General features: G+C 70.0%; 93 protein-coding genes, 4 tRNA genes, 1 other RNA gene and 1 pseudogene (1 of these 99 only partly in view). 48 read left to right on the top strand and 51 right to left on the bottom strand.

The window, feature by feature from the left end:
* The first annotated feature begins 626 nt into the window (after window positions 1-626).
* Both BLR49_RS03520 and BLR49_RS03525 read left to right on the top strand, forming a co-directional pair.
* Window positions 627-1238, top strand: coding sequence for a phosphoribosyltransferase (locus tag BLR49_RS03520; RefSeq protein WP_092533556.1), 612 nt, complete (start codon window positions 627-629; stop codon window positions 1236-1238).
* On the top strand, window positions 1219-1656 hold the full coding sequence (locus BLR49_RS03525; RefSeq protein WP_245690397.1) for a VanZ family protein: 438 nt from the start codon (window positions 1219-1221) through the stop codon (window positions 1654-1656). Before BLR49_RS03520 ends, BLR49_RS03525 begins: the two co-directional genes overlap by 20 nt.
* 533 nt (window positions 1657-2189) lie before the next feature.
* Here BLR49_RS03525 and BLR49_RS03530 read toward each other — a convergent pair.
* Window positions 2190-2276 (bottom strand) — tRNA-Leu (locus tag BLR49_RS03530).
* Window positions 2277-2607: 331 nt separating this feature from the next.
* Here BLR49_RS03530 and BLR49_RS03535 point away from each other — a divergent pair.
* From BLR49_RS03535 to pknB, 7 genes are read left to right on the top strand one after another with little or no spacing between them, the layout of a single operon-like run.
* The gene (locus tag BLR49_RS03535; protein ID WP_092533559.1) at window positions 2608-3315 is read left to right on the top strand and encodes an FHA domain-containing protein; all 708 of its coding nucleotides are present in this window, start codon (window positions 2608-2610) and stop codon (window positions 3313-3315) included.
* Window positions 3312-3770 (top strand): FHA domain-containing protein FhaB/FipA, encoded by a 459-nt coding sequence (locus BLR49_RS03540; protein ID WP_092533561.1) that lies wholly within the window; start codon window positions 3312-3314, stop codon window positions 3768-3770. The genes BLR49_RS03535 and BLR49_RS03540 overlap by 4 nt, the downstream gene beginning before the upstream one ends.
* Window positions 3767-5212 carry a PP2C family protein-serine/threonine phosphatase gene (locus BLR49_RS03545; RefSeq protein ID WP_092533564.1) on the top strand — a complete coding sequence of 482 codons (1446 nt, stop codon included), beginning with the start codon at window positions 3767-3769 and terminating at the stop codon, window positions 5210-5212. Before BLR49_RS03540 ends, BLR49_RS03545 begins: the two co-directional genes overlap by 4 nt.
* The gene (locus BLR49_RS03550) at window positions 5209-6717 is read left to right on the top strand and encodes an FtsW/RodA/SpoVE family cell cycle protein (RefSeq protein ID WP_092533567.1); all 1509 of its coding nucleotides are present in this window, start codon (window positions 5209-5211) and stop codon (window positions 6715-6717) included. Before BLR49_RS03545 ends, BLR49_RS03550 begins: the two co-directional genes overlap by 4 nt.
* Window positions 6714-8207: a peptidoglycan D,D-transpeptidase FtsI family protein gene (locus tag BLR49_RS03555; RefSeq protein WP_092533571.1), complete on the top strand. Its 1494-nt coding sequence runs from the start codon at window positions 6714-6716 to the stop codon at window positions 8205-8207. Before BLR49_RS03550 ends, BLR49_RS03555 begins: the two co-directional genes overlap by 4 nt.
* Window positions 8204-9445, top strand: coding sequence for a serine/threonine-protein kinase (locus tag BLR49_RS03560; RefSeq protein WP_092533574.1), 1242 nt, complete (start codon window positions 8204-8206; stop codon window positions 9443-9445). Before BLR49_RS03555 ends, BLR49_RS03560 begins: the two co-directional genes overlap by 4 nt.
* 20 nt (window positions 9446-9465) lie before the next feature.
* A complete protein-coding gene (gene pknB / locus BLR49_RS03565; RefSeq protein ID WP_218121301.1) occupies window positions 9466-11274 on the top strand; it encodes a Stk1 family PASTA domain-containing Ser/Thr kinase in 1809 nt (602 codons plus the stop codon).
* Window positions 11275-11425: 151 nt separating this feature from the next.
* Here the strand turns inward: pknB and BLR49_RS13225 are convergent, their stop codons facing one another.
* From BLR49_RS13225 to BLR49_RS03585, 5 genes are all read right to left on the bottom strand, one after another.
* Window positions 11426-11581 carry a hypothetical protein gene (locus BLR49_RS13225; RefSeq protein ID WP_176765765.1) on the bottom strand — a complete coding sequence of 52 codons (156 nt, stop codon included), beginning with the start codon at window positions 11579-11581 and terminating at the stop codon, window positions 11426-11428.
* Complete coding sequence (locus BLR49_RS03570; RefSeq protein ID WP_092533580.1) at window positions 11581-12351, bottom strand: class E sortase; 771 nt, start codon at window positions 12349-12351, stop codon at window positions 11581-11583. The genes BLR49_RS13225 and BLR49_RS03570 overlap by 1 nt, the downstream gene beginning before the upstream one ends.
* 14 nt (window positions 12352-12365) lie before the next feature.
* Window positions 12366-12719: a cell division protein CrgA gene (locus BLR49_RS03575; protein WP_092533932.1), complete on the bottom strand. Its 354-nt coding sequence runs from the start codon at window positions 12717-12719 to the stop codon at window positions 12366-12368.
* A 145-nt stretch (window positions 12720-12864) separates the two neighbouring features.
* Entirely contained in the window at window positions 12865-13728 is an 864-nt protein-coding gene (locus BLR49_RS03580) for an aldo/keto reductase (protein ID WP_092533582.1), read from the bottom strand.
* Between the two features lie 158 nt (window positions 13729-13886).
* The gene (locus BLR49_RS03585; protein WP_176760915.1) at window positions 13887-14507 is read right to left on the bottom strand and encodes a hypothetical protein; all 621 of its coding nucleotides are present in this window, start codon (window positions 14505-14507) and stop codon (window positions 13887-13889) included.
* Between the two features lie 148 nt (window positions 14508-14655).
* On the opposite strand from BLR49_RS03585, the gene BLR49_RS03590 reads away from it, so the two are divergent.
* Both BLR49_RS03590 and BLR49_RS03595 read left to right on the top strand, forming a co-directional pair.
* Complete coding sequence (locus BLR49_RS03590) at window positions 14656-15189, top strand: peptidylprolyl isomerase (protein ID WP_245690399.1); 534 nt, start codon at window positions 14656-14658, stop codon at window positions 15187-15189.
* A 37-nt stretch (window positions 15190-15226) separates the two neighbouring features.
* Window positions 15227-16063: a rhomboid family intramembrane serine protease gene (locus tag BLR49_RS03595; protein ID WP_092533585.1), complete on the top strand. Its 837-nt coding sequence runs from the start codon at window positions 15227-15229 to the stop codon at window positions 16061-16063.
* A gap of 1338 nt (window positions 16064-17401) precedes the next feature.
* Here the strand turns inward: BLR49_RS03595 and BLR49_RS03600 are convergent.
* The 12 genes from BLR49_RS03600 to dnaA all read right to left on the bottom strand — a co-directional run bounded on the left by BLR49_RS03600 (window position 17402) and on the right by dnaA (window position 29991).
* Window positions 17402-17785 (bottom strand): DUF4342 domain-containing protein, encoded by a 384-nt coding sequence (locus tag BLR49_RS03600; protein WP_092533588.1) that lies wholly within the window; start codon window positions 17783-17785, stop codon window positions 17402-17404.
* A gap of 153 nt (window positions 17786-17938) precedes the next feature.
* Window positions 17939-18011 (bottom strand) — tRNA-Ala (locus BLR49_RS03605).
* Window positions 18012-18014: 3 nt separating this feature from the next.
* On the bottom strand, window positions 18015-18149 hold the full coding sequence (locus BLR49_RS13405; protein ID WP_218121298.1) for a DLW-39 family protein: 135 nt from the start codon (window positions 18147-18149) through the stop codon (window positions 18015-18017).
* A gap of 29 nt (window positions 18150-18178) precedes the next feature.
* A tRNA-Ile gene (locus tag BLR49_RS03610) sits at window positions 18179-18252 on the bottom strand.
* Between the two features lie 50 nt (window positions 18253-18302).
* A complete protein-coding gene (locus BLR49_RS03615) occupies window positions 18303-18809 on the bottom strand; it encodes a DUF3566 domain-containing protein (protein ID WP_092533591.1) in 507 nt (168 codons plus the stop codon).
* Window positions 18806-21466, bottom strand: coding sequence for a DNA gyrase subunit A (gyrA, locus tag BLR49_RS03620; protein ID WP_092533594.1), 2661 nt, complete (start codon window positions 21464-21466; stop codon window positions 18806-18808). The genes BLR49_RS03615 and gyrA overlap by 4 nt, the downstream gene beginning before the upstream one ends.
* 121 nt (window positions 21467-21587) lie before the next feature.
* Window positions 21588-23693 (bottom strand): DNA topoisomerase (ATP-hydrolyzing) subunit B, encoded by a 2106-nt coding sequence (gyrB, locus tag BLR49_RS03625; protein ID WP_092533940.1) that lies wholly within the window; start codon window positions 23691-23693, stop codon window positions 21588-21590.
* Window positions 23694-24199: 506 nt separating this feature from the next.
* Complete coding sequence (locus tag BLR49_RS03630) at window positions 24200-24664, bottom strand: hypothetical protein (RefSeq protein ID WP_092533597.1); 465 nt, start codon at window positions 24662-24664, stop codon at window positions 24200-24202.
* Between the two features lie 138 nt (window positions 24665-24802).
* Entirely contained in the window at window positions 24803-25468 is a 666-nt protein-coding gene (locus BLR49_RS13580) for a DciA family protein (protein ID WP_245690401.1), read from the bottom strand.
* Window positions 25461-26681: a DNA replication/repair protein RecF gene (recF, locus tag BLR49_RS03640; protein ID WP_092533600.1), complete on the bottom strand. Its 1221-nt coding sequence runs from the start codon at window positions 26679-26681 to the stop codon at window positions 25461-25463. The genes BLR49_RS13580 and recF overlap by 8 nt, the downstream gene beginning before the upstream one ends.
* Before the next feature lie 120 nt (window positions 26682-26801).
* Window positions 26802-27935, bottom strand: coding sequence for a DNA polymerase III subunit beta (gene dnaN, locus BLR49_RS03645; RefSeq protein WP_092533604.1), 1134 nt, complete (start codon window positions 27933-27935; stop codon window positions 26802-26804).
* 550 nt (window positions 27936-28485) lie between these two features.
* Complete coding sequence (gene dnaA / locus BLR49_RS03650; protein WP_092533607.1) at window positions 28486-29991, bottom strand: chromosomal replication initiator protein DnaA; 1506 nt, start codon at window positions 29989-29991, stop codon at window positions 28486-28488.
* Window positions 29992-30676: 685 nt separating this feature from the next.
* On the opposite strand from dnaA, the gene rpmH reads away from it, so the two are divergent.
* From rpmH to BLR49_RS03690, 8 genes and pseudogenes are all read left to right on the top strand, one after another.
* Window positions 30677-30814, top strand: a complete 138-nt coding sequence (gene rpmH, locus BLR49_RS03655; RefSeq protein WP_073333441.1) for a 50S ribosomal protein L34 — start codon at window positions 30677-30679, stop codon at window positions 30812-30814.
* 22 nt (window positions 30815-30836) lie between these two features.
* On the top strand, window positions 30837-31235 hold the full coding sequence (gene rnpA / locus BLR49_RS03660) for a ribonuclease P protein component (RefSeq protein ID WP_245690403.1): 399 nt from the start codon (window positions 30837-30839) through the stop codon (window positions 31233-31235).
* Window positions 31232-31531, top strand: a pseudogene (yidD, locus tag BLR49_RS03665) (membrane protein insertion efficiency factor YidD); the annotation flags it as partial. The gene rnpA and the pseudogene yidD, both read left to right, overlap by 4 nt.
* A gap of 219 nt (window positions 31532-31750) precedes the next feature.
* Window positions 31751-32935 carry a membrane protein insertase YidC gene (gene yidC / locus BLR49_RS03670; RefSeq protein WP_092533616.1) on the top strand — a complete coding sequence of 395 codons (1185 nt, stop codon included), beginning with the start codon at window positions 31751-31753 and terminating at the stop codon, window positions 32933-32935.
* 44 nt (window positions 32936-32979) lie between these two features.
* Window positions 32980-33630, top strand: a complete 651-nt coding sequence (locus BLR49_RS03675) for a Jag family protein (RefSeq protein ID WP_092533619.1) — start codon at window positions 32980-32982, stop codon at window positions 33628-33630.
* A 5-nt stretch (window positions 33631-33635) separates the two neighbouring features.
* Window positions 33636-34310 carry a 16S rRNA (guanine(527)-N(7))-methyltransferase RsmG gene (rsmG, locus tag BLR49_RS03680; protein WP_092533622.1) on the top strand — a complete coding sequence of 225 codons (675 nt, stop codon included), beginning with the start codon at window positions 33636-33638 and terminating at the stop codon, window positions 34308-34310.
* A gap of 80 nt (window positions 34311-34390) precedes the next feature.
* Window positions 34391-35311: a ParA family protein gene (locus BLR49_RS03685; RefSeq protein WP_092533625.1), complete on the top strand. Its 921-nt coding sequence runs from the start codon at window positions 34391-34393 to the stop codon at window positions 35309-35311.
* Between the two features lie 2 nt (window positions 35312-35313).
* Window positions 35314-36570 carry a ParB/RepB/Spo0J family partition protein gene (locus BLR49_RS03690; RefSeq protein WP_092533628.1) on the top strand — a complete coding sequence of 419 codons (1257 nt, stop codon included), beginning with the start codon at window positions 35314-35316 and terminating at the stop codon, window positions 36568-36570.
* Between the two features lie 121 nt (window positions 36571-36691).
* On the opposite strand, the gene BLR49_RS03695 is transcribed toward BLR49_RS03690, so the two are convergent.
* The 3 genes from BLR49_RS03695 to thrC form a co-directional block, all read right to left on the bottom strand.
* Window positions 36692-37660, bottom strand: a complete 969-nt coding sequence (locus BLR49_RS03695) for a D-alanine--D-alanine ligase family protein (RefSeq protein ID WP_092533631.1) — start codon at window positions 37658-37660, stop codon at window positions 36692-36694.
* A 38-nt stretch (window positions 37661-37698) separates the two neighbouring features.
* Window positions 37699-39006 (bottom strand): aminotransferase-like domain-containing protein, encoded by a 1308-nt coding sequence (locus BLR49_RS03700; RefSeq protein ID WP_092533635.1) that lies wholly within the window; start codon window positions 39004-39006, stop codon window positions 37699-37701.
* A 308-nt stretch (window positions 39007-39314) separates the two neighbouring features.
* A complete protein-coding gene (gene thrC, locus BLR49_RS03705; RefSeq protein WP_092533638.1) occupies window positions 39315-40805 on the bottom strand; it encodes a threonine synthase in 1491 nt (496 codons plus the stop codon).
* 996 nt (window positions 40806-41801) lie between these two features.
* Between thrC and BLR49_RS03710 the strand changes: the two genes are divergently transcribed.
* Entirely contained in the window at window positions 41802-42215 is a 414-nt protein-coding gene (locus BLR49_RS03710) for a hypothetical protein (RefSeq protein WP_092533641.1), read from the top strand.
* A gap of 271 nt (window positions 42216-42486) precedes the next feature.
* Here BLR49_RS03710 and trxA read toward each other — a convergent pair whose 3' ends face one another.
* The 5 genes from trxA to BLR49_RS03735 form a co-directional block, all read right to left on the bottom strand.
* Window positions 42487-42813, bottom strand: coding sequence for a thioredoxin (gene trxA / locus BLR49_RS03715; protein ID WP_092533644.1), 327 nt, complete (start codon window positions 42811-42813; stop codon window positions 42487-42489).
* 92 nt (window positions 42814-42905) lie between these two features.
* Window positions 42906-43832, bottom strand: coding sequence for a thioredoxin-disulfide reductase (gene trxB / locus BLR49_RS03720; protein WP_092533647.1), 927 nt, complete (start codon window positions 43830-43832; stop codon window positions 42906-42908).
* A 103-nt stretch (window positions 43833-43935) separates the two neighbouring features.
* On the bottom strand, window positions 43936-47679 hold the full coding sequence (locus BLR49_RS03725; RefSeq protein ID WP_092533650.1) for a murein biosynthesis integral membrane protein MurJ: 3744 nt from the start codon (window positions 47677-47679) through the stop codon (window positions 43936-43938).
* On the bottom strand, window positions 47676-50078 hold the full coding sequence (locus BLR49_RS03730; RefSeq protein ID WP_143013691.1) for a DUF6049 family protein: 2403 nt from the start codon (window positions 50076-50078) through the stop codon (window positions 47676-47678). Before BLR49_RS03730 ends, BLR49_RS03725 begins: the two co-directional genes overlap by 4 nt.
* Complete coding sequence (locus tag BLR49_RS03735) at window positions 50075-50584, bottom strand: NUDIX hydrolase (protein WP_092533656.1); 510 nt, start codon at window positions 50582-50584, stop codon at window positions 50075-50077. The genes BLR49_RS03730 and BLR49_RS03735 overlap by 4 nt, the downstream gene beginning before the upstream one ends.
* A gap of 96 nt (window positions 50585-50680) precedes the next feature.
* Here BLR49_RS03735 and BLR49_RS03740 point away from each other — a divergent pair, with 96 nt between their 5' ends.
* Window positions 50681-52177, top strand: coding sequence for a CCA tRNA nucleotidyltransferase (locus BLR49_RS03740; RefSeq protein ID WP_176765773.1), 1497 nt, complete (start codon window positions 50681-50683; stop codon window positions 52175-52177).
* A gap of 186 nt (window positions 52178-52363) precedes the next feature.
* Here BLR49_RS03740 and BLR49_RS03745 read toward each other — a convergent pair whose 3' ends face one another.
* Window positions 52364-53953 (bottom strand): SLC13 family permease, encoded by a 1590-nt coding sequence (locus BLR49_RS03745; RefSeq protein ID WP_092533662.1) that lies wholly within the window; start codon window positions 53951-53953, stop codon window positions 52364-52366.
* A gap of 617 nt (window positions 53954-54570) precedes the next feature.
* Between BLR49_RS03745 and BLR49_RS03750 the strand changes: the two genes are divergently transcribed.
* The 4 genes from BLR49_RS03750 (at window position 54571) to BLR49_RS03765 (ending at window position 58847) form a co-directional block, all read left to right on the top strand.
* Window positions 54571-55566 carry a hypothetical protein gene (locus tag BLR49_RS03750; RefSeq protein WP_143013692.1) on the top strand — a complete coding sequence of 332 codons (996 nt, stop codon included), beginning with the start codon at window positions 54571-54573 and terminating at the stop codon, window positions 55564-55566.
* 287 nt (window positions 55567-55853) lie between these two features.
* Window positions 55854-56387 carry a hypothetical protein gene (locus BLR49_RS03755; protein WP_143013693.1) on the top strand — a complete coding sequence of 178 codons (534 nt, stop codon included), beginning with the start codon at window positions 55854-55856 and terminating at the stop codon, window positions 56385-56387.
* A gap of 143 nt (window positions 56388-56530) precedes the next feature.
* Window positions 56531-57613: a 3-phosphoserine/phosphohydroxythreonine transaminase gene (serC, locus tag BLR49_RS03760; RefSeq protein ID WP_092533671.1), complete on the top strand. Its 1083-nt coding sequence runs from the start codon at window positions 56531-56533 to the stop codon at window positions 57611-57613.
* A 46-nt stretch (window positions 57614-57659) separates the two neighbouring features.
* Entirely contained in the window at window positions 57660-58847 is a 1188-nt protein-coding gene (locus BLR49_RS03765) for a phosphoglycerate dehydrogenase (RefSeq protein ID WP_092533674.1), read from the top strand.
* 85 nt (window positions 58848-58932) lie between these two features.
* Here BLR49_RS03765 and BLR49_RS03770 read toward each other — a convergent pair whose 3' ends face one another.
* Complete coding sequence (locus BLR49_RS03770) at window positions 58933-59145, bottom strand: ribbon-helix-helix domain-containing protein (RefSeq protein ID WP_143008854.1); 213 nt, start codon at window positions 59143-59145, stop codon at window positions 58933-58935.
* 263 nt (window positions 59146-59408) lie between these two features.
* Here BLR49_RS03770 and BLR49_RS03775 point away from each other — a divergent pair, with 263 nt between their 5' ends.
* From BLR49_RS03775 to BLR49_RS03785, 3 genes are all read left to right on the top strand, one after another.
* A complete protein-coding gene (locus BLR49_RS03775) occupies window positions 59409-59888 on the top strand; it encodes a hypothetical protein (RefSeq protein ID WP_092533680.1) in 480 nt (159 codons plus the stop codon).
* A gap of 274 nt (window positions 59889-60162) precedes the next feature.
* Window positions 60163-62295, top strand: coding sequence for a beta-galactosidase (locus BLR49_RS03780; protein ID WP_092533683.1), 2133 nt, complete (start codon window positions 60163-60165; stop codon window positions 62293-62295).
* Window positions 62296-62375: 80 nt separating this feature from the next.
* Complete coding sequence (locus BLR49_RS03785) at window positions 62376-63812, top strand: glycoside hydrolase family 30 protein (RefSeq protein ID WP_092533686.1); 1437 nt, start codon at window positions 62376-62378, stop codon at window positions 63810-63812.
* A 214-nt stretch (window positions 63813-64026) separates the two neighbouring features.
* Here BLR49_RS03785 and BLR49_RS03790 read toward each other — a convergent pair whose 3' ends face one another.
* On the bottom strand, window positions 64027-64665 hold the full coding sequence (locus BLR49_RS03790; protein ID WP_092533689.1) for a TetR/AcrR family transcriptional regulator: 639 nt from the start codon (window positions 64663-64665) through the stop codon (window positions 64027-64029).
* 90 nt (window positions 64666-64755) lie between these two features.
* Window positions 64756-66063, bottom strand: coding sequence for an MFS transporter (locus BLR49_RS03795; protein ID WP_092533692.1), 1308 nt, complete (start codon window positions 66061-66063; stop codon window positions 64756-64758).
* A gap of 282 nt (window positions 66064-66345) precedes the next feature.
* On the opposite strand from BLR49_RS03795, the gene BLR49_RS03800 reads away from it, so the two are divergent.
* Both BLR49_RS03800 and BLR49_RS03805 read left to right on the top strand, forming a co-directional pair.
* Entirely contained in the window at window positions 66346-67659 is a 1314-nt protein-coding gene (locus tag BLR49_RS03800; RefSeq protein WP_092533695.1) for an MFS transporter, read from the top strand.
* 70 nt (window positions 67660-67729) lie between these two features.
* Window positions 67730-68701 (top strand): NAD-dependent epimerase/dehydratase family protein, encoded by a 972-nt coding sequence (locus BLR49_RS03805; RefSeq protein WP_176765767.1) that lies wholly within the window; start codon window positions 67730-67732, stop codon window positions 68699-68701.
* Window positions 68702-68991: 290 nt separating this feature from the next.
* Here the strand turns inward: BLR49_RS03805 and BLR49_RS03810 are convergent, their stop codons facing one another.
* Complete coding sequence (locus tag BLR49_RS03810) at window positions 68992-71865, bottom strand: cation-translocating P-type ATPase (RefSeq protein WP_245690404.1); 2874 nt, start codon at window positions 71863-71865, stop codon at window positions 68992-68994.
* Window positions 71866-72138: 273 nt separating this feature from the next.
* On the opposite strand from BLR49_RS03810, the gene BLR49_RS03815 reads away from it, so the two are divergent.
* From BLR49_RS03815 to rplI, 5 genes are all read left to right on the top strand, one after another.
* Window positions 72139-74547, top strand: coding sequence for a transglycosylase domain-containing protein (locus BLR49_RS03815; protein ID WP_092533704.1), 2409 nt, complete (start codon window positions 72139-72141; stop codon window positions 74545-74547).
* A gap of 211 nt (window positions 74548-74758) precedes the next feature.
* Window positions 74759-75046, top strand: a complete 288-nt coding sequence (gene rpsF, locus BLR49_RS03820) for a 30S ribosomal protein S6 (protein ID WP_092533707.1) — start codon at window positions 74759-74761, stop codon at window positions 75044-75046.
* Window positions 75047-75072: 26 nt separating this feature from the next.
* Window positions 75073-75681, top strand: a complete 609-nt coding sequence (locus BLR49_RS03825) for a single-stranded DNA-binding protein (RefSeq protein WP_092533710.1) — start codon at window positions 75073-75075, stop codon at window positions 75679-75681.
* A 138-nt stretch (window positions 75682-75819) separates the two neighbouring features.
* Window positions 75820-76056 carry a 30S ribosomal protein S18 gene (gene rpsR, locus BLR49_RS03830; protein WP_073333345.1) on the top strand — a complete coding sequence of 79 codons (237 nt, stop codon included), beginning with the start codon at window positions 75820-75822 and terminating at the stop codon, window positions 76054-76056.
* Window positions 76057-76071: 15 nt separating this feature from the next.
* The gene (gene rplI, locus BLR49_RS03835; protein ID WP_092533719.1) at window positions 76072-76527 is read left to right on the top strand and encodes a 50S ribosomal protein L9; all 456 of its coding nucleotides are present in this window, start codon (window positions 76072-76074) and stop codon (window positions 76525-76527) included.
* Between the two features lie 192 nt (window positions 76528-76719).
* Here rplI and BLR49_RS03840 read toward each other — a convergent pair whose 3' ends face one another.
* Window positions 76720-78156, bottom strand: a complete 1437-nt coding sequence (locus BLR49_RS03840; RefSeq protein ID WP_245690416.1) for an MATE family efflux transporter — start codon at window positions 78154-78156, stop codon at window positions 76720-76722.
* Window positions 78157-78691: 535 nt separating this feature from the next.
* On the opposite strand from BLR49_RS03840, the gene dnaB reads away from it, so the two are divergent.
* Complete coding sequence (dnaB, locus tag BLR49_RS03845) at window positions 78692-80134, top strand: replicative DNA helicase (protein ID WP_256328957.1); 1443 nt, start codon at window positions 78692-78694, stop codon at window positions 80132-80134.
* Window positions 80135-80402: 268 nt separating this feature from the next.
* Window positions 80403-81659, top strand: coding sequence for an ATP-binding protein (locus BLR49_RS03850; protein ID WP_092533725.1), 1257 nt, complete (start codon window positions 80403-80405; stop codon window positions 81657-81659).
* Between the two features lie 301 nt (window positions 81660-81960).
* Here the strand turns inward: BLR49_RS03850 and BLR49_RS03855 are convergent, their stop codons facing one another.
* From BLR49_RS03855 to BLR49_RS03875, 5 genes are all read right to left on the bottom strand, one after another.
* Window positions 81961-82716, bottom strand: a complete 756-nt coding sequence (locus BLR49_RS03855) for an ABC transporter permease (RefSeq protein ID WP_245690406.1) — start codon at window positions 82714-82716, stop codon at window positions 81961-81963.
* On the bottom strand, window positions 82713-83621 hold the full coding sequence (locus BLR49_RS03860) for an ATP-binding cassette domain-containing protein (RefSeq protein WP_092533728.1): 909 nt from the start codon (window positions 83619-83621) through the stop codon (window positions 82713-82715). The genes BLR49_RS03855 and BLR49_RS03860 overlap by 4 nt, the downstream gene beginning before the upstream one ends.
* A complete protein-coding gene (locus BLR49_RS03865; RefSeq protein WP_092533731.1) occupies window positions 83618-83998 on the bottom strand; it encodes a PadR family transcriptional regulator in 381 nt (126 codons plus the stop codon). The genes BLR49_RS03860 and BLR49_RS03865 overlap by 4 nt, the downstream gene beginning before the upstream one ends.
* Window positions 83999-84284: 286 nt before the next feature.
* Entirely contained in the window at window positions 84285-85112 is an 828-nt protein-coding gene (locus tag BLR49_RS03870) for a hydroxymethylpyrimidine/phosphomethylpyrimidine kinase (RefSeq protein WP_092533734.1), read from the bottom strand.
* Window positions 85113-85268: 156 nt separating this feature from the next.
* Window positions 85269-85883: an NAD(P)-dependent oxidoreductase gene (locus BLR49_RS03875; RefSeq protein ID WP_092533737.1), complete on the bottom strand. Its 615-nt coding sequence runs from the start codon at window positions 85881-85883 to the stop codon at window positions 85269-85271.
* Between the two features lie 271 nt (window positions 85884-86154).
* On the opposite strand from BLR49_RS03875, the gene BLR49_RS03880 reads away from it, so the two are divergent.
* Both BLR49_RS03880 and BLR49_RS03885 read left to right on the top strand, forming a co-directional pair.
* A complete protein-coding gene (locus BLR49_RS03880) occupies window positions 86155-86511 on the top strand; it encodes a winged helix-turn-helix transcriptional regulator (protein WP_245690419.1) in 357 nt (118 codons plus the stop codon).
* A 252-nt stretch (window positions 86512-86763) separates the two neighbouring features.
* Window positions 86764-88833: an alpha-amylase family protein gene (locus BLR49_RS03885; RefSeq protein ID WP_092533740.1), complete on the top strand. Its 2070-nt coding sequence runs from the start codon at window positions 86764-86766 to the stop codon at window positions 88831-88833.
* 24 nt (window positions 88834-88857) lie between these two features.
* Here BLR49_RS03885 and BLR49_RS03890 read toward each other — a convergent pair whose 3' ends face one another.
* The 4 genes from BLR49_RS03890 to BLR49_RS03905 all read right to left on the bottom strand — a co-directional run bounded on the left by BLR49_RS03890 (window position 88858) and on the right by BLR49_RS03905 (window position 91814).
* Window positions 88858-89277, bottom strand: coding sequence for a type II toxin-antitoxin system VapC family toxin (locus tag BLR49_RS03890; protein ID WP_218121299.1), 420 nt, complete (start codon window positions 89275-89277; stop codon window positions 88858-88860).
* Window positions 89277-89531: a type II toxin-antitoxin system Phd/YefM family antitoxin gene (locus BLR49_RS03895; protein ID WP_092533745.1), complete on the bottom strand. Its 255-nt coding sequence runs from the start codon at window positions 89529-89531 to the stop codon at window positions 89277-89279. Before BLR49_RS03895 ends, BLR49_RS03890 begins: the two co-directional genes overlap by 1 nt.
* 97 nt (window positions 89532-89628) lie before the next feature.
* Complete coding sequence (locus BLR49_RS03900) at window positions 89629-90846, bottom strand: type II toxin-antitoxin system HipA family toxin (RefSeq protein ID WP_092533748.1); 1218 nt, start codon at window positions 90844-90846, stop codon at window positions 89629-89631.
* Between the two features lie 62 nt (window positions 90847-90908).
* On the bottom strand, window positions 90909-91814 hold the full coding sequence (locus tag BLR49_RS03905) for an alpha/beta fold hydrolase (RefSeq protein ID WP_092533751.1): 906 nt from the start codon (window positions 91812-91814) through the stop codon (window positions 90909-90911).
* Window positions 91815-92358: 544 nt separating this feature from the next.
* Between BLR49_RS03905 and BLR49_RS03910 the strand changes: the two genes are divergently transcribed.
* Entirely contained in the window at window positions 92359-92754 is a 396-nt protein-coding gene (locus BLR49_RS03910) for a hypothetical protein (RefSeq protein WP_176765768.1), read from the top strand.
* Between the two features lie 89 nt (window positions 92755-92843).
* On the opposite strand, the gene BLR49_RS03915 is transcribed toward BLR49_RS03910, so the two are convergent.
* From BLR49_RS03915 to BLR49_RS03925, 3 genes are all read right to left on the bottom strand, one after another.
* Entirely contained in the window at window positions 92844-94664 is a 1821-nt protein-coding gene (locus BLR49_RS03915; protein WP_092533754.1) for a carbohydrate-binding domain-containing protein, read from the bottom strand.
* Between the two features lie 106 nt (window positions 94665-94770).
* Window positions 94771-95625 carry a polyphosphate polymerase domain-containing protein gene (locus BLR49_RS03920; RefSeq protein WP_092533757.1) on the bottom strand — a complete coding sequence of 285 codons (855 nt, stop codon included), beginning with the start codon at window positions 95623-95625 and terminating at the stop codon, window positions 94771-94773.
* A gap of 66 nt (window positions 95626-95691) precedes the next feature.
* Window positions 95692-96477, bottom strand: coding sequence for a DUF4956 domain-containing protein (locus BLR49_RS03925; protein WP_092533760.1), 786 nt, complete (start codon window positions 96475-96477; stop codon window positions 95692-95694).
* Between the two features lie 381 nt (window positions 96478-96858).
* Between BLR49_RS03925 and BLR49_RS03930 the strand changes: the two genes are divergently transcribed.
* The gene (locus BLR49_RS03930) at window positions 96859-98250 is read left to right on the top strand and encodes a uracil-xanthine permease family protein (RefSeq protein ID WP_092533763.1); all 1392 of its coding nucleotides are present in this window, start codon (window positions 96859-96861) and stop codon (window positions 98248-98250) included.
* A 153-nt stretch (window positions 98251-98403) separates the two neighbouring features.
* On the opposite strand, the gene BLR49_RS03935 is transcribed toward BLR49_RS03930, so the two are convergent.
* Window positions 98404-98742: a type II toxin-antitoxin system VapB family antitoxin gene (locus BLR49_RS03935; RefSeq protein ID WP_092533766.1), complete on the bottom strand. Its 339-nt coding sequence runs from the start codon at window positions 98740-98742 to the stop codon at window positions 98404-98406.
* Window positions 98743-98902: 160 nt separating this feature from the next.
* The gene (locus tag BLR49_RS03940) at window positions 98903-99649 is read right to left on the bottom strand and encodes a TetR/AcrR family transcriptional regulator (RefSeq protein ID WP_092533768.1); all 747 of its coding nucleotides are present in this window, start codon (window positions 99647-99649) and stop codon (window positions 98903-98905) included.
* 286 nt (window positions 99650-99935) lie between these two features.
* Between BLR49_RS03940 and BLR49_RS03945 the strand changes: the two genes are divergently transcribed.
* A complete protein-coding gene (locus tag BLR49_RS03945) occupies window positions 99936-105224 on the top strand; it encodes an acyl-CoA dehydratase activase-related protein (protein WP_245690408.1) in 5289 nt (1762 codons plus the stop codon).
* A 3-nt stretch (window positions 105225-105227) separates the two neighbouring features.
* Here the strand turns inward: BLR49_RS03945 and BLR49_RS03950 are convergent, their stop codons facing one another.
* Together BLR49_RS03950 and BLR49_RS03955 are read right to left on the bottom strand one after the other, a co-directional pair.
* Window positions 105228-105899, bottom strand: coding sequence for a septum formation family protein (locus BLR49_RS03950; protein WP_092533771.1), 672 nt, complete (start codon window positions 105897-105899; stop codon window positions 105228-105230).
* Window positions 105900-106685: 786 nt separating this feature from the next.
* A tRNA-Ser gene (locus BLR49_RS03955) sits at window positions 106686-106773 on the bottom strand.
* A 186-nt stretch (window positions 106774-106959) separates the two neighbouring features.
* Here BLR49_RS03955 and ffs point away from each other — a divergent pair.
* From ffs to recR, 3 genes are all read left to right on the top strand, one after another.
* An RNA gene (ffs, locus tag BLR49_RS03960) (signal recognition particle sRNA small type) lies at window positions 106960-107054 on the top strand.
* A 78-nt stretch (window positions 107055-107132) separates the two neighbouring features.
* On the top strand, window positions 107133-110201 hold the full coding sequence (locus BLR49_RS03965) for a DNA polymerase III subunit gamma and tau (protein ID WP_092533774.1): 3069 nt from the start codon (window positions 107133-107135) through the stop codon (window positions 110199-110201).
* A gap of 2 nt (window positions 110202-110203) precedes the next feature.
* Window positions 110204-110818, top strand: coding sequence for a recombination mediator RecR (gene recR, locus BLR49_RS03970; protein ID WP_092533777.1), 615 nt, complete (start codon window positions 110204-110206; stop codon window positions 110816-110818).
* Window positions 110819-110990: 172 nt separating this feature from the next.
* Here the strand turns inward: recR and BLR49_RS03975 are convergent, their stop codons facing one another.
* From BLR49_RS03975 to BLR49_RS03985, 3 genes are all read right to left on the bottom strand, one after another.
* Window positions 110991-111266 (bottom strand): hypothetical protein, encoded by a 276-nt coding sequence (locus BLR49_RS03975; protein ID WP_092533780.1) that lies wholly within the window; start codon window positions 111264-111266, stop codon window positions 110991-110993.
* Between the two features lie 124 nt (window positions 111267-111390).
* Complete coding sequence (locus tag BLR49_RS03980) at window positions 111391-112455, bottom strand: ABC transporter permease (protein WP_092533783.1); 1065 nt, start codon at window positions 112453-112455, stop codon at window positions 111391-111393.
* Entirely contained in the window at window positions 112452-113462 is a 1011-nt protein-coding gene (locus BLR49_RS03985) for an ABC transporter ATP-binding protein (protein ID WP_092533786.1), read from the bottom strand. The genes BLR49_RS03980 and BLR49_RS03985 overlap by 4 nt, the downstream gene beginning before the upstream one ends.
* Window positions 113463-113515: 53 nt before the next feature.
* On the opposite strand from BLR49_RS03985, the gene BLR49_RS03990 reads away from it, so the two are divergent.
* The 3 genes from BLR49_RS03990 to BLR49_RS04000 all read left to right on the top strand — a co-directional run.
* Complete coding sequence (locus BLR49_RS03990; RefSeq protein WP_092533788.1) at window positions 113516-114442, top strand: AAA family ATPase; 927 nt, start codon at window positions 113516-113518, stop codon at window positions 114440-114442.
* Window positions 114443-114488: 46 nt separating this feature from the next.
* On the top strand, window positions 114489-114848 hold the full coding sequence (locus tag BLR49_RS03995) for a hypothetical protein (protein WP_092533791.1): 360 nt from the start codon (window positions 114489-114491) through the stop codon (window positions 114846-114848).
* A gap of 377 nt (window positions 114849-115225) precedes the next feature.
* Window positions 115226-115343: the 5' portion of an aspartate kinase gene (locus BLR49_RS04000; RefSeq protein ID WP_092533794.1), read on the top strand. Its footprint extends 1487 nt past the window's final position; only the first 118 of its 1605 coding nucleotides appear in the window; the start codon lies at window positions 115226-115228; the stop codon falls past the right edge of the window.

Here is a 115343-nt window from a genome sequence, read left to right on the forward strand (position 1 = left end):
CCTTCAGGTGCATTAAGACAGGGACGGCAGGCGTCAGCGACTTCGGCGGTGGCGGTGAGTCAGGAAGCACCTCGCACCTTCAGGTGCATTAAGACTCGTAGAAATCCACACTATTCCCCTTCCAGGTTGCGTCAGGAAGCACCTCGCACCTTCCGACAAGCCGGCGCGGGCGCCTGGTGAAGGTCCCCGCGCTGGTGGGACACGTCCCGGAGGGACGGGAGATGTACGCACTCGGGCGGTGGATCAGGCCAGACGGTTCCCGGGGTAGACGCACGTCGCGGTTCATGACGAACCGTCACCGGAAGACGCCCCCTGGGCGGCCTGCACGACGGCGGCCTCCCAGGGGTGCGGTGTCAAAATCGATGACAAACGCGCGTCGTCACCTCCTGGCGCGATTCGGCGCCCGCATGATTCCAACGTTTCGTGCGCCGCCGTCGACGTCGCCGGACCCGTTTGTCATAGATTCTGACACCTACGGTCGCCGCCCAGCGCAATACACGGCGACGAACCACCCGCCGCACCCCAAACCGAAAGACTCCCGCGATTCGGCCCCAGCGGAACGACGTCGCCCGATCACCCCGCGACACTCGCGGGTCGGGCCGATACGGGTCGCTACGATTTCAAGGGTGACCGACGCGCGCAGCACCGCCCCGACCACCCCCTTCGACGACGGCGCCACCTCCGACGCCGCCCCCGACCGCGAAGAGCTGACCTGGGAGCTGTTCGGCCGCGCCGAGCGCGAGCTGTCCGCGCAGATCGTCGCCTCGGGCTGGGTGCCGGACCTGATCATCGCCATCGCCCGGGGCGGCCTGATCCCCGCCGGCGCCATCGGCTACGCGATCGGCATCAAGGCGATGGGTGCGGTCAACGTCGAGTTCTACACGGGGGTAGGCGAGACCCTGCCCGAACCGGTGGTACTGCCCCCGCTCATGGACGCCTCCGACCTGCCTGGCAAGAAGGTGCTCGTGGTCGACGACGTGGCCGACTCCGGCAAGACTCTCAAGATGGTGATGGAGCTGCTGCAACACCAAGGTCTTGACCTGGGCGGCGAGACCATATCCGTCGATGCCCGCAGCGCCGTCATCTACCGCAAGCCTCACAGCGTCTTCGAGCCCGACTACTGCTGGCGGGTGACCGACAAGTGGATCAACTTCCCCTGGTCAGCGCTGCCCGTTATTACCCCCGCCTCACTGGATCGGGAGAACGCCGATCTGCTCTATGCCCGCGTCGGCGACTGACAGGCCTGCGCCGGGCCGGGTACTGCGCGTACTCGCCGCGGCGTACTGCGGCGTTGTGCTAGTAGCGGTCCTGTGGCCGTCGGGGGCGGACGTGTCCGCCTTCAAGGACGGAGTCGGACCGTGGTTCCTCACTCCCGCAGGCAAGGACGTCGCCTTGAACCTGGTGATGCTAGCGCCGCTGACGCTCACGGCCGCCCTGGGGTGGCCGCGGGTGCCGTGGTGGGCGTGGGCACTGGCGGGCTGCGCCGTCGGCCTGGGCGCGGAGCTGACCCAGTGGGCACTGCCGGTGCTCGGCCGTCGACCCGCACTCGCCAACGTCATCGAGAACGGCGTGGGCGCCTGGGCGGGCGCCGCGCTGGCCCTGGCGCTACGGGCATACACGACGCGTGGGAGTCGACGGCGCGAACAGGGCAGCTGAGGGCGCTTCACTTTGGCACGGGGAGCGTCTCCCGGTGTTGGCCGCTGAGTGTGGCTGACGGTTTTCGACCTTGGGGTACAAAGCACGACCCTGGGGAGGTCGTGCTTTGTACCCCAAGGTCGTGATTCGACATCAGGGCCGCGTCCTGAACCCCAGCCGGGGTACATCAGCGGCGCCCGGGTGCCGGTCACCGCGACGGAGGCGCTCCCGGGGGCGCCGGGTCGCTCGCCCGGGAGAGGAATGATGCTCCCAATGATTGTCAAAATCGATGACAAACACCGGCTCCGCTCCCAGCTGCACGACTCACAACGTTGAGACTCCAACGATCCACAAAGCAGCCTGAGGGTCGGCAGGCGCGTTTGTCATAGATCTGGACACCGTGGGCGTCATCCCCCGGGAGCCTGGCCACTACGCCGCCCCGGCCCATGACACTCCGGTCTAACGCACCACGTTCACGCCGATAACCCGACAAGCCAACGCGCCCGACCTGCAGACGACGAGGGCCCGGGCTGACTGTCAGCCCGGGCCCTCCCTGGTGCGCGGGGGGGGACTCGAACCCCCATGATCGCAAGATCACACGGACCTGAACCGTGCGCGTCTACCAATTCCGCCACTCGCGCGATGAAGTGCCTTGATGCTATCGGCTCGGGGGCGTCCGCGTCCAATCCTGACCGCCACGGATTGCCGTGAGACGGCTCACCCATCCCCTACCCGCCGCACCGCCGACGTCACCATCCGATCGCAACACGGTTGTCGCATCGACCTTCCCGTCGCAAGGGCCTCACCCGTTACCATTGGCCCAGGTCACCTCTGGATTCCTGCCCAGATGCGCACGTCCCTCGGGCAGTCCCAGTATCGTGGCCGGATCAGGCCGCGTGCCGGGCGCCCGCCCGTCTCGCGGACGGCAGCGGCGCCGCCGCGGCCGCTCCAATGCACACGGGGAGGTAGTCCATGGGTCTCCTGGACAAGTTCGAGAAAGGCGTCGGAAACGTCGCCAATCGGGCCATGTCCCGGTTCTCAAATGACGTCGAGCCCATAGAAATCGCCTCGAAGCTGCGGGAGACGATGGACAAGCGCGCCGCCTCCTTCGCGCGCGACCGCTCCGTGGTACCCAACGTGTTCCGCATCCACCTGGCCCCCAGCGACGTCGAGCGCCTGAACACCTGGGGCATGGACGAGATGGTCCGGCAGATGGAGGAGGTCGCCACCACCCACGCCGGCGAGCAGGGCTACTCCTTCGTCGGCCCGGTAGACGTCTCCTTCATCCCCGATGAGTCCCTGACACCCCCCACCATCGAGATCGACTCCTCCACGCGCCGCGGCGCCGCCGCCCCCGCAGCCGCAGCGACCGCCTCCCCCACCCACCCCATCCTGGACATCGACGGGCAGCGCTATCTGCTCACCGGCCCGGTCACCGTGATCGGCCGCGGCAGCGAGGCCGACATCATCGTTGACGACTCCGGCGTCTCCCGGCGCCACCTGGAGATCCGCCTCACCCAGGGGCACGCGATCGCCACGGACCTGGGCTCCACTAACGGCACCTTCGTGGAGGGCCACCGGGTCGACGCCGCCACCCTCCTGGACGGCAACACGCTCACCATCGGACGCACCCGGATCATGTTCTGGGACGGCACACAGGGCACAGGGACCAACGGGTGAGCCAACTCGCATTCACCATCGCCCGACTGGGATTCCTGGTCCTGCTGTGGGTATTCGTCTTCTTCGTCGTACGCGCACTGCGCCGCGACGTCACCGACGTATCCGCCGCTCCGGCCCGCCGTCGCAGCGCGCGCGACGCCGCCACCCCCACCGGTCGCAACCGCGGTCCCACCCGCCTGGTAATCACCGAGGGCCCGCTGGCGGGCTCCATGGTGCCGCTGACACCCACCTCCATCACCATCGGCCGGGACCAGAACTGCACGCTCGTGCTCAACGACTCCTACGCCTCCTCCCGCCATGCCCGCGTCTTCCCGAAGGACGGCGCCTGGTGGCTGGAGGACCTGTCCTCAACCAACGGCACGACGCTGGCCGGACGCCCCGTGTACGGTGCCGTTGAACTACCCGTCGGAGTGCCGGTACGAATCGGCCAGACCACCTTGGAGCTGCGCCCATGACCATCTCCCTGCGCTACGCCGCCAGGAGTGACGTCGGGCTGGTGCGCGCCTCGAACCAGGACTCCGGCTACGCCGGCCCGCACCTGATGCTGCTGTGCGACGGCATGGGCGGACCCGCCGGCGGGGACATCGCCTCCGCCGTCGCCGTCGAGCACCTGGTGCCGCTGGACGCCGACTCCCACCAGGCCGGCGACCTGCTCGACCTGCTGCGCGGTGCCGTCCAGGAGGCCCACGCCGACCTGGTCTCCCTGTCCAGCGACAACCCCGACCTGGCCGGCCTGGGCACCACCTGCATCGCGGTGATGCGCTCCGGCAACAAGCTCGCCATGGTTCACGTCGGCGACTCGCGCGCCTACCTGCTGCGCGACGGCGAGCTCACCCAGGTCACCACCGACCACACCTTCGTCGAGTACCTGGTGGAGACCGGCAGGCTGACGCGCGACCAGGCGCGCCGGCATCCGCAGCGCTCCGTGCTGCTGCGCGTGCTCGGTGACGCCGAGGGCGAGGTCCAGCTGGACGAGTCCATCCGCGAGGCGGTGCCCGGCGACCGCTGGCTGCTGTGCTCCGACGGACTCAGCGGCCCGGTCACCGCCGAGACGATCGGAGAAGTGCTCGCCAACGTGGATGACCCCGGCCAGGTCGGCGATCAGCTGATCGACCTCGCCCTGCGCGCCGGCGGCCCCGACAACATCACCGTGGTGGTGTTCGACGTCGTCGACGACGACCCCCAGCCGCAGACCGACACCCAGATTGTCGGCTCCGCCGCCAACCGACGCGCCCGCCTGCAGCAGGCCGCCGCCGGCAGGCACTCGCAATCCCCTCCCGAACCGGTCGAGTCCGTGGAGGCGACCACCCCGGCCGCGAAGGCCGCCGCCCTGGTGGCCGGCCTGGACCCCGCTCCGGCCCCCACCGACACCACCGAGGAGGAGGCGGTTGCCGCCCAGGCCCGCACCGAGCTGGTCAGGCGCCGCAAGCGCCGCCTGCGCTCCGCCCTCGCCTCCCTGGTCCTGATCCTGACCCTCCTCGGCGCCGGGGTTCTGGGCTATCAGTGGACCCAGTCCCAGTACTACGTGACCACTCTGGACGGCCAGATCGCCATCTACCAGGGCATTCCCCAGACCGTCGGCCCGATCTCGCTCAGTCACGTGGTGCAGACCTACACCGAGCCCGACGTCGAGGACCTCAACGAGCAGATCCTGGCCAAGCTGGAGCGGACCGTGCAGCAGCCCTCGCTGGCCGCGGCCCGCCGGTACGTGCGCACCACCGTGATGGACAACCTGGTGGACGGCTCCGAGGCCACCCCCGCCCCGGAGCCGACCCCGACGCCGACCGCCCCGACCCCGCAGCCGACACCCTCCCGGAGCTCGACGCCGACGTCGTCCTCATCCCCCGCCCGGGCCCTGGGACCCACGGCGGCGGGCCAGCAGGGGTCAACTGCATGAGTGCCCCCGCCGTCCGTCCCGCAACGGTCCCGAGTTCGGCATCGTCCCGCCACACGGGCCGCTGGGCCGAGGCCGGTCTGCTGAGCATCGCCCTGGTCATCGGCCTGGCGGCCTTCGTGCTGACGGCCATCAACCGCACCGGCTCCTCCCCCGCCCAGTCCCTCCGGCTGGCCGCCGCCCTCGCGGCGGTGTGCCTGGTCGTGCACCTGTGGGTACGGCGCACCGCGCCCTGGGCCGATCCGGTGCTGCTGCCGACGGCGGTCGCCCTCAACGGGATCGGACTGGCCATGATCCACCGGCTGGACCTGTCCTACGAGCGAATGGGACAGACCCACGACTACGGCCCCAAGCAGGCGGTGTGGACGGCGCTGGGAGTGGTCCTGTTCTGCCTGGTGCTGCTGATGCGGGACTACCGGCTGCTGCGCCGCTGGGACCGCTGGGCCATGTGGGGCGGCCTGGGCTTCCTGGTGCTGCCCTTCGTGCCCGGTCTGGGCACGGAGGTCAACGGCGCCCGCATCTGGATCCACCTGGGCCCGATGTCCTTCCAGCCGGCAGAGCTGACCAAGGTGCTGCTGGCGGTCTTCTTCGCCTCCTACCTGGTTTCCAACCGGGACAACCTGGCCCTGGCGGGCCGGCGGGTGCTGGGGATGAACCTGCCGCGCGCCCGACACCTGATGCCCCTGCTGGTGGTGTGGGGAGTGAGCATCGTGGTGCTCGTGCTTCAGCGCGACCTGGGCTCCTCGGTGCTCCTGTTCGGCCTGTTCGTCGTCACCCTGTACGTGGCCACGGACCGGCCCAGCTGGCTGCTGATCGGCGGCGCCCTGTTCCTGCCGGCCGCCTGGTTCGCCGCCACCAACCTGGCCCACGTGCAGCAGCGCATCACCGCCTGGCTGCACGCGATGGACCCGTCCGTCTACGAGATGCCGGGGGGGTCCTGGCAACTGGTGACCGGCCTGTTCGGCATGGCGTACGGCGGACTGATGGGCACCGGCTGGGGCGAGGGCTATCCGAACCTGACCACCTTCGCCAACTCCGACTTCATCGTCGCCTCCCTCGGGGAGGAGCTTGGGCTCACCGGCACGCTCGCCATCCTCATGCTCTACCTGATCCTGGTGCAGCGGGGGCTGCGCACCGCCCTGGCGCTGCGGGACGGCTTCGGCAAGCTGCTGGCGACGGCGCTGTCATTCACCATCGCCCTGCAGGTGTTCGTCGTGGTCGGCGGGGTCACCCGGCTGATTCCACTGACGGGCCTGACCACCCCGTTCCTCGCCTACGGGGGCTCCTCCCTGATCGCGAACTGGATCATTCTGGCGCTGCTGCTGCGCCTGTCCGACGCCGCCCGCCGCCCCACCGCGGCCGCTCCGCGCATCATCGACACCGCCGAACTGCCCAGCTCGCTGCGCAAGCGGGTGCGCGACGCCGACGACGCCGCAGGCGCCGGCGCGAAGGCCGACCCGCCCACCTTCACGCCCGCTCCGCCCGCACCCGAGGAGGACGGCGCATGAACCGGCAGATCCGGCAGGTCACCGTCCTGGTGCTGGTGATGATGCTCGCGCTGGCGGCGTCACTGACCAGCGTGCAGGGTCTGAGCCGCCCGGCCCTGTGGGAGTCCTCCTCCGCGCAGGGCACGCTGACCACCGACACGCGCAACTCCCGCATGGTCTACGCCCAGTTCGGCACCGACCGCGGCCAGATCCTGGCGGGGGACATCGTCGTCGCCGACTCCGAGGCGTCCGACGACGCCTACGCCTACCAGCGCACCTACCCGGCCGGAGAGCTGTACGCCCCCGTCACCGGGTACTTCTCCACCCACTTCTCCTCCATGACCGGCCTGGAGCTGGCCGCGAACTCCGTGCTCAACGGCGAGGACCCCTCCCTGTTCTCCAGCCGCATCAAGTCCCTGATCACCGGTGAGACCCAGCAGGGCGGCGCCGTCAAGCTGACCATCGACCCGCAGGTGCAGCAGGCCGCCTGGGACGCGCTGGGCGGCCGGCGGGGCAGCGTCGTCGCCCTGGACCCGTCCACCGGCGCGATCCTGGCCCTGGTCTCCTCCCCCTCCTACGACCCCAACCTGCTCGCCTCCCACGACGCCGGCACCGCCCAGTCCGCCTGGGACACCCTGGCCGGCGACGCCGCCAAGCCACTCAGCAACCGGGCCATCGCCGGGGACCTGTACCCGCCGGGCTCCACCTTCAAGATCCTGACCATGTCGGCGGCCCTGCGCACCGGCACCGCCGACGCCTCCACCGAGGTGTCGGCCCCGGACACGCTCACCCTGCCGGGCACCAACCACGCCCTGTCCAACTACGCCGGCGAGTCCTGCGGCAACGGCACGGTGACACTCGCCTACGCCTTCGCCGAGTCCTGCAACACGCCCTTCGCCCAGCTGGCCATGGACGTGGGCGACGACGAGCTCGCCACCGAGGCCGCCAACTGGGGCTTCGGGGAGAGCCTGGAGATCCCGCTGCCGGTGACGCAGTCCACCTACCCGGCCAATGACTCCAAGGCGCAGACCGCCATGGCCGGAATCGGACAGGCGTCGGTGCGGGTCACGCCGCTGATGATGGCCTCCGTCGCCGCCACCATCGCCAACGACGGCGAGCAGATGACCCCCTACCTGATCGCCCAGACGCTCGACTCCGACCTGTCCGTCGTGTCCACCACCTCCCCCTCCGTCGCGCGCACGCCGATCGACTCCGGGGTGGCCCAGAGCCTGTCGGAGATGATGCAGCAGGTCGTCAAAGACGGCACCGGCACCACCGCGCAGGTAGCCGGGGTGACCGTGGCCGGCAAGACCGGCACCGCCGAGACCGGCTCGGCCGAAGGCGGGCCCGTCACCTGGTTCGTCGGCTTCGCCGGCACGGACATCTCCCAGCCCACGATCGCGCTCGCGGTTGTGCTCGACGGCGGTGAGCAGACCGCCACCACCGGCACCGGCGGCTCGGTGGCCGGCCCCATCGCCGCCTCCGTCATTGACGCGGCGGTGGATCAATGAAGCCCGAGCCCGGTCTGGAGCTGCAGGGCCGCTATCAGCTCGTCGAGCGCATCGCCCTGGGCGGCATGGGTGAGGTGTGGCGTGCCACCGACCTGCGCTCCGGCCGGGCGGTGGCCGCGAAGATCCTGCGCCCCGAGCTGGCCGGGGACGAGATCTTCCTGTCCCGGCTGCGCGCCGAGGCCGCCAACTCGCGGGGACTGCGGCACCCGAACCTCGCCGTCGTGCTGGACTCGGGCGAGCGGCGCGGCTCCGGCTGGATCGTGATGGAGCTGGTGCAGGGGCGCGCCCTGTCCGACATCCTCGACGAGCGCGGCACCATGGCGCCCGAGGAGATCCTGCCGATCCTGGCGCAGGTCGCCCGCGCCCTGCAGGTGGTGCACGACTCCGGCGTCGTGCACCGCGACATCAAGCCCTCCAACATCCTGATCAACCGGGAGGGGCTGGCCAAGCTCACCGACTTCGGCATTTCCATGGGCGTCAATCAGCGCCCCATGACAGCCACCGGCATGGTGATGGGCACGGCCCAGTACCTGGCCCCCGAGCAGGCCATGGGCAACATGGCCACCCCGTCCGGGGACCTGTACGCCCTGGGGGTGATCGCCTACGAGGCGCTGGCCGGGCACCGCCCCTTCACCGGATCCACCCAGGTCGACATCGCCTTCGCCCACGTCAACCAGCCGGTTCCGCCACTGCCCGACCACCTGCCGCCCGAGGTGCGCGAGGTGGTCATGGAGCTGCTGTCCAAGAAGCCTGCCGATCGGCCCCGCTCGGCGCGTGAGCTCGCCCGCCGCCTGGACCGGATCGTGGTCAACCTGCCCGCCGAGTCGTGGGATCCCCGCGAGACTCCCACCTGGGCGTCCACCGGCCGCACCACCCCCGTAGCGGCTCCCGGCGGAGGGACGCAGGAGACCACCACCGACGCCGAGCGGACGCCCGCGAGCGCGGCCGCCGTCGGCCCCCGGGAGCAGCCCACTGCAACCCCGTCCACCCGGACCGTCCCGGCCGTGGACCGCACCAGGGCCGCCGTCGCCGCGGCCCCCGCCACCGCGCGGGCGTCCACCCGGCACGCCTCCGGCAAGGAGCGCTTCGGGCTGCCCGCCGGCACCATCCGCATCCTGGTCATCATCCTGATCCTGCTGGTTTTGCTGGTGACGACGGGTACCCTTGCTTCAGCGCACCCGGGCGCATCGCGTAGTCATGCGCTTGTGTCCACCACCTCTTCGAAGGAGGCACTGTGACGATTGAGTCCCCTCAGCAGATGCTTGCCGGACGTTACGAGCTGCGAGAGCTCATCGGTCGCGGCGGCATGGCCGAGGTGCACCTCGGTTACGACACGCGTCTGAGCCGGATCGTCGCCATTAAGCTGCTGCGCTCGGACATCGCCGGTGACCCCACCTTCCAGGCGCGCTTCCGCCGTGAGGCGCAGTCCGCGGCCGCCCTCAACCATCCGGCGATCGTGGCGGTCTACGACTCCGGCGAGGAGGAGCTGACGCAGCTGGACGGAACCACGCGCACGGTTCCGTTCATCGTCATGGAGTACGTCGAGGGGCACACCGTGCGCGAGCTGCTCGGTGAGGGCGAGGCCGTGCCGATTCCGGAGGCGGTTGAGATCACCACGGGCGTGCTCGACGCCCTGGAGTACTCCCACCGCGCCGGTATCGTGCACCGCGACATCAAGCCCGGCAATATCATGCTCACGCAGGCCGGCGCCGTGAAGGTCATGGACTTCGGCATCGCCCGCGCCGTGGAGGACTCCGCCGCCACCGTCACCCAGACGCACGCCGTCGTCGGCACCGCCCAGTACCTGTCCCCGGAGCAGGCGCGCGGCGAGGTGGTCGACGCCCGCAGCGACCTGTACTCCACCGGCTGCCTGCTGTATGAGCTGCTGACCGGCCAGCCCCCCTTCACCGGCGACTCGGCGGTGGCGATCGCCTACCAGCACGTCCGGGAGATCCCGAAGACGCCGTCGTCCATCGCGGCGGACATCCCCGACGCCCTGGACCGGGTGGTCCTCAAGGCGCTGGCGAAGAAGCGGGACGACCGCTACCAGGACGCCGCCCACATGCGCGCCGACCTGCTGGCGGCGGCCCGCGGGATGGATGTGGCCGCGCCGGCCACCGACACCTGGGCGGCCACCACGGTCCTGGCCCCCGAGGCCTCCGCCGTCGCGGCCCCCTCCCCGGAGGAGGAGCCGTCGACGCCCTCGGAGGAGGACGAGCAGCCGCGTCGCCGCTGGTGGGTGTGGGTGCTGGTGCTCGGGGCCCTCATCGCCCTGGGCACGCTGCTGGGCCTGTGGGCCTCCGGGAACCTGAGCAACGGTCCCGAGCCGACACCGTCGCCGACCGTGACGGCCGTGGCCGTGCCGACCGTGTCCGGCATGAGTGAGTCCGACGCGCAGGCAGCCATTGAGGGCCTGGGCCTGGTCTACCAGAAGGGCGACGACGTCAACTCCGACACGGTCGACGCCGGCCTGGCCGTCTCCACCGACCCCGGCGAGGGCACCTCGGTGGTGCTGGGATCGACCGTGACCGTGCACTTCTCCTCCGGATCGGCCATGGTGGACGTGCCCGACGTGTCCGGCAAGTCTCAGGCGGACGCCCGCACCGCCATCACCGACGCCGGATTGACGGTCGGGGACGTGACCACCGAGGACTCCGCAGATGTCGCCTCCGGCCAGGTGATCCGCACCGACCCGGTGGCCGGCACCCCGGTGGAGCGCGGCTCGACGGTGTCCCTGGTGGTCTCCTCCGGGAAGACCACGGTGCCGAACGTGGAGGGCTTGTCGCAGGACGAGGCGCAGTCCGCCATCGAGGCGGCGGGCCTGACCTACAACAGCTCCACGGTGGAGGAGACCACCGACGACGAGAGCCTGAACGACCAGCGCATCGTCACCGCGGTGAGCCCGAGTGCGGGCTCCTCGGTGGACGCCGGCCAGTCGGTGACGCTAACCATCACTCACTACACCTACCGGGCGCCCGCCACGGCCACGCCGGAGCCGCAGGCGACCTCCACACACGGCTCGGAGCAGAACAGCGGCGCTGACAATCAGGACGGCCAGGGGCACTGATTCGGCGTCCGTCATCCTTCATCTCCCCACCACCGTGCCGAGATCGGTAGAAGTCACGTACCCAGATCGGTAGATGTGGCTGCGCGCCGGTGACTGGCCGCCCCTGCTGCCCGCGTGTACGGCAGAGCCATCCCGGTCGACCCGACCGCCTCTATACGGTCGCCTCGCCGGACAGGTTCCAGACCTCGTTGGCCCAGGGGAAGACGACCTCGAACAGGAGCAGCACCACGGCCGCCGCGAGGATCAGCGCCTCGATAAGGCGCAGCCACACCGGCCCGGGCAGGTGCCGCCAGATCCATCCGTACATCAGTTGACCCCCTCGTCGTTCAGCACGGAGGCGGGGCGTCCCTCTGCGCGCTCCATCCAGTAGGTGAACTTCGCGTGGACGATCCACCGGTGGTCATTGCCCCACTCGCCCACGGTCAGGGAGTGGCAGGTGGTCATGGTCAGCATGCGCTCGGTGGGGGCGACGCCGGGCTGGCCGGGCACCGGGGCGATGACGTCGACGTCGGTCGGCTCCACGATCTCGTGGCTCGTAACCGTGTACACGTACCAGGTGTCCTTGGTGGCGACGATGATCTCGTCACCCTCCTCCAGCAGGTCGATGCGCCGGAAGGAGTTGCCGTTGGTGCGACGGTGGCCGGCGATGGCGAAGTTGCCGACGGCGCCGAGCTGCTGCGTGTCGGGATAGTGTCCGGCGGCGGCCTGGTCGAGGACGTCGGAGCCGATGCCCTCCAGAATCGGCATGTTGTTGTTGGTGACGCCGTACCACTTGGGAACCACCAGCATCCCGATGACCTCCCCGTAGCCGACGGCGGCTACCTCCGGCGGGTCGTCGTAGTGCCTGGTGCCCTCGACATTGGGCGAGTCCACCTGCGTGGAGGCGAAGTCGGTGGCTATGGCGTCGGCCTTCGCGGTCGCGTCCAGGCCCGTCCACCACAGCTGCCAGACCAGGAAGAGGGCCACCACCAGCCCGGCGGTGATCAGCAGTTCGCCGAGTCCGAACAGGATGGCGTCGAGCACCCGCCTGCGGCCCCGGGGCCGCGCCGTGTGGCGCCGTGCCGTCTTCGCCGTCATGCGCTCCCCTTCTGCTACTTCCAGCGCAGCAGGCCCAGGAAGCCGACCAGCATGATGGCGAAGCCGACGTAGAGGTTGCCGTTGACCAGCCAGTCGCTGGCGTGGTTCTCAACGAAGTACGGCAGCGGGTAGGTGCCCTTGAACAGATAGGTGACCACCACCCACAGCAGGCCGACCACCAGCAGTGTCACCATCACCGGGGCGTACCAGCGCGGCGAGCCCTTCTCCTTGACCTTGCGGGGAACGCGGGAGACACGGTTGGCGGCGGCCCGGGACTCCTCCATGCGGGCCCGCTCGGCGGCGGCGCGCTTGGCCGGGTTTCCGGAGCGCTCCGGCCTTGTCTTCTTCTCGCCCTTGGTCTGCGCCACGCGCGTCTCCTCACTGACCATGCGGGCGACATCGACGGCCCGCAACCCGAAACCTGCTGCCCTCTAGCCTAAGGGATGACCGGGACGCGCCCGGCAATCCCCCGGGTTCCGGTTGAGTGACCCGCCCCTCGAACCGAGGCCGCCGTCAGACCTGCACCTGGTCGGGGTGGGAGCCGGTGCGCAGGCCCCGGTCGAGGGCGTCCACGGCTGCCATTTGCTCCGCCGTCAGCTCGAAGCCGAAGACGTCCGCATTGGCACGCATGCGCTCGACATGCGTGGTCTTGGGGATGACCACCAGACCGTGCTGCAGGTGCCAACGGATGATGACCTGTGCGGGCCTCACCCCCAGCTCCTCGGCGAGCCGGGCCAGTTCGGGGTCCTCCAGCAGGCGGCCGCGGCCGAGCGGGGACCAGGACTCGGTGACGACGCCGAGCCCTTCGTGTACGGTCCGCAGCTCCCGCTGGGTCAGGTAGGGGTGCAACTCGACCTGGTTGACGGCGGGCGTCACCCCGGTGGCGTCGATGATGGTGCGCAGGTGCTCGTCCTGGTAGTTGGATACTCCGATGGCGCGCACGCGCCCGGACTGGAGGATCTCGATCATGGTGCGCCAGGTGTCCACCAGATCGATGCCCGGGGAGTTCGCCAGCGGCCAATGCACCAGGAACAGGTCGAGGACGTCCAACTGCAGATCCGCCATGGTGGCGTCGAAGCTGCGCAGGGCGTCCTCCCGGCGATGGTTGGGGTTGTTGAGCTTGGAGGTGATCCACAACTGGTCGCGCGGAATGCCGCAGGCCGCGAGCGCCCGCCCGACTCCGGCCTCGTTGCCGTACATCTGCGCGGTGTCGATGTGCCGGTAGCCGACCTGCAGGGCCTGGTCGACAATCCGTTCGGCGTCGGCATCACCGACCTTGTAGGTGCCGAATCCGAGCTGCGGGATCGCCACGGGCTCGGTGCCCGCGGTGCCCTGGCGCAGGGGTAGGACGGGTACGGGAATGGCGGTGCTGCTCATGGCACCAGCCTAACGACGAGACTGTGTGCCGCACCATACCCGGGGGACGGTGGTCGCTCGGCCGCACCCCGCCGAATGCGCGTCGGCGCCCGCCCGCCGATACCTGGCGGGGGGCGCCGACGGATGCGGTCCGACCGGGCGCGGCCGACCGGCTCGGTTCACTCGGCCGCGGGGGCCTCCGGCTGCGCCGGGGCGTCAACCGGAGCCTCGGGCGCCTCGGAGACGGCGGGCTCATCGGTGGAGTCCGCCCAGTACTCCTCGGCCCAGGGGTCTTCGATCGGCTGGCTGCGGCGCCAAATCACGTAGGCGGCGCCCGCGGCGCAGCCGGCGACGGCGAGCCAGCCGAAGGTCTTGAGGACGGGGTGCTTCTTCTTCACTGGTACCTCCGGGGTCAGCGCCGCCTGCTTCGCGGCGACGGCGATGCGCTGGGCGCGCTCGGTCAGCGTGCCCTCGGTGTTGGCGGCCTCCTGGGCGGCGACGGCGGCGCGCTGGGCCGCGGGGACATACTCCTCCACGACCCGGATGCGCGCCCCCTCGGCGGCGCGCTGGGCCGCAGGAACGTACTCCTCGACCACTCGGGTGCGCGCCTCCTCAACAACGGGCTGGGCGCGCAGCTGTGCCTCCTTGGCGGCCTTGACGAACTCCTCACGGGCCCGGCTGACGCGGGGCGCCGCCCAGCCGGCGGCGCGACCCGCCTGGGCCGCGATGGCGTCCGCGAGCGTAGCCGCCTCCTGGCGTGCCTGATCGAGATCGATCTTCTTGTCGAGGATGTAAGCCATGTCGGTCTCCCTGCTCGGAACGATGAGGTTGTTCAGTTCAATGGTGGCACTGTAACGCAGCTCGCACCCACCAACCTGGGTGCCGTTCTGCCTGGGGTGAACACCGGGTCCCAGGATCACCCCGGAAACACGTGCGACGATGACGAGCATGGAAGCGACCATCGAAGCGACACTCCACACCACCCTCGGCGACATTCGGCTCGAGCTCTTCCCCGCCCAGGCACCGGAGACCGTCTCCAACTTCGTCGGCCTGGCGACCGGCGAGAAGACCTGGACCGACCCGCGCACGGGGCAGCAGTCCAATGCCCCCCTGTATGCGGGCGTGGTCTTTCACCGGGTGATCCCGGGATTCATGATCCAGGGCGGCGACCCGCTGGGCACCGGCACCGGCGGCCCCGGCTACGTCTTCGACGACGAGATCGACCCCTCCCTGACCTTCACCGCCCCCTACGTCCTGGCCATGGCCAACGCCGGCCGCCGCCTGGGCAAGGGCACCAACGGCTCGCAGTTCTTCATCACCACCGCCCCCACCGAGTGGCTGCAGGGCAAGCACACGATCTTCGGCGCCGTCGCCGACGACGCCTCCCGGCAGGTCGTCGACGCCATCTCCGCCGTGGCCACCGACCCGCGCGACCGCCCCCTCGAGGACGTGGTCATCACCTCGGTGACCATTCAGCGGTGAGCCGGGCCGAGCGGCGTCGTCGGGACGGGAGCGACTCATGACCCAGCCGGACCCGCGGGTCGGCACGGCGCCAGTGTGCCCGCGTCACCCGGACCGTGTGGCATACGTGCGCTGCCAGCGCTGCGGCCGCCCCACCTGCCCGGAGTGCCAGGTGCCCAGCGCCGTCGGAATTCACTGCGTGGACTGCGCCCGTAGCGCGAGTTCGCGCCGCCGGGGCGTGCGCACCGCCCTGGGCGGCAACGTCGTGGCCGATGCGCTGGTCACCAAGCTCCTGGTGGGTACCTGCGTGGTGGTATACGCGGTGCAAATGGTCTACCCGGCGCTCGCGGGCTGGTTCGATTTCGTTCCCGCGCTCGCCGCCGGTCAGCCGTGGCGGTTCCTGTCAACGGCACTGCTGCACGCCTCGCTCCTGCACCTGGCCCTCAACATGTGGGCGCTGTGGGTGCTGGGCAATTCTCTCGAGCCGCTGCTGGGACGCTGGCGGTTCACCGCCCTGACCGCCCTGAGTGCGCTTGGCGGGTCGACGGCGATCTACTGGCTCGCCGCGCCGACGTCACCCTCGTGGATCACGGGGACGGTGGGCGCCTCCGGAGCCATCTTCGGCCTGTTCGCGGCGGTGTTCGTGATTCAGCGCCGCTTCGGGCGTGATACCTCGACCATCGTGGGCCTGCTGGTGATCAACCTGGTGATCTCGGTGGTGGGCGCGAACATCTCCTGGCAGGGACACCTGGGAGGTTTCATCACCGGGCTGCTGGTGTCCGCCATCTACGCCTGGGCACCGCGCGAGAGGCGAACGGCGGTGGGCGTGTGGGGCACCGTGGGCGTGGCGGTGGCCCTGGTCGGCCTGGCCGTGGCCCGAGCCCTCCTGGTCTAACGCCGCCGAGGTCGGTCGGCGTTGTGCGCCGACGGGTGGCTGTCGCGCCCAGGCACCGGCACTTTCGGCCCGCCAACCGAACCCTGGCGCCTCGGGCTGCTCCAGGCGGCCTCGCCGCGCTTTCGGCCCGCCTTTCTGACCCGAAATACCAGCTCCTCTGGACCATCAGTACGGCGGCCTGAGCCGCCTGAGCTCAGTCATCCGGTTCTTCGGGTTTGGGGGTGTGGGTTGGCCCGCGACGAGGTGGTCCGGTCCTTCAGGGCGCTGTCTGGGAGGGCGTTGTCGACGGCCGGCCGGCGTCCTGGGGGTCTAGCCCGCGTCCTTGAATGATCCCGGCCCGGAAGCGACAGCGACCCGGCCGGCCCGAAGACGTCCTCGCAAGCCCGAGCACGACCCCGGCCGGGCGGGCACGTCCCCTTCAGCCCGAGTACGACCCCTCCCGCGGCAGCCCCGTGCCGAGCCACCACGGGCTGCTGGCACGAGCGGGGGTACTCCGCCCTGGCGTGTCGCGGAGCAGGCATGCTGTCAACCCCTCGGTGCTCGGGCCGGGGCCCCGCACTTGGACCGCGTCCCTCCACTTGGACCGCGTCCCTCCAGATGGACCGTCTGAGAGTGCGCTTGAGGCAGTCCAACCGCACGCAGACGGTCCAACCGCAGCCAGGCGGTCCAACTGGACGCAGGCGCTCCAAGCCCGGGACGAAGCGGGGGCGCCGACGAGCACCTGGAAGCACACCTCGCCAACAACACGCAGGCCGGGGCGGGGGTGGGGAACACGCCAGCGCCAGGGGGCCCGTCGGCGAAGCACCCCTACTGCTGCTGGGGAACCAGACTGGTCGGCGCGTGACTGCTTGCTAATAAGGGGCCCTCGCTCTCGAGGCCCGCACACCCTCCCGCGAACACCACACACCACACCAACACCCACCACACCCACAAACCGAAAGAGCCAGTAATCCAACAGCACCAGACCCTTGCAGGCCGTCATTGCGTATCCACACATGCATCAGCCCTGTGGAATCTGGGGAAGCACACACCTGTTATTCCTCCACACCTGTGGACACCCCTGGGGAAACACATCGATGTAGTTCTCCACAGGGTTGCGCACAGCTGGGGATGATCGGCGAAATGCGCGTGCTGGTGCGGAAAGACCGATAGCCCACAACCTGGGGGGATTCACGCCGCCGACCTGTGTACGCGAACCGACCGCACCTGTGGAGCGGCGTGAACGCCGATGATCTCGTCCAGGCTCGGAGACTGCCGCCATGCACGGCTGCAAGCGCGTCGGGCGAATGCTCCGGGAACGGCCCTCGCTCAGCCGTGCTGACGCGAACGGTCTGCTGCTTATGCCTCGGGGCCGGGGCTCGCCGGCGTCGTGGTGCCGGTGTCGGAACCGCTTTCGCCGTCGACGTCGGTGCGCTCCACCTCGAGGGTGACTTCGGCGACCATGGCGGCTACGACACCGATGGCGGCAAGCACCGGCGCGGCCAGCACCGTGATGCCGCCAACCACCGCGCTAGCCGTGAGCGGCACGCTGAGAAACTCCCGGCCGGAGGAGTCGCGCAGGATCACGCGGCGTACGTTCCCGTCCGCCACCAGCTGCTTGACGGTGGCGATCAGCTGGTCGCCGGCGACGGTGATCCAGTCGACGACGGTGCGGGGGTTGGTGCCCGAGGCGGTGTTGGAGCTCTGGTCGGGTCCGGCGGTGCCGAAGGTGTCTGCGCTCATGGCTCCAGTCTGGCGCGGTCGCTGGGCGGGGCACCATGGGGAAGCGCCCTGACTCTTCCCCGAGGCGTACCCGCAACGAGCTTCCTCGAGCCGCAACGGCGCCGGTCGGCACTCCCCTCCCGCAGGGCGGGCGGGGATCGGAGGGGATCTGAGTGGAGCCAACGGGACTCGAACCCGTAACCCCCTGCTTGCAAAGCAGGTGCGCTACCAATTGCGCCATGGCCCCCGGTCATGCGACGGGGTCGGTGACCTCCGCCCATGCGGCTCGTTCTGCCCGGTCGGCCTCCAGCTTAAGCCAGGTGGCGTAGCCGACGGCGCCGAGGAACGAAAAAACCGCGGTGAGCAGGAGCGTTCGGCTCTTCATGAAGCCTCCTCATGTTCCACCGCGGACGGTGGGCCTAGCTGGACTCGAACCAGCGACCTCATCCTTATCAGGGATGCGCTCTAACCAACTGAGCTATAGGCCCGGGCGACGCGGAAGAGACTAGCCCACCGAGTCGTCAGCCACCAAATGCGATCACTCATCTGCGAGTGTGAGATGAACCCCACCGACGAGCGCGGCCGTGATGTTGTACAGGAAGGCTCCGATGGTGGCCAGCGCGGTCGTCAGAATGATGTTGACGACGGCGATGACCGTGGCCATGGAGATGGCGCGGGAGAACTTCATGTACTCGAGCAGCGCCGAGTAGGCGTTGTTGCTGGAGTCCATGACGGTGCCCACCAGGTCCTGGATGGTGGAGAACACGTGCATCGCATCCAGCATGAACCACACGAAGGCGGCGGCCACGACCAGCATGATGCCGACGGCCACGCTCAGCAGGAAGGAGGCCTTCATCACCGACCAGGGGTCGATGCGGGTCAGGGCGAGCCTGACGCGGCGCGGCCCAACGATGGTCTTGGCGGACTTCTGTGGTGCTCCGGCCGCCTCGGCTGCGGGCGGGGCCGCGGAGGCGGCCGGGTCGGCCGCGGCGGGGGACTGGGTCTGTCCGCCCTGGGCGGGCGGGAAGGACTCCGGCTGACTCATGCCTGAACCTCACTCTCGTCGTCCTCAGACGATACCGTGTCGGCAGGCCCGGCCGCAGCGTCCACCCCGGTGTTCTCGGCCGCGGATTCGTCGGCCACCCCGTCGGCCGAGTCGGCCGACGGCGCGGAGTCCGCCGAGGCGTCGCCGGACTCCTCGTCGAGCTCCTGCTCGGGGTTGCGGGCGACGGCGATGATGCGATCGCCCTCATCGGGCTTGGCGAAGGTGACGCCGCGGGTGTTGCGACCGGTGCGGGAGACCTCGGCGACGGCGCTGCGCACCACCTTGCCCGAGGCCATGATGCACATGACCTCGTCGGTGGGGGCGGTGGTCAGGGCGCCCACGAGGTCGCCGCGCTCCTCCACCAGGTCGGCGACCTTCACGCCCAGGCCGCCGCGGCCCTTGACCGGGTAGTCGGTTGCGAGCGTCCGCTTGGCGTAGCCGCCCTCGGTGACGACGAACAGGTCGGCGTCCTCCCAGGCGGGGTCCACCACATCCATGGCCAGCAGGGCGTCGCCGTCGCGGAACCGCATGCCCGTGACGCCGCTGGTGGCGCGGCCGGTGGGGCGCAGGGTGGCGTCGTCGGCGGTGAAGCGCAGCGCCTGGCCGTGGCGGGAGACCAGCAGCAGGTCCTGCCCGGCGGACAGCAGGGACGCGGAGACCAGCTCGTCGGGGTTGCCGTCGGCGTCCTCGCGCAGGTTGATGGCGATCAGTCCGGCCGACCGGTTGGAGTCGTACTCGGCCAGGCGGGTCTTCTTGACCAGGCCGCGGCGGGTGGCCAGCACCAGGTAGTCGGCCTGCTCGTAGTCGCGCAGCTCCATCACCTCGGCGATCTCCTCGCCCGGCTGGAAGGCGAGCAGGTTGGCCACGTGCTGCCCCTTGGCGTCACGGCCGCCCTCCGGCAGCTCATAGGCCTTGGCCCGGTAGACCCGGCCGAGGTTGGTGAAGAACAGCAGCCAGTTGTGGGTGGAGGTGACGAAGAAGTGGTCGACGACGTCGTCCTCGCGCAGGGCGGCGCCGCGCACGCCCTTGCCGCCGCGGTGCTGGGAGCGGTAGGCGTCGGTGCGGGTGCGCTTGGCGTAGCCGGAGCGGGTGATGGTGACCACCACCTCCTCCTCGGGAATCAGGTCCTCGGCACTGACCTCCCCGTCGAAGGGCAGGATCCTGGTGCGGCGCTCGTCGCCGTACTTGTCGACGATCTCGGCCAGCTCCTCGGAGACGATGCGGCGCTGACGGGCCGGGTCGGCGATGATGTCCTTCAGGTCGGCCACGCGGGCGGTCAGCTCGTCGGACTCCTGCTGGATCTTCAATCGCTCCAGGGCGGCCAGGCGCCGCAGCTGCAGGGAGAGGATGGCCTCGGCCTGGGCCTCGTCGACGCCGAGCAGCTCCATCAGGCCGGTGCGCGCCTCGTCCGTGGTGGGCGAGTGGCGGATCAGGTCGATGACGGCGTCGAGGGCGTCAATGGCCTTGAGCAGGCCTTCGAGGATGTGCAGCCGCTCCTCGGCCTTGCGCAGCCGGAACTTGGAGCGGCGCACGATGACGTCGATCTGGTGGGCGACCCAGTGGCGCACGAAGCCGTCCAGGGACAGGGTGCGCGGCACGCCGTCCACCAGCGCCAGCATGTTGGCGGGGAAGTTGTCCTGCAGCTGGGTGCGCTTGTACAGGTTGTTCAGGACGACCTTGGCCACGGCGTCGCGCTTGAGCACGATGACCAGGCGCTGCCCGGTGCGGCCGGAGGTCTCGTCGCGGATGTCGGCGATGCCGCTGATCTGCCCGTCGCGCACCAGCTGGGCGATCTTGTCGGCGAGGTTGTCGGGGTTGACCTGGTAGGGCAGCTCGGTGACCACCAGGCACTGGCGGCCCTGGATCTCCTCGACGTTGACGACGGCGCGCTGGGTGATCGAGCCGCGGCCGGTGCGGTAGGCGTCCTCGATGCCGCGCCGCCCCAGAATGGTGGCGCCGGTGGGGAAGTCGGGGCCGGGGATGCGCTCGATCAGCGCCTCCAGCAGCTCCTCGCGGGAGGCGTCGGGGTGGTCCAGGAACCACTGCACGCCGTTGGCCACCTCGCGCAGGTTGTGCGGGGGGATGCGGGTGGCCATGCCCACCGCGATGCCCTCCGAGCCGTTGACGAGCAGGTTCGGGAACCGGGCCGGCAGGATCACCGGCTCCTGGTTGCGGCCGTCGTAGTTGTCCTGGAAGTCGACGCTGTCCTCGTCGATGTCCCGCACCATCTCCATGGCCAGCGGGGCCATCTTGCACTCGGTGTAGCGGGGGGCGGCGGGGCCGAGGTTGCCGGGGGTGCCGAAGTTGCCCTGCCCGGCCACCAGCGGGTAGCGCAGCGACCACCACTGCACCAGGCGGGCCAGCGCGTCGTAGATGGCGGCGTCGCCGTGGGGGTGGTAGTTGCCCATGACCTCGCCCACCACGCGGGAGGACTTGGAGAAGGAGGCGTTGGGGCGGTAGCCGCCGTCGTACATGGCGTACAGGACCCGGCGGTGAACCGGCTTGAGCCCGTCGCGCACGTCGGGCAGGGCGCGTCCGACGATGACGCTCATGGCGTAGTCGAGGTAGGAGCGCTGCATCTCCATCTGGAGGTCGACCGGGTGGATGCGGTCTCCGGTCGGCTCCAGGGCGGGGAGCTCGGTGGTCTCGTCGCTCACGGGTTTCCTTTGCTGGTGGGGTGCTGAAGTTCAGTGGTGGCGCGGTGCGCGGGCCGACGGCGAGCCGACGGGCGGCGGGGCCGGCCCGGCCGCTGTCGGGGGTCGGGAGCCCGCCGACCGCCTAGATGTCCAGGAAGCGGACGTCGGCGGCGTTGCGCTGGATGAAGGAGCGGCGCTGCTCGACGTCGTCCCCCATGAGGATGGAGAAGGTCTCGTCGGCGTCGGCGGCCTCATCCAGGGTGACCCGCTTGAGGATCCGGTTGGCCGGGTCCATGGTGGTCTCCCACAGCTCGTGGTCGTTCATCTCGCCCAGACCCTTGTAGCGCTGGATGCCGCCCTCCTTGGGCAGGCGGCGCCCGGCCTCGGCGCCGGCGGCGAGCAGCTGGTCGCGCTCGGCGTCGGAGTAGGCGAACTCGTGCTCGGCGCCCACCCACTTGAGCCGGTACAGCGGCGGCATGGCGATGTAGGTGTGGCCCTGCTCGATCAGCGGCCGCATGTAGCGGAACAGCAGGGTCAGCAGCAGGGTGGCGATGTGCTGGCCGTCCACGTCGGCGTCGGCCATGATGACGATCTTGCCGTAGCGGAGCTTGGAGATGTCGAAGTCCTCACCGATGCCGGTGCCGAAGGCGGTGATCAGCGAGCGGATGGTGTCGGAGGACAGGGCGCGGTCCAGCCGGGCCTTCTCCACGTTCAGGATCTTGCCGCGGATCGGCATGATCGCCTGGTGCTCGGGGTCGCGGCCGCCGACTGCGGAGCCGCCGGCCGAGTCGCCCTCGACGATGAAGATCTCGCACTCCTCGGCGTTGCGGGAGGAGCAGTCGCGCAGCTTGCCGGGCATGGAGGCGGTCTCCAGCACCCCCTTGCGGCGGGTGGCCTCCCGGGCCTTGCGGGCGGCCAGGCGGGCGGCCGCGGCCTGGGTGGCCTTGGTCAGCACGGCCTTGGCGTCGGCGGGGTGGGAGTCCAGCCAGTCGCCGAGCCGGGCGTATACGGTCTGCTGCACGAAGGTGCGGGCCTCGGTGTTGCCGAGCTTGGTCTTGGTCTGCCCCTCGAACTGCGGCTCGGTGAGCTTGACGGAGATGACGGCGGTCAGGCCCTCGCGGATGTCGTCACCGGTGAGGTTGTCGTCCTTGTCCTTGATCAGGCCCTTCTCGCGCCCGTACTTGTTGACCAGGGTGGTCAGCGCGGTGCGGAAGCCCTCCTCGTGGGTGCCGCCCTCGGTGGTGTTGATGGTATTGGCGTAGGTGTGCACGGACTCGGAGTAGGCGCCGGTCCACTGCATGGCGATCTCCAGGCTGATGGCGCGCCCGTCGCCGAGGTCCTGCTCGGCCTCGAAGTCGATGATCTCCGGGTGGATCAGCTCGACCTTCTTGGAGCGGTTGAGGAAGGCGACGTAATCGCGCAGCCCGTGCTCGTAGCAGTAGGTGACCGAGCGGTGGCCCTTGACCGGGTCGTCCGCGGTGCCGAGCTCGTCGCCGGTGATCTCGTCGCCGGAGTCGGTCACGCCCTCGCGCTCGTCGGTCAGGGTGATGCGCAGGCCCTTGTTGAGGAAGGCCATCTGCTGGAAGCGACGGCGCAGGGTCTCGTAGTCGAATACGGTCGTCTCGAAGATGGCCGGGTCCGGGTAGAAGGTCTGGGTGGTGCCGGTGGCGTCGGTCTCCTCGCCCCGGACCAGGGGGGTCAGCGGGTGCCCGCCGTCGCCGAAGCTCATGCGCCACACGTGGCCCTGACGGCGCACCTCGGTGTCCACGCGGGTGGACAGGGCGTTGACCACGGAGATGCCCACCCCGTGCAGGCCGCCGGACACGGCGTAGCCGCCGCCCCCGAACTTGCCGCCGGCGTGCAGGATGGTCATGACCACCTCGACGGTGGGCTTGTGCTCGGTGGGATGCTCGTCGACGGGGATGCCGCGGCCGTTGTCGACCACGCGCAGGCCGCCGTCGGCCAGGATGGTCACCTCGATGTGGTCGCAGAAGCCCGCGAGCGCCTCGTCCACGGCGTTGTCGACCACCTCGTAGACCAGGTGGTGCAGGCCCCGCTCACCGGTGGAGCCGATGTACATGCCGGGGCGCTTGCGCACCGCCTCCAGGCCCTCCAGGACGGTGATGTCCCCGGCGTCATAGCTCGCCGGGGCGCGCTCCTCAGAGGCCGTAGCGTCGGCATCCTCAACAGGACCGCCGGCAGGGGAATCGGGATGGTCAAGGCTGCCGGTGTTGCCGCTTGCGGCCACAGGCTGATCCAGGTCAGACACGTATCAGTTGCTCCTCGTCATATGCGCCGGGACGATATCCATGCGGTCACGCAGGCGCCGGAATCCGGGCGCGGAACCCGGCGCGTGTAGGTGGGTACCTTGCGCATGGCCCTGGGCGCACCATGGGCATTTCCGTGGCGATTCTACCGTGTCCGCGTCTGCTTGCGGACGCTGCGGTACTGATCGAGACGTGGGCAACATCACCTGCAGTCGCAACTCCTGGCCGTAGATGTTGCCGTCGGCGCCCGGCCGTCCGGGAGGATGCCGTGTCGCACGGGCCGACGCCGCTGCAGCATCCCGGTCGCTGCCCGCAGGCAGATGCGATTCCACTGCCTGGGGTCGGGGCGGGTTCTGGCGGCACCGTGCAGCGCGTCCGTGGGGCTTGATGCTCCCGCATGGGCGTTCAGCCGTAAGGCGGAACCAATGGCGTGTTGTTGCCCGTGGCGCCGGAAAGCCGACGCATCCTCCTCGGACAAGAACACCACTCAACCCTCTATCAGGCGCGAAATACCCTCGTCGTATACGATATTGACCGGCAGTTCACGCAGCTCTTTCCGGGTATAGTCAACCCCGTGTCGCGATAACGCGTACTGAAAGGCATCCAGATCGTACAGTTCATCGCATTCCTCATCATCCGGGCCTATAGCAAGCATCACTGACCTATCAAACTCGTCCTTCGTGATGCAATACGGAGGTGCCGCCTGCGTGTGAGTGGAAAGCGGTGCCTCCACGGTTGTCTCCACTACACGGCCGAAGAAGCCACGGTCGTCTGCGACAAGTATGCGTCTTCCGTCCGGCGTGACAACATACTCCGTGATAGCAACAGAATAACTCGTCGGATCAAACTGAATGTCACTGCTGGTAGCCTCGGCAGCGTTGTCCAAGCCGTCAGCACTGCCTGCTAGGCGGCAAACAACCTCGATCTGAGCACTGGTGATGATCGATCTCATCAAGTCAGTATCCTTGCTTCCCGGCGAGCCCACTTGAAGAAACTCTTCGTGTTCGAGGGTGTGGTGCGCCGGCGGTGCTTGCCGGCTGGGTTTGGAGCAGCTCTGTCTCTCGGCGGCGTCGACCGCTTACACGATGGCCTACCCGTAGGTGTCGCGGGGACCGCGGCCACCGCGGGCGGCGCCGAAGCGTCCGTGCCGCCAGGTGGGACCGGCGGGACCCAGGATCCGTATCTCGACGGCGCCGCCGCCCTCACCCAGAGCCTGTGCGACTTGGCGTTCAATACCTGGCAGCAGCAGCCGCAACTGCTGCGCCCAGGCGCTGGAGGAGGCCCGCAGGGTCAGACGGCCGGGCTCGAAGCGCTCGATAACGGCATGATCGGCGATCTGCTCGCCGACGATCTCCCGCCAGCGCACCGAAACACTGGCCATGGCCAGCTTCGACGCCCAGCCGTGCCGCTGCGCGTAGCGGCGCAGATCCTGCTTGCCGGTGCGCGGATCGAAACGGGTGGGTCCGGGCCGGTCACGGCCGGGCGGCAGGCCGGGCCCACGGTCCATATCAGCGGCATCGACGCCGTCGCCTTCGGCATCCGGGCCGAAGCGACGACGCCGGTCCCAGGCGGCCACGCCATCGGCGTCCGCCACCTGCCGGCTCAGGGCGCGGCGGGCCTGGCCGGCATCCCAGGCGCGCCCGCGCTCTCGGGCCAGGGCCCGGGCCGCCAGCACATCGGCCGAATCAGCGCCGGCGGGGCCGGGGGTGGACGCCTCCGCGGCGCCCGCGGTCGGGTCGAGGCGCGGCTCAGTCATGAAGCACCTGGGATCCGGTCTCGCCGTTGGCCACGTGGAAGCGGGCGCCGTCCAGGGAGGCGGGCACGTCGTCGTCCACGGCGGCGGTGAGCAGCACCTGCTGGGCGTCGGCGGCGATGCCGGCCAGGGCACGACGTCGGGCCTCGTCCAGGGAGGCGAATACGTCGTCGAGGATGAGCACGGGCTCGCCGTCACCCCCGTAGGCGTCCACGTCGTGGCGCAGCATCTCATAGGAGGCCAGCCGCAGCGCCAGGGCCAGGGACCACTGCTCCCCGTGGGAGGCGAAGCCCTTGGCCGGCAGGGCGTCCAGGAACAGGGACAGGTCATCGCGGTGAGCGCCCACCAGGTTGGCGCCCCGGTCGATCTCGCGGGCGTGCAGGTCACCCATGGCCTGCTCCAGGCGGACGGCCACGGCTGCGGAGTCCGCCAGCGACTCCTCAGCCTCCAGAAAGGCCGCCTCGGCAGTCGGCTCGGGTTCGGCGGCGCCCTCGTGGGCGAGCAGGCTGGAGCGGTAGGCGATGCGCGCGGCCGAGCGGCCCTGGCTGACCCGGCCGTAGCAGTCGGCCACCCACGGGCGCAGTCGCTGCACGACGTCGACGCGGGCGGAGATCAGGCGGGCGGCCGCCGCGGCCAGCTGGGCGTCCCACACCTGAAGGGTGGACAGCATGGAGGCGGTCGAAGCCCGCGTCGCCCGGGCGGACTTCAGCAGGCTGGCGCGCTGGGCGAGGATCTTGTCGTGCTCGGCTCGCACGCCCGCCAGCGCGGGCCGCAGGGTCACCGCCAGGTCGTCCAGGAAGCGCCGGCGCACACCCGGCTCCTCACGCACCAGCGCCAGGTCCTCCGGGGCGAAGACGACGGTCCGCAGCACCCCGAGCAGGTCGCGCGGGCGGGCGGCGCTCCGGTTGAGGCGGGCCCGGTTGGCGCGTCCGGCGATGACTTCCAGCTCCAGGACGCTGGGGCGCTCGCCGTGAACCACCTTGGCGCGGATGACGGCTCCGGCCGGCTGCGGAGTGCCGGCCGGAGCGCGCCGCACCAGTGCCGTGTCGGTGCCCACCCGATGACTGGACAGGGTGGACAGGTAGGCGACCGCCTCCACCAGGTTGGTCTTGCCCTGCCCGTTGGGGCCGATGAACGCCGTCGGCCCGGGCTGAAGAGACAGGACCAGCTCCTGGAAGGAGCGGAAGTCGTCCAGTGCGAGGTCAGAGACGTACATGACGGCCGCGCCCCCCCGGACCGATTCCCGACGGCGGGCGCCCGCCCGTTACTCGCTTAGTCACCCGCCCGCGGCGCGCCCCGCGGCTGGCAGCCGAACACATCTGGGCCGACGCCGTCCTCAGGCTCCGAAGCGGATCGGCATGATCAGGTAGCGGAAGGAGGTGTCCTCCTCGCCGTCGATGGCGCTCATGCCGGTCAGGACTGCGGGCTTGGACGGGTGGGTGAAGTCGAAGCGCACGTAGGGCTGGTTGATGGCGCCCAGGCCGTCGAGCAGGTAGGCGGGGTTGAAGGCGGTGGCGATGTCCTCGCCGTCCAGGTGCGCGACCAGCTGCTCGGAGGCCTGCGCGTCGTCGCCCTGGCCCGCGTCCAGCGCCAGGTTGCCGGCCGTGAAGGACATGTGAATGGGGGCGGCCCGGTCGGCGACCAGGCTGACGCGGCGCACGGCGCCCATGAGTTCCTCGCGTCCGACGGTGGCGTGGATCGTGGTGGACTCGGGGAACAGTCGCAGCACCGGCGGGTAGTCGCCGTCGGTGAGCAGGCTGGTGGTGCGGCGACCGCCGGCCTCGAAGCCGATGAGGCTGGAGGCGGCCGAGTCGGCCTCCGTGAGTGCCACGGTCACGTCGCCGGTGGAGGTCAGCGACTTGGCGACGTCGGACAGGGTGCGGGCCTTGAGCAGCGCGTGGGTGGCCAGCTCGGGATCCTGCGGCTGCCAGGTCATCTCCCGCACCGCGAGCCGGTAGCGGTCGGTGGCCATGAGCGTCAGGGCGGCGCCGTCGACCTCCATCTGCACGCTGGTCAGCAGCGGCAGGGTCTCGTCACGGGAGGCGGCGATGGAGACCTGGGAGACGGCCTCGGCGAGGTCGTGGGCGTCAACGGTTCCGGCCACCCCCGGCATCTGCGGCAGCGCCGGGTAGTCGTCGGCGGCCATGGCCGCCAGGGAGAAGTGGGAGGCGCCGCAGGTGACGGTCACCTTGGTGCCCTCGACCTCCAGGTCCACCGGCTTGGACGGCAGCGCCTTGGCGATGTCTGCGAGCAGCCGGCCGGAGACGAGCACGACACCCTCCTCCTCGACGTCGGCCGGGATCTCGCAGTGGGCGGAGACCTCGTAGTCGAAGGAGGCCAGGATCAGGGAGGCGGCGGTGGCCTCCAGGCGGACGCCGGCGAGCACGGGCACCGGGGGGCGCGCCGGCACGGAGCGTGCGGTCCATGTGACGGCGTCGGCCAGGACGTCGCGGTCGACCCTGAGCTTCATGTGGTGCCTCCTCGGCGGCCGGGCGCTCCCGGCGCGTGCGTGGTGTATGCGGTTTGCGGCCGAGTGTAGACGCTTACGAGCTTCCGCCGCACCGCGGGCCCTGCGGCCACAGCCGGCTCCGGTTGCGGGCGGCGGGACGGGTGGCTCGGCGTCCCAGTGCGGGCGAGTGTTGATGCGCGGTGAATGACAAGTCTGGTAGGGGTGGTAGGTGGTGTGGATGTTGGGGATAAACGGTGCTTGTGGCGGCGCTGGGCGCCGGGGGGCTGTGGAATTACAAATTCGTGGTTCCGTGGAGACCTCGGCCGGGTGGTGGATTGTGGTAGTTCCTCTGCCTGCCTCTCCCCAAACGTCGGCCGCGTGGTCCACAGACTCCTCCGGGACGTCCACCGCCGCTCCCAAGCGGCGTCCACAGGTGTCTGGTACGAGCTTTTGTACCCTGATGTGCGGTGAAACGGTGCGTACCAGAGTGCAAAAGCTCGTACCGGGGCACAAATGCGCGTGTCAGGCGGCCTCGCGGGTGCCAGGCCGGACGGAGGCGGGAGTCGGCGCGTCAGGAGGCGGTTGAGGACTGGGCCGCCTGCTTGATGCGGGCGGTGAGCTCGGCGACGTGGTTGTAGGTCTCGCGCCGCTCGGGCATCTGGGTGCGGATCTTCTTGTCCGCACTCATCACGGTGGTGTGGTCGCGGCCGCCGAACTCGCGCCCGATCTGGGGCAGGGACATGTCGGTGAGCTCACGGCACAGGTACATGCCGATGTGGCGGGCGTGAACGATGGTGCGCGCGCGGTTGGCCGAGCACAGGTCGTCGATGGTGATGCCGAAGTAGTCGGCGGTCTGCGCCATGATCAGCGCCGAGGTGATCTCCTCGCTGGCCGGGTCGGTGATGATGTCCTTGAGCACCAGCTCCGCCAGCGTGCGGTCCACCGGCTGCTTGGTCAGCGAGGCGAAGGCGGTCACCCGGATGAGGGCGCCCTCGAGCTCACGAATGTTGGTGGTGACTCGGCTGGCGATGTACTCCAGCACGTCGGCGGGCAGGTCCAGGCCCTCCGCGCTGGCCTTGCGGGACAGGATCGCGGTGCGGGTCTCGAAGTCCGGCGGCTGGACGTCGGCCAGCAGGCCCCACTCGAAGCGCGAGCGCAGCCGCTCCTCGAAGCCGCCCAGCGCCTTGGGCGGCTGGTCGGAGGTCAGCACTACCTGCTTGTTGGCGGTGTGCAGGGAGTTGAAGGTGTGGAAGAACTCCTCCAGCGTCTGCTCCTTGCCCTGCAGGAACTGAATGTCGTCAACCAGGAGGATGTCGACCTCGCGGTAGCGGCGCTTGAAGGTGTCCATGCGCCCGTCGGCCACGGAGGCGATGAAGTCGGAGACGAACTCCTCGCTGGAGACGTACTTGACCCGGATCGAGGGGTACAGCCGCCGGGCGTAGTGCCCGATGGCGTGCAGCAGGTGCGTCTTGCCCAGGCCCGAGCCGCCGTAGATGAAAAGCGGGTTGTAGGCCTTGGCCGGCGCCTCGGCCACAGCGATCGCAGAGGCGTGCGGAAGCCGGTTGGAGGAACCGGTGACGTAGGTGTCGAAGGTGTACTTCGGGTTGAGATCGGAGTCGGTGTCCGGGACGGGCACCGCCGGCGAGGGCTGGCCGGCCAGGTACCCCCCCGCGGCAGCGGGGGTGTCGGTCACGGGCGCGGATGGCGGGGTGGGCGCCGTGACTGCCGGGGCGGGGTGCTCGGGGATCTGCTCTACCACGGGGCGGGTGGTCAGGCGGACGGCGGGAGTATCGGCACGGTTGACGAGCACGGGTGCGGAGGACTCCAGCGAGGTGTCGACGATCACCTCGAAGGGGATGTCGTAGCCGGCGGCTTGGCGCAGGGCCCGGGCAATCGGTTCACGGGCGTTGTCGACGACGTTCTTGGCGAAGCCCGAGCCGACGATGAGCACGAGCGTGCCGTCGACGTCGACCGCACGGGTGGTGCGGATGATCGACAGCTTGCCCTGGCCGAGCTCGGCCGAGGCTGCAAGGATCTCGAGGGCCGAGCGCCACTGTGTCGTCGCTTCGTCGGCCACGGCTGACTCCTGACTGACTGTTCGAGAACTGGTCGATGGTTGGGGATGGTTGACTTGATGATCGTCCGGTCGGCTGGACGCCGACTGGATGGATCCGCTGGGGGAACCGTAACCGATCCCGACGTCGTCTCACGCGGTCTTCGGATGGGCACCGGTCCGCGCAGCCGGCATCGAGTTCGGATGGGATGCGGGTGCCGGAGACCGGGTGCCGGCCCACGGCGTAGGCAGGCGGTTGCCCACAGGGTTGTCCACAACTGGGGACGAGTATGTCACCCTCGATGGCACGGGCGCATAACCGAGTGGATGCGGCATGATGCCGACCCGACGCGGGGGGTGCTGCCGGAGGCTCACGGCTGGGTGCGGCCGCCCGCAGTTCACAGGGTGCGGCCTGCGGTGTTCACAGCCTCGGGACAAGTGCCCTCCAAGGTGCCGTGGGGACGGGCGCGAGGTATCCGGTCCGGGCGGGTGGGGCGGGGTTGGTGGGGGCGAGCACAGGCGGCCTGTCGAGCGTGTCCGGGTTCTCATCACAATGCGCCCGTATCCGTTTGACCCCGGGGAAAGCGTGACCCTATTGTGGTGCAGACGTTCGCGTGGAGTCACGTCCCGAACCATGGGGCAGCCGGCGCGAGCGACCGTGCCGCGACTGGCGATGCACGGTTCCGATCATCGCACCAGGAGTACACCCGTGAGCAAGCGGACCTTCCAGCCCAACAACCGTCACCGCGCCAAGGTGCACGGCTTCCGTAAGCGCATGCGCACCCGTGCCGGCCGCGCCGTCCTGGCATCGCGTCGGCGCAAGGGCCGCGCCCGGCTCGCGGCCTGAGGTGCTGCCGGCGTCGCACCGGATGCTGCGGTCGGAGGACTTCTCGGCCGCAGTGCGGTCCGGTGCGCGCAGCGGCAGTCGTCGATTAGTGGTGCACTACTGCGCCGGCCCGAATCACGGCCTCGACTCCCGCCCGACCCGGGGCGGGGCCGAGGCCGTCGGCTGTGCATCGGTGCCGCCGGCCCGCGTCGGCGTCGTCGTGTCCAAGAAGCAGGTCGCCCGCGCCACTCACCGCAACCGCATCAAACGGCGGGTGCGCGCGCTGCTGCGGGCCCGCCTGGACGAGTTTGAGCCCGGCGCACGCGTAGTGGTGCGCGGCCTGGCGGGCGCCGACGGCGCCACCAGCGCGGAACTGGCCGCCGACCTGGATCGGCTGCTCGAGCGCAGCCGCGCACTGGCACACAGCGGGCGGCGCCGATGACCGCTAAGCACGACGATCACGGCCCGTCCGTCGCCGCCAGGGCGGTGCTGGCCCTGGTGGGCCTGTATCAGAAGTGGATCTCGCCGGGGCTGCCGCGGCGCTGCCGCTACTATCCGAGCTGCTCGGCATACGCCGTCGAGGCGGTTGCGGCGCACGGTGCGGCCAAGGGCGTGCTGCTGGCCGCCTGGCGACTGCTGCGCTGCAACCCGCTGACCCGCGGCGGCGTCGATCATGTTCCCGACCGGGGCCGGTGGCGCTACCACCTGCCGCCCGACGTTCCCCGCTTCGCCGCAGACACCCGTGACTCAGCGCCGAGTCCGCCCCGCTCCGGCGCCCCGCCCGACGACGCCGACGCCCCGCTTGCGCCGGGTGTTGCCTGCACCGGCAGCGCCTAGGAGCAAGACTCGCCGCATCGGCTATAACCGCCAGTAGAACCTGCCCCCATCGCCGCCAGCGGCAACGGTCCGCCGCCAGCCGCTACACAGCTTTCAAGCACGTTTCAAGCAAGGAGTGCAATGGACACGATCCTGTGGCCCCTAATGGTCGCCGTCGCCTGGGTCATGGTCAGCATCCATCGATTCCTCGTCTTCATCGGTTTTCCCGATGGGCCGGGCATCGCCTGGGTCCTCTCCATCATCGGCCTGACCATGTTCGTGCGGCTGCTCATCATGCCGCTGTTCGTCAAGCAGATTCGCGCCTCCCGCGGTATGCAGCTGATGCAGCCCGAGCTGCAGGCGCTGCAGAACAAGTACAAGGGCAAGAACGACCCCGCCTCCAAGCAGCGCCAGCAGGAGGAGATGATGGCGCTGTACCGCAAGCACAACACCAACCCCTTCGCCTCCTGCTTCCCCATCCTGATCCAGATGCCGGTGTTCTTCGCCCTGTTCCGGGTGCTGGCCAATCTGGAGGCGGTCGCCACCGACGCATACGCCGACCACGACTCCATCGGCCCGCTCACCGCCGCGCTGGCCGAGCAGGTGCAGGCCTCCACCGTCTTCGGTGCGCCGCTGTCCGCCTCCTTCATGAACTCCAGCGAGATCACGGTGAAGATCGTGACCGTGGTGATGATCATCCTGATGAGCGTCACCCAGTGGTACACGATGGCGCAGCTGAGCATGAAGAACATGCCGGACTCGGTCAAGAACAGTGACAACCCGGCCATGCGCTCCCAGCGCATGATGATGACGATCATGCCGATCTTCTTCGCCTTCACCGGCGTACAGTTCCAGATCGGCGTGCTGGTGTACTGGGTGACCACCAACCTGTGGACCATGGGCCAGCAGTTCTTCACCATCCGCAAAATGCCCGCGCCCGGCTCCGAGGCCGAGAAGAAGATGCGCGCCCGCGAGAACCAGCGCCGTGCCCGCAAGGGCCTGCCCTCGCTGGAGGAGGAGGAGCGCGCCAAGGCTGAGGCCGAGGGCACCGTCACCTCCGGGCAGCGCGTCCAGCCGGTGCGCAAGGATCGGCAGAAGAAGCGGCCCCAGAACGCTCCCGTGGCCAATGTGAACAAGTCCGCCCCGGAGGATTCGGAGACGGACACCAATACCGCTGAGGAGTCCACCAACGCCGTCGGGCTCACCCAGGAGGAGATTGCCCGACGCCGCTATGAGAGACGTGCCCGAGCCCGCAAGCAGGCGGCCGCCAAGCGCAAGGGCGAGGGCGGCAAGAGCAAGAAGAGCAGCAGGCGCAAGCCCCACTGAGGCCAATTCCAGACCCCAAGCCAGCAAAGACAGCGAGAAGCATTATGAGCGAACACGCAACCCAGTCCCAGCGTCCCAAGCACCAGGCCATCTCCGTCAAGGACCTGGAGGAGGAGGGCGAGATCGGCGCCGACTACCTGGAGGAATTCCTGGACATCGTGGACCTCGGAGGTGACATCGACATCGACGTCGACCACGGCCGGGCCTCGGTGGCGGTAATCGCCTCGGAGGAGGGCGATGAGCGCGAGCTCGCCGACCTCGTGGGCCGGGACGGCGAGGTCCTGGAGGCGATCCAGGAGCTCACCCGCCTGGCGGTGCAGGCACGGACCGGCAACCGCTCGCGGCTCATGCTCGACATCAATGGCTACCGCGCCGGCCGCCGCGCCGAGCTGACCAAGATTGCCGAGGAGGCGGTCACCAAGGTGAAGGCCACCGGTGAGGCGGTGGCGCTGGAGCCGATGAACCCCTTCGAGCGGAAGGTCTGCCACGACGTGGTCGCCGCCGCCGGTCTGTTCTCCGAGTCCGAGGGCACCGAGCCGCACCGGCACGTGGTGGTCATGCTTCCCGACGACGTTGACGACGTAGACGACATTGACAGCGACGTCGACACTGCTGCCGACAGTGCCGAGGAGATCGACTCGGCCGAGGCCGGAGCCGAGGCGGCCGCGCAGACGACCCAAGCCGAGCAGGCCTAGTCCAGATGAGCACGCCCATCACCCCTGACGCCGCCGGGGCGGAAGTCGACCCGGCACAGCTGGAGGAGCCCACCGCGCAGGTGCGTGCGATGTTCGGACCGGCCTTCAGCGCCACCGAGCACTTTGCGCAGATGCTCGCGGAGCAGGGTGAGCTCAGGGGCCTGGTGGGGCCCCGGGAGCTGCCGCGCCTGTGGTCCAGGCACATCGTGAACTCGGCAGCGGTGGTGCCCTTCCTGCCCGCCAGTGGCCGGGTGGCGGACATCGGCTCCGGGGCCGGCTTCCCCGGCATCGTGGTGGCCCTGCTGCGCCCTGACCTGGACGTGGTGCTGGTGGAGTCCATGGAGCGGCGCACGCAGTGGCTCGAGGACGTCGTCGCCGAGCTCGATTTGGACAATGTAGCCATTGAGCGGGCCCGGGCGGAGGAGCTACGCGCCAAGTACGACGCCGTCACCGCCCGAGCTGTGGCGAATCTCACAAAACTCATTAGGATGACCTCACCTCTACTGAAGCCGGGCGCCAGCCTGCTGGCGCTCAAGGGCGCCCGCGCCGACGCCGAGGTGGCCGAGGCGAAGTACGTCATTAAGCGCGCGCGGCTCGAGCCCGCCGTGATCCACGAGGTGATAACGCCCGATGAGGGGGTCACCAAGGTCGTTGAGGTGAGGCGGCCGGCCTCGCGCTGACAGGGTGACACCTGCTTCTCACGTAGACTGAAGCGGCCGAATCGGCGTGCGCGCCGGGATGTCGCCGTAGGAGAAGCAGATTGTCAGGATCGTCCATCTTCGATCAGCTCCGCGCTGACCGCTCAACCCTGGATGAAGTGGCCGAGGGCGGATTCCCCCGGCCGGAGCACACCCGCGTGATCGCGGTCGCCAATCAGAAGGGCGGGGTCGGGAAGACCTCCACTGTGGTGAACGTGGCCGCCGCCCTCGCCGAGTCGGGGTTGCAGGTCCTGGTAATCGACGCCGACTCGCAGGGCAATGCCTCGACGGCGCTCGGAGTCGCACATGACGAGGAGCAGGCCTCCATCTACGACGTACTGGTGGAGGGAGCTCGTATCGAGGACGTGGCCGTGGGCACTCGCTTCGCCGAGACCCTGTGGTGCGTTCCCTCCACCATCGACGTGGCCGCGGTCGAGATCGAGCTCATCAACTCCTCCCAACGTGAGTCTCGCATGCGCCTGGCCCTGGAGGAGTTCCTGCGGGACCGCGAGGCACAGGGGCTGCCCCGCATCGACTACGTACTAATTGACTGTCCGCCCAGCCTCGGCATTATGACGATCAATGCCTTCGTCGCCGCCGGTGAGGTGCTCATCCCCATGCAGGCCGAGTACTACGCCCTGGAGGGACTGGCGCTGCTGACGCGTTCGGTGGAGCGCATCGCCCAGATCCACAATCCGGACCTGACCGTGTCCATGATCGCCCTGACCATGTTCGACAAGCGCACGACGCTGGCCAAGGAGGTCGAGACCGAGGTGCGCACCTACTTCCCGGCGGCGACTCTCCACACACGTATCCCGCGCTCGGTGCGGGTGGCGGAGGCGCCGTCCTTCGGCTCCCCGGTCGTATTCTGGGATCCTCGCTCAACCGGCGCCGTTGCCTACAAGAAGCTGGCGCTGGAAATTGCCGCCCGGGGTGCAACGTCGCCCGGTGAGCGGCTTGAGGACGACTCTACGGAGGCATGACCATGGCTCAGAAGAAGCGCGGTCTGGGACGCGGGCTGCAGGCGCTCATCCCGGATGCACAAGTCGAGAATCCTGCGCGCCGCCCCTCGGACGTCTTCTTCCCCGAGGGGCACAGCCGGGGTGCGGACGGCGCGGCGAGCCCCTCGGCGTCCCGCCCTGCGGAGGACATCGCCGCAGCTCTGCTGGCGCCATCCAAGCGCACTCGTCGCGTCGGCCGGAGCAACGGCACGCCCACGTCGACCCGTGCCGGAGCGGAGACTCGGACGCAGCGGGGAGCGGGCGACGCGGCGTCGAGCGGCGATGTTTCACGTGAAACATCGGTCGGCGCGAAGGTGGGTGATTCGGAGGAGCTCAACCTGGTGCCCGTTCCGGGAGCCACCTTCGCCGAGCTGCCGATCGAGGTGATCGTGCCGAATCGCCGGCAGCCGCGCCAGGTCTTCGATGAGGACGATATTGCGGAGCTGGCCACCTCCATCAAGGAGGTTGGACTGCTGCAGCCCATTGTGGTCCGCCGGGTCGACGACGGGGGCGCGACGCAGCCCCAGCAGGCGGCTCCCGCGGACGGCGCCTCCGGGTCCGATGCCGAGGCGGCTCCCGAGCACGCCACCTACGAGCTGGTCATGGGTGAGCGCAGGCTGCGCGCCGCCAGGGAGGCCGGGATGGAAACGATCCCGGCGGTCGTGCGCTACACCGCGGATGAGGACCTGCTTCGCGACGCTCTGCTGGAGAACCTGCACCGGGTGCAGCTCAATCCCTTGGAGGAGGCGGCCGCGTACCAGCAGCTGCTGGAGGACTTCGACTGTACGCAGGCGGAGCTGTCGGCGAAGATTGCGCGCTCGCGCTCTCAGATCTCAAACACGCTGCGCCTGATGAAGCTGCCTCCCCTGGTACAGCGCCGAGTGGCGGCGGAGGTACTGTCCGCAGGGCACGCGCGGGCGCTGCTCGGCCTGCCCGACGCCGCCGCGATGGAGCGCGTGGCCCAGCGAGTGGTGGCAGAGGGACTGTCGGTGCGTGCCACCGAGGAGATCGTGGCGGTCTATGGCGAGGCGGTGGAGATTCCCCGGAGCGTCGGCTCCACGCGCACTCGCAACACCCCCCTGCCGGCGCTGTCCACGCGCCTGTCCGACGCCTTTGACACTCGCGTAAAGGTGACGCGGGGCGCCAAGAAGGGGCGCATCACCATCGAGTTCGCCGGCGACGAGGACCTGGCGCGCATCGTCGAGGCGTTGGCCCCGGGCACATCGCTGGATGAGGGCTGACGCCCACGTCACCGGGTCGGCGGACGGAGGCAGTCGTAAACACGGGCGCGGGGCCGCGATGTTTCACGTGAAACATCGCGGCCCCGCGCCGACTGCTGGGACACCGCGCTCCTGGCCGGAGCTAGGGTCGCACGGCTGGGTTGCGGACCAGCCGGTCGTACAGACCCGGAAGATCGCCCGCGGCCTGCGCCGCCATCGGGAACAGCGAGATCTCGGTCATGCCGGGTACCACGTTGACGTCGATGAACCACGGCCGCCCCTCGGCGTCGAGAATCAGGTCGGTGCGGGAGAGGTTGCCCAGGCCCAGGGTGCGGTGCACGGTCACGGCCATCTCCTGCACGCGCGCCAGCACGGCGTCGTCCAGGCGGGCCGGCACGAAGTACTCCGAGCGTCCGGGGTTGTAGCGGGCGTCGAAGTCGTAGCGTCCCTGGGAGACCACCTCGACCGGCGGCAGGGCGTAGGGGCCGTCGCCGGTGTCGACCACGGAGACGGCGAGCTCGGTGCCCTCCACGTAGTTCTCGATGAGGGCGCGCTCGTCGTAGGCGAAGCAGGAGACCATGGCGGTGCGCAGTTCATCGGCGTCGGAGGCGTAGGAGACCCCCAGACCCGATCCGCCCTGGTTCGGCTTGACGACGACCGGGAGACCCAAGTGCCCCGCGACCACGCCGAGCACGTCCTGTGCGCCGAGCTGGCTGAAGTAGGCCTTCGGCAGGGTGACGGAGTCGGGCGTGAGCACGCCGGCGGCGCGCACCGAGGCCTTGGCGGTCGGCTTGAAGGAGGCGCGCTGGCAGCCGTCGGAGTGCGTGCCCACATAGGGCAGGTCGAGCGCGATCAGCACGTTCTGCAGCCCGCCGTCCTCGCCGTGGCCACCATGCACCAGCGGCCAGACGACGTCGGGGCTGAAGGCCTTGAGTGACGGGATGGTGCGGGCGTCGACGTCGAGGACGACGACGGCGTGGCCGAGGTGCTTCAGGACATTCATGACCCGGTGCCCGGAGCGCAACGAGACCTCGCGCTCATGGCTGAGGCCGCCTGCAAGTACGGCTACGCGAAGCGGCGCGTCGGACGTGGGTTCGGGGGTGTCTGACATGACGGCTCCTTGCTGGTTGAACTCGTGCGGGACGTGGATCAGACCTGATCCGGTGAGGGGGCGGAGACCCCGCCCGAAGGACGCTTGCGGGCCGGGCCGAACAGGTCGATGAGGTCGAGATCGTGGGCCACGACCTCGGACAGGCGCCGCACTCCTTCACGGATATCAACGGGCTCCGGGTAGCAGAAGGACAGTCGCATGTGGTCGCGGCCCGCGCTTCCGCCGGCGTAGAAGGCCGTGCCGGAGACATAGGCGACCAGGTTGGTGACGGCCCGCGGCAGCATCTCCTTGGCGTCCAGGCCGTCGGGCAGTCCGACCCATACGTAGAACCCGCCCTCCGGCACGTTCCACGTGCACATGGGCATGAACTCCGCCAGTGCCTCGACCATGGCGTCTCGGCGTCTGCGGTACATGGTGCGGAAGGCCTCGATCTGACCGCGCCAGTCGAAGTTGTCCAGGTAGGTGGAGATGGAGAACTGGCCGACCGAGCTCGGGCACAGGATCGCCGCCTCGGAGGCCAGCTTCATCTTCTCGCGTACCGCCGGAGGGGCCACGGCCCAGCCCACCCGGTATCCGGGGGCGAAGATCTTGGAGAATGAGCCCAGGTAGACGACGTCGTCGGGAGCCAGCGTCTTCAGCGCGGTATGCGTGCGCCCCTGGAAGTCGAGCAGCCCGTAGGGATTGTCCTCGATGATGAGGATGTGGTGGCGCCGGCAGATGTCGATGACCTGTGGGCGCCGCTCCTCCGAGAGGGTCACTCCGGCCGGGTTGTGGAAGTTGGGCAGGCAGTAGAAGAACTTGATGCGACGTCCCTGCCGCTCCAGCCCGGCGATGGTCTCCTCGAGGGCCTCCGGGATGACGCCGTCGGCGTCGATCGGTGCCTGCTGGATGTCGGCCTGGTAGGTGGAGAAGATCGAGAGCGAGCCCACGTAGGTGGGCGCCTCGGTGAGGATGACGTCGCCGGGGTCGATGAAGAGCTCGGTGACGATGTCGACGGCCTGCTGCGAGCCGGTGGTGATGACGACGTCCTCGGGATCGGCGTCGATGCCCTCCAGGGCCATGACCTCGGGAATCTGCTCGCGCAGCCGCGGCATGCCCTGGCCGTTTCCGTACTGGAGTGCGCGGCCGCCGTCCTTGCGGATCATGCGGGCGGTCGCCTCCGCCAGGGCATCGAGCGGCAGGTCCTTGAGATTGGGCATGCCGCCGGCGAGCGAGACCACCTCGGGCCTGGAGGCGACGGCGAACAGGGAGCGGGTCTCGGACTCACGCAGGCCGTACGCCCGGGTGGCGTAGGAGTCGAGCCAGGGATCCAGCCGGTTGCCTCGTTGTGGGTTCGTCTCGGTCACGTGGTCATCCCTCCCGGCGGGTTTGCTTCGTCGGGGACCAGTCTGCCACGCCGGGAGTTCTCGGTGATGTTTCACGTGAAACACCCGCCGGGAATGCTCGGGCGACTCGGTGGTCGGTGAGGCCGTCGACGGTGCGGCCGCCGTGCGTGGCTGGGCTACGGAGGCAGCAGTCGCCGGTGCACGCCGCACCTGCACCGCGTGCGCCGATGTTTCACGTGTCGCCGCGAGTGTTTCACGTGAAACGCCGCGGGCCGCCCTCCGAGTGTTTCACGTGAAACATGTCGGCCCCGCTGAGTTGATGGACACGCTCAGGGTCGCAGTGCGTCGGCGGCGATGAGTGCCCGCAGCCGCGACTCGTCGCAAGGGACATCGACCACGTGCTGCTCGGCGTCGAGCAGGCGGCGGATCGCCTCGGGCACGGGCCGTGGGGCGCCGAGCGCCTCGGCCACGGTCTCGGGGAACTTCTCCGGACGGGCGGTCTCCAGCACCAGGGTCGGGAAACCTCGTTCCATGACCCGCAGTGCCACCGTGACGCCGTCGGCGGTGTGCGGGTCGATCGGGGTGCCGGTGGCCTCGTGCACCCGCCGGATGGCGGCGAGCCGGTCGGCGTGCGTGGAGGTGCCGGAGACGAAGCCGTAGTCCTCGTCCAGGCGCGCCTGCTGGTCCGAGAGGTCCAGTACGCCGGTGCGCTCCAGCTCGGGCCAGCGGGACTGGAACTCCTCCGGGCCCAGCAGCGTCCAGACGAAGCGCTCCAGGTTGGAGGCCTTGGAGATGTCCATGGAGGGGCTGGAGGTGGCCAGGGTCTGCACGCTCGATCGTGGCCGGTAGATACCGGTGGAGAAGAACTCGTCCAGCACGTTGTTCTCATTGGTGGCCAGGATCAGGCGGCGGATGGGAACGCCCATGGTGCGGGCCAGGTGGCCGGCGTAGATGTTGCCGAAGTTGCCGCTGGGCACGGCCACGTCCACGCGGAAGGAACTGGGCTCGATGGCCGAGTCGCCGCCCCCGGATCCCGCCGCGGCGTCGCCCCCCGCAACGCCGTCGGAGGCGCGCAACCAGGCCCACACGTAGTAGACGACCTGGGCGGCGATGCGCCCGAAGTTGATGGAGTTGACCGCGCCGATGGCGTACCGGGACTTGAATGCCGGGTCGCTGTTAATGGCCTTGACCAGGTTCTGACAGTCGTCGAAGACGCCTTCGACGGCGATGTTGTGGATGTTGGGATCGGCAAGGGAGTACATCTGGGCGCGCTGCACGTCGCTCATGCGTCCCTGTGGTGAGAGCATGAAGACGCTGACTCCGTCGCGGCCGCGGAAGGCGTGCTCGGCGGCCGAGCCGGTGTCACCGCTGGTGGCGCCGAGGATGTTGAGCACCCGACCTTCTCGGGACAGCGTGTAGGGGATCGCCTGGCCGAGGAACTGCATGGCCAGGTCCTTAAACGCCATGGTCGGCCCCTCGGACAGGCCCACCAGCGTTAGTCCCTCGGCGACGTCGTCGAGCGGGCGCAGCGGAACCACCGGGGCCGGGAAGCGCTCCGGGCCGTAGGCGGCAGCGGTGAGCGCGCGCAGGTCCGCGGCCGGGATGTCGGTGGCGTACAGGCCGATGACCTCGGCCGCGAGCTCCGGATAGCTCAGCGGCCGCCAGTCCTCCAGGGTGGTGGCGGTGATGCGTGGGACCGCGGCGGGGACGGCCAGGCCGCCGTCGGGGGCCAGCCCCGATAGGAGCACGTCCAGGAAGCCGGTGGGCGCCATGCCGCCCCGGGTGGAGATGTAGCTCGTGTCCTGCGTGCGGTGCTGCATGTGCCGCCCTCCCGTGCGCCGTGGTGAAACGCGCCCATCCTATGCGACCGGCTGAACCTTGCGGCTACCCGCGGTCGCATCCGCTGACGGGGCTGGGACAAGGTGGTATCGCAAAGTACCTGGGTGACGGCAACCCCGGCGGATGGTAGGTCCGTCTCGGTGATTTCCAGATGCACCAAGACGGTGGCCTGGCGAGTCGTACTCACGAAGTTCTTGGCCTTACAGGATTCGCGTGTTGGTGAAGGCGCCCCGTCCTGAAGAATCAGGCGAGCCCCTCCACAGGGAGGAGTGCCAGCAAACATAAAGAGCTATAGACTTCACGTAGCCAGCGGCGGTGAATGCCACGGTAAAGGAGGGACTTGCTGTGAAACGACGTTCAGCGATGACGATGCCGGCTGGTATGGCCGGCGGGGGCAATTATAGGCACGGGTTTCTGCTCGGGCCCGCCAATCTCGCAAGCATACGCCGCAACTGGCGGTACCGAAGACGACGCCGTCGATCTGATTGCGGAGATTCGTGAGCAACTCGCCGCTAGCGGAGATACCGTTGAAGAGGAATTAAGAAGCTTCGGGTACGAAGATGCTGCGGCTGAGTTCGCGGAGGGAACGTCTGGATCTTCGGGGGCTACAGGTCCCCGTCGGGCTGCAGCGTCCAACCAGACCAAGAAGGCGCTTCGTGCCTCGGTCACCGCTATAGGCGCATCTTTCCTTGCTATGGGATACAAGCTCTCAGCCGAGTTGGCGTTGCATGGCCTTGACTTGACCCGTACCGGTACCACATACGTGCCCAAGAATGGTTCTATTGCCGGGAAGTCGGCTACAGTGGCCGCGCTACGAAAGAAGACAGCAAAGAGTGGCGGTGCGACGTTCAACAAGACAGGAGGCACGATAGGGTGCGATCTATCCCTTCAATATCAAAATCACGGTCTAAGATGGCGGCATGCGTCGTAAACCCATCTATTGTTGTCGGTGTGCTTATCCGTTGCTGGCTGCTGCCTTGGTCACCGCGACACTCAGCGGCTGTGCCGACGGGCACGAGGAGGGTGACCTGAGTTGGCAGCTCGGCGTATTGGCGCAGAACTGGGAGGTCGAGATTCCCAGTAGTGTCAGCCTGAAGGGCTATCAGAGCTCGGAGGTCGGCCCGCACGGCGAAGTCGACGCTGTTTACGTGGTGCAAGCAGGCGACGTGGAGGGAACCTGGCTCGACGGCGACTTCGACTCCCCCTCGAAGACTCGCAGTGAGGAGCTGGCGGAGACCGTCGCTGCGGCGTCGGCCGCGGACATCGTGGGCGACGTTGCTGACTTGCGGTGCATCGACCCGCTGAAGAAGGGAACCTCCGACACCCTCACGGTCTGCCGCAGGTCTGAGGCCGACGAGCTGATTCTGCTGGAGCACGTCCCCATCACCTGAGGCCATGCCTCGTGACGTACTTAGGAGGGTCACGTCATGCGACTCCTTGACGCACCCGGCGAGCGCAGGTGGCAGCACTCGGTGCCGAGGAATGTCCGAGATCGGCACAAACGCGTCGGCGGGCCCGAAGGGCCCGCCGACGATCGTTGGAATCATGCGGTTGCGTCGTGTGTCCTGGTCATTGCTTCCGGCGTTTGTGCCGATCTGCGACACTCTCGCGAGTGCGGCGCCCCAGAACCAGCCACAATCGGGCACGGCGCGGTCGACCCGGTCAGGCGATGACCTTCTCCAGCTGCGCCTTGAAGGAGGCCTTCGGGCGGGAGCCGGCGAACTGGTGGACCACCTCGCCCCCGGAGACGACGGCGAAGGTCGGGATGGAGCGCACGCCGAAGGAGCGCGCGGTGGCCGGGTTGGCGTCCACATCCACCTTCACGAACTTGGCCCGCCCGCCCAGCTCGGCGGCGACCTCGTCCACGACGGGGGCCATCTGGCGGCAGGGGCCGCACCACTCGGCCCAGAAGTCGATGACGACGGGGATGTCGGACCGCATGACCTCGGCCTCGAAGGTGGCGTCGGTGACGGCGAGCGTGTCGGACATGTTGTCTCCTCAGCAGAACAGGGTGTGAACGATTATGGGTAATGACGAATAAACTTGCGCTTGTGCCCCGCGGCCGCGCCCCGGGCGACCGCTCAGGCGTCTAGCTCGGCCAGGTAGGCCTCGGCGTCAAGCGCCGCCCGGCAGCCCGAGCCGGCGGCGGTGACCGCCTGCTGGTAGTGCGGGTCGGCGACGTCGCCGCAGGCGAACACGCCGGGCACATTGGTGCGCTGGGAGGGCGAGTCCACCTTGATGTAGCCGGCCTCGTCCAGTTCCAGCACGCCCGCCACCAGCTCCGAGCGCGGAACCTGCCCGATGGCCACGAACAGGCCCGCGGCCGGGATGTCGCGCCGCTCGCCGGTGACGGTGTCCTCCAGGGTCACCGACTCCAGGGCCTCGGCCCCGTTCAGCGCCACCACCCGGGAGTTCCAGGCGAAGTCGATCTTCTCCTCCTCCTGGGCGCGCTTGGCCATGACCGCGCTGGCGCGCAGCTGGTCGCGCCGGTGCACCACCGTCACCGAGGAGCCGAAGCGGGACAGGAACAGGGCCTCCTCCATGGCGGAGTCCCCGCCGCCGACGACGACGATCGGCTGATCCTTGAAGAAGAAGCCGTCGCAGGTGGCGCAGTAGGACACGCCGTGGCCGGACAGCCGGTCCTCGCCGTCGAGCCCGAGCTTGCGGTACTCCGAGCCCGTGGACAGGATCACGGCGCGGGCCTCGTAGACGGCGTCGTCGGTGGTGATGCGCTTGACGTCGCCCGTCAGTTCCAGCGCGGTGACGTCCTCGAAGCGAACATCAGCGCCGAAGCGCTCGGCCTGCTCCTGCATCTGGGTCATCAGGTCGGGGCCCATGATGCCATCGCTGAAGCCGGGGTAGTTCTCCACCTCGGTGGTGTTCATCAGGGCGCCGCCGGCGGTCACGGAGCCGGCGAGCACCACCGGATGCAGCTGGGCGCGGGCGGCGTAGATAGCCGCGGTGTACCCCCCGGGGCCGGAGCCGACAATGACGACGTCGTGGACCATGACTCTCCTGACTCGTGTGCTCTTCGCGGGCCGCCGCCCGTGGATGCCAAGTGCGTACGCCCAGTGAACCGGGGCGCCGGGTGCTTTGTTCCAGTGGGACGACCTATTTAAACGTGATCTCTGAGATGGTGAGCTTATATTGGCCGTCGGCCGCGGTCGGCAGGTCAGTCACCCACAGCACGATCGACTGCGTGGAGGCGGCCTCGAACTCGAAGGAGGTCGTGCCCTCGGTGAAGGCGCCCTCGGCCAGCAGCGTTCCCCCGGTGGGGTCCTGCGCGCTGGTGGCGCGCACCTGCACGTTGCCGCCCGTGCCCGTCCCGTGAATGTCGACGCCGGAGACCTGCGCCTCCTGCTCCAGCGTGATCTCCATGCCGATGCCCTGCTTCCAGGCCAGGGACGCGTCGTAGTAGTAACGCGAGGACCAGGCCTGGTCGGTGGCGCCGTCGATCACCAGGGCGGCGTTCTCCGGGTGCTCGTTGTTGTCGCCGAAGGGGTCGAGGGCCTGGGCCGAGGCGGGTGTGATCGTCGCCGCGGGCTCCTGCTCCTCCTGGGGCTTCTGCTGCTCCGGCGCGGGGGCGGCCGCGGACGCGGTGGGCACGGTCTTGGCGGCGGGGATGTCATCATCCTGGAACTTCACACCGGCCAGGCCGAGCAGGTTGTTGACCGCGAGGAACACCCCGACCAGTACGGCCACCAGCACGGCGATGAGCACGGCGGTGGTGGTCCGGTTGACCGCCCGCTCCTGCTCGTCCTCCTCGGCGGCGAGGTCCGGCGCGAACCGGTTGTCCGCCTGCGCGGAGGGCTCCGGCGCGGCCTGCTCGACCGGCGCGCTCGGGCGGTCCGCAGCGGTGACGGGGGCGGGCGCGCCGATCGCAGCCGGGGTGGGTGGGGCCTCGTCGGCTGCGCCGACCGATGCCGTGGCCGCGGCCGATGCATCCGCGCCGACGGCGGCCGTATCCGCCACACGGGCGGTCGAGCGCCGCCGCAGCCGGGCCAGGACCCCGCCCGCCATGCTGGTGAGTGCAGCCGTGGTGGCACCCGCGGTCGCGGGCTCCGACTCCGAGGGAGGCTCCGGAGCCGGACCGGGCGAGGTTGCCGACGCCGCCAGACCGGACAGCGCCGTAACGTCCCACGGGGCCAGCGCAGAGGCGATCTCCGCGGCGGAGGTGGGCGCGGCCGCCGGATCGCCCCAGGTGCGGGCGACCAGTCGGTCCAGGGCGGCGTCGACGTCCTCGGGCGTGCGGGCGAGCTGCGACGGGGGCACCGGTGCCCCGCCCGCCATCGGCGCCGTGGGCAGGCCGGCGCGCTTGCCCGGCCAGCGCCCCGTCAGCCCGAAGTACAGCAACTCGACCAAGGCGTGCGCGTCCGCGCGGTCGGCGGCCAGGGGGTCGGCGGCTGCACGTGCATCCAGGCCCAGCGCGGCCGCCTCCACGCCGATACCGGAGACCTGCACGGTGCCGTCCGGCCGCACCCGCACCGACTCCGGCGCCAGGTTCAGATGGTGCAGCCCACGGCGCGAGCACGCGTCCAGGGCCTGGGCGGCCTCACCGACGATCGCGCGCACCTGCTCGGCCCGCAGTCCGGTGCCGACCAGTGAGGCGAAGGTTCGGCCCGCCATCGGCTCGGTGACGATGAACGACGGCGTGGCCGCCTCGACGTCGTAGACGCGCTGGATGCGGGCGTCGTCGACCAGGACGGCCCGCGTGGCCGCCTCCAGCACCTCGCGGCGGTGCGGGGTGGCGTCGGTCAGCATGAGCACGGTGACCGGGCGGTCCAGGATCGTGTCCCGGCCCAGGTGCCGCACGATGCGTGGCAGGGTGGCGGGCATGGTGGACAACAGCTCGTATCGGCCGGAGCCGATCGGCGTCGCGTCCGCCATGAGGTCGCCTCCCACGACTGGTAGTGCCTGTGTGTTGAAGGCGAGTCTAGCCGGATCGGCGGGCCAGACGGCGGCCGGGGCGAAACCGATACTCGGGGTCGACGGCGCGGACGCCGGGCGGACGGCCGGGGGGAAGGACGGCGGCAGCACCAGGGCCTCCTCCGGCTCGGTGCCGGCGGGAGCGGTCGGCGTCGGCGCCAGCGCGCGGCCAGCACGCACCAGCGCCCGGCCCACCGGCCCGGGCAGCAGCCGCCCGACCTTGGTGACTATGCGCGAGAGCGGGCTGAAGAACACGTCCAGCTCCTGCACGCGCAGCAGCCTGGCCCCGGCCAGGTAGACCACCGTCATGACCACCGCCGCCACCAGCACCGTCACCAGCGCATCCACCGGGCGAGAGCCGCTCAGGGAGCCGTCGGTAGGGCCGAGCAGGCGGCGCACACCCAGCCCCACCAGCACGGCGGGCAGTGCCGCAACGATCAGCCGCGCGTAGGTGCCGACCACGCGCGGCCCGTCCAGATCCGGCAGGTGTCGGCGGATCAGCGGCACCAGGATGAGGAAGCCGGCGACCTGGCAGGTGGCCGAGGCCACCGCCGCCCACACCATCCAGTGGTTGGCCGGGGCCAGCAGGTAGGCGCCCAGGCAGACCAGTATCGGGATGAGCCCCACGACGGTGTCGGCGATGAGCAGCCGCTTGGTGTCCGCGTAGGCGAGCATGACCCGCTGCATGGTGAACCAGATGCCCTGCCCCACGATGCCGATCGCCAGCACCGTCAGGATCGGGGCGGATGCGCCCGCCTGCTCCAGCGACAATGAGGGGACGAATACCTGCAGCGCCGGAGCCGCCAGCGTGCCGATGCCGGCCGCGAACAGCACCGTGAACACGGCGATCGAGCGCAGCCCCAGGGACAGGTCGTCGCGCACTCCCTCCCGGTCCCCGGCGGCGGCCTTCTCACTCATGCGGGTGAACAGCGCGGTGATGATCGAGGTGGTGATCAGCGACTGCGGCAGCATGTACACCAGCTGGGCGTTGGCGTACATCGTCGTCGACGGGACGATCACGTCCGCGTAGGCGGCCGACTCGGCGGCGGTGACCGCCCGGGAGCCCAGGTTCGTGGCGGCCAGGTCGCCCAGGGAGACGATTCCCGTGCCCAGCAGCGCCCACAGCGCCACCTTGGACATGCTCCCCAGACCCATGCCGCGCACCCCGAGGATGAGCTTGGGGCGGAAGCCGGAGCGGACCAGGGGGATGTACAGGATCAGCGCCTGCGCGGCGATGCCGAGCGTCGTCGTCGCCCCGATCAGGGCGATGCGGCCCGCATCCCAGATCCCCGGGTCCTGACCGGAGGTGTATCCGCCGTAAATGCGCAGGTAGGCCAGGATCGAGGCGATCGAGATGACGTTGTTCAGCACCGGCGACCACATGTACGGCCCGAAGCTGGAGCGGGCGTTGAGCACCTGCCCCCACAGGGCGTACAGGCCGTAGAAGAAGATCTGCGGCATGCACCAGAAGGCGAAGGCGAAGGCCAGCGGCTGCCAGCGGCCCAGGCCGGAGGCGTAGGCCATGATCACCAGCGGCGCGGCCACCGTCAGCAGCGCGGCCACGGCGGCGATCACCAGGGAGGCGGCCGTAAGCAGCCGGTTGACCAGCTCCTCCCCGTTGCGCTGCCGCAGCGCCCGCACGATCTGCGGTACCAGGATCGCGTTGAGAATCCCGCCGATCAGCAGGTTGTACAGCTGGGTCGGCACCGTGTTGGCGGTGTTGAAGGCGTCTGCTGCGCCGGAGGCGGTGGCGCCCAGGGCGGAGATCAGCAGCGCGTTGCGCACCAGCCCCAGGATGCGGGAGGTGAGCGTGCCCGCGGCCATGACCGCACTGGAACGGGCGATCGAGGGCGCGGGCCGCTCCGAACGCGACCGCTGCTCCCGCTCGACCGGGCCGTGGGTCCGGGACTGCGCCCCGTCCTGCTTCATCTGCGCTCCCTGGGTGTAGCGGTGCGACGTCCCCGGCGCACGGTTCGGACGATGCCGGCGACGAGCAGGACCACCAGGACTCCGCCGAGGATGCGGGTGCCCACATTCTCCCAGTCGGCCCGCACCCGCAGATGGACCGTGGAGGGCGTGCCGACGTTCTCGCCGTCGTCGGAACGCAGCTGGATGGTCAGGTCGACGTCGCCGGAGCCGACGGCGGTCACCGGCACGCTCGCCGTCGTCTGCCCGTGGGCCGGCACGGTGACGGTGACGTCGTCGGAGATCTGCAGGCGCGTGGAACTGGACTCCAGATGCACCGTGACCGTCACGTCCTGATCGAGGGAGGACACGATGCGCACCGGCAGGTCCGCGGCCGAGGCAATGAGGTTGATGGTGCTCGACGGCGCCGCCGCCAGGGCCTGGGTCACGGCCTCGCCGTGGGCGCGAGCCTGGTTGATCATGGTGGTGCAGGCGGCCTCGTCCGTGCGCCAGGCGGACGAGGTGCTCAGGGCGACCACGTCGGGGGACACTCCCAGGGCGCCGGCGGGATCACTCAGGATCGAGGCGACCGAGTCCAGGCGGGTGGCGGCCGCTCGCGCCGCCGACAGGGTCATCGCCGTCACCTCGCCCTCCCCGGTGGCGGAGTCCGGCAGCGCCACGCGCGCCGCCTCGGCCCCGGTGGTCGCGGAGTCGGCGGCCGAATCCAGCAGGGAGCCGAGATCCTGCGCCTGCGTCCAGGTGGAGTTGGTCAGGGCGGACAGGCGCTTGCGGAGCACCTCCGGGTCGGTGCGTGCGGCGTCCTCACGGGAGACGGCCACCACCATGTCGCGGCTGACAGCCGGCGCCTGGCGGGTCAGGATGGCGGTCTCGCCGCGCAGCAGCTGGACGGCGTCGAGGTCGGACAGGTCCGCGTCCCCCTGGTCCGTGAGCAGGCTGCCGCCCGCCGCCGCGGAGAGCCGCTCCTCCGGGATGAGCACGGTGCGGCCGTCGAGCGTCATGGTGCCCGAGGGCGTGTAGGTCAGGTCCACGGCCACGGGCACATCACCGGGGGCGGCGACCACGGTGGTCACCGAGTCGGGCAGGAGGGCGAGCATGGCGCCGTCAAGGGCCCCCGCGGACCAGACGACGGAAGTGCCGGCTCCGGCCTGCGCCGTAGCGGAGTCTGCCGCCCGTTCAAGGGCGGAGTCGATCAGGCCGTGCTCGCCCAGGTGCGCGAGGGCGCTCAGGTCGGCGTCGGCCCAGGGCAGTGCGACCACGTCGCCGGCCTCCAGGGCGGCGGCCAGGGCGTGCCGGAGCCGGTCGGCGTCGGTGCCATCCGGCTGCTCGGCCTCGGCGGCGGGGCTGGGCGAGGCGGTGGCCTGCGCGGTGGCGTCAAGGCCGAGTGCGGTGAGCAGGGCCGGGTCGACCGCCAGGACCACGCCGTCGTCGGCCAGCTCCAGCAGCCCGAGCACCCGCTCGCGCAGCGCGGCGAGTGTCTGGGCGGCGTCCGCATCCGAGCTGCGCGCCTGCGCGCGCCCGGAATCCGCGTTCGCGGTGTCTGAGCCGTCGGCGGTGTCGCCGGCGCCTTCGGCATTGCCTGTTGCGGAGCCCGCCGCGCCGGCAGCGGCCTCTGCGCCGTCCGGGTCGGTGGTGCCTCCCGCGGCAGCGCCGGCGGAGGCGCCCGCAGTCGGCGTTGCGGAGGCTGACGGGGCGGCGGCCCGCTCCTCCGGCGTGGCGGGAGTGGCGGCGGTCAAGGCCACCAGTTCCTCCGGTGACGCCGTCACGGGCACGAAGGCGGTTACCCGCGTGGGGCTGACCCGCACGCCCGGGTTCCACAGCAGGATGGTGCGGTCCTCGGTGAGCGTCGTATACCCCTGGGTGAGCGCCACCTGCACGCCGCGCGGTCCCCACTGCTCGGTGTCGGTAAGCGGCAGGTCGTCGGAGCTTACGGTCACCCTGAAGTCTCGCTCCGCCCCCGGCGCGATCTCCTCCTCCAGGGTCTGCAGGGCGACCGTCGCCAGCGGCGTGTCGTGCTCGTCGGCCAGCCAGGACGCCAGGCCCGTCGTCGTCATTTCGGTGCGCGACTGCATCTGCACCACCAGGGTGGCGTCCGTGAGCGCCTGGTCGGTGCCGTTGGTGATCGTGCCGGCGATGGTGACGTCCTCCCCGGTGCTCACGACCTCCGGCGCCAGGCTGTCCACGGTCAGGGTGACCTGCGCGGTGACCTCGTCGTCGGTGGAGACATCCGCACCCCGAACGGCTGGGCCGGACCAGGCGTCACCCGCGGCCCCCGCGGCCGGAGCCGCGCCGGCCGGGGAGAGCATCAGCATGGCGACCAGGACGAGTGCCGACAGCAGCGCCGTCAGCAGCCGCCGGGCGGCGTGCGGAACCAGCGGGCGGCTCAGCGCCGGGGCGGGGCTCACCCGTCACCCACCAGAATCTCCCTGGCGGCGGCGACGATCCGGCGCTCATTGGGATAGGCCAGACGGCGGGCGACGTCGTCCAGGGTCACCCATTCGACTTCTTCCGCCTCATGGTCGGGATCGTTTTCGGTGGTGAGGACGCCCTCGAGCGCCTCCAGCAGGAAGTGGTGGACGACCTTGTGCACGCGGTGGTCCTCCCCGGCGAACCAGTAGTCCACGGTGGCCAGGTGCCGCAGCACCCGGCCGGTGATTCCGGTCTCCTCCGCGATCTCCCGCACGGCCGCCTCTTCGGCGGTCTCCTCGCCCTCCAGGTGCCCCTTGGGCAGGCACCACTCCAGGCGTCCCCCCCGATTCCGACGCGCGATCACGGCGGTTACGGCCCGTCCGTCCTGCACGTCGATGATCAGCCCGCCGGCGCTCGTCTCGTCGACCACGGGCAGCGAGCGCGTGGTCGTGCGCCGCGGCCGGCTGCCGGCGCGGGGCATACGTGAGCGGTGGGAGGACATGGGGACACTCTAGGCGGTCCACCCGGGGGTCGGCTCGCTTGCGTTGCGCGTGGCAGGCTTAGGCCGATGACTGACCGCCCCACCGCCCCCGCCACCATGTCCGCCGCCCGCCCGGAGCGCCGTGCCCTCACCGCCGTCGTCCCGGATGAGCGTCCCGATGCCGACGGCCTGACCCCCACCGCCCGCCGGGCGCTGCGCGACCTGCCGGCCTCGCTGCATGAGCTGGGCCGCCGGTTCGCCGACGCCGGATACGAGCTCGCGCTGGTAGGTGGACCCGTGCGCGACGCCTTCCTCGGCGTCGTGCCGCACGACCTGGACTGCGCCACCTCCGCCCGCCCCGAGCAGACCGAGGCGATCATGCGGGAGTGGGGCGACGCCTGCTGGGACGTCGGCAAGGCCTTCGGCACCATCGGTGCGCGCAAGGGCGACGACATCGTCGAGGTCACCACCTACCGCACCGAGGAGTACGAGTCGGGCTCCCGCAAGCCCGCCGTCGCCTACGGAGACAGCCTTGTGGGCGACCTCACGCGCCGCGACTTCACCGTCAACGCCATGGCACTGCGGCTGCCGGAGCTGCAGCTGGTCGACCCGCACGGCGGCTTCGACGACCTGCTCGCAGGCGTGCTGCGCACCCCGGTGACCGCCGAGCAGTCCTTCGACGACGATCCCCTGCGCATCATGCGGGCCGCCCGCTTCGCCGCCCAGCTGGGATTCGACGTCGAGCCCGACGTGCTGGACGCCATGAGCGACATGGCCTCGCGCCTGGAGATCGTCTCCGCCGAACGGGTGCGGGCCGAGTTCGAGCGCCTGCTGCTGGCGCCCTGGCCGCGCCGGGGGCTGGAGCTCATGGTGCACACCGGGGTGGCCGATGTGGTCCTGCCCGAGCTGGCCGCCCTGCAGGAGACGGTCGACGAGCACAAGCGCCACAAGGACGTCTATGAGCACACCCTGACGGTGCTGGAGCAGGCCATCGACCTGGAGACCGGCCCCGACGGGCCCGTGCCCGGACCCGACCTGACGCTGCGGCTGGCCGCGATCTTCCACGACATCGGCAAGCCCGCCACCCGCCGCTTCCTGCGCGACGGCACCGTCACCTTCCACGGGCACGACCACGTCGGGGCCCGCATGACCGCCAAGCGCATGCGCAAGCTGCGCTTCGACAAGCAGACCATCAAGGACGTCTCCCGGCTGGTGGAGCTGCACCTGCGCTTCCACGGCTACGCCGACGCCGCCTGGTCCGACTCGGCCGTGCGCCGCTACGTGGCCGACGCCGGGCCCCTCCTGGAGCGCCTGCACCGGCTGACCCGCGCCGACGTGACCACCCGCAACAAGCGCAAGGCCCACATGCTCGACGCCGCCTACGACGACCTGGAGCGGAGGATCGCGCAGCTGCGTGAGGAGGAGGAGCTGGCCGCCATCCGCCCCGACCTGGACGGCAAGCAGATCATGGCCGAGCTCGGCGTCGGGCCGGGGCCGGTGGTCGGTGAGGCCTACCGCTTCCTCATGGACCTGCGCATGGAGAAGGGGCCCATCGGCGAGGACCTGGCCCGCCAGGCGCTGCACTCCTGGTGGGCGGCGCGCGGCGGGCGGTAGGCGGCGTCGGCGCGGAGCACGGCGGCGGTGACCCCCGCCGTCGGCGGCCCCGTCTACTACGCCACTTCGGCGTTGGGTACGCCGGTTAGCGGTCGGTTGTATGGCTGTAGGTGGCGGAGTAGACGGCTAAGTGGCGTACCCAACGATTCTCGATGCTCACCCGCGGGCGTCGCGAGTCCGGGATGGCTACAGATTCAGGCCGAACACCGGGACGATCAGGCCCATGACGGCCGCTGTCACCAGCACCATGCCGGTGATGTTGAGCCAGATGCCGGCCTTGACCATGTCCCCCATCTGCACGTGCCCCGATCCGTAGGCGACGGCGTTGGGCGGCGTGGCCACGGGCAGCATGAAGGCGAAGGTGGCGGACAGCGCGACCGGGGCGGTCAGGAGCAGGATGTTCACGGGTGTCTGCTGGGTCAGACCAATCCCAACGGCGACTCCGCCCATGATGGGCAGAAAGGCCGCTGCGGTGGCGGTGTTGGAGGTCAGCTCGGTCAGCACGATCACCAGCAGGGCGACGGCGGCGACCAGTAGGGTCGTGGGCAGCACCTGCATGCCCTTGGCCTGCTCTCCTATCCAGAGGGACAACCCGAGCCGGGAGAACATGGAGGACAGAGACAGGCCGCCCCCAAAGAGCAGCAGCACGTCCCAGGGCAGCATCTTGGCGGTGTTCCAGTCCAGCAGGCGGGTTCCCAGGGAGTGGTTCCCCGGAAGCAGGAACAGCACTGCGGCGGTGATCATCGCGATCAGGGCGTCGGAGACATTGAGCGCTGAGCCGGTCATCTCCAGGAGGGTTGGAACCAGTACCCAGGCGGCAGCAGCGGATACGAAGACGACGCCGACGCGTACCTCGCAGCCGCTCATGGGGCCTAGGCTGCGCCACTCCTCCTCGATGACCTCCCGGCCGCCGGGGATGTCATCGATTTCGGGGCGGAACAGGACGAAGGCCAATAGCCACCAGGCCACCGCCATCAAGATGACGGCCAAGGGCACGCCTACGAGCATCCACTGCCCGAAGCCGATCTGGATGTCGTGCGTCTCCGACAGGTAGGCCACCAGTAGTGCGTTGGGCGGTGTTCCGATGATCGTTCCCACCGATCCGATAGAGGCGGAGTAGGCGATGCCGAGCATCAGGGCGGTGGAGAAACGTCGCACCTCCGCTGGGGCGCCGACCAGCGAGGACACCAGGCCCAGCACGGACATTCCGATCGGCAGCATGAGTACGGCGGTGGCGGTGTTGGACACCCACATGGACAGAAAGCCGGTGGCGATCATGAAGCCCAGGATGAGGGCGCGGGGACGGGTGCCCACCCGCAGCACCACCCACAGGGCGATGCGACGGTGCAGGTTCCATTTCTGCATGGCCAGGGCGAGCATGAATCCGCCCATGAACAGGAAGATGGTGTCGGAAGCGTAGGGGGCGGCGACCTCCTTGAAGTCGGCCACTTGGAGGGCCGGGAAGATCACCAGTGGCAGCAGGGCGGTGGCGGCCAGTGGAATGGCCTCGGTCATCCACCACAGGCCCAGCAGTACTGCGGCGGCGGCGACGGTACGCAGACCGGTGTCGGTGAAGACGGCGTCATCTCCCGCCGCTGCCGCAGCGGCGTTGACCTGGTCGACGGCACCGCCGGGGAACAGGATGTAGACGAGAGCGGCAAGGGCCGGGCCGAGAACGAGGCCGATGCCGCGGCGGCGCCTGACTGCGGTCGAGATGGGATGTTCCGAGAAGGCGCGTACGGCTGAGGCTGACGTGTGGTTTGGAGGCGAACTCATGAGATGCACCTCTTCGTGCGAAGAACACCAGCCGTGACAGTCTAGTTCTTTTTCACGGATTCCACCAGTGTTTAGTTGGGATTGGGAAATGACGTGATTGCAGCGGTTCGTTAGGTGTCATGCTTCCGATTGCCGACCTAGAGCTGCGGCATTCTCAGCCGGCGAGGCCGGAGCCATCACGGCCAGGCGACTTGGGGTGAGGTCTATCCGGTGCACAGCCGGGGTCGGGGAGGGGCCGGGAATTGGGTGCACGCGGCGACTACTACGCCACTTCGGCGTTGGGTACGCCGGTTGGCGGTTGATTACGCCGGGTACAGCCGCACAAGCAACCGCTAAGTGGCGTAGTAGACCCCGAACCGGCGTAGTAGACGAGCTGACAGGTGTGGTCCGGCTCGATGCTTGCGGGTTGGGAGGCGGGACGCCACCGAGCGTGCTGCCAAGGATGTGGCGGTGGCGATAACCAGGCTGCTAAGTGATCGGCCGTCGCCACCGGCGTCCACAGGCAGCGTTCGCGACACCCCAATCCACAGGGCTCGCGAGGCCAGGTGGCGGAGACGTCGGTCCGAGACGATTCTGCTGGTATGCAGTCCTACCCGACCCCGCCCGAGCGTCCACGCATGCTGTTCACGTCCGACCGCTCTGACTGCGGCCTGGCGGGACGCCATGATCTTGTGCGGGTCGCCCGCGGCAGCTACATGGTCGCGCCCGCAGCGGACACGCCGCAATGGCGCATCAAACAGCTGGTCACACTGGCGCGCTGCGAGGCCGCGCTGCGAGCCTCGCCGTCGGCAATCTCCCTGACCCACGAGGCTGCGGCGGTGGTGCTGGGTCTGCCCATTCTGGAGCCCGATCCCGGCATTCGCCTGGCGGTGTCCAGCAAGAGGTCTCGCGGTGTCGTCACTCTTCCGGCTGTCGTGTACGGAACGCCGGAGGGAAGCCGCGGTGGGCGTTCGGTGGCCTTGCGGCGCTCCACGATCGGACCGGCTCCGGAGGAGGTGGTCAATGTGGGTGGCCTGCGGGTGACGACCCCGCTGCGTACCGCCATGGACTGCGCCTTCGATCTGCCGGTACGTGAGTCGTTGCCGGTGGTGGATGCCGCCCTGCGGGTGGTGTGCCGGCCCGATCGCTTCAACCGGCGCTGCTATGGGGAGATGGAGATTGACGCGGCGCGCGAGCGGCTGGCGCAGATGGTGGAGAGCCAGGGGCGGCGCAACGGCAAGCGGCGCGCCAGGATTGCGGTGGAGCTCGCGGACCCCTTCGCGGAGTCGCCGGGTGAGAGCGTGCTGCGCTGGGCGGTCGACGTCGCCGGGTTGCCCGAGCCGGTGACGCAACGGCGCTGGATCGGTGACGACGAGCGCGAGTACTTTCTCGACCTGGCCGTGGAGAGTGCCATGATCGACCTGGAGTTCGACGGCTACGGCAAGTTGGCGACGGCGGCGGATGTGCGCGCGGAGAAGCGGCGGGAGATGGTGCTGCGTCGCGGCGGGTGGACGGTGCACCGCTTCGAGTGGCGGGAGCTGCTGGACCCTGAACGCCTGGTACGGCGGGTCGAGAGTCTGTTTCCGCCTGCGACCCTGCGCGAGACCCGACGTCGTCGCGACCTGTGGCTGTAGGGGTGCGGCTCGGGACGGTGTCCTGCTCCGGCGAGGGACGCGCGCCGGGCGCCCGTGGCGACTACTACGCCACTTCGGCGTTGGGTACGCCGGTTAGCGGTTGATGACGCTGGGTACAGCCGCACAAGCAACCGCTAAGTGGCGTAGTAGACCCCGAACCGGCGTAGTCGACGCCTTCCGGGGGGTGCGTGCAGACCGCCGTCGTGCCGAACCGGACAGGGAAGATGGATAGAGCTACCCGCCTGCGCGCGCGGACAGCGGCGAGGCGATCTCGCTACAGTGTTTTCGTGAACAGCATGTCCACTCTCCCCGGTCCCCCCGGACCCGGGTTCGTGTCCACTCGGCCCCGTGCGAACGCCGGCCGTATCACGGCGCTCATCGTCGGGTGGGTGTCGGTCGTGCTGGTGCCGGTGGCGGGCGTGGTGTCCATGGTCGCGGATAACAAGGCCGGTTGGGGAGCATTCGTCTATGTCATCGCCGTCGGCCCTTGCCAGGCGATAGTGCACATTGTGCTCGCTGTGTTGTTTCAGGTGGCTCAATCGAATGCTCGTGAGCGCCCCGTTTCGCCGTGGATTCCGCTGGCCTACGCGGTGTACCTGCTTGCGTTCCTCGGAGCCTCCTTCCTGTTCCTCGACGCGGGCGACACTCCGGTGTACTACTCCCCGTGGCGCAAGTCCGCCGACCTTGTTGTAATGCCGCTAATCCGCGTGTCCGTAGCTGCGCTCGTCTTGCTGTTTGCTTTCATCGTTGTTGATCTCGCGGCTTCGTTCAAGGCGCGGGACACCACCCAGTACCGACCCTTACCCGCACCCTTGCGCTAGGCCGGTGGGGCGACGCCGTCGATGCCGGTCATGTTCCGCGGACGGTGGCGACAGCCCGGGCGCAATACCGCGGGCTCCCCGTGCGCTGCCCCGTCCCATGAGACGCTTTCGGCTACGCACCGCCCCCCGGCTATCGTGTAGCCATGCGCGTGTACAACTTCTCCGCAGGCCCCGCACAACTGCCGCTGCCCGTGCTCAAGCAGGCCGCCGCCGAGCTCACCGACTGGCAGGGCTCCGGCATGAGCGTGCTGGAGGTCTCCCACCGCGGGAAGGACTTCGTCGCCTGCGCCGCCGACGCCGAGGCCGCCTTCCGCCGCGTCGCCGGCGTCCCGGACAACTACCGCGTCCTCTTCCTGGCCGGCGGCGCCACCGGCCAGTTCTCCGCCATCCCCATGAACCTCGCCGCCCCCGGCGCCACCGCCGCCTTCATCAACACCGGCCAGTGGTCCAAGAAGGCCATCAAGGAGGCCGCCCGCCAGGGCGTGAACGTGGTCACCGTCGCCGACGAGTCCGCCTCCTCCTACACCACCACCCCCGAGCCCGGCTCCTTCACCGTCCCCGCCGACGCCGCCTACCTGCACTACACGCCCAACGAGACCATCGGCGGCGTCGAGTTCCCCTACGTCCCCGACGCCGACGACGTCCCCCTGGTGGCGGACTTCTCCTCCACCTACCTCTCCCGCGCCATCGACGTCGAGCGCTTCGGCGTCATCTACGGCGGCGCCCAGAAGAACCTGGGCCCCGCGGGCCTGGCAATCGTCGTCGTGCGCGAGGACCTGCTGGATCGCGCCCGCCCCGACGTGCCCGCCATCTGGGACTGGAAGGTCATGGCCGGCGCCGACTCCATGCTCAACACCCCGCCCACCTTCTCCATCTACCTGCTCGGCCTGATCCTGCACTGGATCGAGTCCACCGGCGGACTGGAGGCCATGGGCGAGCGCAACCGCGCCAAGGCCGAGCGCCTGTACGCCGCCATCGACGCCTCGGACTTCTACACCAACCCCGTCGAGCCGCGTTCCCGCTCCTGGATGAACATCCCCTTCACCCTGGCCGACCCCGCCCTCGACGCCGACTTCCTCGCTGGCGCCGACGCCGCCGGCCTGACCAACCTCAAGGGCCACCGCAGCGTCGGCGGCATGCGCGCCTCCATCTACAACGCCATGCCCGACGACGGCGTCACCGCCCTGATCGACTACATGACCGAGTTCGAGCGCACCCGCGCCTGACGGCCCCGCTCGGAAGCTCCGCAGAACCTCAGGAGAAGCCACCGCCATGACCAAGCAGTTCCGCATCCAGACCCTCAACGCCATCTCCGGCGCCGGCCTGTCCCGCTTCCCCGACGAGCGCTACGACGTCGGCGGCAACGTCACCGAGCCGCACGCCCTGCTGGTGCGCTCGGCCAAGCTGCACGACGTGCCGATCCCCGACTCGGTAATGGCGATCGCCCGCGCCGGCGCCGGCACCAACAACATCCCGGTCGACGCCATGACCCGGCGCGGCATTCCGGTGTTCAACACCCCCGGCGCCAACGCCAATGCCGTCAAGGAGCTGGTGCTGGCCGGGCTGTTCATCGCCTCCCGCAACCTCATCCCCGCCGCCCGCTTCGCCCACGAGCTCACCGGCGACGACGCCGAGATCGCCCGCGCCGTCGAGGCCGGCAAGAAGCAGTTCGTCGGCTTCGAGCTGCCCGGTCGCACCCTCGGCGTGATCGGCCTGGGCGCCATTGGCGTGCAGGTGGCCAACGCCGCGCTCGGCCTCGGCCTGAACGTGGTCGGCTTCGACCCCGGCATCAGCGTCGAGCACGCCTGGCACCTGAGCGCCGAGGTGGAGCGCGCCGAGACCATGGAGGAGGTCTTCCGCCGCGCCGACATCCTCACGGTGCACGTGCCGCTGATCGAGGCCACCCGCGGCCTGGTCTCCACCCAGCGCATCGCCTTGATGAAGGAGACGGCGGTGCTGCTGAACTTCGCCCGCGCCGAGATCGTGGACGAGGCCGCCGTCGTCGCCGCCCTCGACGAGGGCACCCTGGGCGGCTACGTGTGCGACTTCCCGTCCACCGCCGTACACAAGCACCCCAAGTGCATCTCGCTGCCGCACCTGGGCGCCTCCACCAAGGAGGCCGAGCGCAACTGCGCCGTCATGGCCGTGGATGAGCTGCGCGGCTTCCTCGAGGACGGCCAGGTACACAACTCGGTCAACTTTCCCGAGGCGGTGCTGCCGCGCGAGCCCGGCACCCGCCGCCTGGTGATCGTCAACCAGAACGTGCCCAACATGGTCGGACAGGTCTCCACCCTGGTGGCCGAGCACGGGCAGAACATCGCCAACCTGCTCAACCGCTCCCGCGGCGACCTGGCCGTCACGCTGGTCGACGTCGAGGGCGAGCTCGGCGAGGACGTGCTCGAGCAGCTGCGCGCCATCGACGGCGTCCTGTCCGCCCGGGCTCTGGAGCCCGCCGCCTGAGGGCATCAGCCGTCTCCCGCGTCGCCCGGAGCCGCACACTTGTTCGATCAACGGTGCGGCTCCGGGCGATTGGCTGTGTGCCTGATCAGATCAACTTGATGCGAGAAATCTCGTTGGTGCGGATGTTCTTAATCTGAAGCACCTGCTCGGGGTCCTTCAGCTCGTCGTCGATGAACTTCAGCAGCCCGGTTGCCTGGCGAACGATGTCGGTGACCGTGGTCCCCTTCTCTTTCGCCAGCGTCCTGAGTGCTTGTGCGGTCTCGTCGGTGATGTTCACGCTCAGTCGCGTTGTAGCCACGATGATGCTCTCTCCTTGGCATGCCGCAGTGCGTGCAGCATGGCACTTTACTTCGTTCACTAGGTTACATCTCCGTGGGGTCGTTGTCCACATGGGATGTGGAATCTGTGTGGATAATCGGATCCCCCCGGCAACATGGCGAGCATACAGGGTATGGACAGGTGAATCACATCGGTGTAGTCTGTGTCATGATGGGCTGGTTAGGCCCATATGGTTTCGTAGGAGTGCTGCTCCGGGAAGGAGATGAGCGGATGTGTGCATCTATGGCTTCCGAGCACGATCAGGGCGAGCTGATCGATGAGACGGAGACTGTCCCTGCTTCGGGTTCTCTCTATGACGGCATACAGATCGAGGGTCCCCTGCCGACGCCACGGGACAGGCCTCCCACAGTTGGGGGAGCCCCGGGGGATGAGGCGGCTGCCGATGCCCTGGCGGACAGCCTCGGTGCTGAGGTGAGTCCGATCGATGAGGTCGACACGGTCCCTGCCGGGGGACGCCTGGAGGGCAACATTGACAAAGAGATCTACATGGAGTTCCGGCGCGAAGGTACGCGCAGCCGGCTGGCATATGTTCTGGGTGTGACGCTGATCCTCATCGTGGTTGTCGGTGCGGTGGGTTGGCTGTTCTTCGGGCGGCCACTGAACTGGGAAAGCTTCACTGCTCCGATCTTGACTCTGATCGCGACGGCGGCGGGCTTCTACTTCCGAGACCGTCAGATTGAACCACGACGACAAGATCGGTGACGTGGGTTACTTCGATGGTTGATGATGAGGAGGAGGGGAAGATGCGTGGTCCGTGATGCCGAGCCTCTGAATACTGCTATAGATCAATGAAATGAAAGGCTTCCGGGCCGGTGGTGTGGTTGCGCTCAGGCGTGACTGCCACCGGCCCGGAGTGTTGTCCTCGGGAGCCGTCGGAGAGCTCTTGCTCGCGACAGGGGCTTCCCCTCCGCGCCCATCTGATCTACTATCTAGTAACTACTAGATAGGCGGCGACGGCGCCGCACAGGAGGGCACCATGACGCAGCACCCCGACCGGCTCATCTTCGGGGCCGCCTACTACGACGAGTACACCCCCGCCGCCGCGGGCCCCGACCGGCTGGAACGCGACATGCAGATGATGGTGGACGCCGGCTTCACCACGATCCGCATCGCCGAGTTCACCTGGGGCACCTGGAACCCTGCTCCCGGCGTCTTCGACTTCACCCACATCGATCGTGCCCTCGACGCCGCCGCCGCGCACGGCCTGGACGTCATCGTCGGCACCCCCACCGCCGCCATCCCCACCTGGCTCGCCTCCCGCCACCCCGAGGTCCTCGGCGTCACCGCCGCCGGCCCCAACAAGTACGGGCCGCGCCAGAACATGAACATCCTCGCCCCCGCCTACCGCCGCTACGCCGAGGCCGCCATCCGTGCCCTGGCCCGCCACACGGCGCCGCGTGAGCACGTGGTCGGTTTCCAGCTGGACAACGAGACCAAGTACTACGACGCCGCCAACCCCGACATCCAGCGCGCCTTCGTCGACAGCCTCAAGCGGCGCTTCGGCGCTGGGCAGGAGGGCCTCAACGCTCTGAACTCGGCGTTCGGCCTGAACTACTGGGCCAACCGGGTGGGCGCCTGGGAGGACTTCCCCGACGTCACCGGCACCATCAACGGCTCCCTGGCCGCCGCCTTCGACGCCTTCCGCCGCGGCCTGGTCACCGACTTCCTCGCCTGGCAGCGCGCCCTCGTGGACGAGTACCGCCGCGCGGACCAGTTCGTCACCCAGAACTTCGACTACGAGTGGCGCGGCCACTCCTTCGGCATCCAGCCCGCCGTCGACCACTTCCAGGCGGCCGACGCCGTCACCCTGGCCGGCGTCGACATCTACCACCCCGGCGACGACCAGCTCACCGGCAAGGAGATCGGCTTCGGCGGCGACATCTCCCGCTCCCTGAAGGACGGCGACCCCTACCTGGTCATCGAGACGCAGGCGCAGGGGCAGATGGGCTGGCTGCCCTACCCCGGCCAGCTGCGCCTGCAGGCGTACTCCCACCTCGCCTCCGGCGCCTGCGGCGTCATGTACTGGCACTGGGGCTCCATCCACAACTCCTTCGAGACCTACTGGAAGGGCCTGCTCAGCCAGGACTACACGCCCAACCCCACCTACCGGGAGGCCTGCGTCGTGGGCCGGGAGCTGAAGGAGCACGCCGCCTCCCTGACCGGCCTGCGTAAGCACAACCGCGTGGCCATCATGGTCTCCAACGAGGCCTACACCGCCCTGGAGTGGTTCAGCCTCGAGGCCGGCTTCCCGCGCCAGTACGCCGGCGGCGGCGCCAACTACAACGACGTCTTCCGCTGGCTCTACGACGCGCTGTTCGACCTGAACCTGGAGGTCGATGTCGTCCCCGCCGACGCCCCCGTCGAGCGCCTTAACCGCTACGCCGTACTGGTCGCCCCGGCACTGTACGTCACTCCCCAGGCCACCACCGACGCCCTACGCGCCTATGTGGCCGGCGGCGGCCACCTGCTCACCACCTTCCGCACCGGCGTCGCCGATGAGAACGTGCAGGTCTTCACCGATCGCCAGCCCCACGGCCTGTCCGGCCTGCTCGGCCTGGGCACCGACCAGTTCACCCGCCCCGACGGCGTGGCCCTGCGCCCGGTGGGTGCGCTCGCGGCGGCCCTGGACGACGACGGCGCTACCGAACCGGCCACCCTGGCCACCGCCACCTTCATGGAGCTGCTCACCCCCGTCGACGCCGCAGCTCTCCAGGGGGACGTCGAGGTGGAGGTGCTGGCCACCTACGACCACCACGCCTGGAGCGGACCCGCCATCGCCACCCGCGCCGTCGGCGACGGCTCGATCACCCACCTGGCCACCATGACCTCCCCGGCGCTTACCCGCGCCGTGCTGCGGCTGGTGGCCGAGCGGGCCGGCGTGACCGACTGGGCGCAGGACCTGGCCGGCGTCGTCACCGTGCGCCGCGGCACCAATGGCCGCGGCCGCCGGCTGACCTACTTCCTGAACTGCTCGCGCGAACCCGCCGCCTTCGTCCTGCCCGTGCGCGGGCACGACGTCCTGGGCACGCTCGGCCGGGCGGGCGCCGTCGTCGACGCCTCAACCACCGTGACCGTTCCCGCCTGGGGCGTCCTCGTCGTCGAGGCCTGAGGCGGGCGCCGGCTTCGGCGAGACGCGAACACCGACCATCCGCAATGAAGCACCCGCAACCACAACTCCGAGGATCACTCATGACAGACACCGCCGACACCAGCCTCAACACCTTCCAGTTCTACGCCACCACCGAGGCCGACCCCTGGTTCACCCCGGACACCCCCGTCACCATCGAAGCCATGCGGACCTTCCCGGGCGCCTTCCTGCGCCTGGACGCCCCCGCCCAGGAGGTCGACGGCTTCGGCGTCTGCTTCAACGAGCTCGGCTGGGTGGCCCTGTCCCGGCTGTCCGAGGCCGAGCGCACCGAGGTGCTGCGGCAGATCTTCGCCCCCGGCGTCGGCGCCAACCTGTCCGTCTGCCGCATGCCGGTGGGCGCCAACGACTTCGCCACCGACTGGTACTCCTACGACGAGGTCGACGGCGACTACGCCCTGGAGCACTTCAGCGTCGAGCACGACGACGCCACCCTGGTGCCCTACATCCGCGCCGCCAAGGCGCACCGGCCCGACCTGACCCTGTGGGCCTCCCCCTGGGGCCCGCCGTCGTGGTTCAAGCGCAACCACCACTACGCCTGCGCCGCCCCCAACCCCATGAGCGAGCAGACCAACTTCGACAACGGCCTGTCCCCGGACAACCAGATAGAGGAGGGCACCGACGGGCTGATCCTGAGTGAGCAGGTGCTGGACGCCTACGCCCGCTACTTCGGCAAGTTCATCGACGCCTACGCCGAGCGCGGCATCGACATCTCCATGGTCATGCCGCAGAACGAGTTCAACTCCGCGCAGATCTACCCGGCCTGCACCTGGACCCCGGAGGGCCTGATCGCGTTCCTGAAGCACCTCATCCCGGAGATGGAGCGCCGCGGCGTGCAGGTCTTCTTCGGCACCATGGAGCGCCCGGACGACACCATGGTGGAGAAGGTACTGGCCGACCCGGAGGTGGGTCCGCACATCGGCGGCGTCGGCTTCCAGTGGGACGGCAAGCGGGCCGTGCCCTTCATCCACCACAACCACCCGGAACTGAAGATCTACCAGTCCGAGCAGGAGTGCGGCGACGGCAAGAACGACTGGCGCTACGCCCGCTACGCCTGGACGATGATGCGCCACTACTTCAACCACGGCGCCAGCGTCTACGACTACTGGAACCTGGCGCTGGACGAGGGCGGCGTCTCCCGCTGGGGGTGGAGCCAGAACTCCCTGGTGACCGTGGACCCGGACACCGGCAAGAGCCGCTTCACCTACGAGTACTACGTGCTGCGGCACCTGTCCGGCTTCGTGCAGCCAGGCGCCCGGTTCGTGCCGGCGCTGTCCTACACCGGGTACGAGAACCTGCTGGCCTTCCACAACCCGGACGGCTCGGTGGTGGTGGCCGCACAGAACGACATGACCACCCCGCAGGAGTTCGTGGTGGGCGTGGGCAGCAAGAACGTGTCCTTCACCGCCCCGGCCGACTCGCTGGTGACCGTGGTGGTGCCCGCAGAGCACGTGGAGGTGGCGCCCAAGCCGCTGGCCTGACACAGGAGAGGCGGGAGCAGCAGACCTTGGCCTGCCATCCGCAGCCCTCGCGCCTCGGGCTGGTCCCGCCGGCCCCGGTCACGACTGCGGCCCGCTGCTCCCGCCCCGCCGTCGTCGGTCTGCCCCTGTCCCGCGCATTCCACGACCTTGGGGTACAAATCACGACCACCCCGGGGTCGTGGAACGTACCCCAAGGTCGTGATTTGCGTGAGCGTCAGCGGTAGCCGTCCCAGACCGGTGAGGGGAACAGCAACGGCTCCCAGCGCGCCCACTCCTCGGTCAGGGAGATGGGCGGGCGGCGGAAGAAGCGGATCTGCGCGCCGTCCATCGCCTCGATCGCCATCTCCACCAGCGGCCGCATCGACTCCCAGCCGCCCGCCGCCATGACTTCGGGCGGCAGGCGCCAGGTGAAGGTCGAGTAGTAGTCCCACACTTGGTCGGGGCGGTCGATGAAGCGCTCGTGGGCGGGGTGGCGCGGGTCGGTGGCCTCCATGCCCAGCGTCATGTACAGCTCCATCAGCTCCGGGCGCGCCTCATTGAAGGCCACCAGGTAGCGGAAGTAGGCCGGCAGGCTGATGCCATCGGGGTGGGTTGCGGCTGGGTCGCCGGAGTCGATGAAGTCCTGCGGGGTGCCCTGGCGGTCGTAGCGATCGTCCAGCAGCAGCTCCAGCAGGCCGTCCTTGGTGCCGATGTAGTGCAGCAGCCCCGCCTGGGTGATGCCGACGGCGTCGGCCACCTCCTGCAGCGAAAGCCCGTTGAACCCGTGCTTGGCCACCAGCTCGGTGGCCACCTCCACGATCTGCTCGCGCCGCTCGGCGGCGGTCATGCGGTGGCGCTTGGAAGACGACGGCATGGCGCGATCCTAAGGGCCGGTTCGGACCATGAAGTACGCGCGGTCGGTCGGCACATGGGGTGTGTCGGCCGATCGCGCGCGCGGATGCGCTCAGCGCACCTTACGGATGGCCAGGATGGAGAAGCAGCCGATGACGGCGCAGGTGATTGAGATCGGGAAGACCAACGAGTAGCTACCGGTGCGGGTTACCACGAAGGAGGTGATGATCGGGCCGCACATCTGACCGAAGGTGGTGGACATGTTGAGGATGCCCAGGTCCTTGCCGGCCGTGTCCGGGTTGGGCAGCACATCCACGTTGAGGGCCTGGTCCACGGAGCCGTATACGGCGTAGCCGAAGCCCGCGATGGCGGCGAACAGGTACATACCCGTGGTAGTCGGCATGATCCAGGGCATGGCGACTCCCAGGGCGAAACACAGGGAGGCCATGACCACCGGCACCTTGCGGCGGTGCAGCAGGTCGGAGAGCGGTCCGCCGATGAAGCCTCCCGCCAGGCTCACCACCAGGATGATCGTGTTGGTGAGTGCGACGGTGGATGCGACCTGGCCGGCGGACAGGTCCAGGTAGTCCTGGATGATGTAGAGCTGGTAGGCGTTGATCATCTGGTAGGAGATGAGCATCGTGAAGCGACCGAAGAACGCCTTGTAGAAGTCGCTCGCGCCGTGGGTGGGCGGAATGAAGGAGCGGGCCAGGTCGGCCAGGGACTGGCCCGCCGGCGGCAGGTCGGCGGCGGAGCGTTCCCGGGGCCACAGCGCGACGGCGACGATGCCGGAGATGCCCATGAGGATGCCGCCGACTACGAAGCCCGAGGTCGCCGCATAGCCTCCGGTGATGAAGGAGGCGCCGATGATGGCGCCGAGCGGATAGCCCATCGCTGCGCCCACGCCCCAGAAGGTGGACATGGTGCCGCGGATCGTCTCCGGCACGCGGTCGGACAGCACGGCGACCGCCGGGGCGAGCATCATGTTCAGGCCGACCATGCACAGGCAGTAGTCGAGCGTGAGCAGCTTGGTGTTGCCGATGATTCCGACGGCGAAGAGTGTGACCCCGCCGACGACTCCTCCCCAGACGACCCAGGGGGTGCGGCGGCCGAGGCGCGACCGGGTGCGGTCGGAGAAGTTTCCGAAGATCAGGTTGGAAACCAGTGAGACGACGGCCGTGATTGCGTTGATGGTGCCGAGAAGTGCGTCGGGGTTGTCGACTCCCAGGTCCTTCAGGCGCTGAGGCAGGAGCACCGAGGCGATGATGCTCAGGCCGACTGCCCAAAGAACGGAGATGAGGAGGAAGCCGGCGCCGAAGCGCACCATGGTGCTTCGCTCAAGCGGCAAGCCGGTGTCGGGGGCGAGGTTGGAGGGCGCCGAGGTGTCTTCCTCGGCGGGGGACGCGGGCTGCTGTGCCATGTGCGTGGACCCTTTCATTGAACGGCGGTGTTCACCAACACGGTTACTTACTACTTAGTAAGTATGCCGGGAAGATTAATCCCCGTTCGCGGCGGTTGTCAAGAGTTGCCCAGCGCTTGCGAGCGTGCCCGGCGCTCTGCGCGCCGCACCGACGTCGGCCCGTGCGGCCTCCGCGCGCCGACGCTCCCCGAGTCGATTTCCGCCGTCGGCCCGCGGCTGCCCGGCCCGATATCACAGCGGACGCTGACCGCCGTTGGTGCTCGCATGCGGAAGTCTTGACCCATGCGCCTGACCGACGACCTCAAGGACCTCGCCTCCGTCCCGGACTTTCGGACGCTGCTCGGCGTCCGACTGGTGTCCCAGACCGGCGACGGCATGGTGCAGGCGGGACTGGCCACCCTCTTCTTCTTCCAGCCGCAGAACATGACCACCGCCGCCGGCGTGGCCGCGGCCCTGGTGGTCATGCTGCTGCCCTTCAGTGTGGTCGGCCCCTTCACCGGGCCGTTCATCGACCGCTGGCGCCGCCGCCAGACCCTTCTGTACGGCAACCTGGCGCGCGCCGGCGTGATCGCGCTGACCACGCTGGCGCTGCGCGCCTGGGGCATCGGGCCGGCCGTCTACGTGCTCGTGCTGGTGGCGCTGGGCATTAACCGCTTCCTGCTGTCGGTCCTGTCGGCGGGGCTGCCTCAGATCATCGACCACCAGCGCCTGCTCACCGCCAACTCGATCGTGCCCACCCTGGGCGGCGCCGCCACCGCCATAGGCGCCGTCATCGGCTTCGTGCTGCGCCTGGCGCTGCCGGCCGGGACCGCCCAGGACACCGCCAGCCTGCTGACTGCCATGGTGCTGTATGTGCTGGCCGCAGGCGTGGTCACTCGGCTCGGCGCCGACCAGCTCGGCCCGGAGCATCCCGCCGCAGCCGGGCTCGGCACCGCGCTCGCGGCCACCGCCGGGGACCTGGCCAACGCCGTGCGCTACCTGGTGCGTCGCGGCACGCCCGGCCTGGCGCTGACCACCATGGCGCTGCACCGCTTCGTGTACGGCATGCAGGTGATCACCATGATCCTCACCGCCCGCAACCTGCTCGCCGCCCCCGCCGACGCCGACACCGGCCTGGCCATCTTCGCCACCCTGATGGGTGCCATGATCGCCGGGCACGGCCTGGCAGTGGTGCTCACGCCGATCGCCCACGAGCGCGTGACGCCGTCGACCTGGATCGTCATATGCCTGCTGGGAGGCAGCGTTGGGCAGTTGGTCCTAGTGGCCACCCACCAGCAGGCGGCCATGACGGTGGGGATCTTCGTCTTCGGCATCGGCGTGCAGGGCGCCAAGATCGCCGTCGACACCATTGTCCAGGGCGACACCGCCGACGCCTACCGCGGCCGCGCCTTCTCCATCTACGACGTGCTGTTCAACACCGCCGAGTGCGTTGCGGCGGGGGTGGCCGTGCTGGTCATGCCCGACGTCGGCTGGTCGCGGCCGGTGCAGGTGGTGCTGGTGGTCTTCGTGTGGTGCGTGGCCCTGACCTACCGGGCCGGTGTGCGGGCGCTGAGGGGCCGCCCCCGCGAGGTCGTCGGCCTGCCCGGGCTCGCCTGACGGTGCGCTCCAGAGGCGAGAGGCGTAAGTGAGGGTGGTCCAGGCGTGATCTTTGCGAGACACTTGCAGGGTGAAGCGCGTCCTTGTCACCGGCGGTGGTGGCTATCTCGGAGCGAACCTGCTGCCGCGTCTGGTTGCGGCGGGCTGGATGGTGCGTGCCATGGAGCCGTACCCGCCGGGCCCTGACGCCAACCCGCAGGCAGGTGTTGAGTGGGTCACCGGTTCCGTCCTGGACGAGGCGGCTCTTAGCGAGGCGATGGCGGGCTGCGACGCCGTCGTCCACCTCGCCGCCCGCATCTCCCTGCGCCGACGAGACCCCGTGGCCTGGCGGCTGAACACCCGCGGCCCGGCGCTGGTGGCGGCCGAGGCGCGCCGACGGGGCATCCGCATGGTGCACTGCTCCTCCGTCCACGCCCTGGACTGCTCTACGGGGGGCACCCTCACCGAGGATGCTCCGCTGGCCGGGGCGGACCGCCCGCTGTACGACCGCTCCAAGGCGGTGGGGCAGCGGGCGGTGCTGGCGGAGGTGGCGCGGGGACTGGATGCGGTTGTCTGCCTGCCCACCGGGATCATCGGACCCGTTGACCGCGCGGGTTCGCGGGTGAATAGGCTGATCCTCGCCGCCGCACGGGGTGCCCGGCCACCGGTGGTGTCCGGAGGCTTCGACTGGGTGGACGTGCGGGACGTCGCCGTCGGCATCGCGGTCGCCCTTGACTGGGGCAGAGCGGGCCGGTCCTACCTGCTGAGCGGCACGCGTGCGCAGATCGCGACCCTGATGTCGCTCGGCGCGATCCTGGCTGGACGGCGGCCGCTGCGCGTGGTGGTTCCGCTGGAATGGGTGCGGCCGCTGGCGCCCTTAGGGGAGCTGATGGGGAGTCGGCCCGGGACCGACATCTTCACCCCGGCCGCCCTCGGCGCCCTGGCCGAGTACCCGACCGTGTCCAGCGCTCGGGCACGTGCGGAACTAGGCTTCCTGCCGCGGCCGCTGGCGATGACCGTGCGGGACCTGCTCGACTCAGCAAGCATCAAGACCCTCGCCTGAGCGCCGTGCGGTTGGGGGACGACGACGGTTCGTCTCCTAGCACAGACGCTTCGCCACTTCGCGGGGTAGGTGCATGAATCGGTCGTCGTTGGTGACGAACCGTCGGGCTTCGCACGCCGCCCCCAGGAACCCCAGTCTCCCCTCAAGCAGGGTGGCGAAAAGGCTGCGCCACAACTACCGCTCTCGGTGCGTCACTGGTGCCGACCTCACCACTGCTACCGATCTCGGCACGTAAGTTCTACCGATCTCGGCGGTTATATCGACCGACCTCGGTGGTGAGGGGAGGGTGGTTAGCTCTCCCGGGAGCGCAGCCGGGCGCGGCCCAGCAGCTTGCGCAGCTCATCAACCCACAGCACCAGCGAGGCCATACCGACGGCCACGCCCCAGTGCACCAGGTCCAGGCTCGCCGTGGAGAAGGCCCGCTGCAGCAGCGGCACCTCCACCACCGCCACCTGCAGCACCACCCCCAGGGCGATCGCCCCCCACAGCCACTTGTTGACCAGCAGGTGGCGGAAGGCGGAGACCGTCTCCGAGCGCGAGTTCACGGTGTTGAACAGCTGCGCCAGCACCAGCGTGGTGAAGGCGGCGGTGCGGGCGGTGGTCAAGTCGTCCACGCTCAGGGAGGTCTCGATCAGCCCGCCGGGCAGGAAGATGTCGAGCGTGCCCAGCGTCACCGCCGCCATGACGGCCCCCACCAGCAGCACCCCGCGCCACATGGCGGCGTCAATGACCCGCTCGTCCGGGCGGCGCGGCGGCCGCCCCATGACGTCCTCCACGCTCGGGTCCACGCCCATGGCCAGCGCCGGGCCGGAGTCGGTAATCAGGTTGATCCACAGGATCTGGGTGGCCACCAGCGGCAGCACCACCCCGGACTCGCTGTGCCCGGCGAGCCCGATCACGCCGGCCAGCACGACGCCGCCGAACACCGTGAGCACCTCACCCATGTTGGACGACAGCAGGTAGCGCAGGAACTTGCGGATGTTGTCGAAGATCCGCCGCCCCTCGCGGATGGCGGACACGATGGTGGCGAAGTTGTCGTCGGCCAGCACCATGGCGGCGGCCTCCTTGGTCACCTGCGTGCCGGTCACCCCCATGGCCACGCCGATGTCGGCGGCGCGCAGGGCGGGGGCGTCGTTGACGCCGTCGCCGGTCATGGCCACCGTGTGCCCCTGCGCCTTCAGGGCCCCGACGATCCGCAGCTTGTGCTCCGGGGCCACCCGCGCATACACGTTCACCTTCCCGACGGCGGCGGCCAGGGCGGCGTCGTCCATGCCGGACAGCTCCCGGCCGGTCAGCACGCGTGCCCCCGGTGCGGCGATCCCCAGGTCCGCAGCGATGCGCCCGGCGGTGGCCGGGTGGTCGCCGGTGATCATCAGCACCCGCACGCCCGCGCGGTGCGCCTCGGCGACGGCGGCGGCCGCCTCCGGGCGGGGCGGGTCGATGATCCCGACGACGCCGGCCAGCGTGAGTCCCTGCTCCAGGTGATCGAAGACGCCGTCGGTGCCGGCCTCGGCGACGGCGGCCGCCTCGTCCGCACCCAGCGTCCGGTACGCGACCCCCAGGGTGCGCAGCGCCCGGCCGGACATGTCCGCGATATGCGCACCGAATTCCGCGCGCGCCTGCGCATCCAGGGGCCGATCCACATCCCCCACGCGCACCCGGGTGCAGCGCTCCATGAGCACGTCGGGGGCTCCCTTGGCCATCAGGATGGTGGTGCCGTGCTTGGCGTCCGTGTACAGCACGCTCATGAGCTTGCGCTCGGAGGTGAAGGGCACCATGCCGACGCGGGTGAAGCGGCCCTCCCGGCTGCCCTGCGTGCCGAGCTTCAGCTCGGCGACGAGGAAGGAGCCCTCGGTGGGGTCACCGACGACGGTCCACACCCCGCCGTCCTCGGCCAGCTGAGTGTCGGAGGCCATGGCCCCGCCGGACAGGACGACGGTGACCTCCTCGCGCAGCGCCCCGGTCAGCGGCTCGCCGTCGGGGTGGCCGTCGCGGTCGGCGTCGGGGGCGACGTGCCCGTTGGGCTCGTAGCCGATGCCGGTGACCACGGTGGCTCCGGAGGCGGTGACCACCTCCTGGATGGTCATCTCCGAGCGGGTGAGCGTGCCGGTCTTGTCCGAGCAGATCACGGAGGCCGAGCCCAGGGTCTCCACGCTGGTCAGCTTCTTGACCACGGCCTGGTGCAGCGCCATCCGCTGCACGCCCAGCGCCAGCACCACCGACAGGATCGCGGGCAGCCCCTCGGGCACGGCCGCTACCGCCAGCGACACCCCCAGCAGCAGGGCGTCGATGATGGACTGGGCGGTCCGCTCCGGGGTGAGTGCCAGCAGGGTCGCCACCACCACGACGGCGATCGCCACCACGATCCCGCCCAGCAGCTTCGAGACGCGGGTGATCTCCCGCTCCAGGGGGGTGGCCTCGTCCTCGACGGCGTGGAGCATCTGGGCGATGGCGCCCATCTCGGTGGCGCCGCCGGTCGCCGTGACCACGGCCTGCCCGGAGCCCTGCGCCACCGAGGTGCCCCGGTAGACCATGGCGGTGCGGTCCGCCAGTTCGGCGTCCGCGGCGACGGCCTCGGCGCTCTTGGACACGGCATCGGCCTCACCCGTCAGGGAGGACTCGATCACCCGCAGGGAGGCGGCGGAAAGCAGCCGCGCATCGGCGCCCACCTGGTCCCCCTCGCCCAGGATCAGCACGTCCCCGACCACCAGCTGGGCCGAGGGGATGACGAGGCGCGCCCCGTCCCGCAGCACCGTGCTGGATGCCCGCGTCATGGCGGACAGGGCGGCGACGGCGTCGGCGGCCTTGTTCTCCTGCACGAAGCCGAGGACGGCGTTGAGGGTGATTACGGCCAGGATCACCAGGGAGTCCACGGGCACGCCGTGCGCGCCCTCCAACACCCAGGCGACCGCCGAGACGACGATGGCGATGATCAGCAGGTAGACCAGCGGGTCGGCGAACTGGGCGAGGAAGCGCCGCCAGGCCGGCACCGGCGGTTTGTGCGGCAACTCGTTGGGGCCGTCTGCGGCCAGGCGGCGGGCCGCCTCTGCGGCTGTCAGCCCGGAGGCGGGATCGGTGCCGAGCGCCGCCGCGACCTGGAGGCCCGGAATCGACCAGGGCTGCGTTGGTGGCGGTGGGGCGGGGGCGGTCATGTCTGCGGTCACGCACATATCCCACCAGCGCCGCCGGACGGCGTCGAGCGCCGTTCGCCGCCAGCGCCGGTTCAGGGCGATCCCAACCAAGTCCCAGCACCCGCCGAGACGACGGCGAGAACGTTGCGTAGTGTGCGTCAAGGTGCGCGCATGCGCCCGCCGCCGGTGGCGGGCGAGCACCCGTGGGGACGGAATAGACGCATCTGACAGGCGGAACAGTGGCCCCGGGACGCCTGAACGTGATGTGATGAAGCCGGACGAAGCTGCGTAGAGGAAGAGGAGCGCATGGCAGACTCCGCGAATCAGGGCGGTGCCCGCCCCACCGGTCGGAAACTCGCCCAGGCGGCCAACGCCGGGCGGGTCAGCAAGCCGCGCAAGGCCAAGAGCCCCAAGCCGCGGAACACCAAGCGGCCCGCGGGCCGGCCCGAGCAGGCCGACGGGGCGGCGTCGGGGCGGCGTCGGCGCCTCAACTACCCGCGGGCCGGCAAGGGACCGATCCGCCGCTGGCTGCCCAGCTGGCGGTTCCTCCTGGGGAGCTTCCTGCTCCTGATCGTGATGGCGGTGGCGGGCTTCGCCGTCGCCTACGCCATGATCAAGGTGCCTGAGCCCAGCGAGTTCGCCCAGGCGCAGACCACCACCGTCTACTACGCCGATGGCAGCACCGTCATGGGTGAGTTCGCCGAGGTGGACCGGGAGATCATCGATGCGACCCAGCTGCCCGACTACGTGGGCAACGCCGTGGTCGCCTCGGAGGACCGGTCCTTCTACTCCAACAACGGCATCGACCCCAAGGGCATCATCCGCGCCTTCGTCAACAACATGCGTGGCGGCGCCCTCCAGGGGGCCTCGACCCTGACGCAGCAGTACATCAAGAACTACTACGTGGACACCACCAGCTCCTACGCCGGCAAGTTCAAACAGGCCATCATGGCCATCAAGATCGACCGCGAGATGAGCAAGCAGGACATCCTCGGCTCCTACCTCAACACGGTCTACTTCGGCCGCGGCGCCTACGGCATCGAGGCGGCCTCACAGGCATTCTTCGGGCATCCGGCCTCCGAGCTGACGGTATCCGAGTCGGCGCTGCTGGCCGGCATCCTGCCCTCGCCCAGCGCCTGGGACCCGGCCCTGGACCCGGATCAGGCCGCCGCCCGCTGGCAGCGCGTCCTGGACTACATGCTCGAGGACGGTTACATCACCCAGGAGGAGTACGACTCCGCCGAAATGCCCGAGACGGTCGCCACGCAGACGAAGGAGACCTACGGCGGCCCCACCGGCTACCTGCTGCAGCTGGTGCGCGCCGAGCTGGAGTCCGACGCCGGCCTGGAGGCGGAGGACATCGACACCGGCGGCTACAAGATCGTCACCACGATCGACAAGAAGGACCAGGACGCCGCCGTCGCCGCCGTCCAGAACCTGCCCGAGGGGGCCTCACCCAACCTGCGTGCGGCCCTGGTGTCCATCGACTCCTCCACCGGTGGGATCCTGGCCCTGTACGGCGGCGAGGACTACCTGACCAACCAGGTCAACTCCTCCACCGACGCCGTGGCCCAGGCCGGCTCCACCTTCAAGCCCTTCGCGCTCGTGGCCGCCCTGGAGAACGGGGACACGCTCGCCAACGGCTACAACGGCGACTCGCCCATGACCATCGACGGGGCCACCTTCCAGAACTACCAGAACGTCTCCTACGGCTGGTCGAACCTGATCAAGGCGACCACCTACTCGATCAACACCTCCTACCTGCAGCTCAACCGGGACGTCGGTCCGGAGGTGACCAACAAGGTCGCGGTGCGCGCGGGCTACCCCGAGGACACCCTCGGGCTGGACGCCTACGTCCAGAACGTGCTCGGCTCGGCCTCGCCGCACACCCTCGACATCGCCACCGCATACGCGACCTTCTCCGCGCAGGGCACCAAGCACAAGACCCACATCGTCAACACGGTCACCAACTCCGCCGGGTCGGTGGCCTACACCGCCTCCACCGACGGGGAGAAGGTCTTCTCCGACGACGTCATGGCCGACGCCACCTACGCCATGCAGCAGGTGGTCAACTCCGGATCCGGCACGACGGCGCTCGCGCTGGGGCGGCCGGTGGCCGCCAAGACCGGCTCCTCCTCGGACAACAAGTCCGCCCAGTTCGTCGGCTACACCCCCCAGATCGCCACGGCGGTCACCCTCTACCAGACCGGGGAGGACGGCTCGGAGGAGTCCATTACCCCATGGGGCTACTACGGCGAGATCACCGGTTCGACGTACCCGGCTGACATCTTCACCGAGTACATGACCACGGCGCTCGCGGACCTGCCGATCGAGTACTTCCCCGACCGCACCGCAGCCTCCTACTACCCCGGCGGCCTGTACGGCACCCCCGCCCCGGTGGCGCCGGCGGAGGACAACACCGGCGCCGTCGAGGAGGCCACCGAGGAGCCCACTGTGGAGGCCACCGAGGAGGCCACCCCGGCTCCGGTCGAGCCGACGCAGGAAGCCAACGATGACAACAGCACCGGTGGTACGGACCAGAACGACAACTCCGGGGGGAACTCCGGCAGCTTCGGCGGCAACAACTCCGGGAATGGCAATGACGGTTCCGGTGGCGGTTCGGACGACTCCGGTGGCGGTCCCAACGATCCCGGCGGCGGTTCAGAGGGCGGCGGCGACTCCGGTGGCGGACAGGGCGGCCTTGGCGGCCAGTAGCCTCCCGCCCTGGCCGGAACGGCGCGTGGCGCACCGCACGCCGGGCGGCGCCGTCGTCGCCTTTCAGCCGAGCGGCGCCCTCGGGTATGGTGGCGGGCGGACTGCCTCGCCCGTGCACGCACCCGTGTGTGCGGCGGCGCGGTCGCACGCATCACCCTCCTGTCACGGAGAGACCGTGACCGCTTCAGACCAGAGGAGGTGGGTACTAAGCATGCGTCATTACGAGATCATGATCATCCTCGCGCCCGAGACGGATGAGCGCACCATCGCTCCTACGCTCGAGAAGATGCTGCAGGTCGTCCCCAGCAACGGGGGCACCGTTGACAAGACTGACATCTGGGGCAAGCGCCGCCTGGCCTACGACATCAAGAAGAAGTCCGAGGGCATCTACGTGGTGGTTGACATGACCACCACGCCGGAGATCGCCCAGGAGCTCGACCGCCAGCTCGGCCTGAACGAGTCGGTGCTGCGCACCAAGCTGCTGCGCCCCGAGGCCTGAGCGCCGAACCGGAACGGAGACAAGCAATGGCCGGCGATACCGTCATCACGATTATCGGGAATCTGACTGCGGACCCCGAGATGCGTTTCACGCCCTCGGGGGCGGCGGTCGCCTCCTTCACCATCGCCTCCACCCCGCGCAGCTTCGACCGTCAGGCCCAGGAGTGGCGGGACGGGGAGACCCTGTTCATGCGCTGCTCGATCTGGCGCGACGCCGCGGAGAACGTGGCCGAGTCGCTGACCAAGGGCACCCGCGTGATCGCGCAGGGCCGGCTGGTGCAGCGCTCCTTCACCACCCGTGAGGGCGAGAACCGCACGGTGGTGGAGATGCAGGTGGACGAGATCGGCCCTTCGCTGCGCTACGCCAAGGCGCAGGTCACCCGCCAGCCCCGCGGGGGCGGCCAGGGCGGCTTCAACCAGGGCGGTCAGGGCGGCGGCTACAACGCCGGCCAGCAGCAGGGCGGCTACCAGGGCGGCGGCCAGCAGGGCGGTTACAACGCCGGTCCTCAGGGCTCCCAGGGCGGTTACAGCCAGGGCGGCCAGCAGGGCAGCTACAACGCCCCGGCCGGCGGCGCCCCGGATGACCCCTGGGCCACCGGTGGCACCACCAGCTTCGGCGACGAGCCCCCGTTCTGATCCGCGTCTCCAAGCAGCATTTCCTGCAACATCCTTTTTCACCCGGCCCGGCCGGGTACGTGGGCGCCGGATTCGCCCACGCCAATCTCGCAATAGACCAACGGGAGCCACGCGGCGCCCGACCCAAGGAGTACCACCATGGCGAAGCCCCAGCTTCGTAAGCCGAAGAAGAAGATCGCACCGGTGAAGGCCATCAAGGTCGGCACCATCGACTACAAGGACACCGCCACGCTGCGGAAGTTCATCTCCGACCGCGGCAAGATCCGCGCCCGCCGAGTCACCGGCGTCTCCGTGCAGGACCAGCGCAAGATCGCCAAGGCCATCAAGAACGCCCGTGAGATGGCCCTGCTGCCCTACACGAGCTCGGCCCGCTGATAGGAGGCGCGCATCATGACCACCAAGCTCATTCTCACGCACGACGTGACCAACCTCGGCACCGCCGGGGAGGTCGTCGAGGTCAAGGACGGCTACGCCCGCAACTACCTCGTCCCCCGTAAGCTGGCCACCCCGTGGACCAAGGGCGCCCAGCGCCAGATCGACCAGATGGCCGAGGCGCGCCGCAAGCGCGCCATCGACTCCCTGGAGCAGGCCCAGGAGGCCCGCGCCTGGCTGTCGGGCAATGTCGTCACGGTGAGCGCCGTCGCCGGTGAGAACGGCCGCCTGTTCGGCGCCGTCAGCACCGCGCAGCTCGCCGACGCCGTCAAGGAGGCCGGTGGCCCCGCCATCGACCGCCGCAAGATCGAGCTGACCCGCCCGATCAAGTCCACCGGTCGGCACAGCGCCTCCGTGCGCCTGCACACCGACGTCGTCGCCCCCCTCGAGGTCAACGTCGTCGCCGCCCGCTGAGCCGGGGACACCACACGCCGTAGCCGGCGCGCCAGGAGGCGCGCCGGCTACGTCTTTGCGCGTGCGCGGAGCGGGATGTCCCAATCCGGGACACTTCATGTGTTTGCGGGGTCGCGGCGGAAGCCGTTGCGCCCTACTACGGCGGCCGTATGCGAGTGGTTGTAGCAAACCGACGGCTCCGCGCCTCGCCGGTCAGTGCCGCCAGGCGTCGCTGCGGGCGCGCAGCCCGGTGACCAGGGCCCGGGTGCCCATGAACACCCAGGCGAAGGCCACCCACAGCCACAGCAGGCCATCGCTTCCGCCGGTCGGCCAGCCATGCGCGACGACGACGGCGAGCGGCAGGTAGGGCACCAGGGTCGCCATCTGCGCACCCGCCAGATAGCGGCCGTCGCCCGCCCCCATCAGCACCCCGTCGAACAGGAAGACGGCGCCCGCCAGCGGCATGGCCCCGGCGGCGACCAGCAGCGCCGGCCGGGCGGCCGTGATCACCGCGCTTTCGGAGGTGAATAGGTACGGCAGCCACGGGCTCGCGGCCGCCAGCACCACGCCGATCACCGCCCCCGCGGCCACGCCCCATGCCAGGCAGCGGCGCAGCACGGCGTCGACCGTCGGGCCGTCATGCGGCACCGTCGGTACGGCGGGTGCCCGCGGGGCCGTCGAGGAGGGAGCCTGGGGCTCGGCCGCACCGGCACGCGAGCCCGGGGCGGTCGGCGCAGCGGCTGGATCCGCGGATACCTGCGCTGCCCGCTCGGCCTCGGCCCGGCCCAGCGCGGTCCCCACCAGCGCCTGCGCGGCGATGGCGAGTGCGTCCAGGGCGAAGGCCGTGAAGTTCCACAGCGCGCTGACCACCTGGTGCGCGGCCAGCGCCGTCGCGCCCAGGGCGGTCGCCGCCCAGACCGTGGCCAGGATTGCCGCCCGCAGCGAGAGCGTGCGCACCAGCAGCGGCGCGCCCGCCCCCAGGGAGGCGCGCAAGCCCGCCGCCCGCGGCGACAGCGGCACGTCCGCCGCCCGCGCCGCCCCCACAACTGGCCGCAGCAGCGCCACCGCCATGCCGGTCTGAGCGATCGCGGTGCCCAGGCCGGAGCCGGCGATCCCCATGCCCACGCCGTACAGCAGCGTCGCGTTCAGGGCGACATTGGCGGCCGCCCCGACCGCGGCCACCACGAAGGGCGTGCGCGTGTCCAGCAGGCCCCGCAGCGTGCCCGTGGCGGCATACACCACCAGCATGCCCGGCAGACCCGCCGCAGAGGCCCACAGATAGGCGACGGCGGCGTCGGCCACGGCGCCGTCCGCGCCCATTACGCGTACCGCCCACGGCGCCCCGCCGGCGAGCAGCACTGCCGCCGCCAGACCCAGCAGCGCCCCCAGCCAGGCGCCGTCGATCCCGGCCTGCAGGCCACCGACGCGATCGCCGGCGCCGAAGCGGCGGGCGGTGGTCGCCGTCGTCGCGTAGGCGAGGAACACGAACAGGCCCACGAGCGTGGTCAGCAGGGTGGAGGCCAGCGACAGGCCCGCGAGGCTGCCCGCGCCCAGGTGGCCCACCATGGCCGAGTCGATCAGCACGAACAGCGGCTCGGCGACCAGTGCTCCCAGGGCGGGGACGGCCAGGGACAGGATCTGCCGGTTCAAGGAGGCCGGTGCCGCTGGTGGACGGGCCGGCGTCGGGCCGTCGGGCGGCTTCGCATTGGTCGCGGGGGCTGACGAGTCGGGCACGCAGAACTCCATCCGGGTCGGGCGGGCAAGTGTCTCATGCACGGCTGAGAGCCGACGGCGCACGAGCGCCGCAGTTCACCCAGAGACCATTGGCGCTTGCGGGATGGGCCCTCAGGTCGAGGTTGAGGTTCATCCACAGGAATACCCACTTATCCACAGATTTTGATTGCGGTTTGGACCGGGTGCGCTGTGGCTTGTTATCACCGGCGATCAGGGGCGGGATTCCGGCGAGTTTCGGGGATTTCGGAGGCGCTGCGGCGGATGTGGCAGGGTGGCGCTCCACATCCGCCGCGGCGCGTCGCCCACAGGCGGAACGGGGTTATCCACACCCCGATGGGGGTTGCCCACAGCCTGCAAGAGGTCACCGTTTGCGACGTCCCCTCCTGACCGCTAGTGTCGCCGCGCGACCCGTCTGGGCGGGGCGCTGCAGGGGGAGGGTAGGGACAGACAGATGACCGACGTCGACACCATCGGCGCTCGCACCCGGGGCGAGGAGCGGCCGGTTGACGCCCGCTATGACGGCGCCTTCGACCGGGTCCCGCCCCAGGACCTGGAGGCGGAGATGTCCACGCTCGGCGGCATGCTGCTGAGCAAGGAGGCCATCACCGACGTCATCGAGGTGCTGCGCGGCCCCGAGTTCTACAAGCCCGCCCACGAGTCGATCTTCGACGCCATCGTCGAGGTGTACAACCGCTCGGAGCCGGCCGACCCGCTGATCGTCGCCGACGAGCTGTCCAAGCGGGGCGAGCTTGAACGCGTCGGCGGCGCCCCCTACCTGGCCTCCCTGATGGCGACCGTGCCCACCGCCGCCAACGCCGCCTACTACGCGCGCATCGTCAAGGAGAAGTCGCTGATGCGCGGGCTGGTGCAGGCCGGCACCCGCATCGCCCAGCTGGGCTACTCCACCGACGCCGGCGACATCGACGAGCTCGTCACCCTGGCGGAGTCGGAGGTCTACGCCGTCGCCCACAAGGAGGGTGAGCGGGAGGACTACGTGCCCGTGGGGGAGCTGCTCAACGAGGCCAACCTCGAGATCGAGGCCGGGCAGGCCCGTGAGGACGGGCAGATGCGGGGAGTGCCCACGGGCTTCGTGGAACTGGACGAGCTGCTCGGCGGCCTGCACGGCGGGCAGATGATCATCGTGGCCGCCCGCCCCGCCATGGGCAAGTCCACGCTCGCCGTCGACTTCTGCCGCTCGGCGTCGATCCACTCGCGCGGCGCCGACGGCAACCTCATCCCCTCCTGCTACTTCTCCCTGGAGATGGGGCGCATGGAGCTGATGATGCGCATCCTGTCCGCCGAGTCGGGCGTGGCCATGAACAAGCTGCGCGGGGGCAGCCAGATGGACGAGCGCGACTGGGAGGACGTCGCGCGCGCCTACAACCCCGTCTCCGAGGCGCCGCTGTTCATCGACGACTCCCCGAACCTGACCATGCCGGAGATCCGCTCCAAGGCGCTGCGGCTGAAGCAGCACCACGGGCTCGGGCTGATGGTGGTGGACTACCTGCAGCTGATGAGCTCGGGCAAGCAGGTCGAGTCCCGCCAGCAGGAGGTCTCCGAGTTCTCCCGCTCGCTGAAGCTGCTGGCCAAGGAGCTGGACATCCCGGTGGTCGCCGTCGCCCAGCTGAACCGTGGACCGGAGCAGCGCACCGGCAACAAGCCGCAGATGAGCGACCTGCGCGAGTCCGGCTCCCTGGAGCAGGACGCCGACGTCATCATGCTGCTGCACCGCCCCGAGTACTACCAGGAGGAGGAGCGCCCGGGCGAGGCCGACATCATCGTGGCCAAGCACCGCAACGGCCAGACCCGCACCATCCCGGTGGCCTTCCAGGGGCACCTGTCGCGCTTCGCCAACATGGCCCGCAACATCACTCCCGAGCCCGCCTACGAATAGGCGCGGGCGTGCGCGGACGGTTGTTGGCTGAGGCGGTGGCGAGCGCCGGTGAGCATGGCGGGCGTGCGATGAGCGCGGGTTGCGCGGCGGCGGGTGCGGACGGGTGCGCGGCGCCACCCGTCACTGCATGACCCCCGACCACGCCACCGTTTTACGGCGCACCCTGCCACTGAACCGCGGTTCGGCCTGCCACCGTTTTTCGAGTAACCCTGACACCGTTTTTCGGCTGGCCTTGCCACCGTTTTACGACGTCCCGTAAGGTGGGTGCATGAGTGACCTGCTTCCGCGGCATGTACAGGGACGGGTGGAGGAGCTCCTGGGGGTATTCCCCGTGGTTGAGCTGGTCGGCGCGCGCCAGGTCGGGAAGTCGACTCTGGCCGCCATGATCGCCGGCGAGTCCGTGCGGTCGACGCGCATCGTGACCCTGGACGACGCCGAGACCCGTACCGCCGCAACCGAGGACCCGCGCGGTTTTCTCCGCCTGGAGCCCGAGGGGCTGCTGATAATTGACGAGTTCCAGCGCGTTCCTGGGCTCGGGCTCGCGCTCAAGGCGGAGATCGACGCCGACCGCTCGCCCGGGCGCTACCTGCTCACCGGCTCGGTGACCACGAGCCGCGTGCAGCCCGCCGCAGACAGCCTGGCGGGGCGCGTCGTCGGCACCCGCATCTTCGGCTTCAGCCAGGGTGAGATCGCGGGGAAGGAGGATGACTTCGTGGTGGCGGTGCTCCGCGGGGCGCTGAACGGCGACTACCGCTCCGAACTGGAGCGCGGCGACTACGTCGACCTGCTCGCCGCGGGCTCCATGCCCGAGGCGCACCGCCTGCCGCAGCGCTTCCAGGCCGATTGGCTGGAGAGTTACGTCTCCCGGCTGCTCGGGCGCGACCTGCGTGACCTCTCGCGCCTGTCCGATCCGCAGCGTCTGCGCTCCCTACTGGTGGGACTCGCGGCGACGCAGGGAACGGAGACCGTGGTCACCCGGATCGGGAACGAGATCAACCTCAGCGCGTCAACGACTACTTCCTACCTGGAGCTCTTGCGTGCGCTCTACCTGGTCGACCGGCTACCGCCGTGGACACCGAACCTGCTTAAGCGCGAGGTCGGCCGCTCGAAGTATTTTCTGACGGACTCCGCGCTGGCGATCTGGCTGACCCGTACGCGTCCCGACACCCTCAAGGATCTGGTGCGCGGGAGTGCACTGGGAGGCCTGCTCGAGGCCTTCGTCGCCGCCGAACTCATGCGGCAGCGCACCTGGTCCGCGGAGCGGTTTACGCTCAGCCACTACCGTTCTCCGGAGGGCCGAGAGATAGACCTGATCCTGGAACTGGACGACGGTGGAGTCATTGCCGTGGAGGTGAAGGCGGCCGCCTCGGTATCCGCTGCCGACACCAAGCACCTGCGCTGGCTGCACGAGCGGATCGGGGACCGGCTGGTGGCCGGTATTGTCCTGACCACCGATGACCGTGCGCGCAGCCTGGGCGGCCCGCTATGGGCGCTGCCGGTGTCCGCCCTGTGGGAGCTCGGTTGAGTAGGGTGTCACCGATGGTCGCCGGAAGCCTGATTCATCCCCGGAATCATAGGGATTGTTGATTTAGAGGGTGGCTAAATCAACCAGGTTTTGGCCTTTGGGCGGAACCTGGTTGATTTCGACGTCGGCGCTGCCGCCCACGTCGAGGCGGACATCCCTAGGTACGGCCCGGCGTCGTCGGCACACGGCTGCGAGGTTGCAGTGCACGACCCCGGGGCGGTCGTGGAACGTACCCCAGGGTCGTGGAATGTGTGAAGGCCGCTCCTCTGTGTCGCCGGGGATGGGGTCGCGAGTAACTGGGTCACTGCGGCTCGGGTAGGCGGATCACCCGCAGACGCCAGACCCCCAGCAGCCAGGTCAACGCCATCAGCCCGACGGCGAAGCTCGCCCCATGAAGCAGTCCGCGCCGGAGGTAGTCGCCCGCCTGCGTGCCCAACGCCTCGACAAGGTAACTGGACAGCTCGCGCGTCGACCACAGGGGCAGGGCGCGGGTCCAGCCGGCGGCCGGGTCCACCAGAAGCTGAAGGGCCATGACTGCCAGCAGCAACAGGGCGCCCTCCAGGTCTCTTGGTATGACCGCGGCCGCCACCGAGCCCAGGGGTGCGGCCACGGTCACGGTCAGCAGCAGCATGAGCGGCACAGCAGCCGGGTGGGTCAGCTTGTCCCCGATCGTGAGTAGCACGAGTCCGGAGTAGAGCGCGGCAATGAGCCAACCGAGGCTCAGGACTGCCGCGTGCCGTCCCAGGACCAGCGCCGTCGGGCTGGCCCCGCTAGCGGCCAGCCGCAAGTCGATTGAGCGCGAGGACACCGACGTGAACAGTGCAAGCGTCGCCGCCGCCCAGCCCAGTCCGATCGACAGCAGACGCAGCGCGGTCCAGTGCGCGTCGATTCGCGCCAGGTAGAAGGTGAGCGGTAGCAGCAGGGCGAGGACCAGCGCCCCACGCCGTCGGGCCAGTTCATGCGCGGTGACCGTGGCCACCAGCACCGCGGTGCGCAGCAGCCGGTGGCCGGAGGCGGGTCCCGGCGCGCCGGGTTCGGCGATGGCGGCTGCGGTCATGCGGCGTACTCCTTCGTCTTGCTGTGACCGGTCGAGGAATCCGGGGCGGGAAGCTCGACGACGCGATCGACGAAGTCGATGTCCCGCAGCAGGTGGGTGACCAGAAGGACTCCGGCGCCGGAGTTCCGCCAGGACGAGATGAGAGTCCGCAAGTCCTCATAAGCCAGGGCATCCAGGCCCTGGTAGGGCTCGTCCAGGAGCAGTAGTTCGGGCGAGGCGAGCTGAGCCAGAGCGAGATTGAGTTTCTGTTGGGTGCCCCCGGAAAGGGTACGAGTGACTTGGTTGCCGTTGGGGCGCCACCCCAGGCGGTGGAGGATCTGGTGCCCCGTGGGCACCGAGCGGCCCTGGCTCGCGCCGTCGATAGCCCCGAATAGCCGCAGATGCTCGTCGACGGTCAGAAGTGGAGCGAGGGCGTCGAGTTGTGGCGCGTAGCCGAAGCGCTCGGTCCGCTCCATCCGTCCGGAGTTGGTGCGCAGCAGGCCTGCGCAGACCTGGAGGAGAGTGGACTTGCCGGCCCCGTTGGAGCCGACGACGGCGACGATCTCGCCCCGTCGTACCGTGAGACTGAAGTCTGACAGGACTGTGCGCCGGCCGCGACGGACGGTGACATCGCGCAGTCGCAATACCACTGGGCCCAGCGTGCTCTCCTTGGCCTGGCTGCCGGTGCCGTCCTCCTTCAGCGCGGATGCCAGCTCGCGAGCGAACAGGACGGCGGGACCGAAGAGGCTCGCCGGTGCGATGCCCGCGGAGTCGGCCTCTGCGCGGGTCTCGGCGATGACGCGCTGCAACTCCCGGGGGCTCAGGCCCTGTGCCGCCAGCTCCGCGTTGAGGCTTCGGTACCAGGCGGCGTCGGCCGGACCCGGCTCGTGCCGTGGCGAGGAATTGGAGTCGGTAGCGGCGCTCATGAGTGCGCCTCGGCCGCCGCATGGGCGGGTACCGCCCGCCTGCGGGATGCTGCCTCACCCTCCAGGATGGCCGAGACGGCGCTGCGGAAGGCGCGCCACTCCGCTCGACGCGCGGCGAGTTCGATACGGCCGGCGTCGGTGAGCGCGTAGTACTTGCGAGCGGGTCCGGAGTCGGAGGGGCGTGTGGTGGTGGCGAGCAGGCCGCGCCGCTCCAGACGGGTGAGTGCCGGGTAGAGGCTGCCGCCGGGAACATTCTCCAGGCCGGCGGCGTCGAGGCGACGGGTCAATGACAGCCCGTAGTCGGCGCCGCACTCAAGCAGGGCGAGCAGACAGGGCTCGAGGAAGCCGCGCAGGAGACGTGAAGTCGGTGAGTCCATGTAGTCAGGTTATCTAGATAGCAGACAATCTGTCTACTGGGTTGTGCTACGCGCCTGTCCGAGCGCCGGTGCGGACGTCGTTGGCTGGAGAAGAGAGCGTTCTCCCGCGGCCTTTGCTGCGTTCCACGACCTTGGGGTACAAAACACGACCCCGGGGTGGTCGTGGAACGTACCCCAGGGTCGTGAATTGCAGGAGGGCGCGTCCTCAGGTGCGTGCGCTGCGTTTCGGCCGGCCTGGCGCGCCCTCCAGTGCCGTCACCTGGCACACCCTCTACCTCTAGCGCCGTCAGCCCTGGTAGAAGCCCTGGTAGACGTAGGTGAAGGGGATGTTGCCGTGCATGCCGGGATTGACCGAGGCCGAGACCACGTTCTTGGCGGTGACGGCGGCTTCCAGCGGGGTGGCGCCCTTGGCCAGCTCGGCGGTGACGGCGGCGGCCAGCGTGCAGCCCGCGCCGTGCATGCGCTCGGTGCCGACGGCCGGAACCTCAAGGACCTCCAGGGTCTCGCCGTCGTAGAAGACGTCGAGGGCGGTGCCGGTGCCGAGCGTCGGGCCGGCCTTGGCCAGGACGTTGGGCACGCCCAGGTCGTAGATGCGCTTGGCGGCGTCCTTGAGCTGCGCGACGCTGGTGATCTCATCGGTGCCGGCCAGCGTGGCGGCCTCGAACAGGTTCGGGGTGGCCATCTTGGCGCGGGGCAGGATCTTGGCGCGCAGGGCGTTGTCGACGTCGAGCGTGGTGCCGGGCTCCTGGCCCTTGCAGATCAGCACCGGGTCCACTACCAGGTTCGGGAACTGGTACTGCTCCAGGGCGGCGTCGACGGCGTCGATGGTGGCGAGCGTGCCGAGCATGCCGATCTTGACGGCGTCAATCCGGGTGTGGACGGTGGCGCAGGCCTCGATCTGGTCGGCGATGACCTGCGGGTCGACCGGCACGAAGCGGTGGTCCCAGTTGCGCTTGGGGTCCATGGAGACGATGCAGGTCAGGGCCGTGCAGCCGAATACGCCCAGCTGGTGGAAGGTCTTCAGATCGGTCTGGGCGCCGGCGCCGCCGGAGGCTTCGGAGCCGGCAATGGCCAGGGCGATGGGAGGGGCGGCGGGAGCGGTGTTGGATGCCATGCGGACAGCATGCCCACCGGCGCCCACCGTGTCCACGCCGCTGCCCGCATGGCGGAATACCTGATGCACTGTGCGCGGCGGGGGCGGGCCCGCCGTCCTCGCAGACGGCTCGCGGGCGGCACCCGGTTCGGGCTCCGGCCGCGGACCGTGCGGAGGTCAGGCGCTGGCGACGGTGAAGCGCTCGCCGCGGTGCACATCCTGTTCCACCTCGTCGACCAGCGCCACGGCGAGGTCGGCGGGGGAGAGGTCGGTCCCCGCCGGGTGGTCCTTGCCGACGACGTAGGCGCCGGTGGACCGCTCCGAGGGGTAGGCCGGGGCCGGGGAGACGAGCGTCCAGGCCAGGGTGTCGGCGGCGGCGCGGAAGGCCTCCAGCACCTCGGCGAAGGCCAGGGCCTCGGGCTTGGCGACGGCGGGGAAGTCGGGGGAGTCGACCAGGCGGTTGCCGTCGGCGTCCAGCAGTGAGCCGGCACCGCCCACGACCACCAGGCGGCCCGTCGGGCGGGCGGCGATCAGCGCCTTGAAGGCGTCGACGGTCGGCTGCACGGGGCCGCCAGTGCGGTCGGGGGAGACGGCGATGATGGTGGCGTCGGCGGCACTGATCAGGTCCACCACCGCGGCGGTGTCCGCCAGGTCCGCGACCACATCCGTGGTGGCGCCCTCGGCATGACGGCCGGAGCGGGAGGCGGAGGTGACGATGTGGCCGCGGCGGGCGGCCTCGGCGACGACGGCCGCGCCGGTGTTGCCGGTTCCGCCGATGACGGTGAGGTTCATGGGGTGCTCCTTGCTCATGCGGTTTGCTGGTGGTGCTGCCCGGTCCGCTGGTGCCGCGGTGACAACACTGCTACGGTATGTTTTGGATATTGAGTACCTCAAGGTAATCATGGAGTTGCTTGTGTCACTTTCAAGAGATGACGTCGCGTCGACCGGCTCCGAGGCGGGGCCTGCTGCGGTGCGGGGTACGGACGCGGAGGCCCCAAAGGGCCACCCGCTCACTGCCGTCGTAGCCACGGGCGCGGCTGGACCAGTCGCCTCCTATGACGTCCTGTCACCCGAGTGCCCGTCGCGCACGGTGCTGCGCCACGTCGTCGATCGGTGGACGCCGCTGATCGTGGCCGTGCTGGCGCAGGGGCCGCGGCGCTTCGGCGAGCTGCGTCAGGCGGTGGGCGGCGTGACCCCCAAGGTGCTGGCCCAGACCCTGCGCTCCATGGAGCGCGATGGCCTGGTGCTGCGCGACCAGACCCCGGGAGTGCCGCCCCGCGTGGACTACACGCTCACCCCGCTGGGTGCGAGCCTGGCCGAGCCGATTGCCGCGCTGCGCGCCTGGGCGGAGGGCAATGCCGAGCAGGTGCTGGCTCACCGCGAGGCCTACGACCGCGCGCATTCCCGGTCCGAGGAGTAGGCGGTCGCTCCCGGACCACCGAGATCACGTCTGAGGGCGCTCAGCGCGGCTGCAAGTGTCATGGAATGCACCGCTTTCCAGGCAGGGCACCGGGCATGGCCCGGTCCAGCCGCGAAATAGCGCGGCTCGCGGAGATGATTCAGGCGCGGGATGGTTCAAAGTGGTGCACTCCGTGACACCGTCGCGTGCCTGCAGCGGCATCGCCGCCCGAAAGTGCTCCCGCGCAGGCGCTGAATCGGGGACCATATAGGTATGAGCGCTCCCACACCTGCCGACCCCGCCGGCTCCTCTGCATCCTCCTCCACCTGGTCCACCGGGGCTGCGGCCGCGGTGGTGCCGCAGGCGGTACGCGACGCCGTTGACGCCGTGCTCGCCGGCCTGCCCCGCACCGAGCGCGAGATCTTCACGACCCGCGTCGAGCGCTGGTACCCGGACGTCGTGGACGGCCTGCTGACCCTGTACGGAGAGCCCGCCGCCGGGCGCACCGCAGTCAATCTGCTCGCCGAAGCCGCCCGCAGCTACGCCGCGCGCGACCCCGAGCTGCGCCACCTCGACCTGGCCCGCACGCTCGACCCCGCCTGGGTGCAGGACCCCTCCCGCATCGGCTACTCCGGCTACACCGAGCGCTTCGCCGGCGACCTGCGCGGCGTGGAGAAGCGCATCGGCTACCTGCGGGAGCTGGGCGTCAGCTACCTCCATCTGATGCCGCTGCTCACCCCCCGCCCCGGCGACTCCGACGGCGGCTACGCGGTGGCCGACTACCGCTCCGTGCGCCCCGACCTGGGGGACATGGACGACCTCGCCCACCTGACCGGCGAGCTGCGCAAGGAGGGCATGAGTCTGGTCATCGACCTGGTGCTCAACCACGTCGCGCGCGAGCACGAGTGGGCGCGCCGCGCCCGCGCCGGCGAGCAGCGCTACCGCGACTACTTCCTCATCTTCCCCGACCGCACCGAGCCCGACGAGTACGAGCGCACCCTGCCGGAGATCTTCCCCGACTTCGCCCCCGGCAACTTCACCTGGGACGAGGACCTGGACGGCTGGGTGTGGACCACCTTCAACTCCTTCCAGTGGGACCTGAACTGGCGCAACCCCCAGGTCATGGAGGAGTTCGTCGAGATCGTCATGGAGCTGGCCAACCGCGGGGTGGAGGTGCTGCGCCTGGACGCCATCGCCTTCACCATCAAGCGCAAGGGCACCGACTGCCAGGGCCAGCCCGAGGTCCACTCCATCACCGAGGTGCTGCGGGCGCTGACCCGCATCGCCTGCCCCGCCGTCGCCCTCAAGGCGGAGGCCATCGTGGCCCCCACCGAGCTGCTGCAGTACCTGGGTCAGGGCCGCTACACCGGCAAGGTCTCCGACCTGGCCTACCACAACTCGCTGATGGTGCAGGTCTGGTCCATGCTGGCCAGCCGCAGCGTGAGCCTGGCGGTGCAGACGCTTTCCTCGCTGCCGATCGAGCCGTCCACCGCCACGTGGATCACCTACATCCGCTGCCACGACGACATTGGCTGGGCGATCGACGACGCCGACGCCGAGGCGGTGGGCCTGACCGGCTACTGGCACCGGGTGTTCCTCGCCGACTGGTACACGGGCCTGTACCCCATGAGCGATGCCCGCGGCCTGACCTTCCAGTACAACCCCGTCACCAACGACCGGCGCACCGCCGGCACCGCCGCCTCGCTAATCGGGCTGGAGGCCGCGGCCGAGGCGGTGGCCGGCATCGACGAGTACACGCCGGCCTGGCGGGAGGAGGAGCTGCGCACCTGGCTGGAGGAGCGCTTCAACGCCATGCGCCTGGCCTACGCCATCATCTACGGCTGGGGCGGGATCCCCGTGCTGTGGAGCGGGGACGAGCTGGCGCAGTTCAACGACCCGAACTGGGACACCGAGCCCGGCCACGAGTCCGACTCGCGGTGGGCCGGCCGCCCGCGCCTGAGCGAGGCCGCCGTCGCCGAGCGCCACGACCGCGCCACGGTGCCCGGCCGCGTCTTCACCGACCTGGCCCACATGGGCAAGGTGCGGGCCTCCCTGCCGCAGCTGAGCGCCGACGTGCGCACTGTCGTCGCTCCCGTGGACGACGACGGCGTGCTGGTGACCTTCCGCGACCACCCGCGGGGCAGCTTCGTGGGCGTGTACAACGTGACCCCCGACTGGCGCTCCGTGCCCGCGGCGCGGCTGGCCGAGTACGGCGTGCTCGGGGCGGTGGACGTGCTCACCGACACGGTGCCCTCGGGCTCGACCACCCTGGAGGGCGCCGGCGACGGCCAGGTGCCGGTGCCGCCCTACGCCGCCTGGTGGCTGGTGCGCTCCACCGACTGACACGGGTCGGCGGCCTACGCTGGTCTACACCGCCTCCCAGGGGTTGAGCAGTGCTACGCCTATGGGGGCGAAATCGGCGACGTTACGAGTCACCACTGTGAGTCCATGCACCATTGCGGTAGCCGCTATGAAGGCGTCCCGCTCTGAGCGCAGATCCGGTCCATGTAGGTGTGCGCAGCGCAATGCTACAGGGGCGTCCACCGGAAGAATCCGATTGTGGAAGAACGGCAGAACCTGGTGCTCCATCCAGGTGCGCAGGCGGCCTCCCTGGGTTGGGTCGCGCCGCTCAACCCCGGCGATCCCGAGCTCGAGTTCCACGACCGTGATCGCCGACAAGTGCAGGCTGTCTGCTTCAAGGTCGGAGAAGAAGCGCACGACGTGTGGGTCGGCGCGCCCGTCCCCGACCTTCCGCAGCTCGGAGACGACATTGGTATCCAGCAGCATCAGTCCAGCTCCGCGGCCCGCGGCAGGTCACGGGTGGGTTCGATGTCCAGCTCGATCTCGGACAGTCCCGGCATGGAGAGTGCCTCCAGGATTCCCTTGTTCGCGGAGGTGAGACGCCGGTAGTCCTCAATGGACAGCAGGACGTGCGCGGGGACACCGCGATCGGTGATGAGGACCGGGCCCTGGCGGGAAGCCCGCTTGGCCGAGGAGACGTTCTGATTGAACTCCCGGCTTGACATGGTGGTAGCCATCATCGGTCGCAGCTCCCATCATAGGGCCGATGTAGCAACGATACTACATCGGCTCGGGCTAAAGAAGACCCGATGCGGTGGGCGCTGTATGTCACGGGATTCAGCTGGCGTAGCGGGGCTCGCGGCCGTCTAGCACCGTGTCGAAGTCGCAGGTCGACTCGATGATGCGCTCACACATCCGGGCGTCCTGCGGGTCCAGGCCGAAGTCCTTCGGCGCCCGCTCCCAGGCTCCTCGGGCCACCCGCGCCACCCGCGTCGTCACGCCTAGGACCTCGCTGCGGGGCAGCCCCCAGTCCAGATCCAGCAGTTGCTCCAGGCTCCGTTCCGATCCCGTCCCCTCCAGCGGCGTGCCCGACTGCTCGTCCGGGCAGGGGACGACGTCGAACATCGGCGCCGAGCGCCAGCCATCCGCATCCCGGAGGAAACCCATGTTCCAGGGGTGATCATCGACGTCGTGCAGGCACATCGACAAGGCCGCGCGGGCCACCACCGCGCGCACCGCCCGTGGGCCGGCAAGGGCTTGCGCCGCCTCGGCGGCGACTCGATAGGAGAACCCCTCATCCCCGCGTGGTCGAGCCGCAGTGTGCATTGACTGGTAGCCGAGCCGGCCGCGGCCATGGCGGTCGAAGCGGTCGACCACGAGGATCCCCCGGCGGGTGTCAACTCTGAGGAGTCGGGATGAACAGGCGTCGAGACCGGCATCTCGCGCCACCTCCAGCGCCACCGCTTCACAGGTGAGCAGGTCGTAGACATCGTCGGCGGAGGGGTACTTCGCCATGACGAGCCCACCGGTGCGGTCATCCCGCAGCGCCAGCTTGGGGCGGGCCCCGCCCTGGCTACTGGCCCCCGGCAGGATGCGCCGCCTGCCCGCGCGGTCGATGTCCCCGCGCTGGAAGGCCTCAATGTCTGGCAACAGCGCCACTGCCTGCGTGACCGGAGCCGGCTCACCGGGCGCAAGCGGGGCGGAGTCGATGCTCTTGGAGAAGCGCAGTGACCCCTGACGTGAAAAGTCGGCGACCGCCGCCAGCAGTCCGAGGCCAGACGGGTTCTCCTCCCGGTTGCCGCTCGCGAGCACCGCCCTGCCCCACAGGCCCGGGCAGGCGTCGTCGAAGACGCCGAAGGTGGGGGCGCCGTCGGGCGGCGTCAGTGGGTCGGTGCTCAGCGGCAGGCCCACCCCGATGGGAAAGCCCCGTTCCGCCCAGTCCGAGGCGTAGGCGAACCGTTGGCGGCCGGTGTCCGTGTCGAAGGACAGCGTGCCGACGTGGGTGAGCGAGCCGTCGGCGCCGGTCCACGAGACCTCCAGTTGGGTGCTGCTCATGGAGGAACTGTAGGGGGTGTGCGCTGAACGGGAGGGGTGTCGCCTCGGAGGCCGTCGCCGTCCTACGCCGCCCGATGGCTGGTGCGCTCCGCCGACCGACTCGCGTCGGCGTCCAGGTGCCGGGCGAGCCAGGGGTCGGTGATGGCGTGGAAGCGGTCGGGGTAGGTGCGGCGCACGCAGTGGGGCGCACCCTCGATCACAGCGGTCTGGATCGAGGGGTTGGCGCGGCGGGTGAGGCTGGTGAGGTTGTCCCCGCGCAGCACCACGCGTTCGGTGCCGGTGACGATCAGCGTTGGCACCGCCAGGGAGTCGACCACCTCCTGCCAGGGGGTCGGCGGGGACACGCAGCCCTGGGCGATGAACCCCAGGTCCACGCCGCAGGCGGCCTCGACGCTCGCCCGCACCTCCCGCGGCGACCAGGTGGGGTTGTTCCGCAGCTCCAAGTCGAAGCGCGCCTGCGGATCGGCGGCGATCTGCTGCATCTCCCGCACCTGCCGGAACGCGTTCATGGCCATTAGGCGGCGCCAGATCGGGGTGACGAAGGCCGGGTCCTCCGCGACGACGGCGTCCACCAGGTCGGGGCGGTGCGCGGCCACGTCCAGGCTGGTCACCCCGCCCATGGAGTGGCCGACGACGGCCAGCGGCGAACGCAGCGGCCCCTCACCGTGCAGGCCGTGGGCGCGCAACTCCTCCAGCACGGTTTGCAGGTCCGAGGCCAGGCGTGCGCCGGTTGCCGTGCGACTGGCCAGGTCGGAGGCGTCCCAGCGGGGGGAGTCCCCGTGGCCGCGGGCGTCCAGGGCGACGATCCGGTAGCCGGCGGCCGTCCAGCGGTCGATCGCCTCGATCCAGCAGGCCGCGGAGTCGGTGATCCCGTGGGACAGCACCAGGACCGGTGCGGCCTCGTCGTCCAGCGGCCCGGCCAGGTGGCGGGCGAGCGGGGCGACGGCAGGAGCCTCAAGGGTGGTCATGGTCTGAGCCTATGCCGGGTCTTGATCGCATAGGTGTTGCAGACGGAGGCGGGGCTTACTAGGCAGTGTCTGGACGGCCGCGGCGACGCCGACAGGCTCCGGCACCGGCCAAGAGTGTCCATCGGTGCCCAATTTGACCGCGATCCGCCGGTGGTTACTGAATGAAACCGAGGCGAGTCGGCGCGAACTCGGGCACGTCTGATGACCTGCGCTCGCGCCCCTTCGTCAAACTGGTCACCGATGGACACTATTCGGATTATCGGCGCACGTCGGGCGTGGAGCCCTCTCTGAGGCTCAGGTCGCAGCGCGCCCGGATGAGTCGGCGATGTCAGCGGCGTCGAGCCGTTCACGACCACGCAGCCTGCTCCTGCACCGACTGGTTGCAGAATCCGTCGACTGGTCGGACCGGGAGTCGTGGCTGCCGCGGGTGCGAGAGGGAATCGCGCGCGTTCGGCGGTCGACGCAAGGGGAGCCGCATCTGGCGAATCTGAGCCGTTGGGAGGCCTGGGCCGAGTCCGGTGATACGGCGGTGATGCGGGAGTACATGTGCGCGACCGACGAGGACGCCTGCCGTCTGCGCGAGGTATCTCCAATAGCGGGATTCCTGACCGATGCCCAGCGATTGGCCGTCATTCGTTGGGAGCGAGAGCAACTCCACGGCTTCTTCATGGATGGCGTGGCTGAGACCACGGCGGTCCTCCCCGCCGGCCGGAGAGATCGACTCGTCCGCGTGTCTGGCCCGGCGACTGCCCTTGCCGGGACCTCCGTGGAGAACGTCGGGTGGTGTCTGTCGCCGGAGGACTTGTGCGTGGCCAGGCTCTGTGCGAATCGGGACAAGGACCGGGTGTTCGTAGGAGCGCTGCTTGATGCGGGCCCGGTTGATCCCGAGACGGTGCAGGACGCCAAGACGGCGGCGCGCAGCCGGCGCGCCGCCGAATAGCACGTCGGCGTGAATCCGGGGACGTCTGATCTCCGGTGCCGACGCCCCTAGCGAAACCCGATACCGATGGGCACTTTTGCTTGCCGCGGTCAGCCCTGGCCGTCCATGGCAGCATCGGACGGCGGCTCGCCGCCCATGCCTCCTGGGCCGGCACCCATCATGCCGCCCATGCCGGAGCTCAGGGCCGCGGCGGTCCCGGTGGCCGAGCCGCCCGAGGTGGTGGCCACGGTGTAGTCCTCGCCCTCGGTCAGGCCCAGCACGGTCAGGTACTGCGAGGTGAACACGCTGGTCATCTCCCAGGCGGTGCCATCGGCGCCGGTGACCGTGATGGTGTCGCCCGTACTCACGCTCGGGGAGCCGGTGATGCCGTAGATCTGGCTCTCGCCATTGACATCCACCGCCCCGTCCATGGAGCCGGCCTGGCCGGATACGACGACCTGCCCGCCGGTCACATGCGCCGACCCGTTGGAGTCGATGCCGTCGGAGTAGGTGAAGGACACCTGCACCTGCCCGCCGGAGATGGTCAGCACCGCACCGTCGTCGGACTCGGAGTCGACGTTCTCATACCCCTCGATCACGCGGTCGCCGTTGGTGGCGTTGATGCCGTCGTCGCCGGAGGTGATGGTCAGGACGCCGCCGGCGATGTTGATGAAGGCCGCCTGGAGTCCCTCGTCGGCCGCGTCGAGCGTGACGGTGCCGTCCTCCTGGGTGTAGCTGACGCCGGCGTTGACGCCCTTGGGCTTGGCGGCGTCGTCGACGCCGGATTCGTCCTCGGTGTCATCCGTGGCGGAGTCGCTCGCGGCAGCGCCCGCCTGGTCGCCCGCCTGCCCCTGCTGCCCGGGCGCCCCGCCGAAGCCCTCCTCCGAGGTGGCGTTGACCTGCCCGCCGCCCGCGGTCACGGTCAGCGTGGTGCCGTCCACGGTGACGTCGGTGGTGGCGGACACGCCGTCGTCGCCGGAGGTGATGGTGATGTCGGCCGCGCCCAGGGCGATGAAGCCCATGGTCTCGTCGTCGTCCTCGGTGGACTTCAGGCCGTCCCCACCGGCGGTGACGGTGATCGTGCCGCCGGAGACGACCAGGTAGTCCTTGCCGCGGATGCCGTCGTCGACGGCGTCCACGGTGATCGTGGGAGCGCCCTGGATGACCAGCCCGTTCTTGGAGGAGACGGCGTCGTTGTGGTTGCCGGTCACCCTCAGCGAGCCGGTGCCGGTGATCACCACGGTGTCGGAGGAGAACAGGGCCGCCGTGGGGGCGTCCTCGCTGGTGTCGGCGTAGGTCTCGCCGTCAATGAGCGTGTTCTCGGAGCCCTCGGCCAGCACGACTACGGCGCCGCCGGCGTCCTGGATGTCGATGGCCGGGCCGTCGGCATTGGTGATGGAGGCGCCGTCGAGCACCAGGCGCACCTCGGCGTCGTCGGCGTTCACGATCACCTCCCCGTCCGTGAGCTCGCCGGACAGGACGTAGGTGCCGGCGGCGCTGATGGTGATGGTGCCGCCGTCGACGCCCACGCCGCCGGCCCCGTCGCCTGTGACGCTCGCCGAGTCGCCGGACAGGGTGATCGTGGTGGCGGAGGCGGCGTCATAGGCGCCCGCATCGTCGTCCGCGGTGACGGCGGCGACGGCCCCGGAGGTGTCGGCATTCGCCGCCAGGATCTCGGCGACGCTCGCGCCGGCGGAGGCCTCGGCCACCGCGGTGGTGATGGTGGTCCAGGCCGCGCCGGAGGATTCGGTATCCGAGGCGTTCGCCCCGGATGAGTTGGTGCTGGAGGCGCCGGTGGCGTCGGTGCCGGTGGAGCACCCCGCGACCAGAGCCACCCCGGCCAGGGCGGCCAGGAGCCGAGCGCGAGCGGGGCGTGTCGTGCGCGTGGCGGTATGGGCGTTGTGGTGTAGGCGTCGGAGCGGATTGTTCATGGTGGAGTCCTCAAGGGTTGGTGGAGTCTGGTCTGGCGGTGGCGCGCGGGGCGTGGAGTCCCGTGCTCGCGGTGTGCGTGGTGATAGGGGGCGACCGGTTCGGGGCTCAGGCGGCTCGGGCGGCGCGGCCGACGCGGGCCCTGCGGCCGGGCGCCTCTTGCCGGGACTCGGCGAGTTCGCGGCCCAGCACCCGGCGCCACTTGTTGGCGGGCAGTCCCGGGTGGAGCAGCGCCATGCCGGTGGCGTACTTGGAGACCTTGGTCGGCCGGTGCCCCAGCGCCCACAGCAGCCGGTCAGCGGGCGACGGCGTGGCCGGGTTCTTGGTCTCGACGATCACCAGCTTCCCGGCCGACGCCGTCTCTTCGGCGGCGTCTGGATCGTTCGGACCGATTGTCGTCCAGGTGAGGTTGGTGTCTACCGTGACTCGGGCGCTCGCGCGCGGCAGGTGCAGGGTGGTGCGCTCATAGGCGGTCGCCAGCACCGGCACCAGGGCGTCGGCCAGCGCTTCGGCGTGCGTCGCCGAGCAGGTCTCGGCCTGGGCCAGGCATTCGGCCACGAAGGCGCGTCCGGCCGCGGTGAGCCGCTCGGCGTCGGCGGGCGCATAGGGCAGGCGCCGCTTGACGGTGGCACCGCGTGGGCCGCGGGTCTTGACCTCCAGGAAGCACAGCCCGGAGTCCAGGTAGGAGCGGGTGCGCACCTTGAAGCGACGACGGCGTTTGCGGGCCGCCAGCAGGTAGGAGTCCAGGTCGGGGGTGTCGAAGCAGGCGGAGGCGTAGGCGAAGCACCGCCTGCCGTCGATCCGCAGCACCCGCGCCTGCCCGCCCAGGCCGTCGATGACCTCCTGGGCCGCGGGTAGGGGGAGGAGGTACTTGCGGTCGACCCGGGTGAGCAGGCCGGCGGCCGCGTTGAGCTCCTCCAGGGTGGTCGCGGGCAGGTGACCGGTGTGCAGGTACTGGTTCATGGCGGGTGACTCCTGTGGCTTGTGGTGGCCTGTCGTGCTGCCGTCTGCTCGGGCCCGGCGCCGTGGTCAGCGGCCGACGGGCTGGGCGGCGGGCTGGACGACAGGCGGGAACGCGTAGTCGGTGGGGTGCGGCGACGTCGGGTCCGCCGGGCTGTCGAGTGTGGAGCCCGGGGCGGGTGCCGGAACGGAGGTGCGGTTCGACGCCGTCCGCCGGGTGGTGGGCGCGGGGGCCGACGCGGCGGCTCGGGCGGCCGTGGCCGCCGCGGGGTGGTCGGGCGCCGTCTTCGCCAGTGACTGGCCCGCGGGGTGCAGGCGGAAGCGGACGTCCACCAGGGTGGTGTCGTCCACCAGGTCCAGGCGCTGCACCTCCACCGAGCGCACCTGTGCGTCCAGCAGCTGCTCCAGGTGGGCGATGAGCGCGTCCTCGTCGGCGATGGCGCGGTCCAGCATGATGATCTGGTGACGGCTGCGGCGCATGAGCGCCGGGTGGTCGGCGAGCCACAGGGAGGCCACGACGAGTCCCATGAGCACCGCCGTCAGGGCCAGTGGCGCGGCGGTGATGCCGCCCAGCAGCCCCAGGGCCAGGGCGGCGAAGAAGTAGGCCACCTCATGCTGGGCCAGCTCGGTGGAGCGCAGGCGGATGATCGACAGCACCCCGAACAGGCCCAGGCCCAGGCCCGCGCCGACGGACGCCGTCGACAGCAGCAGCGTGACCGCCAGGACGCCGACGTTCACGCCGGCGTAGGCGGCCACCAGGTCCTTGCGGGCGTGGCGGCGGGTGTAGAGGACGCCGACGAGCACGAACAGGGCGACCAGATCAATGGCGATGTAGGCAAGAGTGGAGGTAGACATTGGCAGCTTCCTTGGGGGGAGGACGGCAGGCGCCGTCTCGGACCGGGTCCCAGTTAAGGCGACGGGTCTATGCGTGCCCTGTGAAAGCCGTGTCGTGGGGATATGTGACCCGCTGCGCGCTGCGGCCGGGAGCGGACGGGGGATTAGCGGGGTGCGCGCTCGCCGGGGTCGGCGGGCGGCACGGTCGCAGGGGTCGACCGGTGACCGGTCGCGTCGGCGGGTGCGGAGCCGTCGGCGGATGGCGTGGACGGTCGCAGCGCGACCCCGCGGGCGGCTTCTACACTGTGGCCCCGGCAGGCCTCTGCCGGGCCCTGCCGCTCCGGCGTCCGGGGGAGATCTCCCCGCAGGCCGGTCCCCGTCCCCCATGCGACAGGAGCCCACGTGCCCTCCACTCAAAAACGACGCTTCCACGGCTGGACCCTCCACGGCGACGGACGCTCAATCACCCCCGGCGAGGTCGTCACCCCCGCCGAGCGCCTGAGCTGGCCCCGCACCCTCGGCATCGGCGTCCAGCACGTCGTCGCCATGTTCGGTGCGACCTTCCTGGTTCCGCTGCTGACGGGCTTCGACCCGTCGACGACCCTGTTCTTCACCGGGCTGGGCACCCTGCTGTTCCTGCTGGTGACCTCCGGCCGCCTGCCCAGCTACCTCGGCTCCTCCTTCGCGCTGATCGCACCCATCGGCGCCGTGACCGGGTATGCCGCGGATGCGGGAGTGCCCCTGGACGAGGCCAAGGCGTCCCTGGCGCAGGGCGGGATCATCTCCGTCGGGGCGCTGCTGGCACTGGTCGGCGTGATCGTCCACGTCGCCGGCACCGGCTGGATCGACCGCCTCATGCCGCCCATCGTCACCGGCGCCATCGTCTCCCTGATCGGCTTCAACCTCGCTCCCAGCGCCTGGGCCAACGTGAAGACGGCGCCGGTGACCGCACTGGTGACCATCGTGTCGATCCTGGTGATCACGGTGCTGTTCAAGGGCATCATCGGGCGGCTGTCGATCCTCATCGGCGTGCTGATCGGATACGCCACCGCCTGCGTGCGCGGGGAGGTCGACTTCTCCCAGATCTCCGGCACCGGCTGGATCGGCATTCCCGCCTTCCGCGCCCCCGCCTTCGACGTCAGTCTCCTGGGACTGTTCATCCCGGTGGTGCTGGTGCTGGTGGCGGAGAACATCGGGCACGTCAAGTCGGTGGCCGCCATGACGGGGGAGAACCTCGACGACGTCACCGGCCGCGCGCTGTTCGCGGACGGGGTCTCCACCATGCTCGCGGGCGCGGGCGGCGGCTCGGGCACCACCACCTACGCGGAGAACATCGGCGTCATGGCGGCCACCCGGGTGTACTCCACGGCCGCGTACGTGATCGCCGCGATGACGGCCCTGGGGCTCTCCCTGCTGCCGAAGTTCGGCGTCATCATCGCGACCATCCCGGCTGGTGTCCTGGGCGGGGCGGCGACGGTCCTCTACGGCATGATCGGCATGCTCGGGGTGCGCATCTGGGTGCAGAACCGCGTCGACTTCTCCGACCCGGTCAACCTCAACACCGCGGCGGTCGCCATGGTCATCGCCATCGCCGACTACACCTTCAACTGGGGCGACATGGCCTTCGCGGGCATCGCGCTGGGCTCGCTGGCCGCGATCGTCGTCTACCACGTCATGCGGGCCATCTCCCGGGCCCGGGGCACGAACCTGGAGGAGGCCTCGCCGGCGTCCGCGCCCGCGGGCACCGAGCTCGAGGGCCCGGCCTACGCCAAGCGCGCCCGTCGGCAGGGCTGACGCGGGGCTCGGCCCGGAGGGCGGCGGGCCGTCGTCGGTGGCGGGTGGGGCGCCGCTCTGCGCGTCATCGGGGTCGGTCTGGCTGGTTGCCGACCGATTGCGGCAGGACGAGGGACCGGCGCATCGGCGCCGCGACGGCGGCCTGGAGGGGAGTCAGGCCTCCGGCGGCGGCGGGGCGGGTAGGGGCTGGCCATCGTTGGCCAGTTCGAGCACGCGCGCGTGAATGGAGGTGCGCCCCTGCAGGGCCGCCCGCAGGGCCCGGTGCAGACCGGTCTCCAGATACAGGTTCCCGTTCCAGGCGACGACGTGGGCGAACAGGTCGCCGTAGAAGGTCGAGTCGTCGTCGAGCAGGCCGCGCAGGTCCAGCTGTGCGCGCGTGGTCACCAACTGGTCCAGACGGATCTGCCTGGGGGCGATGGCCGCCCAGTCGCGCTGCGCAGTGACCCCATGGTCGGGGTAGGGCGCGCAGTCGCCGACAGCCTTGAAGATCACGAGTCCATGCTAACGGGAACGTGTGGCACGCCGGGACGCGGAACGATATTCGGACAGCGCCGGAAGGAATGTGTGCCTTTGTGGCACTCCCGGGCACTCTGGTGCCGTGGCGCGCCGCCGGCGGCCCGGTGGGGTATACGGCTGCGGCGCCGCCCGGCGTCTACCGGCGCAGCAGCGGGCCGGTCAGGTAGTGCTGAATCGTGGGGCCCACCACCTCCACCAGGTGGTCGACCGAGGCACTGGCCACCGGCTCGACCTGGAAGGTGTAGCGGATCATGGCCAGGCCCACCAGTTGGCTGGCGGCCAGGGTGGCTCGCTCGCGCGCGTCGGGGCCGAGCACGCCGACCTGTTCGAGTGCTTGCATGACGGGGGTGGCTATCTGCTCGGTGGCATAGGTCTGCACGGCCTCGGGGGCGCCGTCGTCGGTGGCGACCCAGCGCAGCAGGGCCCGGAAGGTCGCCCCGCCGGAGGAGTCGTCCCACGCGGTCATCGCCAGGCGCACCAGCCGCGGTCCGGCGGTGCGGATGTCACCGGAGACCACTTTGGCGATCTCCTCGCTGGCGCGGATGCGCAGGTTCATGGAGGCGCCGAACAGGTCGCCCTTGGAGCCGAAGTAGTAGGACACGAGCGCCGGATCGACGCCGGCGGCCCGGGCGACCCCACGGATGGTGGTCTTGGCGAAGCCCTTGGCCAGGAAGGAGGCGCGGGCGGCGTCGAGGATCGCCTCGCGCGTGGTCTCGGATCCCGAAGCGCGGCTGCCGGAGCGCGGGCCCCGACGGCGCGTGGGCGCGGCTTTGGAGTCGGTGCCGGAGGGGGCGGAGTCGGTGTCGCCTGCGGCCGGGGTAATCGGGACGGTAGGAAGGAGCTTGCCCGAATGGGATTGCCTGGGTGCGGCCGTGTCGCTCATGTCGTGAGGCTAAACGATCCGGCTCCCGGGGACCGGACGGCAGCACGCCCTCCCAAATTAGGGAAGGCGAGTCGCGCAATATTCAACGGCGTTCAGGGCATGTTCAGGCGGTTTTGGCGCGCTTCGCGGTGCTTGCAGGGAAAAGTTGCCGGGACTGAAGCCCTAAGTCTGAGTTATTTCAACGCCGTTGAAGCCCGGTGGTGCCCGTGATTACGGTTCTATTCGACCCCGGGTCTTGGGAGGCCCCGGAAGTCACGCATTCCGGGCGGGGCCGAGAGGTGAATTCATGACCGCGAACGCTGACCGCAGGAACGACGTCGCACAGCCCGCCGCCGTACCCGCACCGGCTGTTTCCGACGTCGTGCCCGTCGTGGACGTGGAGCAACCGGTGGCCAGCAGCGGCCCCTCCCTCATGGCGATCCCGCTCGGCATGCCCGCTGTTCCCTCCCGTCGCGCTGCGGCGGCCTCCGCGGCAGGCAGCGCCCTCGCCTCCGCCCCTGCTGACCTCGGTGTGGCCCCCGCGGGCGCGGCTCCGTCCGCAGGCGCTGCCGACGCCGGCGGCGACCACGACGCCGCCCCCCTGCGCCTGGGCCTGGACGTCGGCTCCACCACCGTAAAGCTCGTGCTCCTGCCCGAACCGGTCGAGGGCGAGCCCCTCCCGACCCCGGTCTTCTCCGAGTACCGCCGCCACCACGCCGACGTGCGCGGTGAGGTCTCCCGGCTGCTGGCCGAGGTCTCCGCCGCCTTCCCCGGCGCACGCGTGCGCGGCGCCGTCACCGGCAGCGCCGGGCTCAATCTCGCAAACCTCATGGGACTGCCATTCGTGCAGGAGGTCATCGCCGAGACCCGCACCGTCCAGGCCAAGAACCCCGAGGCCGACGTCATCATCGAGCTCGGCGGCGAGGACGCCAAGATCACCTACCTGCACCCCACCCCCGAGCAGCGCATGAACGGCACCTGCGCGGGCGGCACCGGCGCCTTCATCGACCAGATGGCGCAGCTGCTGCACACCGACGCCTCCGGCCTGAACGCCTTGGCGGCGGACTACCAGACCCTCTACCCGATCGCCTCGCGCTGTGGCGTGTTCGCCAAGTCCGACCTCCAGCCGCTGATCAACCAGGGCGCCGCGAGCGAGGACCTGGCCGCCTCCGTGCTCCAGGCCGTGGTCACCCAGACCATCGCCGGCCTGGCATGCGGCCGCCCCATCCGCGGCAACGTCATGTTCCTCGGCGGCCCCCTGCACTTCCTGCCCGAGCTGCGCCGGGCCTTCGAACGCACCCTGGCCGACCAGGTCGACTCCTTCACCTGCCCCGACGACGCCCAGCTGTACGTCGCCGTCGGCGCCGCCCTGCTCGCGGGCGAGGAGGCGACGCCGCTGACCGAGATCGCCGAGCGCCTCGCCTCCCGCCGCGCCGCCGGCACGGGCACCAGCCGCATGCGCCCCCTGTTCTCCGACGACGCCGAGCTGGCCGCCTTCCGCGCCCGCCATGCCAAGGCCACCGTGGAGCGGGTCGGCTGGCCCGCCGCGCCCGCCGACGAAGGCGGTGACGGCGCCCCGACTCGCTTCCAGGACTGCTTCCTGGGCATCGACGCCGGCTCCACCACCATCAAGGCCGTCGTCATCGACTCCCGGAACCGCATCGTCTGGGAGCACTACGCCGGCAACGAGGGCGACCCCGTCACCGCCGCCGTCGAGATCCTGCGCCGCATCCACCTGGAGATGCCCGAGCACGTGCGCATCGTGCGCTCCTGCGTGACCGGCTACGGCGAGGGCATCGTCAAGGCCGCCCTGCGCATCGACGAGGGCGTGGTGGAGACCATGGCCCACTACCGGGCCGCCGCCCACCTGAACCCCGGCGTCACCAGCGTCATCGACATCGGCGGGCAGGACATGAAGTACCTGCGCATCCGCGGCGGCGCCATCGACTCCATCAGTGTCAACGAGGCCTGCTCGGCCGGCTGCGGCTCCTTCCTGCAGACCTTCGCCCAGTCCATGGGACAGTCCATCCAGGAGTTCTCCGCCTCCGCGCTGAGGGCGGACAGCCCGGTGGACCTGGGCAGCCGCTGCACGGTGTTCATGAACTCCTCGGTCAAGCAGGCCCAGAAGGACAGCGCCACCCCCGGCGACATCAGCGCCGGACTGTCCTACTCGGTGGTGCGCAACGCCCTGTACAAGGTCATCAAGCTGCGCGACGCCTCCCAGCTGGGCGAGCGCATCAGCGTCCAGGGCGGCACCTTCCTCAACGACGCCGTGCTGCGCGCCTTCGAGCTGCTCACCGGCCGCGAGGTGGTGCGCCCCGACATCGCCGGCCTCATGGGCTGCTTCGGCGCCGCCCTGACCGCCCGCGAGACCTACGACGGCGTGCCCGGCACGCTGATGAGCCTGGCCGAGCTCTCCCGCTTCGGCTTCACCACCGAGACCACGGTGTGCAAGCTGTGCCAGAACCACTGCAAGCTGACCATCACCACCTTCAACGACGGCCAGCGGCACGTGTCCGGCAACCGCTGCGAGCGCGGCGCCACCCAGGAGCGGCGCAGGACCAAGTCCGACCTGCCCAACCTGTACGACTACAAGTACCGGCGCACCTTCGCCTACCGGCGCCTGCGCCAGGGGCAGGACACCCGCGGCGAGATCGGCGTGCCCCGCGTGCTGGGCATGTACGAGGACTACCCGCTGTGGTTCACGATCCTCACCCAGCTGGGCTTCCGCGTGATGCTGTCGGGACGCTCCAACCACGAGCTGTTCGAGCGGGGCATGGACTCCATCCCCAGCGAGAACGTGTGCTATCCGGCCAAGCTCGCCCACGGCCACGTCCAGTCGCTGATCGACAAGGGCGTGAAGAACATCTGGTTCCCCTGCGTCTTCTACGAGCGCGGGCTCGTGGACGGCGCCGACGACCACTACAACTGCCCGATCGTGGCGACCTACCCCGAGGTCATCCGCAACAACGTCGAGGCCATTCGCGACGGCGCGCCGCGCTCCGACGCCGCGGCCGAGGGCTCCGGGGATCCCGCCGGCCCGGGCGGCGTGCGCATGCTGGCCCCCTTCCTCAACCTCGCCGACCCCGCCAAGCTCGCCGAGCGGCTGGTGGAGGTATTCGCCGACTGGCACGTGACCCTCCCCGAGGCCCGCAAGGCCGTCGCCGCCGGCTTCGCCGAGGACGCCGCCTTCAAGGCCGACGTGCGCGCCGAGGGCCGCCGCACCCTGGAGTGGATGCGCGAGCACGGCCGCAAGGGCATCGTCCTGGCCGGACGCCCCTACCACATCGACCCCGAGATCAACCACGGCGTCCCCGACGTCATCAACACCCTGGGCATGGCGGTCCTGTCCGAGGACTCGATCCTGCCCGAGCCGGCCCCCGACGACGTCGGTGACGGCGCCGAGCACGCGGTCGCCGGCGGGGCGCTCTCGCGCGCCGTCGCCTCTCTCCGCCGCGGCCTGGGGCGTGACAAGGACGACCCGCAGGCGCCCGCAGACTGGTCCGACGTCACCGCCGAGGGCCTGCCGGCGCCGACTACGCCGATCGCCGTCGCCGATGTCTCCCCGAAGCTGCGGGTGCGCGACCAGTGGGCCTACCACTCGCGCCTGTACCGGGCCGCCGAGCTGGTCACCCGCGCCGACGACCTGGAACTGGTCCAGCTGAACTCCTTCGGCTGCGGCGTCGACGCCGTCACCACCGACCAGGTGCAGGAGATTCTCGAGTCCGCGGGCGGGGTGTACACCACCCTCAAGATCGACGAGGTCTCCAACCTCGGCGCCGCCACCATCCGCCTGCGCTCGCTCGCCGCCGCCAGCGAGGAGCGCCGTCGCCGGCGCGAGGAGGAGGCAGCGGGCACCGGTGAGCGGGCAGCCGCGGACGGGGCCGCCGTCGTCGAGGAGACCCAGGAGCCTGCCGCGAGCGTCGAGATCGACACCACCGTGCCGACCACCGACGTCGGCAAGCAGGACGGCGATGCCCCGCGCGAGAACCCGGCGTCCGCGGACGACGGCGATCACACGCTCGCCGGGCGCGCGGCCCGCGGCGAGCGGAGCCTGCCCGCCGCCACCACCCCGGTGTTCACCGAGGAGATGCGGCGGACGCACACCATCCTCATGCCGCAGATGAGCCCGATCCACTTCCGGCCCCTGGTGCCGCTCATGCGCCGCCTGGGATACCGTGTCGAGCTGCTGGAGTCCGCGAGCAAGTCGGACCTCGAGGTGGGGCTGCGCTACGTCAACAACGACGCCTGCTTCCCCGCGATCATGGTGATCGGTCAGCTGATCGGCGCCTTCGAGGACGGCTCCCACGACCCGGACAAGTGCGTGGTGGCCATCTCCCAGACCGGCGGCATGTGCCGCGCCACCAACTACGCCGCCATGCTCCGCAAGGGCCTGCGCGAGGCCGGCTACCCGCAGATCCCGGTGCTGGCCGTCTCCCTGCAGGGCATTGAGGAGAACCCCGGCTTCAAGCTCAGTCCGACCATGGCCTACAAGATGTTGCAGGGGGTGGTCATCGGCGACACGCTGAGCACCTGCCTGCTGCGGGTGCGCCCCTACGAGGCGGTGCCGGGCTCCGCCCAGGCGCTGTACGAGCGCTGGAGCGCGATCACCTGCGAGTTCTTCGAGCACAGGGGCCGCTCCGCCACCTGGGGCGGGCGCATCGGCTACCGCCGCCTGCTGCGCGAGTTGGTGCGCGAATTCGATGCGCTTCCCCTGGCGGACGTGCCCCGCAGGCCGCGCGTGGGCGTGGTGGGGGAGATCCTGGTCAAGTTCCAGCCGGACGCCAACAACCACGTCGTCGACGTCATCGAGGCAGAGGGCTGTGAGGCCGTGGTGCCCGGGCTGCTGGGCTTCTTCCTCAACGGCATGTCCACCGCCCAGTGGCGGGCCGACGCCTACGGCATCGGCGCCGACACCGTCTACCAGAAGCGGGCGGCCGTGTGGTTCATCGAGCAGGTGCAGGCCCCGGCGCGCGCCGCCCTGGCGGCCGCGGACGGCAAGTTCGACGTCGAGTCCCCCATCGCCGAGATGGCCGAGAAGGCGAGCCAGATTCTCAGCCTGGGCAACCAGGCCGGCGAGGGCTGGCTGCTGACCGCCGAGATGATCGAGCTGATCGAGCACGGCGCCCCCAACATCGTGTGCTGCCAGCCCTTCGCCTGCCTGCCCAACCACGTGGTCGGCAAGGGCATGTTCCGGGAGCTCCGCCGCCGCTACCCGCAGGCCAACGTCGTCGGCATCGACTACGACCCCGGCGCCAGCGAGGTCAACCAGCTCAACCGCATCAAGCTGATGATCTCCACCGCCTTCATGGTGCAGGAGGATTCTGCGCCAGGCGGGGCGGCGCGGGCCGAGGCGGCGCCAGGCGGGCAGGCCTCCCCGTCGGACTCCGTGGGTACGCAGCCCCCGACGGCGGGTGCGCGGACGCGGGCAACGGCGGCGTCGGCTGCGGGCCGCCCGCTCACCGGCATCGACAACGCCTCGGGCGACGGCCGCACCACCACCGACCTGATCGCCGACCTCGGCCCAGCCCCCGACGGCACGCCCACCTCGCCGGACGTGGCCGTTCCCGAACGGGTCGGCGTCGGCCGGGCGTAGGCGTCAGTCCTCGGCGCCGCGGGCGGAGCCGGTCAGCTCGCTGCCGTCCACGGAGGTCAGCAGGCAGGAGACCGTGCGGTCGCCCTGCTCCCAGGTGGTTTGCGTGGGACGCAGGGAGGTGACCGCGTAGCGGCCCTGGGAGTAGGCGTCTTCGTAACTGGTGCCGACGTAGGTCTCGAAGGCGTTGTAGCAGATGTCCGAGACGTACTGCTCCATGAGCTCGTCGTCGGGGAAGGCGTCCGCGGAGATCGCGCCCTCGGCGTAGACCTCGTACAGGTGCGGGGCGGCGCAGTCGACCAGGCTCGCGCTGGCGACGGTGCCACCGGACCGCTCGCCCCCGGAGGCGTCCGCCGTCGCACTGGACGGCGCGCCCTCGGAGGGGGCGGCCGGTGCGCCGGATGCCGAGGCGTCGGCTGTGGCAGAGGGATTTGCGGGGACTGAGTTGTCCCCGTAGATGAGGCAGTCGCCGACCTTGATGTCCATGGCGGAGACGGTCCGGGCGCTCGGGGTGGCGACGGCCTCCTCGGGCAGCGGCGTCGTGCTGGGGGCGGCGGACGTCGAGGGCGTCCCCGCGGCGGTGGCGGTGTCTGAGGCGGTGCTGCCCTGGCAGGCCGCAACCCCCAGGCTCATCAGCAGGGCGGCAGGGACGGCGAGCGTGGTGAGGGTTTTACGCATGTCTCTAGGCTGACATACATCCCTTGGTAACGGGCGGGGCGCCGGAAGTGAGTCGCCCGGCCGAGGCTGTGGTGCCGCCGGGCAACGATGGCGACGTAAGGGCCTGGGTGCGCCTGCCCGCGGCCGCCCTTGGCAGGCTGACGGTGGGGCGTAGACATGCCGGTGGCCTGCGGGCCGGGCGATCTCCCGGCCCGCAGGCCACCGCAACGAGGTGCGCGAAGCCCTCGGGGTTCCCGGTCCCGAGGGGCGGTCCTCCTTCGCCGGGGCGACGCGGTACGGGCTCCCATGTACCCGTCCCGTCTCGGATGCGGGTCAGTCATTGGGCTCCCCATACCCTCGTGACCAGTTTCCGCCCGGCGGCAGTAGCCAGGTAACCCGGTGAGGCTGGGAGGAGGCCCGGCGCAGCGCTGTGAAGCGGCTAGGAAAAACCGTGGTGATGGTGTGAAGCGGGTGCGCGGGTGTCACGGATTGCACCACTTTCCCCCGGGGTGAGTCGGCGGGGGCACGCCAAGGCACATGATCATGCGGATCACGGTTACAGGAGCATGGGGCCCGGCGGTGAAAGTGGTGCACTGCGTGACACGGACGCGAATGCACACGGCTCCTCGCGCGCGGATGCCGCGCCCGATCGGTTGGAACGGGGGCGGCTTCAGGCGTGCGTCTTGGCCGCCAAGGTCACTGCCGGGCGCCCGATGGTGATCGTCACGGCGGGAGACGGTTGTTTACAGGAGTGTTGGCAGAAGAAGAAAGAAGCCCCGGAATCGTTGCGATCCCGGGGAAATCTGGTGGCGGAGGATGGGGGATTCGAACCCCCGAGGGCTTGCACCCAACACGCTTTCCAAGCGTGCGCCATAGGCCACTAGGCGAATCCTCCAGGCGCTGCACGCGGCTGCTCACCACGCGTAGCGAGACGCGAATATATCGGACCGGGCGCCCTCAGCGCCAACTCGAAGCGGTGGCATCGGTCACGAATAGCTTTGTGGCGCCGGTTGCGCGTGCTCTGTGTCAGCGGCTAGGCGGTGGACTTGACCGCCTCCGGCCCCCATCGGGTACGCTCGCACCCGGCCCCTCGTGCGGCGTCATCCAGTGAATCCCCCAGGACCGGAAGGTAGCAAGGGTAAGCGGGCTCTGGCGGGTGCACGAGGGGTCCCTGCATGCGACCGTCCGGCGGTTAAGCGATCGGCAATGCACCAGGCGTCGCATCGTGTCGGTGGTCGCGTCTAGAGTCGGGTTGTGACCACCGCCCTCTACCGCCGCTACCGGCCCGACACCTTCCAGGACGTCATCGGGCAGGAGCACGTCACCGCTCCGCTCATGGCGGCCCTGAGTGCCGACCGCGTCACCCACGCCTACCTGTTCTCCGGCCCGCGCGGCTGCGGTAAGACCACCTCCGCCCGCATCCTGGCCCGCTGCCTGAACTGCGAGCAGTTCCCCACCGACACCCCCTGCGGGGTGTGCCCCTCCTGCCGGGACCTGGCCACCGGCGGTCCGGGGTCGCTCGACGTCGTCGAGATCGACGCCGCCAGCCACAACGGCGTCGACGACGCCCGCGACCTGCGCGAGCGCGCCTCCTTCGCCCCCGCGCGCGACCGCTACAAGGTCTTCATCCTCGACGAGGCCCACATGGTCACCCCGCAGGGCTTCAACGCCCTGCTCAAGCTGGTCGAGGAGCCGCCCGAGCACGTTAAGTTCATCTTCGCCACCACCGAGCCGGACAAGGTCATCGGCACCATCCGCTCCCGCACCCACCACTACCCCTTCCGGCTGGTGCCGCCGGACATCCTGGAGGACTACCTGGGGCACCTGTGCCGGGCGGAGGGCATCGGCGTCGGGCCGGGCGTGTTCCCGCTGGTGGTGCGCGCCGGCGGCGGCAGCGTGCGCGACACCCTGTCAGTCATGGACCAGCTGATCGGCGGCGCCGTCGCCGGCGAGGTCGACTACCGGCGCGCCGTCGCCCTGCTCGGCTACACGGACACCACCCTGCTGGACTCCTGCGTGGACGCGGTGGCCGCGGCCGACGGCGCCGGCGTGTTCCGGGTGGTGGACCGCGTGGTCACCTCCGGCCACGACCCCCGGCGCTTCGTCGAGGATCTGCTGCAGCGGCTGCGCGACCTGCTGGTGATCGCCCTGGCGGGCAGCGAGGCCGGCCCGGCGCTGGGCTCCCTGCCCGCCGACGAGCTGGCCCGCATGGAGGTGCAGGCGCGCACGATCGGGGCGGCCGGGCTGTCCCGGGCGGCCGACGTGACCGCCCAGGCCCTGGACCAGATGGTGGGTGCCACCTCCCCGCGGCTGCAGCTGGAGCTGCTAATGGCCCGCCTGCTCCTACCCGCAGGCGCATCCGCCGCCACGCCGACGCCGCAGCCCGCCGCGCCTGCTACCGCGCCCACCGCCGCGTCAGGGCGTCCGGACGCAGCTCGCGGCTCCGCCTCGGTGCCGCAGCGATCGGCCTCGAGTCAGGCGCCCGCCGGTGCTGCACAGCGGCGCCCGGCGCCGGAGCCGGGCGCCGCCCCGCAGCGGCCCCCGGCGCCGACCCCGTGGGAGTCGGACCCCGACACGTCTTCCGCGTCGCAGGCCGCGACCGCCGGGCGGCACCCGCGGGGCGCATCCACCACCCCTCCGGGTCGGCCGGATCCCGCCGTACCGGGAGGAGCGCCGTCCCACCCGTCCGGCCCGATCGACGCGGGGCAGGCCGGTCCGGCCGCACCCGCGGGCGCGGCCGACGCCGAGATGATCCGCGCCCGCTGGGAGGAGGTGCTCGACGCCGCCAAGCGCTCGCGGCGGGCAACCTGGGCGCTGGTGGGGCCCAACTCCCAGCCCGGCGGCATCACGGACGGCGTCTTCCAGGTCATCTTCACCGGGCAGGGGCTGGTCAACGCCTTCGAGAACGGAGGCCATGGCCCCGTGCTGGCTCAGGCCATCCACCAGGCACTGGGGCTGAACCTGGAAGTCCACGCCGTGCTCGCCGGCCCGGGCGGTGGTCCCGGTGGGGCCGCAGGCCCGCGTGGAGGCTCCGGCGGACCGGGCGGTGGCCGTCCAGGCACGCCCGGCGCCGCCGACGACTTCGGCGCGCGGCCCGGCTCAGCCGCGAATCCCCGCGGTGCGGACGCGGCAATGCACGCCCCGGCCGGAAACCGCGGTGGCGATCCCGGGCCGGGCTCCGGCAACGGCGGCGTGCGCGCCTCCGGTGGCGCGCAGCACGGTGTTGGCGCTGCGGGCGGGTCCGCGTCGGTCCCGGCAGCCCCGGCTCCCGTCGGCGACGACGGCTGGGGGGAGGTCGCCGTCCCCGGTGCCCGCCACGCCGCCAGGGAGCAGGCCGCGGCCGCCGCAAGTGCTCCGAGCCCCGCACCGGACGACTCCGCCCGTCCCGACTCGTCCGTTGCCCCGACGTCCCCCGAGCAGTACCCGTCGGCTGGCTCCGCCACCGATGCGGGTCCGGAGAGCCCACACGCCAGGCCGCCGTCTACGCTCGCGGAAGCCGACCCGGCCGCATCCGGCGGCGCGTTCCCGGCCGGTTCGGTGAGCCCAGCGGCAGCCGGCCCCGTCCCGGTCGAGGCGGACGAGCCCGCGCCCGACGCCGACGGCGCATCCAGCGCGGATTCCGCATCGGAGCCTGAAACCGGCTTCGGGCCCGCGGCGCACACCGCCGCACCCGTGGATGCCGCTGCCTATCCGCCGGCGACCGAGGCCGTCCCTGGCACCACATCCGGCCCGGACCCCGCGCCTGAGCCCGCATCCGCACCCGGCGGCGATATCGACCCCGAGGGGGCCCCACTGGCCACCGTGCACCGTCTGCGTCCGCTGCCGGAGATGCCCAAGCCGTCGTCGGCGTCGCCGCCCGCGGTGGAATCGCCCGGCGCCGTCGAGTCGGCTCATACCCCCGGAGCGGCAGGCGGCATGTCGGCGGGATCCCCCGATCCGGTGCCGTCGGATGCCCCGGAGGGCGCCCGGCCGCACCGTCTGGCACCGGTGGCCTGGGACGGGCCGGAGCAGACCTTCTCCGATGGCGTGCCTCTGCCCGAGGAGCCGGGCGACCCGGATGGGCCGGCAGACGACGGGCCACGGCCCGGATTCGGTCGCCTGGCCGCTGCGCAGGCGGCCGCCCGGGCGGCGGCCCGCGGCGGCCGCCACCATCACGACGGAGATGCGCCGGCCGCGCCCGCACGTCCCGCCCTTGAGGACGACCTGCCCAGCGAGGATGACGAGGATGCTGAGGAGGCCGGAGTTGTCGGCCTTGAGGTCGTCAAACGCATCCTGGGCGCCACCGTCCTGGAGGAAGTCACCGTGACCCAGGAAGGACACTGACCTTGCCCGCTGCCTACGAAGGCGCACTTCAGGACCTCGTCGACCAGTTCGGCGAACTACCCGGAATCGGCCCTAAGTCCGCTCAGCGGCTTGCCTTCCACATCCTGTCGGCGGACGCCGACAGCGTGGAGCGCCTGGTGGAGGCGCTGCGTGCCGTGAAGTCCCGCGTGCGGTTCTGCCAGACCTGCGGGAACGTGGCCGAGTCCGAGCAGTGCACCGTCTGCCGCGACCCACGGCGCGACCGGCGGGTCATCTGCGTGGTGGAGGAGCCCAAGGACGTGGTCGCGATTGAACGCACCCGCGAGTACCGGGGCCTGTACCACGTGCTCGGCGGCGCCATCGACCCGATCAACGGGGTCGGTCCGGACGACCTGCGCATCCGCGAGCTGTTCACCCGGGTGGGGGACGGCGAGGTGGAGGAGGTCATTCTCGCCACCGACCCCGACGTGGTCGGAGAGGCGACCGCCGCCTACCTGACCCGCATGCTGCGCACCATGGCCGTGCCCGTCTCGCGGCTGGCCTCCGGCCTGCCTGTGGGCAGCGACCTGGAGTACGCCGATGAGGTCACGCTCGGGCGCGCCTTCGAGGGGCGCCGGCGGATCGACGAGGAGGGCTGAGCGGGGAGCCAGGATGGAGCAGCATTGTCGGAAACGGTCACAAACGAGTTTTTGACACCGAATGACTGCTCACGGATCGTTGGAATCATGCGGTTTCGTAATCGGGCTGGGCGGCCGAATCGGGCGTTTGTGACCATTTGCGACAATGCGGGGCCCGTGGGGCGCGTGTGTGCTACGTGTCGCGGCGGATGAGGGCGAGGGCGTAAGCCGCGAGGCACAGACCCGCCCAGGTGGCGAGTACAAGCGCGGCGGCCGCGGGCGGCAGGGCGGTGACGTCGTAGCCGGGGGCTCCGAGCAGGCTGAGGGCGGCCTGGTCGGGGAGGAGCCGCAGGACCTGGGGCCATTGCAGGATGCCGGTGCCGACGATGATGGGCACGGTGATCAGGATTCCTAGGGCCGCGATCGCGGAGCGCAGCAGCCCGGCCAGGCCGAAGGCGATCACCGACATCAGCAGGTAGGCCGCGGTCCAGCGGGCGAAACATGCTCGCGTCCATGTTGTGCAACATACTGGTATTCGTGATGGCGGGCGTCATCCATTCGGACCACACAAGTGCCGCATGCTCGTCGGCGGTTCAGGCCAACCGGATACCGCGGGGGAGCGGACCCGCCGGGACCCGCAGTCGGCGGGCCGCGGCCCAGGCGCCGCCCGCGCCGAGCAGCAACAGCAGCGCCGCGCTAGCCGGCCAGAACGCCACGTGGTCGGCGCGCGACCAGTCGTGGGAGTACCCGTCGTCGTTGACGGATTCGGTTTGCACGTCGCAGTGGTTAATGACCGTTGGTTCTGAGGACTGCGGGTCGCGCATCTCGTCGACTCCGCGGCCGAGCCCCTCCAGCAAGCTCTCGGAGTCATAGTGGTCCTGCGGCGCGCGGGCGGAGAGGTCTCCCAGTGCCACGAATGGATTGGGAATGAGCATCCACCAGATCCGCTCGGCGTGAGTGACCGTGGTGTGGTATCTGTAGGGATCCTCACGGCACACCAGCTTGTCCTCCGTGGAGGCGTCATAGTCGATGCTGTAAGTGATCCGTTCCCGTTGCTCCTGCACCAGGGGAGTGGCGATCGCCAGAGCGAGCGGCGTACCGACCGTCAGCGCCGCCACCACCAGGTAAGTCAGCACCGCCGACGCCGAGGCGCGCGCCGTCAACGCGGAGAAGCCCAGGCCGATGCCGCACACCGATCCCAGCGTCACCACCAGCAGTAGCAGGTGGCCCAGCAGCGCCGGCAGAGTCGCCCCGCCCACCGCCGCCAGAATCAGCAGGAACGGCAGCGCCACCGCCAGGAAGGCCATGGCCGCCACCCACGCCGCCAGCAGCTTCCCGACGGCGATGTCCCAACTGCGCAACGCCGTCGCCTGCAACAGCGCCAGGGTCGCGTCGGCGCGGTCCCCGTTGATGGAGGTGGCCGACAGCGTGGGTGCCACTACCAGCCCGATCCCGAGCACGAAGCACAGCACCACGTCGTACAGGACCGGCGCGAACTCCTCACGCTCCATGCCCGCGGAGACGGACAGCCCCGTCATGCCCACGAACAGCACCACGAGCACCAGCGCCCACACCAGCAGCATCACCCACCAGCGGGTCGACCGCACTCGCTGCCGCAACTCCAACACCATCACGGTGCGAACTCCCCGCAGACTCATGCCCGCTCCTCCTCCATTGCGAGATACGCCGCTTCCAGCGCACCGGTCACCGGAGCGAAGGACACCACCTCGACTCCGTCCTCAACGGCCAGCCGCAGTATGCGTGCCGCAGCGGCGTCGTCGGGCACTTCCAAATGCGCGGAACCGTCGGGATCGACGACGGCGCCCGGCGGCGCTCCCGCGCGCACCCACGAGGCCAGCCGCTCGGGGCTCAGGGCCCGCATTCGCCAGGTGGTGTGCAGCGGCGTCGGGCGCACCGGCACCACGCCGCCGGCCGCCGCAGTTCCCGCGCCGGAGTCCGCGACAGAATCGCCTGCGTCCTGGCCTGAGGCCGTAGCGGCGTCGTTGGCGGGGCCGGCGTCGGGCGGCACAACCGCACGCCCGCGGGACATGAAGACGACGCCGTCGACCATCTCCTCCAACTCGCCCAGCACGTGGCTGGAGACCAGCACCGTCGCCCCCTGGCCGGCCAGGTCCCGCAGAATACCGCGCAGATCGGCGCGCGAGCGGGGGTCCATTCCGGCCGCGGGTTCGTCGAGTAGCAGCACCTGCGGGGAATGGACGAGTGCTCGCGCCAGGCCCAGGCGCTGCTTCTGTCCGCGCGAGAGCACCCGTGCCGGGGTGCGGGCCATGTCCTCCAGATGCACCAGGGCGAGCATGTCGGCGGTGCGCTCGCGGGCGGTTACGTCGTCGAGCCCCTGGGCGGCGGCGAAGGTCAGCAGAATCTCCGTGCAGGTAAGCGAGTCCCAGGTGCCGAAGGCGTCCGGCATCCAGCCCACCGCCTGGTGCACCTGACGCGGCTGGGTGACCGGGTCCAGGCCCGCTACCTTGATCGTGCCCGTATCGGGGCGCAGCAGTGCCGCCAGCATGAGCAGCAGGGTGGTCTTGCCCGCCCCGTTGGGGCCGACCAGGCCGGTGATGGCGCCGGCGGGCGCGGATAGGCTCAGCCGCTGCACGGCCGGCGCCGACCCGAAGAAGCGTGTGACCTGGGTCGCCTCAATGCTCATGGGACTTAATGTAACGGCTACGTCATGGGGCGGCGGGCTTTCCCGGCAAGTAGATGCTCCTCAAGCTGCTGTACGCCATGACGGCGGTGGCCTCGGAGAAGTCGAACCCGGTACGGCGTGGGGCGGGCGCCGATAGTTGGCCAGGGGACCTCCCTGACAAGCTGCGCGGCGTCTTCAACGTGGACTCGATCAGTTCTCTCACCACGCATGGGCAACGTCCGACGCGTCTTGGCCTCACGCTGGACGACGAAAGCGATCTCGTCTACGTGTTCTCGGACGACGATATGCCCGGTGACGGCTATGTCTTCATCGACGTCGGCTTCCGCCGCCCCCGCGACTTCCCGGTCTTCATTCCCGCACACGAGATCCTCTCGGTCGCCCACGGTCTGCGCTCGCTCTTCGCCACCTACGAGGTCCCCTTCGATGAGACCTGGAACGACCTGGCGACGCTGCTCTACCGCCCCCGCCTCAAGGACCGCTCCGAGACGGAGATCGAGGACGTCATCGACGGCATCGTCGGCGGGCGCTTCGAGGTAAGGGACGAGCGCTTCGTTCTTCGTCCCGACGCCGAGGGTGATTCGGGTGCTCAGCTTGAGGCGCCGCTGGTGTCCGAGGGGCACCGCAAGCTCGGCATGATCCAGGTGCTCCTAGCCAACGGAGTTCTCAAGGATCAGGGGTATCGCTTTTGGGATGAGCCCGAGGCCAACCTAAACCCGGCCTCCATTCGGCTCCTCGCCCCGCTTATTGCCGGGCTCGCCCGTCGCGGGGTCCAGGTCCTCCTCGCCACACACAGCCTCTTCCTTCTGCGCGAACTCCAGATGCTCGATGAGGATGAGGCCGCGGACATCCGCTGCTTCGGGCTCGACCGCGCCAACGACGATCCGGTGACCGTGACGCAGGCCGATGACCTTGACGACCTGCCCGTCATCACGGCCCTCGACGCCGAGCTCGAGCAGTCCACCCGCTACCTCCACCGGTGACTATCTGTGGCTAATTGAAGCGAAGGACCACGCCCACCAGGGGGCGATGGTGCCCGAGGACCTGGTCGCCGTGGTGATCGAGAAGGTCATGGACACGCTCGCGGGCCTGCACGCAGGGACCCGCAACAAGCACACTGAGCGGGAGGCATGCCGGAAGGCGGTGAAGGCACAGCAGCTGCATGTAGTGCTACGTATCGACCTGCCCGGCGCACAGCCGCATGCGAGTAGGGGTCAGCGAGCCGCTGCACAGCAAGCGATGGCGAACTACCGGCAGGCGTTCCGCAGGTTCCTCCGCCGCGTCGTCAACGGAAAGGTCCGCGTGATCACGGGACGGGAGGACCCGCCGACTGTTCCCTGGAGCGTGAGATGGAGCGAGGAAGGACGTCAGGCTCATCGGCAGACGTAGTAGGGCTCGCCTTCGTGCTGGCGGGTCGACGAGGAGGGCTTAGAGCAGGGCGTTCGATGGCCAGCGGTGTCCGAAATGGTGACAAACGCCGGATTCAGTGCCCCGTTGGGTTTTTGCAACCGCATGATTCCAACGTTTCCTGAGTCGTGGGCCAGCGCCTCGGGCTCGTTTGTAACCGTTTGCGACAGTGTGGGCCCGGTTGACCTCCCATCGGGGCCGCCCACCCACCGGCCTGCGTAAGCCGCCGTAACACGCTGGCCGTATGCTTGCTCCCGACGCCACGCCGCAGACGCCGGGACGCCCCCGTCATGCGGGGCCACCCGCCGGCTCGGTGGCGGCGCACACGGTACCGGCAGCACAACGGCAGGAACCCCCACATGGCACTGGTCGTGCAGAAATACGGAGGCTCATCCGTCAGCGACGTAGAGGCGATTCGCCGCGTCGCCAGGCGCGTCGTCGCCACTCGCAAGGCGGGCAACACCGTGGTGGTGGTCG

The organism is Actinomyces ruminicola (genome assembly GCF_900103885.1).
GTDB lineage: Bacteria > Actinomycetota > Actinomycetes > Actinomycetales > Actinomycetaceae > Actinomyces > Actinomyces ruminicola.

Coding starts and splice junctions, on each gene's coding strand:
- BLR49_RS03525 (WP_245690397.1), top strand. CDS start 1,219: ATGCCCGCGTCGGCGACTGACAGGCCTGCGCCGGGCCGGGTACTGCGC.
- BLR49_RS03535 (WP_092533559.1), top strand. CDS start 2,608: ATGGGTCTCCTGGACAAGTTCGAGAAAGGCGTCGGAAACGTCGCCAAT.
- BLR49_RS03545 (WP_092533564.1), top strand. CDS start 3,767: ATGACCATCTCCCTGCGCTACGCCGCCAGGAGTGACGTCGGGCTGGTG.
- BLR49_RS03550 (WP_092533567.1), top strand. CDS start 5,209: ATGAGTGCCCCCGCCGTCCGTCCCGCAACGGTCCCGAGTTCGGCATCG.
- BLR49_RS03555 (WP_092533571.1), top strand. CDS start 6,714: ATGAACCGGCAGATCCGGCAGGTCACCGTCCTGGTGCTGGTGATGATG.
- BLR49_RS03560 (WP_092533574.1), top strand. CDS start 8,204: ATGAAGCCCGAGCCCGGTCTGGAGCTGCAGGGCCGCTATCAGCTCGTC.
- pknB (WP_218121301.1), top strand. CDS start 9,466: ATGCTTGCCGGACGTTACGAGCTGCGAGAGCTCATCGGTCGCGGCGGC.
- BLR49_RS13225 (WP_176765765.1), bottom strand. CDS start 11,581: ATGTACGGATGGATCTGGCGGCACCTGCCCGGGCCGGTGTGGCTGCGC.
- BLR49_RS03570 (WP_092533580.1), bottom strand. CDS start 12,351: ATGACGGCGAAGACGGCACGGCGCCACACGGCGCGGCCCCGGGGCCGC.
- BLR49_RS03580 (WP_092533582.1), bottom strand. CDS start 13,728: ATGAGCAGCACCGCCATTCCCGTACCCGTCCTACCCCTGCGCCAGGGC.
- BLR49_RS03585 (WP_176760915.1), bottom strand. CDS start 14,507: ATGGCTTACATCCTCGACAAGAAGATCGATCTCGATCAGGCACGCCAG.
- BLR49_RS03590 (WP_245690399.1), top strand. CDS start 14,656: ATGGAAGCGACCATCGAAGCGACACTCCACACCACCCTCGGCGACATT.
- BLR49_RS03595 (WP_092533585.1), top strand. CDS start 15,227: ATGACCCAGCCGGACCCGCGGGTCGGCACGGCGCCAGTGTGCCCGCGT.
- BLR49_RS03600 (WP_092533588.1), bottom strand. CDS start 17,785: ATGAGCGCAGACACCTTCGGCACCGCCGGACCCGACCAGAGCTCCAAC.
- BLR49_RS13405 (WP_218121298.1), bottom strand. CDS start 18,149: ATGAAGAGCCGAACGCTCCTGCTCACCGCGGTTTTTTCGTTCCTCGGC.
- BLR49_RS03615 (WP_092533591.1), bottom strand. CDS start 18,809: ATGAGTCAGCCGGAGTCCTTCCCGCCCGCCCAGGGCGGACAGACCCAG.
- BLR49_RS03630 (WP_092533597.1), bottom strand. CDS start 24,664: ATGAGATCGATCATCACCAGTGCTCAGATCGAGGTTGTTTGCCGCCTA.
- BLR49_RS13580 (WP_245690401.1), bottom strand. CDS start 25,468: ATGACTGAGCCGCGCCTCGACCCGACCGCGGGCGCCGCGGAGGCGTCC.
- recF (WP_092533600.1), bottom strand. CDS start 26,681: ATGTACGTCTCTGACCTCGCACTGGACGACTTCCGCTCCTTCCAGGAG.
- dnaN (WP_092533604.1), bottom strand. CDS start 27,935: ATGAAGCTCAGGGTCGACCGCGACGTCCTGGCCGACGCCGTCACATGG.
- rnpA (WP_245690403.1), top strand. CDS start 30,837: ATGCTGCGGTCGGAGGACTTCTCGGCCGCAGTGCGGTCCGGTGCGCGC.
- yidC (WP_092533616.1), top strand. CDS start 31,751: ATGGACACGATCCTGTGGCCCCTAATGGTCGCCGTCGCCTGGGTCATG.
- BLR49_RS03675 (WP_092533619.1), top strand. CDS start 32,980: ATGAGCGAACACGCAACCCAGTCCCAGCGTCCCAAGCACCAGGCCATC.
- rsmG (WP_092533622.1), top strand. CDS start 33,636: ATGAGCACGCCCATCACCCCTGACGCCGCCGGGGCGGAAGTCGACCCG.
- BLR49_RS03690 (WP_092533628.1), top strand. CDS start 35,314: ATGGCTCAGAAGAAGCGCGGTCTGGGACGCGGGCTGCAGGCGCTCATC.
- BLR49_RS03695 (WP_092533631.1), bottom strand. CDS start 37,660: ATGTCAGACACCCCCGAACCCACGTCCGACGCGCCGCTTCGCGTAGCC.
- thrC (WP_092533638.1), bottom strand. CDS start 40,805: ATGCAGCACCGCACGCAGGACACGAGCTACATCTCCACCCGGGGCGGC.
- trxA (WP_092533644.1), bottom strand. CDS start 42,813: ATGTCCGACACGCTCGCCGTCACCGACGCCACCTTCGAGGCCGAGGTC.
- trxB (WP_092533647.1), bottom strand. CDS start 43,832: ATGGTCCACGACGTCGTCATTGTCGGCTCCGGCCCCGGGGGGTACACC.
- BLR49_RS03725 (WP_092533650.1), bottom strand. CDS start 47,679: ATGAAGCAGGACGGGGCGCAGTCCCGGACCCACGGCCCGGTCGAGCGG.
- BLR49_RS03735 (WP_092533656.1), bottom strand. CDS start 50,584: ATGTCCTCCCACCGCTCACGTATGCCCCGCGCCGGCAGCCGGCCGCGG.
- BLR49_RS03740 (WP_176765773.1), top strand. CDS start 50,681: ATGTCCGCCGCCCGCCCGGAGCGCCGTGCCCTCACCGCCGTCGTCCCG.
- BLR49_RS03745 (WP_092533662.1), bottom strand. CDS start 53,953: ATGAGTTCGCCTCCAAACCACACGTCAGCCTCAGCCGTACGCGCCTTC.
- BLR49_RS03750 (WP_143013692.1), top strand. CDS start 54,571: ATGCTGTTCACGTCCGACCGCTCTGACTGCGGCCTGGCGGGACGCCAT.
- serC (WP_092533671.1), top strand. CDS start 56,531: ATGCGCGTGTACAACTTCTCCGCAGGCCCCGCACAACTGCCGCTGCCC.
- BLR49_RS03765 (WP_092533674.1), top strand. CDS start 57,660: ATGACCAAGCAGTTCCGCATCCAGACCCTCAACGCCATCTCCGGCGCC.
- BLR49_RS03775 (WP_092533680.1), top strand. CDS start 59,409: ATGGCTTCCGAGCACGATCAGGGCGAGCTGATCGATGAGACGGAGACT.
- BLR49_RS03780 (WP_092533683.1), top strand. CDS start 60,163: ATGACGCAGCACCCCGACCGGCTCATCTTCGGGGCCGCCTACTACGAC.
- BLR49_RS03785 (WP_092533686.1), top strand. CDS start 62,376: ATGACAGACACCGCCGACACCAGCCTCAACACCTTCCAGTTCTACGCC.
- BLR49_RS03790 (WP_092533689.1), bottom strand. CDS start 64,665: ATGCCGTCGTCTTCCAAGCGCCACCGCATGACCGCCGCCGAGCGGCGC.
- BLR49_RS03795 (WP_092533692.1), bottom strand. CDS start 66,063: ATGGCACAGCAGCCCGCGTCCCCCGCCGAGGAAGACACCTCGGCGCCC.
- BLR49_RS03800 (WP_092533695.1), top strand. CDS start 66,346: ATGCGCCTGACCGACGACCTCAAGGACCTCGCCTCCGTCCCGGACTTT.
- BLR49_RS03815 (WP_092533704.1), top strand. CDS start 72,139: ATGGCAGACTCCGCGAATCAGGGCGGTGCCCGCCCCACCGGTCGGAAA.
- rpsF (WP_092533707.1), top strand. CDS start 74,759: ATGCGTCATTACGAGATCATGATCATCCTCGCGCCCGAGACGGATGAG.
- BLR49_RS03825 (WP_092533710.1), top strand. CDS start 75,073: ATGGCCGGCGATACCGTCATCACGATTATCGGGAATCTGACTGCGGAC.
- rpsR (WP_073333345.1), top strand. CDS start 75,820: ATGGCGAAGCCCCAGCTTCGTAAGCCGAAGAAGAAGATCGCACCGGTG.
- rplI (WP_092533719.1), top strand. CDS start 76,072: ATGACCACCAAGCTCATTCTCACGCACGACGTGACCAACCTCGGCACC.
- dnaB (WP_256328957.1), top strand. CDS start 78,692: ATGACCGACGTCGACACCATCGGCGCTCGCACCCGGGGCGAGGAGCGG.
- BLR49_RS03850 (WP_092533725.1), top strand. CDS start 80,403: ATGAGTGACCTGCTTCCGCGGCATGTACAGGGACGGGTGGAGGAGCTC.
- BLR49_RS03855 (WP_245690406.1), bottom strand. CDS start 82,716: ATGACCGCAGCCGCCATCGCCGAACCCGGCGCGCCGGGACCCGCCTCC.
- BLR49_RS03860 (WP_092533728.1), bottom strand. CDS start 83,621: ATGAGCGCCGCTACCGACTCCAATTCCTCGCCACGGCACGAGCCGGGT.
- BLR49_RS03865 (WP_092533731.1), bottom strand. CDS start 83,998: ATGGACTCACCGACTTCACGTCTCCTGCGCGGCTTCCTCGAGCCCTGT.
- BLR49_RS03870 (WP_092533734.1), bottom strand. CDS start 85,112: ATGGCATCCAACACCGCTCCCGCCGCCCCTCCCATCGCCCTGGCCATT.
- BLR49_RS03875 (WP_092533737.1), bottom strand. CDS start 85,883: ATGAACCTCACCGTCATCGGCGGAACCGGCAACACCGGCGCGGCCGTC.
- BLR49_RS03885 (WP_092533740.1), top strand. CDS start 86,764: ATGAGCGCTCCCACACCTGCCGACCCCGCCGGCTCCTCTGCATCCTCC.
- BLR49_RS03890 (WP_218121299.1), bottom strand. CDS start 89,277: ATGCTGCTGGATACCAATGTCGTCTCCGAGCTGCGGAAGGTCGGGGAC.
- BLR49_RS03895 (WP_092533745.1), bottom strand. CDS start 89,531: ATGATGGCTACCACCATGTCAAGCCGGGAGTTCAATCAGAACGTCTCC.
- BLR49_RS03900 (WP_092533748.1), bottom strand. CDS start 90,846: ATGAGCAGCACCCAACTGGAGGTCTCGTGGACCGGCGCCGACGGCTCG.
- BLR49_RS03905 (WP_092533751.1), bottom strand. CDS start 91,814: ATGACCACCCTTGAGGCTCCTGCCGTCGCCCCGCTCGCCCGCCACCTG.
- BLR49_RS03910 (WP_176765768.1), top strand. CDS start 92,359: ATGTGCGCGACCGACGAGGACGCCTGCCGTCTGCGCGAGGTATCTCCA.
- BLR49_RS03915 (WP_092533754.1), bottom strand. CDS start 94,664: ATGAACAATCCGCTCCGACGCCTACACCACAACGCCCATACCGCCACG.
- BLR49_RS03920 (WP_092533757.1), bottom strand. CDS start 95,625: ATGAACCAGTACCTGCACACCGGTCACCTGCCCGCGACCACCCTGGAG.
- BLR49_RS03925 (WP_092533760.1), bottom strand. CDS start 96,477: ATGTCTACCTCCACTCTTGCCTACATCGCCATTGATCTGGTCGCCCTG.
- BLR49_RS03940 (WP_092533768.1), bottom strand. CDS start 99,649: ATGAGCGACACGGCCGCACCCAGGCAATCCCATTCGGGCAAGCTCCTT.
- BLR49_RS03945 (WP_245690408.1), top strand. CDS start 99,936: ATGACCGCGAACGCTGACCGCAGGAACGACGTCGCACAGCCCGCCGCC.
- BLR49_RS03950 (WP_092533771.1), bottom strand. CDS start 105,899: ATGCGTAAAACCCTCACCACGCTCGCCGTCCCTGCCGCCCTGCTGATG.
- BLR49_RS03975 (WP_092533780.1), bottom strand. CDS start 111,266: ATGTCGGTGATCGCCTTCGGCCTGGCCGGGCTGCTGCGCTCCGCGATC.
- BLR49_RS03980 (WP_092533783.1), bottom strand. CDS start 112,455: ATGAGTCTGCGGGGAGTTCGCACCGTGATGGTGTTGGAGTTGCGGCAG.
- BLR49_RS03985 (WP_092533786.1), bottom strand. CDS start 113,462: ATGAGCATTGAGGCGACCCAGGTCACACGCTTCTTCGGGTCGGCGCCG.
- BLR49_RS03990 (WP_092533788.1), top strand. CDS start 113,516: ATGCTCCTCAAGCTGCTGTACGCCATGACGGCGGTGGCCTCGGAGAAG.
- BLR49_RS03995 (WP_092533791.1), top strand. CDS start 114,489: ATGGTGCCCGAGGACCTGGTCGCCGTGGTGATCGAGAAGGTCATGGAC.